The sequence below is a fragment of the Acidovorax bellezanensis genome, assembly GCF_025421555.1.
Lineage (GTDB): Bacteria > Pseudomonadota > Gammaproteobacteria > Burkholderiales > Burkholderiaceae_C > Comamonas > Comamonas bellezanensis.
The window spans coordinates 169573-280517 of the sequence record NZ_JAODYH010000005.1 but is presented as its reverse complement, the minus strand read 5'-3'; the positions used below and the strand labels follow the sequence as shown (position 1 = coordinate 280517).

Genomic DNA, 110945 nt, shown 5'->3' with positions numbered 1-110945 from the left:
AGGCGCCGGCAGCGCCAGCCAGTGCATGGTTGGCGAGCGTGGCCACCAGAATGCCCAGCACGATAGGCCAGGGCTTGCGAAAACGCGCGGCAAGAACGAGCGCCAGCAGTTGCGTCTTGTCGCCCATCTCGGCGATGGCGACGATGGCCGTTGAAACAAAAAAGGCTTCCATGTGGGGGTACTTTGGGTAAACAGGCCGGACGACACGAACGCATTGACTGCGCACCGACTCCGGCCATGTGGATCGGCGCGCAGTCAATGGTCTCGCCCAGCTCGGCCTCCGTAGAACGGATGCCTGGAACCGCATGCACCATAGGTTGTGAGAACCCAAGTCTGTTGATACATGCTTTCGGTGCCTTGCACACCGAACGGCTACTCCCCAAAGACAAGCCGCAATTGTAGTCAGATCGCCGACACAAGCCGAGGGTACCGGGTAATTACCGACACTGAAAGTGTTGTAGTCACAGCGAAAAATGAACCTTGAGGCAGCAATAAGGGTATATATGACTCATAATGTCCAAGCCTTTCCGCAAAGCAATGAGTAGTTGGGCAGGTGCGTTTGCGTCTCTAAAGTTGTCACTGGTAGTTGACTGCATAGGGCTCCATCGCGTTTTCAAGTGTTTTTTCAGGAGTCCTCCATGGGCAACAAACTTTACGTCGGCAACCTGCCGTACTCTTTCCGCGACCAAGACCTCGAGCAAGCGTTCAGCGAATTCGGCAACGTCAACAGCGCCAAGGTCATGATGGAACGTGACACCGGTCGTTCGAAGGGCTTCGGCTTTGTCGAAATGAGCAGCGATGCCGAAGCGCAAGCTGCTATCGAAGGCCTGCACGGCCAAAACCAAGGCGGCCGTGACCTCGTTGTCAACGAAGCCCGTCCTATGGAACCCCGCCCACCCCGTAGCGGTGGCGGCTTCGGCGGCGGCGGCTTCGGCGGCGGCAATGGCGGCGGCGGTTTCGGCGGTGGCCGTAGCGGCGGCGGCGGTGGCGGTTTCGGCGGTGGCCGTAGCAGCTACTAAGCACTGACTCCGAGTTTTTCGAAACTCATTGTCAAAAAAAGGGCCTTCGGGCCCTTTTTTTTCGTCTGTTTCGCGCTAAACCGACATATGCCGGCTTTTTTTTTGCATTTCTTTTACCTCATAATTTGATGTCGGCATTACCGATATCAGTGCAGGTGATTTGCAATGCGTGCGCAGGTTTTCTTTCAATGGATCGCTGGCAACATGTGAGCACCACAGCAATTGTGTACGTGAGAGTTTGAGGAGTTCTCTAATGGGCAACAAGCTGTATGTTGGCAATCTCCCTTATGGAGTGCGCGACAACGATCTTGAGCAGGCATTCGGCCAGTATGGTTCAGTGACAAGTGCCAAGGTCATGATGGAGCGCGACACCGGTCGCTCCAAGGGGTTTGGTTTCGTCGAGATGGGCAGCGATCAAGAAGCGCAGGCAGCGATCGAAGGCATGAACGGACAATCGCTCGGTGGCCGCAGTCTGGTCGTCAACGAAGCCCGTCCGATGGAGCCTCGCCCACCACGCAGCGGTGGCTATGGTGGCGGCGGCGGTGGCGGCTATGGTGGTGGTGGTGGCGGCCGTGAAGGCGGCGGCTACGGTGGTGGCGGCGGCTATGGCGGCGGCGGTCGTGAAGGCGGCGGCGGCTACGGCGGTGGTGGCCGCGAAGGCGGTGGCTACGGTGGTGGCGGCCGTGAAGGCGGCGGCGGCTACGGCGGCAGTCGCAACGACGGCGGCTTTCGCAGCCCCTATGGTTCCGGCCCCCGCGGTGGCGGCGGCGGTGGTGGCCGCGGCGGTTATGGCAACAACCACGGCGAGTAATTAATCACCGCAAAACAAAAGGCTTCAATTGAAGCCTTTTTTTACGCCCATACCCACGGGTAGAAATCAAGATACTGCAGCCATTCCACAGCCTGGCTGTGCGTTTCATACGGAAAAATAATCAGTCATCTGATTATTTCTCGATATGCCGGTGTTTTGTTTGTCGACCTTGAAGCAGGCGGTCAAATACGCCATTGGGCAGAATGCGCAGCAGCTTGGCCACCACGCCCATCTGCCAGGGAATCACGCAATAACTGGTTTGCCGCAGGATGGCCCGCAAGGCCCGGACGGCGAATGCATCGGCCGTCAGCAAGAAAGGCATGGCGTAGCGGTTATTGCGCGTAAGCGGCGTCGCGACATAGCCGGGCAGCAGGGTCACCACGCGCACGCCGCTCGCGCGCAATTCGCCGCGCAGGCTCTCGCAGTAGCTGACCACGCCGGCCTTGCTGGCGCAATAGGCGCCGTGGCCGGGCAGGCCGCGGATCGCGGCCACACTGGCAATCCCGACCAGCGTGCCCGATCCCCGCTCCCGCATGGGGCGGATAAAGGGATGAAAAGTCGCGGCCATGCCCAGGTTGTTGGTGGCCCACAGCTGGGCCATGACCTCCAGGTCGGCGCGCTCGGCCGAGTCCACGCCCCAGCTCACGCCGGCGCTTGCCACCACCACCTGCGGCAGACCCTGGCGTGCCAGGCACTGCTGGCCGGCCTCGACAATGCTGTCGGCCACCGATACATCGGCCCCATACACCGCGTAGCGCGCAGGATCCAGCCCCTGGCCCTGGGCCCAGTCGTGCATGGCCTGCGTGTTGCGGGCCACCAGGGCCAGATCATGGCCTTGGGCATAAAAGCGCCCGGCCAGAGCCTGGCCTATGCCGCTGGAAGCACCGGTGATGAAGGCCAGCGGCCGGGTGGTGGGCGTGGGCAGGCTCATTTGGCAGGGCCAGGCTGCAGCACACCACGGACCCGGCCCTTGAGTTGCAGCACCTGGTCCAGGTTCTCGTAGTCCAGGCTGTCGGCCGTGAAACGGTCGCTGCCGCGCCACAGCACCACGGGCTGGTTCGAGCTGACTTTTTCCTCATTCACCCAGGCATGCAGGAATTCGCCTTCGAAACGCAGCTCGGGAGAACGCTTGCCATCGGGCAGCACCATGGCTTCGCGCGTGACCCGGGCATCGCCAAACAACTGGATTTCTGAGCCGTCGCCGTTGCTCAGGCCGCGCTTGGCCACCACCAGGGTGCGGCGACCATCGGGAGCCGTCGACTGCATCTTCACGCCGTCGATTTCCAGCGTATCGGTATCGGGGTAATGGTGTGCCACCACGCCCTGGAGCTGACTGCTCATGTGGCCTGCGGCGTCGAAGCTCTGCACCGCAAAATCCTTCATGAAATAGTCCGCCTCATGCACCGGAGCCCGGGCCGACGCTGCCGGCTGGGCCGTGGGTGCATTGCGCACCAACCACCAGCTGGCCAGCGCCATCAGACCCATCAGCACCACCGGCAGATAGATCGTGAAGCTGTCCCAACTGCGGTGCCAGCGATTGCGCGTCATGCATAGCTTTCAAGCAGGGCTGCGTAGCGTCCGGACGCCACCAGCAACAGATCACTGAATTCGCGGGCCGCGCCATAGCCCCCCTGGCGCGCGGTGACGTAGTCCGCCACGGCCAGCGCTTCGGCATGGGCGTTGGCCGGCGCACAGGCGATGGCCGCGCGGCGCATCACCGGCAGGTCAGGCCAGTCATCCCCCATGGCGGCGGCCTGGCTCCAGTCCAGTCCCAGCAGGCGCAAGAACTCCTCGGCCGCCGGCAGCTTGTCCTCGGTGCCGAAGCGCGCATGTTCCACGCCCAGGTTCTTCAGGCGCAAACGCAGCGCCGCCGAATCCCGGCCGGTCACCACCACCGGCGTGATGCCGGCCTTTTGCAGCAGCTTCAGGCCGTGGCCGTCGAGCGTGCTGAAGCGCTTGAGCTCTTCCCCTTCCTGGCTGAAATACAGCCCGCCGTCGGTGAGCACGCCGTCGACGTCAAAAAAGACCACGCGCACCCCCTGGGCCTTGAGCAGCAGTTGGGGGTCGAAGTGCAGCGCGGGAGACACAGCAGAATGTTCCATCAGATCACCTTGGCGCGCAGCAGGTCGCGAATATGTACCACGCCGACCAGCTGGTCGGCCCCCTCCACCACCAGCACCGAAGTGATGCCGTGCTGCTCCATCAGTCGCGCGGCATCAACGGCCAGCGCGTCGACGCGAATGGTGCGCGGCTGAGGGTGCATGACGGCGCCGGCCGTGGTGCTGAGCAAATCGTCACCGGCCTCGATGCGCCGGCGCAAGTCCCCATCGGTGAAGATGCCGCGCAATTCGCCCTGCGGGCCGACGATGGCCGAGGCGCCCAGGCCCTTGGCGCTCATCTCGCGCATCAACTCCAAGAAGGAGGCCTCGGCCGGTACTCGGGGAATGTCCTCGCCCGAGCGCATGACGTCGCCCACATGGGTCAACAGCTTGCGGCCCAGCGCACCGCCGGGGTGGGAGCGTGCAAAGTCCTCGGCCCGAAAGCCGCGGGCGTCCAGCAGCGCCACCGCCAGCGCATCGCCCATGGCCAATTGGGCCGTGGTGCTGGCCGTAGGCGCCAGGTTCAACGGGCAGGCTTCGCGTTCCACACGAGTATCGAGCACCCAGTCCGCATGCCGGGCCAGCGTCGACTCGGCCCCGCCCGTCATGCCCACCAAGGGCACGCCCTGGCGGCGCAGTGCCGGCAGCAGGGCGGCGATTTCATCGCTCTCGCCGCTGTTGGACAGCGCCAGCACCAGATCGGCTTCGGTGACCATGCCCAGGTCGCCATGGCTGGCCTCGCCCGGATGCACAAAAAAGGCCGGCGTCCCGGTGGACGCCAGCGTCGCCGCGATCTTGCGGCCCACATGGCCGCTTTTGCCCATGCCCATCACCACCACCCTGCCGCGCAGGGCAAGAATGCGTTCAACGACCTGCGCAAACGCAGGGGACAGGCGGTCGGACAGGGCCTGGAGGGCCTGGGCCTCGATACCGAGGGTCTCACGGGCCAGTTCCAGGGCCCGTGGGCCATCAAAAGGGCGCACGGCGGCAGCAGCAGATTTCATGCACGGATTTTAGTCCCCGCCGGCCAGTACCCCGCTGGCACCCCCAGGTCGGCGGCATTGACCTTGGCGCCGGGCTGTTTACACTGCTCCACTGCCGCGCGCCAGCGCCCTGCCCGCCCCCACATCGCCTTCGCCATGCTCACACTCACCATCAACGACTACCTTCGGCAATACATCCGCACCGTGGCCGACTGGCCCGCGCCGGGCGTGCAGTTCCGCGACATCACGCCCCTGCTGCAAAACCCCAAGGTCTTTCGCGTGCTGATCGACGCTTTCGTCCACCGCTACATGGACCCGGCCCTGCGCCCCGACGTGGTCGCAGGCCTGGACGCGCGCGGCTTCATCCTGGGAGCGGTGGTGGCCTACGAGCTCAACGTGGGCTTCGTGCCCATCCGCAAGAAAGGCAAGCTGCCGTTCACCACGGTGGAAGAAACCTATGAGCTGGAGTACGGCAGCGCCACCGTGGAATTGCACGCCGATGCCGTCAAGGCCGGCGACCGGGTGCTGCTGATCGATGACCTGATCGCCACGGGCGGCACCATGATGGCGGGCAAGAAATTGCTGGAGAAGCTGGGCGCGCAGGTGATCGAAGGCGCGGCCATCGTGGACCTGCCCGAACTTGGCGGTTCGCAACACCTGCGCGACAGCGGTCTGCCACTGTTTACCCTGGTTGACTTCGCCGGGCACTGAACGCCGGGGGCCTGTGCGCCCCCCAAAAACCCCAGGTCTTTGTCCCTGTACCCCTCGCACGGCGGTGTGACACACTCACCGGCCGCGCAAACCCTGCGTTGACGACCTGCTTCCCGGTCGCCCCGTTTTTGATCGCCCCGTTCCATGCCCCTGCACCCCGCCCTCACCTCTGCCAAGCAGCCATCCCACCCCTGGGTCGGCTGGTCCGGCTGCGGGCGCGTCATCGGCACTCTGCTGGCCCTGGTGCTCGCGGGTTTTGGCGCTCTGGCGCTGTGGAGCCAGGCCCCTGGCGGGCCATTGGCAGCCGCGGCGCTGGCCGGGCTGTGGGTGACCTGGGTCGTCACCACCGGCCTGCTGGCCAGCTCCGATCCGCGCTCGCCGCTGGCCTGGGGATTGCTGGCCGTAGGCTGCCTGCTGCTGGGCCTGTGGTGGACTTCGATCACACCTTCCAACCAGCGCAACTGGACCTCCGATGTCTCGCGCTCGCTGCGCGTGGAACGCAAGGGCTCGCAGCTGGTGCTGCACAACGTGCGCAATTTCGACTGGCGCAGCGACGACGACTACACCGCCCGCTGGGAAAGCCGGCGCTACGACCTCGACAGCCTGCGCTCGGTCGACATGGCCTTGTCCTACTGGATGGGGCCGGCCATTGCCCACACCCTGGTGTCCTTCGGCTTCGCCGACGGCCGCCAACTGGTGTTTTCAGTGGAAGTCCGCAAGGAACGCGGCGAGCAGTATTCGACCGTGGCCGGCTTCTTCAAGCGCTATGAACTGGCGCTGGTCGCCGCCGACGAGCGCGACATCCTGGGCGTGCGCGCCCGCGTGCGCGGCGAAGACCTCTACCTCTACCGGGTGCACATGTCGCCTGAGTCCATACGCGCCCTGTTCGAGCAGTACCTGGACGAAGCCGAGGCACTGCGCGCCGCGCCGCGCTTTTACAACACGCTCACCGCCAACTGCACCACCATCGTCTACGCCATGATGGAGCGCATCGTCACGGGCCTGCCCCTGGACTGGCGCCTGCTGCTGTCGGGCTACCTGCCTTCGTACGTGGAGGACGCCGGCGCGCTCACGCCCGGCTATTCGCTGCAGGAATTGCAGGCCCGGGGCCGCATCACTGACCGCATATTGCAGCTGCCACCGGGCGCCGATTTTTCCGCGGCCATACGGCAAGGCCTGCCCGTGCTGGCCCGCTGAGCCAGCCCCTGCCCTTGATGGAACCATGTCCTTGCTGACCCTTTTTCGCCCAATTCTTGCTCGTGCCTGGCGCCAGGCGGCAACGCCCTGGCTGCCGCTGTGCGTCGCCGTCCTGCTCACCGGCTGCGCCGGCGTCAAGGTCAGCTCCATACAACCGTCGGACTACCTGTCGCAAAAGCGCTCCGACATCCTGACCGAAGGCGAACTGAGCGCCGCCACGCAGGAAAGCCTGCGGGTGATAGGCCTGGAGCTCAAGGCCTGCGAAGCCCGCCCGGCCGAATGCCGCCAGACCATTGCCAGCACGCCAGGCCTGACCGACGAGAGGCGCCTGTCCTCCCTGGCCGAGCTGTGGACCCAGGCCGCCATGCAGTCCCAGCGCAACGCGCCCAACAGCCACGGCAGCGATGAAATCGACGCCTGGATGGAAGCCGCGCGCCATGCCTACGCCTACCTGTTCTTTTCCTCGCGCAAGTCGAGCGAACGGGTGCTGGAAGACCGCCAGACCCAGGTGCGTGACTACTACAACTATGCGGTGCAGCAAGCCATCACCGGGCTGTTCCACCACAGCCAGGCCAGCCATGTCGAGGCCCTGGAATCCTCGGTGCTGCCCTGGAACGGCTGGACCCTGCACACCGACCTGTCGGGCATCTGGCTGCCACGCGACGTGCGCATGCCGCGCGAGCTGATTCCCGCTTCGTCGCTGACGTTCTCCGGTCTGCGCAACGTCTACCGGCGCGACGGCCTGGGCGCCGAACTGGTGGCGGTGTTCCCCACCGACGAGCCTGCGCTCGCCTCCCAGTCCCGCAAAGCGCCCGACGCGGCCTTCCAGGAAGCACCCTACCCGGCGATCACGGCGCTGCTGCGCTTCGAAGGCTCTACCCTGGCCGAAGTGCTGCGCACGCGCGACATCCATATACAGATGTACGACCCCTACCGCTTCAACAACGTGCAACTGGCGGGCGAAGAGGTGCCGCTGGCGGCCAATTTCACTTCGGGCTACGGCCTGTGGCTGGCGCGCTCGGGCTTTTCCACCCAGGCCCTGCGCTCGCTGCTGGGCGCCGACAACGGTCTGCTGCGCCCCAAGATCTACTTGATGCAGCCCTACGACCCGAGCCGGCGCGTCATCGTCATGCTGCACGGCCTGGCCAGCAGCCCCGAAGCCTGGATCAACGTCGCCAACGAAGTGCTGGGCGACGAGACCCTGCGCCAGAACTACCAGATCTGGCAGGTCTACTACCCGACCAATGCACCGCTGGCGCTGAACAACCGCGCCATCCGCGAAGCGCTGCAGACCACTTTTTCGCACTTCGACCCCAAAGGCCTGGCCGCGGCTTCGCAGCAGACCACCTTGATCGGTCACAGCATGGGCGGCGTGCTTTCGCGGCTCATGGTCTCATCGACCGGCGACAATCTCGGAGAGCGCCTGCTCGCGGACTACCAGGTGCCAGCCGACCAGCAGGACTGGTTGCGGCAGCGCATGGGCGAACTGCTGGACTTCGAGCCCCTGCCTTCGGTCACCGACGCCATCTTCATCGCTGCGCCCCACCGCGGCACCCCCGTGGCCAACCACCGCATCGCGCGCTGGATCTCCAACCTGATCACCCTGCCGTTTGCCATGCTGGAACAGGTCGGTGACGTGACCCGCACCCTGGCCCAGCTCAAGCCCCGGCCGGGCAAGCAGGGCTTGCTGCGCATTCCCAACAGCATCGACAACCTCAGCGACCAGGACCCGTTCGTGCGCCTGTCCTCGCGCCTGCCCCTGGCGCCCGGGCTGCGCTACCACTCCATCATCGGCAATGCCGAGCCCGGCGTGCCGCTGGCCGAGTCCAGCGATGGTGTCGTGCCTTACTCCAGCGCCCACCTGAGCGGCGCGGAGTCGGAGCTGGTGATTGTGTCGGGCCACAGCGTGCAGGAACACCCCAAGGCCATCGTCGAAATCCGCCGCATCCTGCACACGCAACTGCTGCGCAACGCCGCGCCTTGAAGCCCCCTCAGGCCAGCGTGTACGCCGTCTTCACCGTGGTGTAGAACTCCTGGGCATAGCGGCCCTGCTCGCGCGGGCCGTAGCTCGATCCCTTGCGCCCGCCAAACGGCACGTGGTAGTCGACTCCCGCCGTCGGCAGGTTGACCATCACCATGCCGGCCTGGCTGTGGCGCTTGAAGTGGCTGGCGTATTTCAGGCTGGTCGTGGCAATGCCCGCCGACAGGCCGAACGGCGTGTCGTTGGCCACGGCCAGTGCCTCTTCGTAGTCCTTGACGCGGATCACGCTGGCCACGGGGCCGAAGACTTCCTCGCGGTTGATGCGCATGCCGGCCTCGGTGTCGACGAACAGCGCGGGCTGCATGAAGAAGCCCTTGTTGTCGCTGCCCGTGTGGCAGTTCACCCGCGCGCCGCCCGCGGCCAGCCGGGCCCCTTCGGCCTGGGCGATTTCCACGTAGCTCAGGTCCTGCTCCAGCTGCGCCTGGCTGACCACGGGGCCGATGTCGGTGCCCGCGGCGCGCGCATCGCCGACCTTGATCTTTGCCATGCGGGCCTGCAGGGCCTCGATGAAGGCCGGGTAGATCTTGTCGGTGACGATCAGCCGGCTGGACGCCGTGCAGCGCTGGCCGGTGGAGTAAAAACAGCTTTGCGCCGACAGCTCCACGGCCTGGTTCAGATCGGCATCATCGAGCACCAGCTGCGGGTTCTTGCCGCCCATTTCCAGCTGCACTTTCTTGCCGCTTTGCACGCAGGCGGCGGCAATGCCCCGGCCCACGTCCACCGAACCCGTGAAGCTGATCGCCGCCACATCGGCATGCTGCACCAGGGCTTCGCCGATCACGCGGCCCCGACCCATGACCAGGTTGAACACGCCGGCCGGAATGCCGCTGCGGTGGATGATGTCGGCCAGCGCCCAGGCGCTGCCCGGCACCAGATCGGCGGGCTTCAGGACCACGCAATTGCCAAAGGCCAGGGCCGGCGCGATCTTCCAGGCGGGAATGGCGATGGGGAAGTTCCAGGGCGTGATCAGGCCGACCACGCCTATGGGCTCGCGCGTGATTTCCACGCCGACGCCAGGGCGCACCGAAGGCAGGGTCTCGCCCGACAGGCGCAGGCATTCGCCCGCGAAGAACTGGAAGATCTGGCCCGCGCGCACGACTTCGCCCATGGCTTCGGGCCGGGTCTTGCCTTCCTCGCGCGCCAGTAGATCGCCCAGCTCTTCCTTGCGCGCCAGGATTTCGGCGCCTATCCTGGCCAGCGCATCGTGGCGGGCCTGGATGCCGGAAACGCTCCAGGCAGGAAAGGCGGCCGTGGCGGCCGCGACCGCGGCATTGACGTCGCTGGCATCGCCCTGGGCGTACTCGCCAATCTGATCGGACAGGTCGCTGGGGTTGACGTTGGGGCTGTTGCTCTTGCCGACAGTCCACTGGCCGTTGATGAGGTTGTCGTAGCGGGACATGGCTCTTCTTTCAGCGCGCCCAGCGCAGCACCAGCGGGTCCAGACGGCGGGCAATATCGAGCAACTGGCGACGCACTTCGGGGTGCAGCGCAGGCCAGGGCGAGCGCGGTGCATCGCAGGCGATCACGCCACCGGCATGCATCAGCGCCTTGGCGGCCAGAAAGCCGGCCTGGCGGTTCTCGTGGTTGATCAGCGGCAGCCAGCGCTGGTACTGGGCGAAGGCCGCGTCCTTGTCGCCCTTGCGGTGGGCTTCGATGATGGGACGTATGCCGTCGGCAAAGCCGCCGCCGGTCATCGCGCCCGTGGCGCCGGCTTCGAGGTCGGCCAGCAGGGTGATGCCTTCTTCGCCATCCCAGGGGCCTTCGATGGCTTCGCCACCCAGGGCGATCAGTTCGCGCAGCTTGTTGGCCGCGCCCGCGGTTTCCATCTTGAAGTAGCTGACCTGTTCGATCTCCTTGGCCATGCGCGCCAGGAAGGCCGGCGACAAAGGCGTGCCGGCGGCCGGCGCGTCCTGGATCATGATGGGAATGGCTATGGCATCGGACACGCCCGCGAAGAAGCGATGGACCTGCTCTTCACCGAAGCGGAACGTCGCACCGTGGTAGGGCGGCATGACCATCACCATGGCCGCGCCCATGTCCTGGGCCCGGCGGCTGCGCGCGGCGCAGATGGCGGTGCTGGTATGCGTGGTGGTGACGATGACCGGCACGCGGCCGGCCACATGCTCGAGCACCAGACGGGTCAGCGTTTCGCGCTCGTCGTCGGCCAGCAGGAACTGCTCGGAGTAGTTGGCCAGAATGCACAGGCCGTCGACGCCGGAATCGATCATGAAGTCGACGCAGCGCTTCTGGCTGGCCAGGTCCAGCGTGCCGTCTGCGTGGAAGGTGGTGGGAACGACCGGGAAGATGCCGCGGTAACGGGGGTTGGAAAGTCCAGGCATGGTGCGGCTCCTTACTCAATGATGTCGAATTGGTCGAGGTACTCGGTCTTGAGCGTCAGGCCCAGACCGGGAACATCGTCCCGGAGTTGCAGGAAACCGTTGTCGGCAATGGGCTCGCCGTCGAAGATGTACCAGAACAGCTCGTTGCCCACTTCCACGTCGAAGATGGGGAAGTACTCGGCCATGGGCGAGGCCAGCGTGCTCATGGTCAGGTGGTAGTTGTGCATCTGGCCGGCATGCGGGATGACGGGCACCGAATAGGCCTCGCACAGCGCGTTGATCTTGTGCGCGGCCGTGATGCCGCCGACGCGGTTGGTGTCGTACTGCACCACGCTCACGGCCTTCTTGTCGAGCAGCTGCTTGAAGCCGTAGAGGCTGAACTCGTGCTCGCCGCCCGAGATCGGGATGATGTTCATGGCGTTGAGTTCGGCGTAGCCGTCGATGTCGTCGGCGATCACCGGCTCTTCCAGCCAGCGCGGCTCGTACTTGGCGAGCTTGGGCAGCATGCGCTTGGCGTATTCGAGGTTCCAGCCCATGTAGCACTCAAGCATCAAGTCGTTGTCGTAGCCGATCACTTCGCGGATGGCCTCGACCGATTTCAGGTTCTCCTTCACGCCATGCTGCAGATGGGCCGGGCCGTAGCCAAAGCGCATCTTGAAGGCGGTGAAGCCCTGGTCCATGAACTTCTGCGCTTCGTCCTGCATTTCCTTGAGGTCGCCGCGGTAGAGCTTGGAGTAGTAGCAGGGAATCTTTTCCTTGGTGCGCCCGCCCAGCAGCTTGAACACCGGCTTGTTGACGCTCTTGCCCAGGATGTCCCAGATGGCCAGGTCGATGGCCGAAATCGCGGCCATGGTCACGCCCTTGCGGCCCCAGGCGTGGGTGGCGCGGTACATGCGCTGCCACAGGTATTCGTAGTCCCAGGGGTCCTGGCCCACCACCAGCGGCGTCAGGTACTGGTCGATGATGGCCTTGGCGATGGCGGGGGCCAGCGCCACGTTGCCTATACCGACGATGCCGTCATCGGTCTCGATCTCGACCACCGTCCACGAATGGAAGCGAAAAGTGCTCATGCTCTCGGTGTTGGAGTACACCAGATCCATGGCGTTGGAGCAGAAGTTGCCCTGGGGCGGAACGGTCTTGCCCTTCCATTGGAAAACACGGGCGCGCACGGACTTGATCTTCATACAGACCTCTCAGGAAAATGGGGGGAATCAATGGGGCGGCATGGGCCGCCCGTGGCATCAGAGCGCGGCCGTGGCCTGCGCGGCGCGGTGGGCAATGCCCATGCGGCTGGCGATCTGCAAGGCCTGCCAGGTGGCTTCGACGCTCGCCCGGCCCTGGCCGGCGATGTCATAGGCCGTGCCGTGGGCCGGCGTGGTGATCGGGATCGGCAGGCCGCCCTGCACCGTCACGCCGCGCGAGAAGCCCAGCAGCTTGATCGCGATCTGGCCCTGGTCGTGGTACATGGTCACGATGGCCTGGTACTCGCCGGCCTGGGCCTTGAGGAAAATCGTGTCGGCCGGGAACGGCCCGTGGAACGGCGCATCGCTGGGCCAGTCGCGGGCCTGCAAGGCTTGCACGGCCGGCGCGATGATGTCTATCTCTTCGCGCCCGCAGGTGCCGCCGTCGCCGTTGTGCGGGTTGAAGCCCGCGATCGCCACCTTGGGCTGGGCGACACCGCTGGCGCGCAAGGCGTTGTAGATCAGTTCCGCCGCCTGGGCGATGCGCTCCTGGCTCAGATAGCTGGCCACATCCTTGAGCGGCACATGCGAGGAAATGCGCGAGGTCCAGAGATTGCCCAGGGTGTTGAACTCGCAGAAGTAGCCCTGCACGCCCAGGTACTCGGCGAAGTGGTGCAGCTCGTCCTCATGGCGCAGGCCGCCCAGCTTCATGGCCTGCTTGTTCAATGGCGCGAAGCAGATGGCATCGATGTCGCCCGCCAGGGCCGCATCCATGCACTGGTCCAGCACCTGCAGCACCGACCGCCCTCCCGCCGCCCCGACCTGGCCGGTCTGCACCTCGGCCTGCGCGATGCTGTCCACCGCCACAAAGGCCGGCAGCCGCGTGTCGGTCCGCGCGCGGACCTGCGCCAGATCGGCCAGCGGCGCCGTGGCCACCTGCACGCCGGCAATGCGCTGGCCCTGCGCCCACAGCCAGGGATCGCCGATCAGCACCAGATTGGCCTGCGCGCAGGCTTCGGGCTTGGCCAGCAGCCGGGCGATCAGTTCAGCGCCGATGCCGGCAGGGTCGCCCAGGGTCAGGGCAACGACGGGTAGGGATGCGGTCAACATGGCTCAGTCCAGTTTGATGTTGTTCTTGCGAATGATGTCGCCGAAGCGCTTGTACTCGGCCAGATGGAAGGCGGCAAAGTCGGCCTGGCTCATGGGGCGCAGGTCGGCGCCCACGGCTTCCAGGCGGGTGCGGGTCTCGGCCATGGCGATGACCTTGTTGACTTCGTCATGCACTTTCTGCTGCACCGCCTTGGGCGTGGAAGCCGGCATGTAAATGCCGTACCAGGCGCTGATTTCCACGCCGGGCAGGCCGGATTCGGCCATGGACGGCACCTGGGGCAACTGGGCGTTGCGCTGGGGTGAGGTCACCGCCAGGGCGCGCAGCTTGCCGCCCTTGATCTGACCGATCACCGAAGGCATGGTGTCGAAGCTCATCTGCACCTGGCCGCTGACCAGATCCACCAGCGCGGCCGAGCTGCCCTTGTAAGGCACATGGGTGAGCTCTATGCCGGCGGCATCCTTGAACACTTCGGCGGCGATGTGCTGGGTGCTGCCCGTGCCGCTGCTGGCGAAGTTGATCCGGCCGGGGTTCTTCTTGGCCATGGCGACGAGTTCGGCGACCGTATTGGCCTGGACCGAATTGCCCACGACCAGCACGTTGGGCACGGAGCCGACGAAGGCCACGGGCACCAGATCCTTGTTGTTGTCGTAGCCCAGCTTGAGCAAATGGGGCGCGATCGCATGGGCCGTGACCACGCCCATGACCATGGTGTGGCCGTCGGTGGACTTGGCCGTGACGTCCACGGCCATGGTGTTGGAGACGCCGGGACGGTTTTCCACCAGCACCGGCTGCTTGAGCAAAGGCGCCAGCCGGTCGGCCACGGCACGCGCCATGGCGTCGGTGCCGCCGCCAGGGGCCGAGCCCACGAGCATGCGCACAGGTTTGCTCGGCCAACTGGCCGCGTCCTGCGCCTGAACCTGCCAGGGCAGCAGACTGCTTCCCATGACCGCTGCGGCGGCCAGCAAATGACGTCTTTGCATCGTTGTCTCCTTATTGATCTAGTGACTGCATCCTAGGCAAGGCACTGATATGCGTAAACTGAATGTTTTTGATAAATTGATCACCTGAAGTAATCAGCGAGGCCTCCATGGGATCGATAGACAAGCGCGACAACACGCCGCAACTGCTCAACCGGCTGCGCATGCGCCAGGTGGCCTTGATACTGGCTATAGAGGAGCAGCAAACCCTGCGCGGAGCGGCGGCCCAGCTGGGGCTGACCCAGCCGGCGGCGACCAAGATGCTGCACGAGCTCGAAGATGCCCTGGGCCAGCCTTTGTTCGACCGCGTGGGACGAAAACTCAAGCGCAATGCCGCGGGCGACCGGGTGTTCGATTACTTTCGCGCCATGCGCGGCAGCATGGAAGCGCTCAACCGCGAACTGGGGGAGTTGCGCCAGGGCAGCGCCGGGCGCCTGGCCGTGGGCAGCATCATGGCGGCCTCGCCCGGCCGCCTGACCCAGGCCTTGCTGGATCTCAAGCAGCAACTGCCTTTGCTGGAAATGGAAGTGGCCGTGGACACCAGCGATCGCCTGCTGGCCCAGCTGCAGGAAGGCGTGCTGGAAGTGGTCGTGGGCCGCATGGCCACGGCGTCCACCGCGGAATGCAGTTTCCGCCCCATCGAGGACGAGAGCCTGGCCTTCATCGTGCGCAACGACCATCCTTTGCTGGCCTTGCGCCAGGTGGCGTTCGCCGACCTGCAGCGCTATGGCTGGGTGCTGCAGCCCGCGGGCAGCCCCATGCGCACCGTGATCGAGCAGGAGTTTCGCGAACACTGCACGCCCCTGCCCCGCGGCCTGATCGAGACCGGCTCCATCCTGACCACCATCAACCTGGTGCGCAACTCCGACATGGTGGGCGTCATTCCGCTGACGGTGGGCGCGCTCAATGACGCGCACGGCATGCTGCGCATCGTCCCCTACGTCCTGCGCCACCGGCTGGAGTCCTACGGCAGCCTGGTGCGCCGGGACCGGCCCATGAGCCTGCCGGCGCAGATGTTTCTGGAATTACTGCACCGGGCGGAGCCGGACTGAATCGCGCGGCGGAAAACTACTTGCCGATGCAAAAGCTGGAAAAGATCACGCCCAGCAAATCGTCCGACGTGAACTCGCCGGTGATGGCATTGAGCGCGTTCTGCGCCAGGCGCAGCTCTTCGGCCAGCAGGTCCAGATGGCCCGCGGCGTGCAGTTGCAGCGTCGCCTGCTCCAGGTGGGCACCCACGGCCTGCAAGGCCTCGACGTGGCGTGCGCGCGCCAGGTACAGGCCTTCGGGTGCCGACTGCCAGCCCGCGACTTCCAGCAGGCGCCGGCGCAGTGCGTCCAGGCCGTCGCCGGTGCGGGCCGACAGGCGCAAGCCTTCGGCCTGGGCCAGCATGTCAGCGCTGGCCGAATCGGTCTTGTTCCAGACGTCGATCACCGGCACCTGGGCCGGCAGGCGCTCGGCCAGCGTGGCGCGGATGGAGTCGTCGCCCGCGCGGTAATCGGACTGGTCCTGGCGCGTCAGGTCGTGCAGGAACAGCACGGCATCGGCGGCGGCGATTTCCTCCCAGGCGCGCGAGATGCCGATGCGCTCGACCGTGTCCTCGCTCTCGCGCAGACCGGCCGTGTCGATCACGTGCAGGGGCACGCCTTCGATCTGAATGGTCTGCTGCACCTTGTCGCGCGTCGTGCCCGCGATCTCGGTGACGATGGCCAGCTCGGCGCCCGCCAGGGCATTGAGCAGCGAGCTCTTGCCGGCATTGGGCTGGCCGGCGATCACCACCTTGATGCCTTCGCGCAGCAGCGCGCCCTGGTGGGCCCGGGCCAGCACCTCATCGAGCGACTGCTGCAGGCGCAGCAACTGGCCGCTGGCATCGGCCTGCTGCAGGAAGTCGATGTCCTCTTCGGGAAAGTCCAGTGTGGCTTCGACCAGCATGCGCAGGCGCACCAGCGCGTCGCGCAGCGTGTGGATCTCCTGCGAGAACGCGCCCGACAGCGAGCGGCTGGCGCTGCGCGCCGCCGCTTCGGTGCTGGCGTCGATCAGGTCGGCAATCGCTTCGGCCTGGGCCAGATCGATCTTGTCGTTGAGAAAGGCCCGCTCGGTGAACTCGCCGGGCTGGGCCAGGCGCAGGCCCGGCAGGCAGGTCTGGCCGTCCGCGGTTTCGGCCGCCGCTTCCAGGCAGCGCGCCAGCAGCAATTGCAGCACCACCGTGCCGCCATGGGCCTGCAGCTCCAGCACGTCTTCGCCCGTATAGCTGTGCGGCCCGGGGAAGAACAGCGCCAGGCCGTGGTCTATGGGCTGGCCCTTGGCATCGCGCAGCGGCAGGTAAGTCGCTTCGCGGGGCTTGAGCGCGCGTCCGCACAGGCGCTGCACCAGCGGCGCCAGGCCCTTGCCGGAAACGCGCACGATGCCCACCGCTCCGCGACCGGGGGCTGTGGCAATGGCGGCAATGGGATCAGCGTGGCGGGGCAGCATGGCAGGACTCTCTCAGGCAAAACATAGGCAGGTGGCGGGGATGATAGTCGGGCCAAGCATCCAGGGGCTGGCACAACATGTGGATAACTTTCGCACGCCATGCAGAAACAACCACGGCCGCAAGCGCGGCCGTGGTTGTCGGGAAGCCACGACCCACCTTGTGGGCCGTGTGGTCAATCAGCGGAACTTCGGCAGATTGAACTGGGGAGGAACACCCATGCGGGTATTGATCAGCCATTGCTGGGCGATCGACAAGATGTTGTTCGTCAGCCAGTACATCACCAGGCCGGCGGGGAAGAAGAAGAACATCACGCTGAACATCAGCGGCATGATCCACATCATCTTGGCCTGCATCGGGTCTGGTGGCGCGGGGTTGAGCGCGGTCTGCAGCAGCGAGCTCAGGGTCATCAGCACCGGCAGGATGAAGTAAGGGTCAGGCGACGACAGGTCGGTGATCCAGCCAATCCAGGGCGCATTGCGCATTTCCACGCTCGACAGCAGCACCCAGTACAGCGCAATGAACACCGGAATCTGGATGATGATGGGCAGGCAACCACCCATGGGGTTGACCTTCTCCTCGCGGTAGATGCGCATCATCTCCTGCTGCATCTGCTGCGGCTTGTCCTTGAGGCGCTCGCGCATCTCCATGATCTTGGGGTTGATGGCCTTCATCTTGGCCATGCTCGAGTAGGCCTTGGCGTTCAACCAGTAGAACATGATCTTCAGCACCAGCACCAGGCCGACGATGGACCAGCCCCAGTTGCCCAGCACGCTGTGGATCTTGTCCAGCAGCCAGTACAGGGGCTTGGCCATGATGGTCAGCCAGCCATAGTCCTTGACTAGTTCCAGGCCGGGAGCCAGGCTTTCCAGCGTCTTTTCCAGCTGAGGGCCGGCAAACAGCGTCGCGTCCAGGCTCTTGGTCTGGCCAGGCTCGACCGTGCCCAGGGAAGTGATCATGCCCACGGCATACAGGTTGTCGCTGACCTTGCGCGCGAAAATATCGCGCTGTATGCCGTCAGCCAGCAGCCAGGCGCTCGCAAAGTAGTGCTGGACCATGGCCACATAGCCGTTGGTCGAGACCTTCTCGTAGTCGGCCTTGTCTTTGTCAATGTTCTTGAATTCAACCTTCTGGTACTTCTTGGCGTCGGTGTAGACGGCCGGGCCAGTGAAGGTCGAGTACATGCTGGACTCGCCGGGAGGCGCATTGCCGTCACGCACCAACTGCACGTACAGCTGGGGCTTGAGCGCCGTGCTGCCGGTGTTGATCACTTCGTGCTTGACCACCATGTCATAGGAGCCACGCTTGAGGGTCCAGGTCTTGACCAGCTTCACGCCAGCCATTTCAGGCGACTCGAAGCGGATCTGCAACTCGTTCTGGCCGTCCTGCAGCGCCTTGGGGCCTGGCACGAACTGCATCACCGTCTTGTGGTTCGGGAACTCGCCACCGATCAGGCCGGACTGGGCCATGTAGACACGGTGCGCGCTTTCGTCGAACAGCACGAAGTGCTTGGACTTGTCGGCCGTATCCGCGTACTTGAGCATTTCGGCGTGCTTGAGCGTGCCGCCCTCGCCGTCGAACGTCAGTGCCAGCACATCGGTCGTGACCTGGATGCTTTCCCGTGCCACGGCAGAAGCCGTAGCCGGGGCGCTACCGGGCACCTGGCTGCTGTCCGCGGGTGCGGCCACAGACGAAGGCACGGAGGCAGCGCCTGGCGCGACCGGGGCGGGGCCCGCGGCGACCGGCGTGGTCACTGGCGAAGGGAAGAAAGTGGCCTGTTTGCCGTTGTGAACTTGCCACTTATCCCATAGCAAGACCATGGAAAAGCCAAATATCACCCACAGGATGGTGCGGCGAATGTCGTTCATGAAGACTTCTTTGAGGAAGGTTGGGTGGTCGAAGAAGAAGGCTGGCAGCAGGCAAACAGCCGGGGCGTTTGCGATGGAACCGGATCATGACCGCCATCACACCATGGATGGCAGCGCGCCAGCCGGCGCAAGGTCAAATAGCTGCCCGCCGCCGCCCCATGCTGCTCGAGGGCTTCGAGCGCATAGGCGGAGCAGGTGGGCTCAAAACGGCAAGCCGAGCCAATCCATGGGCTCAAGGTCAGGCGATAGCCCCGCACCAGGGCCATGAGCAGACCGCGTATCACGGGGCCGCCTTGCGGTCTGGCCCGCCCTCCGCCGGCCGCACCTGTCGGCGCACGGCATAGGCGAAAAGCTGATGCAGTTCCTCGCGAATCGCCTGCTTCAAGGGCTCGGACGTCGCGCTGATGAACTGTTTGCGGTCGAAAGTCGCGCGCAGGCGAACGACGTACGCGGCGCAGACCAGCTGCGAAGCGTATTCATCGCCCAGCGTGTAGACCTGTCGCTGGATGGTGTGGCGCGTGACCGACCGCTTGGCCCAGCGTTTGGGTGCCATGGCACCCAGCCAGGAAGCGGGCAGCGCGTGCGCCACGCCAAACAGGGCCTGCGGTGCTTGCACAAGAGGCAAGTTACCGGGCCCTGAAGAAGGCATTACAGGCACATCCACGTCGAGTACCAGCCTATGCAAGGCAAAGTGCGCGGTACGGGAGACTATGCCTCCCGCCATGGCAGCTTGAAACTGCGGACGCGTTTTCAGCCGTTGCATACGTGGCACCTCCGTAGAGGAGCCCACGGGGTGAACCGATGGGCAGGCGCCAAGAATGGCCTTAGACAGCCAGGCGCTTGCGGCCCTTGGCGCGACGAGCGTTGATCACAGCGCGGCCGCCCTTGGTCTTCATGCGGACCAGGAAACCGTGGGTACGGGCGCGACGTGTCTTGGAAGGTTGGTAAGTACGTTTCATGATGTTGTTCCTTGAGGAGGGTCAGATTCGCACCGGGCAGGCAAAAGGCCAAAAAGCCGCCCTCCCGGCAACACCCGCCAACCGCAAAAAACAGCAGGCCGGGCCATATCACCCTGAACACATTCAGGGAAACCCGCGATTATCTCCACATTCGTTCCATGTTGCAATGACCTTTCTCATCACGGGTCAGCCGCTTGTCTGCACACAAGTTGAGGACAACCACCTGATATTTTGTGGATAAGTCCTTGAAAAGCTACAATCGGTGCCCCGCAACTGTTCCTCTATCCACAACAAGACACTGACGATGACCGAGGAACCTAACAACGACGCTGGCCAAGGCCTGTGGCAAGTCTGCGTGGAGCAGCTGGGGCAGGATCTGCCCGAACAGCAGTTCAACACGTGGATCAAGCCACTGACCGCCCAGGTGGCGGCCGACTTTTCAAAGGTCACGGTATACGTGGCCAACCGCTTCAAGCTCGACTGGATTCGCGCCCAATACGCCGGGCGGATTTCGGCCATGCTCGAAGCCCTTTACGGCCAGCCTGTCACACTGGAGTTAGCACTCGCTCACCGAGAATCGGTGACGCGCACTTACGTGCGCCCATTTTCAGCCGATCGTCCTGGGCAGCAGGAAACCCACCAGATCACCACCAGCTCCGTCCAGGAAGAGCCTGCGGCGCCGGTGTTCCGCACCCGCCTGAATGCGGCCCTGACTTTCGACACCCTGGTTGAAGGTACGGCCAACCGCATGGCCCGATCGGCCGCGATGCATGTGGCGGGCTCACCCGGTCATCTGTACAACCCGCTGTTCATCTACGGCGGCGTGGGCCTGGGCAAGACCCATTTGATGCATGCGGTGGGCAACCAGCTGCTGGCCGACAAGCCGGACGCCAAAGTTCTCTACATCCATGCCGAGCAATTCGTCTCGGATGTGGTCAAAGCCTACCAACGGCGCACTTTCGACGAGTTCAAGGAGCGCTACCACTCGCTCGATCTGTTGTTGATTGACGACGTTCAGTTCTTCGCCAACAAGGACCGCACGCAGGAAGAGTTCTTCAACGCCTTCGAAGCGCTGCTGGCCAAGAAGAGCCACATCGTGATGACCAGCGACACCTATCCCAAGGGTCTGGCCAACATCCACGAGCGCCTGGTGTCACGCTTCGATTCGGGCCTCACGGTGGCCATAGAGCCGCCCGAGCTCGAGATGCGCGTCGCCATTCTGATCAACAAGGCCCGCGCCGAGAACGCCGACATGCCCGAGGAAGTCGCCTTCTTCGTGGCCAAGAACGTGCGCTCCAACGTGCGCGAGCTCGAAGGCGCGCTGCGCAAGATCCTGGCCTATTCGCGCTTCAACCAGAAGGAAGTGTCGATCCAGCTGGCCCGCGAAGCGCTGCGCGACCTGCTGTCTATCCAGAACCGCCAGATTTCGGTGGAAAATATCCAGAAGACGGTCGCGGATTACTACAAGATCAAAGTCGCCGACATGTACAGCAAGAAGCGCCCGGCCAGCATTGCGCGGCCGCGCCAGATTGCGATGTACCTGGCCAAGGAGCTGACGCAAAAAAGTCTGCCCGAAATCGGCGAATTGTTCGGTGGCCGCGACCACACCACGGTGCTGCATGCGGTGCGCAAGATTGCCGCCGAACGCCAGCAGCTCACGGAACTGAACCAACAGCTGCACGTGCTGGAGCAAACGCTCAAAGGCTAGGGCACAACGCCCGCGCTATCCACGCCCAGAAATGCCACGCGACAAGGCAAAATATGCGGTGGGGTGGCGCGAGGGCCCAACCCCTATAAATCGCACAGTAGCAGCGACCGTACCCCTATTTACTAAAGGTTGACATGATCGTCCTGAAGGCAACACAAGACAAGGTTCTCGCAGTTCTGCAGTCGGTGTCCGGCATTGTCGAACGCCGCCACACACTGCCCATCCTGGCCAATGTGCTGATCCGCAAGACAGGCAACGCCCTGCAACTCACCACCAGCGATCTCGAAATCCAGATCCGCACCACCGCCGAACTCGGCGGCGACACCGGCGACTTCACCACCACGGTGGGCGCCCGCAAGCTGATCGACATTCTCAAGACCATGCCCGGCGACCAGACCGTGGGCCTGGAAACCAGCCAGAGCAAGATCATCCTCAAGGGCGGCAAGAGCCGCTTCACGCTGCAGACCCTGCCCGCCGAGGACTTCCCGCTGGTGCAGGAAGCGGCCTCTTTCGGCCCGTCGTTCAGCGTGCCGCAAAAGGTCTTGAAGGACTTGCTGGGCCAGGTGTCGTTCGCCATGGCCGTGCAGGACATCCGTTACTACCTCAACGGCATCCTGTTCGTGGCCGAAGGCAATACCTTGAGCCTGGTCGCCACCGACGGCCACCGCCTGGCGTTTTCCAGCGCCACGCTGGACGTCGAAGTGCCCAAGCAGGAAGTCATCCTGCCGCGCAAGACCGTGCTGGAACTGCAGCGCCTGCTGTCGGACGTGGGCGGTGACAACCAGCCCCACATCGAAATGCAGTTCGCCAACAACCAGGCCAAGTTCACTTTTGGCGGCATGGAGTTCGTGACCAAGCTGGTCGAAGGCAAGTTCCCCGACTACAACCGCGTGATTCCCAAGGCCCACAGCAACAGCGTGACCCTGGGCCGCGCGCCCCTGCTGGCCAGCCTGCAGCGCACGGCCATCATGACCAGCGACAAGTTCAAGGGCGTGCGCCTGACGCTCGAGCCCGGCACCCTGCGTGTGGCGTCCAACAACGCCGAGCAGGAAGAGGCGGTGGACGAGCTCGACATCGACTACGGCGGCGACACGATTGAAATCGGCTTCAACGTGACCTACCTGATCGACGCACTGACCAACATGGGCCAGGACATGGTGAAGATCGACCTGGCCGACGGCAACAGCTCCGCGCTGCTGACCATTCCAGGCAACGAGAACTTCAAGTACGTCGTCATGCCCATGCGCATTTGAGCCTGCCACCTGCTGCTTGATTGATCGCGGCAAGCGCCTGCCCCCCAGTGCTTGCCGCCATTTCTACCCCTATTGAATATTTTGGAAACTTTGTTTCCACCGGATCGCAAGGCTTTTCCCAATGACCGCTGACACTACGCTGCCCGAACCCCAAGGCGACTCGATCGAGCCGACCCACAAGATCGACGCCCAGCAGGCCGGCGCCAGCGAAGGCTACGGCGAAGGCGCGATCCAGATCCTTGAAGGCCTGGAAGCCGTGCGCAAGCGCCCCGGCATGTACATCGGCGATACGTCCGACGGCACAGGCCTGCACCACCTGGTCTTCGAAGTCGTGGACAACTCCATCGACGAAGCCCTGGCCGGCCACTGCGACGACATTCTGGTCACCATCCACGCCGACGACTCGCTGTCGGTGATCGACAACGGCCGCGGCATCCCCACCGGCGTGAAGATGGACGACAAGCACGAGCCCAAGCGCTCGGCTGCCGAAATCGCGCTGACCGAACTGCACGCCGGCGGCAAGTTCAACCAGAACAGCTACAAGGTCTCGGGCGGTCTGCACGGCGTGGGCGTGTCCTGCGTGAACGCGCTGTCCGCCTGGCTCAAGCTCACCGTGCGCCGCGAAGGCAAGGCCTACGAAATCGACTTCGCGCGCGGCTTTGTGCAAAACCGCCCGCTGGAAATCGTCAACGGCATTGAAGTCTCACCCATGCGCGTCATCGGCGACACCGACAAGCGCGGCACCAAGGTGCACTTTCTGCCCGACACCGAGATCTTCACGCAGAACCACGACTTCCACTACGACATCCTGGCCAAGCGCCTGCGCGAGCTGTCCTTCCTGAACAACGGCGTGCGCATCCGCCTCAAGGACGAACGCTCGGGCCGCGAAGACGACTTCTCGGGCGCGGGCGGCGTGCGCGGCTTCGTGAGCTTCATCAACGCCACCAAGAAGGTGCTGCACCCCACGGCCTTCTACGCCACGGGCACGCGCCCTGCCGAGTCCTACGGCGGCATCCCCGGCACCGAAATCGGTGTCGAAGTGGCCATGCAGTGGAACGACGGCTACAGCGAGCAGGTGCTGTGCTTCACCAACAACATTCCCCAGCGTGACGGTGGCACCCACCTGACGGGTCTGCGCGCGGCCATGACCCGGGTGATCGGCAAGTACATCGAGCAGAACGAGCTGGCCAAGAAGGCCAAGGTCGAAGTCACCGGCGACGACATGCGCGAAGGCCTGTGCTGCGTGCTGAGCGTCAAGGTGCCTGAGCCCAAGTTCTCCAGCCAGACCAAGGACAAGCTGGTGTCCAGCGAAGTGCGCGCTCCCGTGGAAGACATCGTCGCCAAGACCCTGTCCGACTTCCTGCAGGAACGCCCCATCGACGCCAAGATCCTCTGCGGCAAGATCATCGAAGCCGCGCGTGCCCGCGAAGCCGCGCGCAAGGCGCGTGAAATGACGCGCCGCAAGGGCGTGCTCGACGGCATGGGCCTGCCCGGCAAGCTGGCCGACTGCCAGGAAAAAGACCCGGCGCTGTGCGAAATCTACATCGTCGAGGGCGACTCCGCCGGCGGCTCGGCCAAGCAAGGCCGAGACCGCAAATTCCAGGCCATCCTGCCGCTGCGCGGCAAGATCCTGAACGTGGAAAAAGCCCGCTACGAAAAGCTGCTGGCCAGCCAGGAAATCATCACGCTGATCACGGCCCTGGGCACGGGCATCGGCAAGGCCAGCGCGGAATCGGGCAAGAGCAGCAGCGACGACTTCGATCCGACCAAGCTGCGCTACCACCGCATCATCATCATGACCGACGCGGACGTGGACGGTGCGCACATCCGCACCCTGCTGCTGACCTTCTTCTACCGCCAGATGCCTGAGCTGGTCGAACGCGGCCACATCTACATCGCCCAGCCACCGCTGTACAAGGTCAAGAGCGGCAAGGAAGAGCTCTACCTCAAGGACGGCGCGGCGCTCAACACCTACCTGCTGCGCATCGCGTTGAACCACGCCAGCGTCACCACCGGCGGCGCCAACCCGCGCACGCTGGAAGGCGAAGAGCTGGCCAAGCTGGCCAACATGCACCTGGCCGCCGAAATGGTCATCGAGCGCCTGTCGAACTTCATGGACGCGGAAGCCCTGCGCGCCATCGCCGACGGCGTGCAGATCAAGCTCGACACCATCGAGGAAGCCCAGGCCTGCGCTCCCATCCTGGAAGCCAAGCTGCGCGAACTCACTGCCACGGGCGTGCCCGCCGAAGTGACCGGCGAAATCGACCCGCAGACCGACAACCCGGTGCTGCGCATCAGCCGCCACCACCACGGCAACATCAAGAGCTCCATCCTGACCCAGGACTTCGTGCGCAGCCACGACTACGCCGCCCTCGCGGACGAAGCCCAGCACTTCAACGGCCTGCTGTCCGAAGGCGCGAAGGCGATGCGCGGCGAAGGCGACAAGGCCAAGTCGGAAAAAGTCACCGACTTCCGCCAGGCCATGCAATGGCTGCTGTCCGAAGCCGAACGCACGACCAGCCGCCAGCGCTACAAGGGTCTGGGCGAAATGAACCCGGCCCAGCTGTGGGAAACCACCATGGACCCGAACGTGCGCAGCTTGCTGCAGGTGCAGGTCAACGACGCCATCGAAGCCGACCGCGTATTCACGATGCTGATGGGCGACGAAGTCGAGCCACGCCGCCACTTCATTGAGAACAATGCGTTGCGGGCGGGGAATATTGACGTCTGAGGCAGCTGGTCGGATGGCACAGATCGTGAAAACATCCGACAGAGACTGATAGCAAAAACGCCCGGCAAGCCGGGCGTTTTTCTTTGTCGGGCTGGCGAGCGGCGCACTGGTATCGCCACGACAGGCGGCGCGCTGCGGTGGCGGCTCAGTCGGGCGACTGCAGGCGCCCCGTGAACGGCTGCGCATTGCCCTGTGCATTCTGATGGGGCAGTTGCCAATCGGGCCAGCGCGAACGTTCGGTGGTGATGCGCCCTTCACGCAGCAGATCGCGCGTCAGGCGGTTTTCCTTGGCGGTATGGGTATCGGTCCAGACCACCGTGCCCTGGTCCTGCCATTGGCCATCGGCATTGCGCGCGCTGAGGCGGCATCTGCGGTCGCCGCGGTCCTCGAGCTTGCACAGCAGGTGATCGGTCTGCTGGTCCTGGTCCCAGTCGCCTGACAGCAGCACGCAGTCGGCGCTGGGCAACAGGCATTGCCGGGCCCAGTATTCGTCCTTTGCCTGCTGCTGCCACCAGTCCCACCAATCGGGCTGGGGGCGCGTCATTCCCGCGGGGGTACTGATGCGCTCCTGGGCAGCACCCAGGTCGAAGCTTGCACTTTGCTCGGTCTCCGAGGACGCAACATAGCGTGTGGTGGAAGCGCGGGCAACATCCAGCCGCTGGCGCGCATCGCCGGCCTGGAAGCCGGGGTCCTGGGCGAGTGCTTCCAGCGCATCGATGCCATAAGGGCCGTGGCGCCATTTCAGATCGACCAGGCGCTCCAGCGTCGCTTCCGTGGGGTCGGCGCGCAGGCGCTCGCGCTGGCTGGCGGCGCTGATGCGCTGGCCGTCGAGCACCGGCGTCTGCAGCGCCAGCAGCAGGGCCAGCACCAGCAGCGACAACGCCTGGTTGACGGGCGCGAGCCACTGCAGCCAAGGGCGTGCCGTGCCCTGGCGCATGCTGTGGGCCGCGGCGCAGGCATAGCCCAGGGCATAAAGCCACAGCACGCCGGCCGCGGCGGCGGCCCAGACCCGCTCCAGCGTCCAGCCGTATTGCTGCACGCGCAGGCCTATGGCCACGCAGGCCAGGGTGGCCAGCACGGGCATGGCGAGCAGGCTGGCATCGACCAGCCAGCGCAGCACGCGGGGACAAGGGGCCTGGGCGGCCGCGCCGTCCTGGTAGACGGCGTTCACGACCCAGATCTGCAGGATCAACACGCCCATCAGCAGCGCGGCGGCAAAGCGCGTGGCCCACAGGCCTTGGACGCCGGTGAAGACCAGCGCCAGCACAAAGAACACCAGCACCCAGGCGAGCAAGGGCAGCAGCAGGCGTCCCAGCGCCAGCAGGGTCTGGCGCATCACCTGGATGGGCCGCTGCTGGGTGCGCGCCAGCCACAGGCCCAGGCCGCCCAGCAGGCCGGTCACCGTGAAGACGAACCATTGCGCGGAAAACAGCGTGACAAAGAACTCGACCTTGACCAGCGCGAACAGCCCGGCCCACAACCACAGCACGCCCCACACCAGTTGCAGGCACAACGCGGCCAGCGCCAGCACCAGCGCGTTGTTCCAGGCCAGCACGAACAGCGCGGCATAGGGCACGCGCCAGCGGCCATGGGCCATGAAGGCCTGGAACCAGGGCAAGGCGACAAACCACCAGAGCGACAAGGCCACGCCCAGATAGACGAAGAGCTGGTTGTCTTCCCAAGGCGAATGGCGCAGGCCCCAGAGCATGCCGCCCGCCATCAAGCCGACCACGGCCGCCATCACGGCGCCGCCGGCCCACAGCCGGGCATCGCGCCAGCGCGTGACGGTCATTGCCATGAACAGCGGCGGCTGCAGGATCAGCAGCAGGCCCAGCGTCTGCCAGTCGCGCTCCAGTCCGGAATGCACCAGGGCCAGCGCCAGCAGACCTTGCAGCAGGCCCATGCACAGCAGGCCGTTGCGGACCTCGGTCAGCGGTCTATCCTGGGGAAGCGTGAGTGTGGACATGGCGCGCAGTGTAGCGCCAGCCCCTTCGCGCCATCAGCCCTTGGCTTCCCGCACCAACAGATCCCCGGTGATGTCACTGACCTTGCTCACGCTGGTCAGCGTCATGGCCACGCGCATTTCCTTTTCCAGCAGTTCCAGCAGGTGCTTGACGCCCGCCTCGCCGGCCGCGGCCAGCGCGTAGATGTAGGCCCGGCCGATCATCGCTGCGTCGGCGCCCAGCGCGATGGTGCGCACCACGTCCAGGCCGTTGCGTATGCCGGAGTCGGCCAGGATCTTGATCTGGCCCTTGACCGCATCGGCGATGGCCGGCAGGGCGCGCGCCGAGGACAGCACGCCGTCGAGCTGGCGGCCGCCATGGTTGGAGACGATGATGCCGTCGGCACCGAAGCGCACGGCGTCCTTGGCGTCCTCGGGGTCGAGAATGCCCTTGATGACCATCGGGCCCTTCCAGAACGCGCGTATCCACTCCAGGTCCTTCCAGGAAATGGAGGCGTCGAAGTTGGAGCCCAGCCAGCCCATGTAGTCCTGCAATCCGGTGGGGCTGCCGCGATAGGCCGAGATATTGCCCAGATCGTGCGGCCGGCCCAGCAGACCCACGTCCAGGGCCCAGCGGGGGTGCAGCACCGACTGCCAGTAGCGGCGCAGCGCGGCGTTCGGGCCGCTCATGCCGGAATGGGCGTCGCGGTAGCGCGCGCCGGGTACGGGCATGTCGACGGTGAAGACCAGGGTCGTGCAACCCGCGGCCTGGGCGCGCTCGAGCGCGTTGCGCATGAAGCCGCGGTCCTTGAGCACGTAGAGCTGGAACCACATGGGCCGCTTGATCTCGGGAGCCACCTCCTCGATGGGGCAGACCGAGACCGTGGACATGGTGAAGGGAATGCCATGCGTATCCGCCGCGCGCGCGGCCTGCACTTCGCCGCGGCGGCGGTACATGCCCGTCAGCCCCACGGGCGACAGTGCCACGGGAATCGACAGCTTCTCGCCGAACAGCTCGATGCTGGTGTCGAGCCGGCTCATGTCCTTGAGCACGCGCTGGCGCAGCGCCACGGCGGCCAGGTCGTCGACATTGCGGCGCAGGGTCTGCTCGGCATAGGCGCCGCCGTCGATGTAGTGGAAGAGAAAAGGCGGCAGACGCTTTTGCGCGGCCGCGCGATAGTCGGCAGTCGAAGAGATGATCATGGTCAAAGAACTTTCATGTCAGTGGTTCATGGCACTGCGCTGTCCATGCAGCCTCATGCCAGATCCGAGGGCGGCAGCCGCATGGAGCGCTCCCGCCGGGCCTGGTCTTCGTCGAGCTGCTGGATGGTCGCGCGCACATGTTCCAGGTGCTCGCCTATGCATTCGCGCGCGCGTTGCGGGTCGCCGTCGAGAATGGCCTGCATCAGGCTTTGGTGCTGCAGGGTCAGCTCCTGCACGGTTCGCGGCGCGCTGAGCCGGAACATGACGTGGCGGTTGTGCGCCACCGTGGACAGCACGACGTTGAACAGGCTCTGCATCACCTGCACCAGCACAAGATTGTGCGAGGCCTCGGCGATGGCCAGATGGAATTGCGCGTCGGCACGCGCGGCCAGTTCGGAGTGGCCGTCCTGCTGGTGCTGGACCATCACGTCGAAGCAGCGCTTGATATGCAGCTTGTCCTCGGGTGTGGCGCGCTGGGCCGCCAGCCAGGCAGTGCTGGACTCCAGCGCGTGGCGCGTCTCCAGCACGTCATAACGGTAGTGCTGGTCGGAATCGATCAGGCGCGCCAGCGGGCCCATGGCCTCCTGCAGCCACTCGGCGGGCATGTTGGATTGCACATAGGTGCCGTCGCCGCGCCGCGTAGCGAGCACGCCCTGGCTGGTCAGCTTCTGTATGGCCTCGCGCACCGAGGTGCGCGACACGCCCAGTTCAGCGGCCAGCAGCCTTTCGGCCGGCAGCCGTTGGCCGGGCTGCACTCCGCGGGCCTGCACCAGGGCAAGCAGTTTTTCGACGACATGATCTGCAAGGCGCATGTGGGACGTTTCGGTTTTTCAATGACCTGGAATCATCCACGTAAACACATAGGCTTGCAGCGTGGTGATCACTCCGATGAGGGTGGCGAAAACCAGGCTGTGCTTGACCGTGAAGCGGAACAGGTCGGACTCGCGCCCGGCCAGGCCCACCGCGGCGCAGGCAATGGCAATCGACTGGGGCGAGATCATCTTGCCGGTCACTCCGCCCGTGGTATTGGCCGTCACGGTGAGCACCGGGGGCAGGCCCAGCTGCTGCGCGGTCGTGGCCTGCAACGCGCCGAACAGCGCGTTGGCCGAGGTGTCCGAGCCCGTCAGGAACACGCCTATCCAGCCCAGGAAAGGCGAGAAGAAGGTGAACGCCTGGCCCGTGTGCGCCAGCGCCAGCGCAAGAGTGGCCGACAGACCCGAGTAGTTGGCGATGAACGCGAAGGCCAGCACCATGCCGATGGAATAGATCGGTACCGCCAGCTCCTTGAGGGTCTCACCCAGCGTGGCCACGGCCTTGGCCGGCGACAGACCCGTGAACACGACGTTGATCAGCGCCGCGATCAGGATGGCCGTGCCCGTGGCCAGCAGCCAATTGAACGTGTAGGTTGCGCCATAGGGGGCGGCCGCCGCGACGACGGGCGGCATCTTCTCGACCAGGTTGTGCAGGAAAGGCACGGGAATGTTGATCACCGAGGACGCCAGCGCGCCGCCTGTGGCGAACAATGCCTTGAAGGGCTTGATGCTCCAGATCGTCACCATGAGCGTGAGAATGAGGAACGGCGACCAGGCCTTGACGATGGCGCCCAAGGTCAACGAGGTGCCCGATACCGCCAGCGCGGGCGCGTCGGCACTGCCCGCCTCGGGCGCAAAACGGAAAATGCGCTTGGGCTGCCAGACCTTGAGAAAGGCCGTCAACACCACCAGCGAAACGATGGCCGAGGTGATGTCGGGCAGCTCGGGGCCGATGTAGTTCGCCGTGAGGAACTGCACCACCGCGAACGTGCCGCCACCGACCAGCACCGCAGGCCAGGTTTCCTTGACGCCGCGCCAGCCATCCATGATGGCCATCAGCCAGAACAGCACGATCACGGTCATGAACGGCAGCTGGCGGCCGGCCATCTGGCTGATGGCGAACGTGTCCACGCCCGAGACCTGTCCGGCGACGATGATGGGAATGCCCATGGCGCCAAAGGCCACGGGCGCGGTGTTGGCGATCAGGCACAGGCCGGCCGCGTACAGCGGCTTGAAGCCCATGCCCACCAACAGCGCGGCCGTGATCGCCACGGGCGCGCCAAAGCCGGCAGCGCCCTCGAGGAAGGCGCCAAAGCAAAAGCCCACCAGGATCAGCTGCAGCCGCTGGTCGGGCGTGACCGCCAGGATGGAGGAGCGAATGACGTCGAACTGCCCGGTCTTGACCGAGATCTTGTAGAGAAACACCGCCGCCACGATGATCCAGGCGATGGGCCACAGACCATAGAAGAAGCCGTACACGGCCGACGCCAGCGCGGCGCTCACCGGCATCTTGTAGAACAGCAAGGCCACGCCCATGGCCAGCACCACGGTCCCGGTGCCGGCCTGGTAGCCCTTGAGTCTGAACTTTGTCAGTGCGAGAAAGAAAAAGATGATGGGAATCAGCGCCACCAGCGCCGAGATCCAGATGTTCCCGGCAGGGTCGTAATTCTGTTGCCAGATGGTTTGCATGGCGGTGTCTCTAGGTTTATTGAAAGGGCGCAGCCAGCCCTTGCGTTTGCTTCTTGCGCCATTTCAGGGTCTCAAGCCGTGCTGTCTGGCTGAGCAGAAGGCGCTGTTTACTTTTTCAGCGGGTCAGGGTGGGCCCCTCATGAATTGGTAATACCAATTTCACTAAAAACCAAATCTCCGCCGCAAGATGTGCGATCTTTTAGTTTTTTGCAGCATTTACACACAGGGTAAATACTAGTTCGTATCCAAAACACACAATTTCCGTCAATTGGTACTACCAATTTCCCCAACCAATAAACCGCCACCGGTGAACGCTCGGTCCTCACCGGCGCATGCGCCAGCCGTCCAGCAGCAGCCGGCCGGTCTACACTTTCGACCCGGCCCCGACCACGGGCTCTGCATGTGGTGCTGGCCATGGCCGTGCGCACCTGGGGCGCACCATCGGCGCCATCTCCACAAGGACTCCTCATGAAAATGGAAAACATCCCCTTCGGCACCACCGACTGGTCCGCCATCCCCCGCACCGAGCACTCGGCCGAAGCGGGCCAGGCCTTCTGGCAAACGCAGAACTTTGGTGGCATCCGGGTGCGCATGGTCGAGTACACGCCGGGCTATGTGTCAGACCACTGGTGCAGCAAGGGACATGTGCTGCTGTGCCTGGAAGGCGAGATGGAAACGGAGCTGGAAGACGGCCGCAAGTTCACCTTGAAAGCGGGCATGAGCTACCAGGTGGCGGACCATGCCGAGCCGCACCGTTCGCGCTCGGTCGGCGGGGCCAAGCTGTTCATCGTCGATTGACCCCCTCCCCCATGCCACAGGGCGATTGCGGTGCTCGCTGAGCGCTGCTTTCGGGTCGCTGCTTGGGAGGTGGACGCGCTGCAGCGCGGCCAGCACATGGGCGCAGCGGCTGCGCTGGTGGCCGCGGCGGGCTGGGCAGGCCGGTGATGTGGTTGCGCACCACGTCGGCCGCTCAGCCTACTGATTCTGGATACCGCTCTCCTTGATCACACGACCCCACTTGGAGATCTCGACCGAAAGATGATCGGCAAGGGCCAGGCGTGTGCCCCCAAGGGGCATGGCCCCCATGGTGGTCAGACTTTTCTTCACATCGGGCTCTAGCAGGATGTCGTTGATTTCCAGATTGAGGCGATCAAGGATGGCGGCTGGTGTTCCCTTGGGGGCAAGCAAGGCGAACCATGTCGACGACTGCAATTTGGGATACCCCAATTCCGTGGTGGTAGGCACATCCGCCAGCGCTTGAGAGCGCGATGACGACATGACCGCCAAGGCCCGCAGCTTCCCGGCCTTCACCTGTCCCACCACGCCTGGCACGAGCTGGAACATGGCCTGTATGTCATTGGCCATCAGATTCGTGACGGCTTGCCCAGGCGCTGCATAGGGAACATGAACCAATTGCGTACCCGTTTCCCGCTTGAAAAGCTCCCCTGCCAAATGCATGGAACTGCCGTTGCCCGAGGATCCGAAATTCAAGCTGCCAGGATGGCTCTTGGCGAAATCGACAAACTCTTTCAGGCCCTGCACGGGCAGCGCATTGTTGACGACCAGGATGTTCGGCACATCGGCCACCAAGGCAATGGGTGCAAAGCTTTTCTGCGGGTCGAAAGACAGGTGGCGAAAAAGGTTGGGGCTGACAGCGAGGGTTCCGGCCCAGGAGAACAGCAACTTGTATCCGTCGGCGGGAGCCGCCGCCGCGGCCGCCGCGCCAATGTTGCCGTTGGCTCCACCTTTGTTGTCCACAATCACCGCTGTCTTGAGCTTTTTGCCCAGGCGATCGGCAATCAAGCGCGCAATCGAATCACCCGTGCCACCACCGCCAGGTGCGGGAACAATGATTTGTATGGGTTTGTCGGCCGCAGGCCATTCCGCCGCCAAGGCGGGTGCCGCCAAGGCGGGTGCCGCCAAGGCCGACGAAAGCATGCCGACCAATGCCAACGAAGAAAGAGAATCTCGCATGGTTTGCCTCTTTGAATAATTTTCAGTATCACTCGCGCAAGCTCAGATGCACACCGGGCTTTCCTTGAATTGGTGAGCGGCACGCACCACGGCTCGGATGCTCGACTCCTTGGCCGCCACCGGCAGCACGCAGCCGGGACCGATCATCAGGCGACGACCGCCAGTCTGCGAGAGTGCTTCATGCACCTGGTCTTCGATTTCCTGCTCGCTGCCATGCATCAAGGTGCCATGCTCATTGATGCCGCCCACGAGCAGCTGTGGAAAACACTCCGCGGCCTGGGCAATCGTCGGATCGGTCAAGCGGTCATGCCAGTTGAACATCTCTGTCGGATAGTCCGAGAGCAGATCGAACATGATGTCGTCACCATGCGCATGCAGCATATTGAGTCGTGATTTGCCACGCAGCGCCTGGAAAACCATCAAGTCGTAGCGTTTGCCAAAGCGCTCATATTCTGACGTCGTCAACAAACGATGCGATGCCAATTGCGTTGCGAAAAACACGCCATGGGCGCCCTGGGCCAGCGCATCCAGCGCAAAGCGGATCGTGACATCGGTGATGACCATCAGCGCGCGTTCCAGCTCCTCTGGAAAGCGCCGCAGGTCGGCAAACATTTTTTCGGTGGACATCTTCCGGGCAGTCGTCAGCGGGCTGAAAACTGTCTGCAGCAACGGTACCTGCCCCTTCAATTCCTTGGCCGCGGCAGCCAGCGCTTCGTTTTGCCGGCCATAGGCTCCGCGGCGTACATCGAGCGGCACGATGCGCCGCCAATCTTCGGTGCGCACCACGGCCGGCTGTATCACTTCACGCGCACCATTGGCCGCCCCCCTGTACCCACTGATCGCGCCCCAGTCCTCGACACCATAGGTTCCCGAAGGCATGAATTTCACGAGATCGAACTGCCATTTCTTCTGCCACGCCAGAGTGTGGGCCACCAGCTTGTCGGAATACTGGTCATCATCCGGGAAATGGCGCCACAGGGCGACCGGCGGACGATCCGTCAGTTCGCCATTCATCGCTGCTTCGATGCGTTGCCAGTGGTTCATTGACTGCATAGCTGTCTCTTTGGTTTTTGTCGCCAAACTGAAGGATCCGCGCAGGGCGGCTGGCTCCAACAGTTCTTGAACGGGGTTGAGATGCAGTCAGTTTTTCATGGGGCACCAGCCAGGACAAACGGGTTAATTCAACAGCTCGCTTTGTCAAAGACAAAAGCTTGCCAACGATGACCGCGCCGTGGGTGTTCTTCAAACGGCGTCGAAACCGACCGACGAGTCCCGCAACTGGTGCAGCAAGGCCTGTGCGTGAATCGACAGCCGTTTCTCATCGCTTCTGGCACACACCGTCAGATGCCGCACGGCCCAGGGCTCCTGCAGGGACAGTGTTTTTACCCGCTCGTTCTGCAAACTGCGCATCACCGAGCGCGGCACGATAGCGATCCCCGCGCCCGAGCAGACGAGCGCAATGACAGCGGAGAAACCCGCTACCTGAATGCGAACATCGATCGGATAGCCAAGGGCCGCGGCCTTGCCGACGAGAAAAGTGTGGATCGCCGTGCCGCGGGTCAGGGAAATGATGGGGTGGGCGAGGCACTCGACAAACCGCACCTTGCCACCCTGTCCAAGCTCCGTGGCCACAGGCGCCACGATGATGAGTTCATCTTCGTGATAAGGCCAGAATGTCACATCGGGATGCTCTTCTCCCCAGGTGACGACGCCGATGTCCGCTCTGCCTTCAGCGACGGCCGCGACAATCTCGTGGCTGAGCCGCTCCTCCAAAGACACGCGCACCGCGGGGTATGCGAGCAAGAAAGTCGAAAGGTCTTCCGGCAAATAGGACGCGATCGCCGTACTGTTGGCGAACAGCGTGAGATGGCTCTTCACGCCCTGCGCATAGGGCGCCAGATTGGCATGCATCTGCTCGAGTTCGGCCAGGCAGCGACGGCAATGCTCCAGCATCACCTGTCCCGCGCGGGTCAAGGATACGCCGCGGGCCTCGCGTGAAAACAACCGGGTTCCCAGGCTTTCTTCCAGCTGCTTGATGCGCAAGCTGGCCGATGAGGGGGCGAGAAAGCAATGTGCAGCCCCGCGTGACACATTGCCCGCATCCGCGATGGCAACGAAGAGCTTGATGTCGACCAGGCTGTAGTGCATAGCTTTTGCATTTAACAAATGCTGGATGTGAAAAAGCCCGTTTGTACTTCACCCCCGCCACCGGAACAATTCCTGCATTCCCTAGACAGGGATGTGCCCATGAACCACTCCAAAGGAATAACGGGAAATGCCATCCATCCACGCCATTTCTACCGCCGACGCCCCCAGCGCCAGCGGCATTTATTCACAAGCCATTCGAGCCGGAGAGACGGTTTACCTCGCCGGCCAGCTTCCACTTGATCCCGCCAGCATGCAGCTGGAAACAGGGATAGATGCGCAAATTCACCGCGTTTTTCGCAACCTCGACGCCGTGAGCCGTGCAGCGGGTGCATCGCTCGCCCAGGCCGTCAAAGTCACGGTCTACCTGACCGATCCAGAGCATTTTTCCCGGGTCAATGCGCTGATGGGCGAGTACTTTTTCCAGCCCTACCCCGCACGGACCTCCGTGGCTGTCGCCGCCCTGCCGCGTGGCGCGCTCATCGAAGCCGATGCCGTTCTTTCACTCGCAGCCTCACCGGCAAACAAGGAGATCTGAATGATGAATCGCACCTGGGTTCTTGAAGCAGTGCGTCGCATAGAGCGTGACGCCCAGCGTTCATCCGACACCCACCTGCTGCAGGTGGAACTTCCCTTCACTGCGCAGGTGAGGCTTTACCTCAAGGATGAATCGACCCATCCCACCGGCAGCCTCAAGCACAGGCTCGCACGATCGCTGTTTCTCTATGGACTGTGCAATGGCTGGATCCGGGAAGGCACGACCGTGGTGGAGGCCTCCTCAGGCAGCACGGCGGTGTCCGAAGCCTATTTCGCGCGCCTTCTGGGCCTGCCTTTCATTGCCGTGATGCCCCGCAGCACATCGCCCGCAAAAATAGCGCAAATCGAGTTCTACGGCGGCCGCTGCCACTTCGTCAGCAGTTCAGCGCTTCTCTATGCAGAAGCCGAACGGGTCGCACGCGAATGCAATGGCCACTACATGGACCAGTTCACCTATGCGGAGCGCGCCACCGACTGGCGCGGCAACAACAACATCGCAGAATCCATCTTCCAGCAAATGCGCGGTGAACCTCACCCGGTGCCGTCTTGGGTGATTGTCGGAGCGGGGACCGGCGGGACCTCCGCCACCATCGGACGCTACATACGCTACCAAGGCTATGCCACGCAACTGTGCGTCGTGGATCCCGAGCACTCCGTTTTCTACGACTACTTCCACCACCGCGATGCGGCCATCACCAGTGACCGCGGCTCGGACATCGAGGGGATAGGCCGCCCGCGGGTAGAGCCGTCGTTTGTTCCCGATGTGATCGATCGCATGGTGCAAGTGCCCAATGCGGCGTCGTACGCAGCCATGCGCTTTCTGGAACGCCTGGTCGGGCGTCGCTATGGTGGCTCGACCGGCACCGACTTCTACGTTGCCATGCAACTGGCGTGTGAGATGTCCAAGCGCAACGAGGCGGGCTCCATCGTCACCCTGGCCTGCGATGCTGGCGACCGCTACACCAACACCTACTACAGCGACGCATGGCTGGAGTCCTCAGGCTACGACATAGCGCCCTACGTCGCGCAGCTCGAAAACGCCTACGCCTGCGGAATCTGGTCCGGAGTGCATCAGCCCCAGCCCGCAGCGGCGCACGATGCGATGGCGGTCCTGGCGTAATCCGCGGGCTGGAACGCGGCAGCGATCGCTGGCCGCGGCGCCCAGCCGAGAACCCATAAAAACCGCATATCCATCCAATCAAAACAACTGCTTGCCTCCACCCAGGCAATGCAGCATCGCCAAAAATCAGATATCGAAGATTTCTTTCCTTCGTTCCTTCAAGCGCCATGTCTTCTTAACCTTCGTCAACCACTGCATGAAGGATAGAAGCCATGACGAAGAGACTTTCGAGCAAGGAATCATCGCGCTCCGCCGCCGTCAAATCGCGGCTGGATTTCCCGGTGATAGACACCGATGTGCATGTCAACGACTACACGCCCGCGCTGGAGGATTACGTCCAGCACTACGGCGGCAGCGCGCTGGTCGATGCGCTGCGCAAGTCGCTGGGCGGGCGCTTCGCCACGCGCTCCGCGGGCGGCAAGGACTGGTACCAGCAGACGCCCGAGGAGCGCCAGCAGCACCGCACCCTGCGCGCCCCCTGGTGGGCGCGCGTGACGCGCAACACGCTCGATCTGGCCACCTACACGCTGCCCGATCTGCTGGCCGAACGTCTCGAGGAACAGGGCGCTGACTACTCGGTGCTGTTTCCCAACGATGTGCTGGCGCCAGCGGCGGCTTCGGACGAGTTCCGCCAGCCGCTGCACCGTGCGATCAACCACTTCCACGCCGACCTGTACCGCAAGCACGCGCGCCGGCTCACGCCCGTCGCGGGCATTCCGCTGAACACGCCGCAGGAAGGCATTGAGGAGCTGGAATTCGCGGTGAAAACGCTGGGGCTCAAGGTCATCAACATCGCCGGCGGCGTGCGCCGGCCCATTCCAGCGATCGCCGCCAAATACCCCAAGGCCGAGCACCCCGACGTGGCGCGGCATGCGAGCTATACCGACTTCTACGGCATCGACAGCCCGCACGACTACGACCCGTTCTGGGCCAAGGTGGTCGAGCTGGGCGTGCCCGTCACCACGCACTACGGCAGCCAGGGCTGGACCGGCCGCCAGTCGATCAGCAACTACATGTTCAACCACATCGGCCACTTCGCCGACGGCTCGCAGGCCTTCGCCAAGGCGCTGTTCTTCGGCGGCGTGACGCGGCGCTTTCCAGGCCTGCGCGTGGCCCTGCTCGAAGGCGGCGCCGACTGGGGCTCGCATGTCTACACCCACCTGGTCGACCGCTTCGAGAAGCGCAACCGCCAGGCGGTGCAGAACTACAACCCGGCCCATGCCGACATCGAACTGCTGGCCGGGCTGTTCGAGCAATACGGCGCCGAGCTCACCAAGGGCAAGCCCGTGAACAAGGAAACGCTGCTGCGCGACAGCCTGGGCATTTCGGCGCTGCCGCACAGCCGCGAGCCCCAAGGCGATGAGCTCGATGACTTCCTCGCCGCGGGCATAGAAAGCGCCGAAGACATTCGCGAGCGCTGGGTCAAGCCGTTCTACTTCGGCGCCGAGGCCGACGACCGCACGGTGGCCGCGGCGTTCAACACCAAGGTGAACCCGCTGGGCAGCAAGATCAATGCGATCTGGTCTTCGGACATAGGCCACTGGGACGTTCCCGACCTGACCGAGCCGCTGGCCGAAAGCTGGGATCTGGTGGAACAAGGCGTGATCAGCGCCGACGACTTCCGCGCGCTGGTGTTCGAGAACCCGTACCGCTTCTACACCGAGGCCGATCCCGAATTCTTCGCCGGCACCGACATCGAACACAAGCTCGGCAAGCGCTGACCTTCCCCCCTTTCTTCGCCCCTTTTTTCTCTGGTGCCGCGCCGTCAACGCGCGGCGCCCGGCCCTTCTTTTTTCCAAAGGAATCGAGATGACCTACGCCTTCACTTTCCGCCGACGCGCCACCTTGCTGGCCCTGGGCCTGTTTTTCGGCGCCACGGCCCAGGCCGCGCCACCACAGACCATTCGCATCGGCGTGGCCACGGCAGGCGGCGGCGAGCCCGTGACCTGGGGCGGCTCGCCGGGCGGCGTGCTGCGCGCCAACCAGGCGCTGGAAGACGCCTTCAAGGCCGACGGCATCAGCGTCGAATGGCTGTTCTTCAAGGGCGCTGGCCCGGCCGTGAACGAGGCGCTGTCGAACAAGCAGATCGACTTCGCCTACCAGGGCGACCTGCCCTCCATCGTCGGCCGCGCCAACGGCCTCAAGACCAAATTGCTGCTGGCCAGCGGCGCGCGCAACAACCTCTACGTGGTGACGCCGCCGCAGTCCGACATCAAGGGCCTGCAGGACCTCAAGGGCCGCAAGGTCTCGCTGTTTCGCGGCACCAACGGCCATCTGGTGGCCATCAATGCTCTGGAGAGCGTGGGGCTGGCCGAACGCGACCTGAAGGCCGTGAACCTCGATACCGGCAGCGCGCAGGCGGCCTTGGTGTCCAGCGGCGTCGATGCGGCCTTTGGCGGCTATGAATGGTTCAAGGTGCGCGACAAGGGGCTGGCCAAAGTGATCTATTCGACGCAGGGCAAGGACCCGGCGCTGACGCGCCAGGCCTCGCTGCTGGTGCGCGAGGATTTCGAGAAGGAGCACCCGGCGCAGGTGCAGAAAGTCGTCGACCAATTCGTGCGCGCGGCCCACTGGTCTTCCGACGAGAAAAACCGCGCCGAACTGTTCCAGATCTGGGCGCGCAGCGGCACGCCCCAGGCCTCGTGGGAGGCGGAATTCGACAAGCAGGAGCTCGCGCTGCGCAACTCGCCGCTGCTCGACGAATTCATCGTCGGCCGCTACAAGGCCGTGGCCAGCGATGCGCTCAAGCTCAAGCTGATCCGCCGCGCGATCAGCGTCGACGGCTGGTTCGAGCCGCGCTATCTGCAGACCGCACTCAAGCAGCAGGGACTGGAAAAGCGCTGGCAGTCGTTTGACGCCAAAGGCGTGGCCAAAGCGGCCGCAGGCACTCCGGTCGCGCAGCGCTGATCAGCATGGCAAATACCCTCTCCTATCCCGCGCCAGCGATCACCGTGACCGGCCGCCAGCGCCTGCAGGGCGTGGTGCACAGCGCCGAACCTTTCCTGCTGCCCATCGCGCTGTTCGCGCTGTGGGCCGTGGGCGCGGCCCAGGGCTGGATCTCGGCCCAGGTACTGCCTTCGCCGCAATTCGTCTGGGACACCTTGAGCGAACTCGCCACCAGCGGCGACCTGTGGCTGCATGCCCAGGCCAGCCTGCAGCGCGTGCTCGTGGGCTTTGTCGTCGGCAGCGCGCTGGGCCTGCTGCTGGGCGCGGCCATGGGGCTGTCGAAGACCGTGGAGGCCTATCTGCTGCCCACGTTCAACGCGCTGGTGCAGATCCCCGTGCTGGGCTGGCTGCCGTTCGTGCTGCTGCTGGTGGGCATTGGCGAGCCGCTCAAGTACATCCTGATCGCCAAGGCCGCGCTGGTGCCGGTGACGCTGGCCACGCTGCAGGGCTTTCGCCAGACCCCGGCGACGCTGCTCGAAGTCGGCAATGTCTACGGCTACTCGCGGCGCCAGCAGGTGCTGGAGATCGTCCTGCCCACGGCCGTGCCCACGCTGTTCACCGGGCTGCGCCTGGGCTTCACCAAGGCCTGGCTGTCGCTGGTGGTGGTGGAGTTGGTCGCATCCAGCGAAGGCCTGGGCTATCTGATCGTCTATGGGCGCCAGCTGTTCCAGCTGGATCTGGTGATGGCGGCGGTGATCGTCGTCGGCGCATTGGGCTATGCAATCGACCGCCTGCTGGACTTCGCCGAAGCACGCGTCGCCGCGCGCCATGGCGCCCGTCCCACTCCGAAAGGCCTGCTGTGAGTACCACCCCCCTCTCCCCCTCGCCCGCGCGCTGGCGCGGCCTGGTCGTGCCCTTTGCGGCCGTCGTGCTGTGGGCCCTGGTGTCCAGGCTCGATCTGGTGAATTCGGCGCTGCTGGTCTCGCCGGCCAAGGTGCTGGAAACCGGCTGGGAGCTGATCCGCAGCGGCCTGCTGTGGCTCAACCTGCGCGCCAGCCTGGCACGCGAGCTGACCGGCTTCGTCATCGGCACCAGCAGCGGCCTGGTGCTGGGCGGACTGCTGGGCCTGTGGCCGCGTTTCAACCGCATCGTCGGCCCGAGTTTCAACACCTTCAAGCAGATCTCGCTGTTCGCCTGGATTCCGCTGATCTCGGTCTGGTTCGGCCTGGGCGATGTGGCCAAGGTGGTGTTCCTGTCGCTGGCCGCGCTGGTGCCTGTCGTGGTCAACACCGCCGACGGCATTCGCAGCACCCCCGCCACGCTGCTCGAAGTCGCGCGCGTCTATGGCTACACGCGTGCCCAGACCATCTGGCATGTGGTGCTGCCTTCGGCCGCGCCGGCGATCTTCACGGGCGTCTATCTGGCGCTGGTGTATTCGTGGCTGGCCACCATTGGCGCCGAATACCTGCTGGTGTCGGGGCGCGGCGTGGGCAATCTGCTGATCGAAGGCAGCGAGCATTTCCGCATGGATCTGGTGCTGTTCGGCATGGTCAGCATAGGCCTCGTCGGCTGGCTCATGAATGCCGGCGCCCGCACGCTGGAGCGCGCACTGGCCCGGCGGCTGGGCCGCTGAAATCCCCCTCTTCTTTGCGAAGGCACACCCCCCATGACAACCACCGTCACCACGGATGATCTGCACATCCACGTCGCCTCCAAGCAGTTCGACAGCACCCAATCCACCGACGGCAGCCTGCAGGTGCTGCAGGACATCGATCTGCAACTGCCCGCTGGCGAATTCGTCAGCATCGTCGGCGCCAGCGGCTGCGGCAAATCCACGCTGCTGCGCCTGGTGCTGGGCCTGGACACCGCATACGACGGCGCCATCACGCTCGGCGGCGAAGCCATCACCGGCCCGGGCCTGGAGCGCGGCATCGTGTTCCAGGACCACCGGCTGTTCCCCTGGCTCACGGTCGAGCAGAACATCGCCGTGGGCCTGCGCAACGCGACGTTCAACGCCCAGCAAAAGCGCAATCTGATCGCCGAGCATGTGGCGCTGGTCGGCCTCGAGGGCTTCGAGAAGTCCTTCCCGCACCAGATTTCCGGCGGCATGGCGCAGCGCGTGGCGATCGCGCGCGGCCTGGTCAACCGCCCGCGCGTGCTGCTGCTCGACGAGCCTTTCGGTGCGCTCGATGCACTCACGCGCGCACGCCTGCAAGGCGAGCTGCAGCGCATCTGGCAGAAGGAGCGCATCACCATGTTGCTGGTCACGCACGACGTCGAGGAAGCGGTGTTTCTGGGCGATCGCGTGGTGGTGATGCAGCCACACCCGGGGCGCATTCGCCGCATCGTGCCGGTCCATCTGCCCCACCCGCGCAACCGCAGCGACCCGGAGTTCATCCGCATCCGCGACGACGTGCTCGCCGACTTCCTGGCTCCGGACCGGCGTGGCCCCAGCGACGTGCCGCCGCCCGCGCAGCCCGTCGCCTCCATTGGTTTCTCCAGCGAGCGCCTGCGCTTCGCCTGGTAAGCGTCCGTTCCACTTCCACCGAAAGCACTCCGTGACCACAAAAAAGCAGATCAAGCTCGGCGCATTTCTGATGCAGACAGGCCACCACATCGCGGGCTGGCGCCACCCCGACGCGCAGGAAGATGCGGGCGTCAATTTCCGCCACTACGTCGAGCTGGCCAAGAAAGCCGAAGCCGCGAAGTTCGACGCAGTGTTCCTGGCCGACGGCGTGGCCGTGCGCTCCGAGAACATCGAGGCACTGGCGCGCACCGCGCGCAGCGACCAGTTCGAGCCGCTGACGCTGCTGTCGGCACTGGCCGCCGTGACCGACCGCATAGGCCTGATCGCGACCGCCTCCACCAGCTACCACGAGCCCTACAACCTGGCGCGCAAGTTCGCCTCGCTCGACCAGATCTCGGGCGGGCGCGCAGGCTGGAACCTCGTGACTTCGGCGACCAAGGCCGAGGCACTGAACTTCAACCGCAGCGACCAGTTCGCGCACGCCGACCGCTATCAGCGCGCGGCCGAATTCCACGATGTCGTGACCGGCCTGTGGGACAGCTGGGAAGACGACGCTTTCCCGCGCGACAAGCACAGCGGCAACTACCTCAATGCCGACAAGCTGCACGCGCTGAACCACAAGGGCACGCACTTCCAGGTGCGCGGTCCGCTCAATGTCGCGCGCTCGCCGCAAGGCCGGCCCGTAGTGGTGCAGGCCGGGGCTTCCGAAGACGGACGCGAACTCGCGGCGCGCACGGCCGAAGTCATCTTTGTTGCGCACCAGACTTTTGCCGAAGCGCAAAGCTTCTACGCCGACATCAAGGGCCGCGTGCAGCACTACGGCCGCCATCCCGATGACGTGAAGATCATGCCCGGCATCTTTCCCATCGTGGGCCGCACGCAGGAGGAAGCAGAGGCCAAGTTCGAGCAGCTGCAGTCGTTGATCGACCCCGTCGTAGGCCTGTCGCTGCTCGCGGGCATTTCGGGCGGCGTGGACCTGTCGGGCTACCCGGTCAACGGCCCACTGCCCGAATTGCCGCCCACCGAAGGCCCGCAAAGCCGCCAGCGCCTGCTGATCGATCTGGCGCGCCGCGACGGCCTGACGATTCGCCAGCTGTACCTGAAGATCGCCGGCGCGCGCGGCCACCAGCAGATCGTCGGCACGCCAAGGACCATCGCCGATCAGCTGCAGCAATGGTTCGAGGAAGGCGGCGCCGACGGCTTCAACATCATGGGCCCATGGTTCCCCGGCGGCCTCGACGATTTCATAGCACTGGTGCTACCCGAGCTGCGCCGCCGCGGCCTGTTTCGCACCGAATACGAGGGTCGCACCTTGCGTGAGCACCTGGGCCTGGCACGGCCCCAGCATCCGGCGGCGCTGGCGCGTGCTAAAGCCAGGCCGGAGCCGGAAATCTTTGCCTGATAGCGCGTCAAGGAATGGATACAGACATGAGTTTTCTACTGATTGCCGGCAGCCCCACACAGCCATCACGTTCGGCCACGCTGCTCAAGCAAGCATCACTCCAACTCGCACGGGCGCAGCACCACGTGACGCAGCTGGATATTCGCGCCCTGGACAGCCAGGCGCTGGTCCTGGCCGATTTTTCCCACCCGTCGATCACCCGCGCAACGCAACAGCTGGAGCAGGCCAAGGGCGTGATCATCGCAACGCCCATCTACAAGGCGGCGTACAGCGGTCTGCTGAAGATCTTTCTCGATCTGCTGCCGCAGACGGCGCTGCGTGGCAAGTCGGTGCTGCCTCTGGCCACCGGAGGCAGTCCGCACCACATGCTGGCGCTCGACTATGCGCTACGCCCCGTGCTGCATGCGCTGGGGGCCAACGACATCCTTCCCGGAGTCTACGCAACCGACGCGCAGATCACGCGCCTGCCTGAAGGCGGATACATGCTTGCGCCCGACTTGGCCACGCGGCTTTCCTCTGCCATCGACTCCTTGCAATCCTCCGCACTGCCGGCCACGGGCAGTTTTGCATCCGTGGCATTCCACGAAGTTCAACTTTCCACCTGAACCCTTTCTTCAACCGCTCCAACGCCATCAACATCATGACCATTCAAGCCATCAACGTTCGCAATCAGTTCAAGGGCAAAGTGCGGGAAATCATCCGCGGCGATGTCGTCTCGGAAGTAGATGTGGAGACTCCCTGGGGAGTCGTGACTTCGGTGATCACCACCCGTTCGGTCGACGACCTGAAACTGGTCATCGGCTCGGAGGTCGTGGCACTCATCAAATCCACCGAGGTTTCCATCGCCAAGCTCTGAGAAGATGGACCCAGGAACCGCCACCGGCACGCCCTGTGGCGGTTTTCTTCATCCAGATCTGTCCAGGCTTGGCATCACGCCATAACCTGCAATTCAGGCCCTTCGGCACACATGTCCATGTCCGGTCCGCAGACCTGATTACGGCCTGCGTTCTTGGCGCGGTACAGCTGGGCATCGGCCTGCTGGAACAGGCTGTCGGTGGTGCATGTGGCCTCGGCCTGGGCGATGCCAATGCTGGCCGTAAGACAGGTCGCCGTTGGCGAAAACTCATGGCTGATCTGCAGCCCCTGCAACTGCTGCAGCAGATGCTGCATGCGCAGCTTCAAGGCCTTTGCATCGTCGGCATAACTCAGCAGGCCGAATTCCTCGCCACCCAGACGGATTGCCAGGTCCATGGGGCGGGCGGCGTAATGCTCCAGCACCAGGGCCACCTGCTGCAAGGCCCGGTCGCCTGCCTTGTGGCCGTAATGGTCGTTGTAGAGCTTGAAATGGTCCAGATCCAGGATCACCAACAGCAGGGTTTTGTCATCGCGCCTCGCCTGGGCCAGGCAAATCTCGAAATGCTTTTGAAAGCTGCGGCGGTTGGCCAGACCGGTGAGCGGATCGTGGCCGGCCTCCCAATCGAGCAGCCGGCGCAGCACAAACTGCTCCCGCGTGCCGCGCTCGCGCAGGTAGCTGCTGAACGCCATCATCATCATGCACAGCACCAACAGGCTGGCGATGGCCCAGAACTCCGACCATTCCGCCGGCGACAGGATCCACCACCCCGCCAGCAGGTAAGCGACCAGCAATGCAGCCGTTGTCGGCATCGTTTCGCGAAACGTCAGACCGCATGGCAAAAACACCGCCATCAGGATCAGAATCGATCCCGCCATGGCATTGCCCATGCCCATTTCCATGTAGAGATAGCCGGTCAGAAAGCCGGTGATGCAGTACACCGATACCGTCACCAGACAGGCGACATGCTGCCAGCGCCCCCATAAACGGCGGTGCATACCGATCAGCAGCCCGGTCAGCGCCAGCAGGCCCGCCAGTCGCGCGGGCAGCAGCAGCTTCAGAAACTGCGCTTCATTGGCCGTCCCCTGAATGTTCTGTACATAGCGCGCCACATCCCAACAGGCCACGCCCATCCACAGGATGAGACCGATCCAGATGCAGAACCGCACATTGCGGGTCTGGGTTTCGCGCAAGAAACTCACGAACTCGTCCTCGACGGCGGCGCCAAAGCGCAACCCCAGGAAACGACCTTGCAGCTCACGCCGATAGAGCCGTGAGGGGTTGTCCAACGCAGACGTGTTCAGTGGCGAGGAGCGCATAGGAAAGCCGGTACCTGCGGACGGAGGAATGCTCCGATTATTTTCAAAATGTCACACAAAAACTGTGTTTTGTCACCCTGGTGTCAGTTTGTAAGCCCTGCGCGCACTTCATGCGCTGCATGGCCACACGTACGAGCGGCGGTGGAAGATATGAAAAATTACAAAACGATCAAAGCAAGATCAGCCGGCTACCAGGTGTTCCTGGCTTCAATTTTCCCTTGAATCACCCATTTCATCTGTTATTGACTCATTTTTAAGCTATCAATAGCAGAGCAATAGACGGTGAAAAATCATGAGACCGCCTGCACTCCCTGGCGTTTTCCCTCTGTTTTCCACTTTTTTTGCCTCATTTTTAGGCAATTCTGCGTCCAACAAGGGAACGGTCCAGGCGATGCCCTGTTCCGCGAAAATTCGCGCCCTGCTCCAGCGCCTCTGTGCACAAGAGACCGCTGCCTCCATCCATCGCCTCTGTGGATAAATCTCCGCCAGTCTCACTGTTGCCTCTCCCTGAAAACATCGAAAATTCAGAACAACCTGTGCACAACAAACATAAACCATTGATTTAAAACAAATTTGTTAAATTTTAAAACAGGAAGCCAGCAGACTTACCCCCATGGATATGCACAGCATGCGCAGAAGTATTCCAGGGGATGAGTCTGTGGATAAGTATTCCCTCCAGGAGGCAGCAAAAAACTTATCCTCGCTTATCCACAGAATCCCCAGTCCTGCGAAAATAGACCATCGCCCACCCAGTGGCTGGCAAAAATACGCAGGCAGCACATGCCACATGTACTGCAAAGCACCTTATGTAGTGCAAAAAACATAAGATTTAACATCTTATTCATTACATATCTATGTTTTATTCTTTATCTATTACGGCTGATGCCTGTTTGGCCGACGCAGCAAGCTCTTAATGTCCCAGCAAAAGTGGGCCCAGTTGGGCCTTGAATCGTTCGATGATGTCGTCGCGTCCATCCCGGGCTTCCGCAGCCGCGAAGGGCAGCGGCTCATGGCGAGCCAGGTCGCCCAGACTTTCAGTACCGCCCAGCTCGGCAAGGTCGATGACGATGCCCCCGCTCCAGAACGCGCCATCGCCGTGGTGCAAGCGGGTACGGGTGTGGGCAAATCGCTGGCTTACAGCGCTCCCGCCATCGCGCTGGCGTTGGCGCGCGGCACCCGGGTGCTGATCTCCACGGCCACCGTGGCATTGCAGGAACAGTTGGTAAACAAGGATTTGCCCGCCCTGGCCGCGCAACTGGAGCAACCTTTCAAATTTGCCCTGGCCAAGGGGCGCGGACGTTTTGTCTGCAAGCTCAAGCTCGAACGCCTGGCAGGCACCGGCGAATCGCACGACGAGGCCGACGACTTGTTTGCCGAAGAAGAAGCCGCGACCCGCAATGCGCGCCCCGCACAGGAACGCGAAGCACGCATGCAGTTCTATGCCAGCATGGCCGATGCCCTGGCCACCAACGTCTGGGATGGCGACCGCGACTCGTTGGCCACGCCGCCCGAGCCCGAAGTCTGGAGCCCGGTCGCGGCCGAATCGAGCTCTTGCACCGGCAAGCATTGCCCGGCTTTTGACGGCTGTACTTATTACGAGCGCCGCAAGTCCATGGTGGCCGCCCAGGTCATCGTGGCCAACCATGATTTGCTGCTGTCTTCACTGGGCGCTCGCCTGTTGCCCGACCTGGACAACTGTCTGCTGGTGCTCGACGAAGCCCACCATCTGCCGGCCACGGCCCTGTCCCAGTTCGCCTGTGCGCTCGATTTGAGCCGGCTGGGCTGGATCGACAAGCTGGCCAGCCGCGCGCTGCGCGTGGGCACACTGATCGAAGTCGAGGAAGTGGCCGATGTGCCCACCCACTCCAGCCAGCTGCGCCAGACCTTGCAAGACCTGGCCAAACTGGTGATGGATTTTTACGGCGACGACCTCAAATCGCAAAAGGACAGTTGGGGACCGGCGCGCGTGCGCGCGCCCCGCGGAGTGCTGCCCGAGGCCTTGCTCGAACCCCTGGCGCAGGCCGCCCACCACGCCAATGGCTTCCTCGATGTCTTGCGCGCCGTGTCCAAGGCCCTGCGTGTGGAGATCCGCGACAATCCAGAGGAAGCTCGCAGGTTGTCCACAATGTATGCACAGGTTGGCGCACTGGCTCCACGCCTGGAGTCGGTCTATGACACGGCCCAGTTGCTGCTGCAGCAGCCCGCGCAGGATGACGACAGTCAGTACGTTCCCAACGCAAAATGGTTTACGTTGGAGACAGATGGTGAATTCATCGTGGTCAAGGCCCACGCCAGCCCCCTGCTGCCAGGCGCCACTTTGCGCCAGCATCTGTGGTCGCAAGTGCGCGGTGCGGTGCTGACATCGGCAACGCTCACCAGCTGTGGACAATTTGATTTCTTCCTGCGTGAATCCGGCCTGCACGGCGATCCTTCGGTGACCACGCTGGAAGTCGCCAGCCCCTTCGATTACGCGGCCCAAGGCATTCTGGTGGCCGCCGAAACCCATGCCGACCCGCGCCAGGCCAGCGCGTTCACCAGCGAGATGGTGGACGCGCTGCTGCACGACCTGGCCCGCGTGGAATCCGGCGCCTTGGTGCTGTTCACTTCGCGCGAACAGATGCGCCAGGCCGTCGACGCCCTTTCCACGGCCATGCGCAGCAGCGTGCTGGTGCAAACCGCCATGCCACGCGCCCAGCTCCTGAGCTTGCACCGCGAACGCGTCGCAGCCGGTCAGTCATCCATCATTTTCGGCATGCAGTCGTTCGGTGAAGGCCTGGATCTGCCTGGTGCGCTGTGCGAGTCACTGTTCATCACCAAGCTGCCGTTTGCGCCACCCGATGACCCCGTGGGCGAAGCGCGCGCTGAATGGCTGCGCAGCGCCGGGCGCGACCCTTTCAGCGAACTGGTGGTGCCGGCCACGGCCATACGCCTGGCGCAATGGGTGGGACGCGCCATTCGCACCGAGGAAGATAGAGCCTTTGTCTATTGCTACGACAAGCGCCTGGTGCGCACCAACTACGGCCAGCGCCTGCTCAACGGCCTGCCGCCGTTCGCGCTGGAAAAACGCCCCCCCCGCTGAGAACCGGCCTTGCGCGGGCGCACGAGCCTCCGTGGCCCCTCAAGGGCTGGTTATGCTGGACGCTGAGCGCCCGCCGCCCCTGGTGCCGGCAGGCAGCCTTCTGATTGCATTTTTCGAGAAAGCCATCCATGTCCCCAAACCTCCCAGCTTGCCCCCAATGCGGCCTTGAGAACACCTATCCCGACGGCAGCAACTACCTGTGCCCCGACTGCGCTTTTGAATGGCCCCAGCAGGCCGCAGAAGCCTCCGAGGACAGCGAAGCCGGTGACGGCAGCATCCGCGATGCCAACGGCACGCTCCTGGCCGATGGCGATGCCGTGCTGCTGATCAAGGACCTGAAAGTCAAAGGCTCGTCCACCGTGATCAAAAAGGGCACCAAGATCAAGAGCATTCGCCTGGTCCACGGCAATGGCGATCACGATGTGGATTGCAAGACGGAACAGGGCAGCTTCATGCTCAAGTCGGTATTCCTGAAGAAGGCCTGAAGCGCCTGAGGCCATACGCTGGCGTCGAGAGACGGTCCGGCGTATGGCTGGGTCCAGCCCGCGCCGGGTCTGCGCGGCGGCTGGCCGATTTTCCGCAGATGCCCCATCACCCGCGCAGTCCGGCGTCCACCTATGGACGACATCGCGACAGGCACCAGGCGGCCTGAGATGGCAGATGGGCCTCGCGCCCTGCCAATTTTCGCCTGGGCATTTTCCTGGCAGCACCCTGCCCCCTGACTCGGCTTCAGCCGCCTTCCCCTGGCGTGCCGCCGGTCCTGCATCCAACACCCCGGGTTCCTCGCTTTGCGGCGCTTGTACGCCCTGTGCAGGCTCTTGCGCCAGCTTTCAAGTCCCAGACCAGCCCAGGCCTCGATGCGCGGCTGCATGGGCCGCCAAGCCTGCAGCAACCGGTGCAGCCAGCACCAGCTCCCTGCACAAAGCCGTCCAAACCCGGCTCAGCCTTGTTCCTGGCGCCATGTAACCAGAGTTACCAGCGCCAGGGCGGCGCCACCTTTGCGTTGAAATTTTTTGAATATCCAATAAAAACAACGACTTAGCAGAGCCGCGTAAGCATTCAGAACTTTTCTCCACAGCTGTTGATAACAACGTGTTGATAACTTTTCGTTTTCAGGTTTCCAGTCACCGGTTATCCACATTTCGACGGTTTTTCTGCAGGTTTTGGCATCCATGGCACTGCTTTCACCTGGAATTCGCCGTGGACCGTGCATTGCAGGACTGAACTTTGCGCTTTTTCCCGTGATTTCGCAAGACGGATTTGTCTGGATGCGGCTGTTGAGCGGCTTGTCCCAGGAACTCTCCTAGTTGTTCATTTATTTCACTATAAGAAATTAGTCGTAGTAGTAGAACGGCGATGCTTCTGTGGATAACTAGTGTTTTCTCAATGAAATCAACACATTCCGTTTTTCTAAAGCCTGTGTGTGAAGCCCTGCTCTGGATGTATCGCAAAAGTGGATAACTTTTCAAAATATGAAGTTCCTGTGGATAACAGTGGCGTTCTAATTTTGATATCCACAGGGTATGAAGCTGTTGTTTTTTTGACGGTTTTTGATTAATTAACTAGGCTACACAACACTATTTAGCTATCTATTTAGGAGTGGATAACTTTTTTTGCATGGCAATTCAAATAGTTTTTTTGTGCTGTGTTTATTTTTTTGGAGCTACATGGCTTTTGAAGCGATCGCGACGTGGATTGGATGATTTGAAGCACTGCTCAAAATTTGTGCTCTGTTGTTATTCCTAATATCTCTATTTATAAATAGTGTTAGTAGTAGAGCATGCTGTTTTTTGTGGATAACTATATATTTATCAATAAAAACAACAACTTGCATTGATTGAAAGCATGTGTCCCAAGGGCTGCTGCTGCTGCATCAGGATTGGGTATAACTTTTGATTCGTCAGTATGCTTGTGGATAAGTGTGAAGTTATTCTGGAATTTTCCTCAAACTTATCCACAAGCGTTTTGGGCAAAAAAAACCGCCCTTGCGGGCGGTTGGAGCGCTGATTTTTCAGCGCGCAGCGTCAATCTTGTGGATAACCTGGCATCGATCAGAACCGGTGGGCGTATCGCAGCTGCAGGAAGTTTTCGCCAGGATTGGGCTTTTTGATGCCGGCGTTCGACACATGCTCCAGGCGCAGCATCCATTCATGCTGGCGGTTTTCGCCAAAGTTCATGCCGACAGCGAGATGGGTGGCGAAGTTGTAGCGCGTGCTGAACGCTTTGTGGCGCGTGCCGTAGTACTTGTCGGCAAACACCACGCCTGAGCCCGCCTGGGCGAACCAGGCCGCGCGTCCCTGGTCGCCACGCCAGCGCAGCGAAGGCACGACGCCGATAACCGTGGTCTGTTGGCGTCCGAGGTGTTGCTGGCTGGACCAGCGGCTGGCAAACAGATCCCAATGGCCAGTGACCTGGCCGGGTCCCAGGCTGTAAGTCCACTTTTGCCAGGGCAGGGTCATGCCCAGACTGGCGGCATGGCCGTTGCTTTCGGTGATGGCTGCCTGGGCATACCAGGTAGGGGCGTGGTCGGTGAACAGAGTCTGGGCTTGAGCGCCTAAGGCGACCAGGCCCAGACCTGCGGCGCCACACCAGGAACTTGCGCGAAGCAGGGCGGCTTTGACGGACATTGTTTACAACTCCTGAGGTCTGGAAGGGATGGTTGTAAACAAGTGTAGAGAGTTCTGGCGTCCCCGTGGTGAGGATGATGCCCACGCCGCCGCCGTTCAATCGGTGTCCAGAATGCAGAAAGCCAACCCGCTCCAGAGAGGGGTTGGCTTTTTGATACAGGCATGAACCCCGACGGCAAGCCGCCGGTTTCAGGAACGCTTGTTACTTGGCTGGGGCGGCTGGCGCATGGTGTTTGCCATGGTGAGCACCAGAATGCATGCCGTGGTGCAGGGTCTGGGCGTCAAAGGTTTTTTGCTGCGCCGGCGTCAACGTGGCGTAGAACGCCTTGGTCGCTTCGGCACGGCGTTCGGCCTGGGCGTTGCGTTCACTGCGCATCTGGCGCATCTGGTCTATGCGCTCGGGTGTGGTCAGCTTGGCAAAGCTTTCGCGGTCGAAGGGCTTGCGCGGCATGGGCTTGAGGGCTTCACGGAAGGTGGTCCAGCCGGCTTGCTGGGCGTCGGTCAGCTGCAGCGCAGCCTGGAGCTTGGCGGCTTTTTCTGCCATGCGTTTGCCGTGAGATTCGTGCCCACGGTGCTGATGCTGATGCTGAGCTTGTGCCTTGGCAGGGGCCGGTTCGGCGGCTGTGCTGGTGGTGGCTGCGGCGACTGGCGTGGCCGGGGCCTGGGCCCACACGGGCAGGGCCAGGGCGGCGAAGACGGTGGCGGCAGCTGCGGTGGCGGTCAGGGTGCGTTGGAAAATAGCCATGGTGCATGTCCTTTGGATCGGTGGATGAACACGCTGCAGCCCGGAAGACTGTGCGCTGGATGTCAGTGTGCGGCGCCTGTGTATCGCTGGCGTGAGGCCTCGGTGATGCTGTGTAAAGTAGTGACAAGCTGCAGCGCGTCAGTGCAAGCATTTTTTACAACCAGCCAGGGGGCAAAGCCCTGTATGGTTTGCGCTGAAAGCTATTCCATTCAAATTAACCAGCGCGATGGATTTCCGTCGCCGGGGTGGTTGGCGCGCAGGCTCCGACCGGCATATGCCGGGCGCTGCGCGCCATCCGCTGCATGACTAAAGGTTGTCGATGTTCAAGAACATGATCGTGTACCGCATTGCCGAGCAATGGCAGGGCACACTGGAGCAGGTGGAAGAGGCGCTGGCGCGCACACCTTTCATCGAGTGCGGGGCGACGCAAGAGCGTTCCGTGGGCTGGGTGCCGCCGCGCGGCGAAGCCGAAGGTCCGTTCGCCGAGTCGGTGGCCGGGCAATGGATACTGCGCTACATGAGCGAAAGCAAGATGCTGCCGGCCAGCGTGCTCAACCGCAAGGTGCAGGAAAAGGCCGAGGCCATAGAGCGCGCTTCGGGCCGCAAGCCTGGCAAGAAGGAAAAGCAGGAGCTCAAGGACGAGGCCAAGCTGGACTTGCTGCCCATGGCTTTCACCAAGCAGGGCGGGATGTGGATCTGGATCGACACGGCCGCCCGCTTTCTGGTGCTCGACACGGGCAGCCAGTCGCGCGCGGACGAAGTGGTGACCCTGCTGGTCGACGGCCTGCCAGGCTTTGCCGTGGCCTTGCTGGACACGCAGACTTCGGCCCAGGCCGCCATGGCGCACTGGCTGGCCAGCCAGGAGCCGCCGGTGGGCTTCACCATCGACCAGGAGTGCGAGCTCAAGAGCGCCGATGAAGCCAAGTCGGTGGTGCGCTATGCGCGCCATCCGCTGGACATCGACGAGGTCAAGGCCCACATCGAAGCCGGCAAGCTGCCGACCAAGCTGGCGCTGACCTGGGACGACCGCGTCTCGCTGCTGCTGACCGAAGGCCTGCAGGTCAAGAAGATCACGTTCCTGGAAACCGTGTTTGACGGCCAGTCCAAGGACGATGGCGGCTTTGATGCCGACGTGGCGATTGCCACGGGTGAGCTGAGCCGGCTGCTGCCGGACCTGATCGAGGCGCTGGGCGGTGAAGGCCGCACGGCCCTGGGCGAGGCCTTGCCCGCGGCGCTGCAAAAGCCCGCCGCCGAAGTGCTGGCCGTGCGCCTGGCGGCCAAGGGGCAGGGCGGGGCCGTGACGGGGCCCAAGGAAGCGCCCGAGGATTCCGAGCCGGATGCGGCGCCGTTCTGATACGCCGCAGCATGTAAAAAGAGCCGCTTGATGCGGCTCTTTTTTATTTGGAAGTGGGGGTCACACTCTCTCGAAAATCGCCGCAATGCCCTGGCCGCCGCCTATGCACATGGTCACCAGCGCGTAGCGTCCGCCCGTGCGGTGCAGCTCGGCGATGGCCTTGGTGGTGATGATGGCGCCGGTGGCGCCCACGGGGTGGCCCAGCGAGATGCCGGAGCCGTTGGGGTTGACCTTGGCCGGGTCCAGGCCCAGTTCCTGGATCACGGCGCAGGCCTGGGCGGCGAAAGCTTCGTTGGCTTCGATCACGTCCATGTCCTGGATCTTCAGGCCCGTGCGGGCCAGCACTTTCTGTGTGGCTGGTACGGGGCCTATGCCCATGTAGGCGGGCTCCACGCCGGCGTGGGCATAGCCCACCAGGCGCGCCAGGGGCTTGGCGCCCAAGGCCGCCAGGCGTTCGCCGGCGACCAGCACCACGGCCGCGGCGCCGTCGTTCAGGCCCGAGGCATTGCCGGCCGTGACGGTGCCGGCGTCCTTCTGGAACGCGGGCTTCATGCCGGCCAGGGTTTCCAGCGTGGTGGCCGCGCGCACATGCTCGTCGGTGTCGAACAGCACCGTGCCTTTGCGCGTGGCGATTTCCACGGCAACGATCTGTTCCTTGAAGTAGCCGGCGGCAATCGCCGCGGCCGCGCGCTGCTGGCTCAGCAGTGCCAGCTGGTCCTGTTGTTCGCGGGAAATCTTGTAGCGCGCGGCGACGTTTTCAGCAGTGACGCCCATGTGCATTTTTTGCCAGGGGTCGTGCAGTATGCCCAGCATGTAGTCGACGCTCTTGGCATCGCCCATGCGTGCGCCCCAGCGCGCGGAGGTATCGAAATACGGGCCGCGGCTCATGGATTCGGAGCCGCCGCCGACGGCCACGTCGCAGTCACCCAGGGCGATGGCCTGGGCGGCAGAAACAATCGCCTGCAGGCCGGAGCCGCACAGGCGGTTGACGTTGAAGGCTGGCGTTTCTATGGGGCAGCCGGCATCGACGGCGGCCACGCGGCTCAGGTAGGCGTCCTTGGTGTCGGTGGGAATCACATTGCCCATGACCACATGGCCTATGGCCTGCGGGTCCAGACCCGAGCGCGCAATGGCGGCTTTCACGGCCGTGGTGGCCAGCTGGGTGTTGGGAACGTCCTTCAAGCTGCCGCCGAAAGTGCCGATGGCGGTGCGTGCGCTGCTGACAACGAAAATGTCGCGAGTGGTCATGGCCTGCTGTCTCCTGAGCCTGTAAAAACGGAGCAGTCAACGGCCCGTGAAGCGGGCCGGCTGCTTTTGGAAGAATGCATCGATGCCGGCACGCAGGTCATCCGTTTGCGCACAGGCCCGAAACGCCTGCCATTCTGCTTGAAGCTGCTGTGAAAGGTCTGTCTCCAGCGAGGCGCGCATCAGCCGGCGCATATGGCCCAGGGCCTGGGTCGGGCCGTTGGCCAGGCGCAGGGCCAGATGCCGGACTTCCGGTGCCAGCGCATCGGCCGGCAGCACGCGGTTGATCAGGCCCATGTGCTGGGCCTGGGCCGCGTCCAGTGTCTCGCCCAGCATGGAGATCTCGAGCGCGCGGCGCAGGCCTACCCAGCGCGGCAGGGCCCAGGAGGCACCGACGTCGCAGCAGGCGCCGAGATTGATATAGGCGAGGTTGAATTTCGAGCCTTCGGAGGCGAGCACGAAGTCGGCCTGCAGCATCAGGCTCAGGCCCGCGCCCGCGGCCACACCCTGGACCTGGGCGATCACTGGGGCGTTCAGGCCGGCCAGCAGCAGCATGGCCTGGTTCAAGGGCTCCAGCAGCGCATCCACGCCGCCCAGCGGGTCGCGCTGCAGCGTCACCAGATCGCCGCCGGCCATGAAAGCCCGGCCTTCGCCGCGCAGCACCAGGGCACGCACGCTGTCGTCCTGGGCGATGTCCTGCAAGGCGGCCAGCAAGGCCTGGGCCATGGCCACATTGATGGCGTTGAGGGCCTGGGGGCGGTTGAAGACCAGCGTGACGATGGCGCCGTCGCGCTCCACACGCAGGGGATCGGAGGAGGTGGTGTCTGTGGTCATGGTGTACTAGCGGTAGAGCGCCTCGATTTCCGCGCCGTAGGCCTGGTAGATGCTGGCGCGGCGCACTTTCATGGTGGCCGTGACTTCGCCGTCGTCATGGTCCAGCTCCTTGGTCAGCAAATGGAATTTGCGGATCTGCGAGACCTGGGCCAGGCGCTGGTTGCCGTGCGCGATTTCGCGGTCGATCAAGGCCAGTACCTCGGCATGCTCGGCCAGCGAGCGGAAATGGGTGAAGGGAATGCGCCGCGACTGCGCCCACTGGCCCACGGTCTCGGCATTGAGCATCACCAGGGCGGCGACGAACTTGCGGCCTTCGGCGACGATCACGCACTCCTTGATGTAAGGACTGGCCTTCATCGTGTTCTCGATTTCCGTGGGCGTGAGGTTCTTGCCGCCGGCGGTGATCATGATGTCCTTGAGGCGGTCGACGATCTTCAGCTGACCCTGCTCCTGGCGCACCACGTCGCCGGTGTGCAGCCAGCCGTCCTGCAAGGTGGCCGCCGTGGCTTCGGGGTTCTTGTAGTAGCCGGCAAAGACCATGTCGCCGCGGATCTGCAGCTCGCCGTTGTCGGCCAGCCGCCACTCGACGCCGGTGATGGGTTCGCCCACGGTGCCGGGGATGACCCGGTCCAGCCGGTGGCCCAGCACCATGCCGGTCGATTCGGTCAGTCCGTAGACTTCGATCAGCGGAATGCCCAGCACGCGAAAGTAGCGCACCACATCGGCCGGGATGGGCGCGGCGCCGGTGAGCGCTACCTGCACGCAGCGCAGGCCCAGGAAGTTCTGCAGCGCGCGCAGCACCAGCCAGTACCAGAGGCTGTAGGTGAGCCGCTCGGAGACGCTCCATTGCGCGCGCGGCTTGTCGGCCAGCGGCGCGCAGGCGGCCATGGCGCGGTCCATCAGCGCGCGCTGCCAGCGGCCCGTTTCCAGGCGCTTGATGCTGAGGCTGGCGTGCATCTTTTCCCAGATCCGCGGCACGCCCAGGAACATATTCGGCGCGACTTCGCGCAGGTCTTCCTGCACGGTGCGGATGGACTCGCCGAAATGGACTTGCGTGCCCAGATAAATCGGCACGAAGGTGGTCAGCATCTGCTCGGCCACGTGGCACAGCGGCAGATAGGACAGGTGGCTGGTGGCCGATGTGAGCTGCAGGCGCTCAACGATGCCGGGCACCACGCCGCGGATGTTGCGCCAGGAAATCATCGCGCCCTTGGGTTTGCCCGTGGAGCCCGAGGTGTAGATCATCAGGCCGATGTCATCCACGGCCTGGCTGGCCAGGGCCTGGTCCACCAGCGCGTGCTGGCCCTGGTCCCAGGCCGCGCGGCCCAGCGCCTCGACTTCGGCAAAGGTGGAGATGATCTGCCGCTCCTGGGCGGTGAAGCTGCGCAGGCCCTTGGTTTCCATGACCACGATATGCGCCAGGCGCGGCAAACTGTCGCGCGCGGCCAGCAGCTTGTCGACCTGCTCCTGGTCTTCGCAGACCATGATGCTGATGTCGGCGTGCGCGACCACATAGGCGACTTCGGGCGTGGGGCTGGTGGGGTAGACGCCGACGGTGACGGCGGCGACCAGGCCGCAGCCCATTTGCGCCAGCACCCACTCCAGGCGGTTTTCCGCGATCACGCCCACATGGCCGCCGTTGGGCAGGCCCAGGGACCGCAGGCCCAGGCCGAAATGGGCTGCGCGCTGGTAGTAGCTGGCCCAGGTCACGGGCTTCCAGATGCCAAAGTCTTTTTGCCGTATGGCCACGCGCGTGGGCTGGCTGCGCGCGAGTTCGCGCAGCTGCTGGGGCAGGGTACGGTCGGGGAGTGTGAAAGCGTCTTGCATGGTTAGGACAGCCAGCGTTTGCGGCGCTTGTAGTGCTTGATATCTTTGAAGCCTTTGGCATCGCCCGAGCCGCCCATGCCGAGATAGAACTCGCGCACGTCGGGGTCGCTGGCCAGGTGCTCGGCCGAACCGTCGATCACGATCTTGCCGTTTTCCATGATGTAGCCGCGGTGCGCGACCGCCAGGGCCAGGGTGGCGTTCTGCTCGACCAGCAGCATGGAAGTGCCGCGTTCGGCATTGATGCGCGCGATGATGCCGAAGATGTCTTCGACCAGCTTGGGCGACAGTCCCAGCGAAGGCTCGTCGAGCAGGATCAGCTCGGGCTGGGCGATCAGCGCCCGGCCTATGGCCAGCATCTGCTGCTCGCCGCCCGACAGGTAGCCGGCCAGCCCCTTGCGGCGCTCGTGCAGCCGCGGAAAGTAGGTGTAGACCAGGTCGAAGTCGGGTTTGGCGCCCGGCCTGCCGGTGAGTGCGTAGGTGGCCGCGACCAGGTTTTCTTCCACCGTCAGGTCTTCGAAGACGCGCCGGCCTTCCATCACGTGCGACAGGCCGCGCCGCACCAGCTGCTGGGGCGCGAGCTGGGTCAGCGGGCTGCCGTTGAAGAGGATGCTGCCGCTGGCCAGCGCCCCATCCTCGAGCGCCAGCAGGCCGGAAATGGCTTTGAGCGTGGTGGATTTGCCCGCGCCGTTGCTGCCCAGCAAGGCCACGATCTGGCCGCGTGGAACGGCCAGCGACAGGCCGCGCAGGGCCTGCACCACCTTGTTGTAGATGACCTCGATGTTGTTGACTTCGAGGACCAGGTCCGGGGCCTGCTGGGGCATGCGCAGCTCCATGGTCTTAGAGGGCGATCCAGTCCGAGGCCGGCACCATTTTCTGGGCCTTCATGTCGGCTTTGTAGACGCGGCCTACGGGGATGGAGTTGCCGCGGATGGTGATGGGCACGCCGATCAGGCCGCCGGTATCGAAGTCCTTGAGGCTGTTGAGCGCGGCCTTGAGATTGGGGCCGTTGAGCGGCTTGCCAGCATCGAGGCAGCGCTTGGCCGACTCCACGAACAGCATGGCCGCGAGGTAGCCCTGCATGTAGGCCGTGCTCTGGTATTCGGGGCGCAGCTTGCGGATCCTGTCCAGCGTGGGCGAGGGGACCGACGTGTCGTAGTAGTAGCGGTAGGGCATCACGCCCATGAAGCCGTCGCCGGCCGGGCCCATCTTCATGACGGTAGAGCTGTCCATGGTCCAGAAGGTGCCCATCCATTTGGACGTCATGCCCATCTGCTGGCCCTGGGTGATGAACTCGGGAATGGGCGCGAGGATGTAGCCGTGGAAGATGGTGTAGTCGGGCGCGGCGCGGCGCAGCTTGATGACTTCGGTCGAGACGTCGACGCTGCCGGCGGGCGTCATCAGCTTGACGGGCACCGTCAGGCCCAGCTTCTTGGCCAGGGCTTCGCTGGCCTCGATAGGGTCGCGGCCGAACTCGGAATCGGAGTAGACGAAGGCCACCTTGGCGCCGGGCTTTTCCTTGGCAATGTGCTTGAGAAGAATGCCGAACATCTCGGTGTAATCGGGGCCGACCAGGAACTGATTCGGGTACTTTTTCGGGTCGTTGAGCTCGGTGGCGAACGAGGCGCCGGCCATCAGCGTGGCGCCGCTGCGGTCGAGCTCTGGATTGATGGTTTTGGCGAAGCCGGTGGAGTCGCCGTAGTAGAGGTGGATCTTGTTCTGGCTGGTGAGCTTCTTGTAGGCGGCGACCGAGACGTCGACCTTGTAGCCCGTGTCCTCGGGCACGTAGCGCAGCTTGCGGCCCTTGATGCCGCCCGCGTCGTTGACCATCTTCACGTAGTCGCCAATGGCCAGGTTGATGCCCACGCCGGCGAAGGCAAACACGCCCGTCATGGGGATGGAGCCGCCGATGACGATGTCGTCGCCACCGGTCTGGGCGTGTGCGGCCAGCGGGGCTGCGAGGCTGGCGCTGGCTGCGAGCAGCAAGGAGCGGCGGCGCTGGGAAGTCAGGGTCTGTTGCATGCTTTATTCCTCGTTGTTGTCACGTCTTCAAGGCCGGCAGCGCCGCCGCTCAATTGCGGAAAGGCCACAGGTGGAAAAAGCGGCGAATGCGCCGCCACACTTCTGCGAGCCCATGCGGCTCGAACACCAGAAAACCGATGATCAGCAGACCAAAGACGACGGTGCGCACGGGCGAGAGAAACACCGTCAGTTCGCTGCCGCCGGGCATCAGGTCGACCACCAGCTTGAGCAGCTCGGGGACCATGGTCATGAATACGGCGCCGAGGATGCCGCCGAGGATGCTGCCCATGCCGCCGACGATGATCGCGGCCAGGAAAAAGATGGACATCAGCAGCGGAAAGCTCTCGGGCGTCACCACGCGGAAGAAGTAGGCCCAGAGGCCGCCGGCCACGCCCGCATAGAACGAAGACAGGCCGAAGGACAGCAGCTTGTAGCGCAGCAGCGGAATGCCCAGTACTTCGGCGGAAATGTCGCGGTCGCGGATGGCAATGAAGGCCCGGCCGACGCGCGTGCGAAACAGGTTGGCCGCGCCCAGCAGCATCAGCAGCGTGATCGGCAGGATCACCCAGTAGAGCCGGAACGAGGTCTCCAGCGGCAGGCCGAAGAACTTGGCCGGCGGCATGGAAATGCCCGAGGTGCCGCCGGTCAGCGACAGGTTGGCGAACAGGAAGTGGGCGATGAACGAGGCCGCGATGGTGGCGATCGCCAGGTACAGGCCCTTGACGCGCAGCGAGGGGATGCCGACCACCAGCCCGCCGAGCATGGCGACGGTGCCGCCGGCCAGCAGGTTGAGCAGGAAAGGCGTGCCCAGGCGCGTCTCCAGGATGGCCACGGTGTAGGCCCCCAGGCCCATGAAGGCGGCCTGGCCCAGGCTCAGCAGGCCGGTATAGCCGGTCAGGATGTTGAGGCCCGTGGCGCTGGCCACGTTGATGCTCACCAGGCAGGCCAGATAAAGCCAGTAGTCGCTGGCCATGAAGGGAAAGATGAGCAGCAGCGCGGCGCCCACGGCCAGCCAGATTTTCTGCGTGCGCGAGTCGAATAGCGCCGCGTCCGCGACATAGCTTTGCTTGAGTGTGCCGATTCGCATGGGACTACAACCTCTCGATTTCGCGGGTGCCAAACAGGCCGTAGGGGCGGATCATGAGTACCACGACCAGCATGATGAACGTCGCCAGCAGCTTGTATTCGCCGCCGATGAAAGCCCCGGCCAGGGCTTCGACCAGGCCGATGAACAGCCCGCCGATGAGCGCGCCAAGCACGCTGTCCAGGCCGCCGACGATCACCACCACCAGCACCGACAGGCCGAACACGCCCATGGAGGAAGAGATGCCGCCGATGGAGCCGACGATGATTCCCGAGACCGCGGCAATCATTCCCGAGACCACCCAGGCCAGCGAGAACACGCGCGGCACGTTGATGCCCATGGAATAGGCCGCGGCCTGGTCCGAGGCCGTGGCGCGCAAGGCCACGCCGCCGCGCCAGAAGCGAAACACCAGCAGCACCACGGCGATGAACACCATGGCGATCACCGCGCCCCAGAAGATCTTGGGCGCGAGAAAAGCCTCGCCGATCATGATGGGCTGGGTGGGCATGAAGTCGGGCAGGCGGCGCTGGTCGGCCGACCAGATCATTTCCACCAGTCCCACCAGCACCGAGGCCAGGCCGACGCAGACCATGAACACCGAGATCGGCGGCTCGCCTAGCAGCGGGCGGATGATGGTGCGCTCGATCACCGCGCCCAGCAGGCCGCTGCACAGCACGGCGGCCGGAATGGCCAGCCACAAGGGCAGGGCGAAGCTCGCCGAGAAAGTGAAGAACAGGTAGGCGCCGACCATGAGGATTTCGCCGATGGCGATGTTCACCACGCGGGTGGCCTTGTAGACCATCACAAAGGCCAGCGCGGCGAGCGCGTAGAGGCCGCCACTGGCCAGGCCGGTGAGGCTGATTTCGAACAGGTAGGCCCAATCCATCATGTGACTCCTGGGGTGTGAAGGCCCGCGTGCAGGCGCTGGCGCAGGTCGCCGACGTCACCCGAGCCCAGGTAGGCACGAATCACTTCGGGGTTGGCCTGGACCTGGGCCGGCGTGCCCTGGGCGATCACCTGGCCGAAGTTGAGCACCACCACATGGTCGGACAAGTCCATCACCATGCCCATGTCGTGCTCGACCATCAGCACCGTCACGCCCCATTCGGCGCGCACGTCGAGGATGAAGCGCGCCATGTCTTCGGTCTCCTCGCGGTTCATGCCGGCGACGGGTTCGTCGAGCATCAGAATCTGCGGCTGCATGGCCAGGGCGCGCGCCATTTCCACGCGTTTTTGCAGCCCGTAGGGCAGGGCCGAAACCGGGGCATGGCGGATATGGTCGATCTCCAGGAAATCGATGATGCGTTCCTCGATATCGGCGCGCAAAGCCGCTTCTTCGCGCCGTGCGCGGCCCAGGTAGAACAGCGCGTCGAGCACGTTGGTCTTGAGGTGGGCATGGCGGCCGAGCTTGATGTTGTCGAGCACCGTCATGCCGCGGAACAGGGCGATGTTCTGGAAGCTGCGGCCCAGCCCGAGCTTGGCGCGCTGCGGGGCCGGCACCTGGCTGATATCGCGGCCCTGGAACAGGATGCGGCCCTGGTTGGGGCGGTAAAAGCCCGAGATGGTGTTGAACAGCGACGTCTTGCCCGCGCCGTTGGGGCCGATCACGGCGGTGATGGTGCCAGGCTGTACGGCAAAGCCGACGCCATTGAGCGCTTTCACGCCGCCAAAGGCCAGCGTGATGCCATCGACCTCCAGCAAGGGGGTGGTTTGTGTCTCCATCGGCCTTCTTCTGCGGGTTTGTGCGAACCGTACAAGGGTCTACTGCTCCGTAGACTGCTTACTCCCGAGTAGGATTCTGTTGGGCAGCCTCAGACTTCGGCATTGGTACTTTCCCGCCGCCCCTGGAAACCCGCATGAACCACACTGACACACCTTCTTTGCACGCCGCGTCCGCTCCCCTCGACGAGGACTCGCCCTGGCCGCCGCCCCAGCAGCGCGCGCAGCAGCGCGAAGCCAAGCGCCAGGCCGTGCTGTCGGCGGCCGCGCAGCTGTTCAACGAGCGCGGCTTTCATGCCACGTCGCTCGACGACATTGCGGCGCGGCTGGGCGTGAGCAAGCCCACGCTGTACTACTACGTGAAGAACAAGGAAGAGATCCTGCTGGGCTGCGTGCGCCAGGGGCTGCAGCTGATGCTCGACGGCATCGAGGACTCGCGGTGCGGCGGCGGCTCGGCACTGGACCAACTCACGACCTGCATGCAGGTCTATGCGCGCATCGTCACGCAGGACTTCGGCATGTGCCTGATCCGTGTGGGCGACGAGCAGGTTTCGGCGGACAACCGCGGCGAGTTGCGGCGCATCAAGGCGGCCATAGACCATGAGTTTCGCCGCCTCGTGACGCAGGGCGTGGAAGAGGGCAGCCTCGCGCCTTGCGACCCGAAAATGACGGCCTTCGTGATCGGCGGCGCGCTCAGCTGGATTGGCCGCTGGTACCAGCCCGGCGGCGAATACACGCCCGAGCAGATCGCCAGCCAGTGCCTGCAGACGCTGCTGGGCGGCGTGCTCAGGCGCGACCCACCGGCTTCGTCACACTAGTTATCCACAGCTTATACAAAACATTGCACAGAACAGAGGGCTTATTCCGGTGCGGCCAGGTCGTCGAGGATGGGGCAGTCGGGCCGGTCGTCGCCATGGCAGCACTGCACCAGCGTCTGCAGGCTGCGCTGCATGGCCTGCATGGCGGCAATGCGCTGCTCCAGGGTCTCGATGTGGGCCTGGGCGATCTGCTTGACGCTGGCGCTGGTGCGCTCCTGGTCTTGCCACAGGCCCAGCAGGGTGGTGATTTCCTCCATGGAAAATCCCAGATCACGGCTGCGGCGGATGAAGCGCAGCACATGCACGTCGGCGGCGCTGTACTGGCGGTAGCCGTTGTCGGTGCGGGCCACATGCGGCAGCAGGCCCAGGCTTTCGTAATGGCGCAGCATGCGCGCCGACACCCCGGCGCGGCGCGCGGCTTCGCCAATGGACACCGGCCAATGCTCTGTGGAGGAGTTTGGTGATTTCATGGGGATAACTTTGCTACGGGACTGTGGAAAAGCACTGGGAAAGCTGTGTGCTGCGGCGGGCGCCGCTCAGCGAACGGCGTAGCCTTCTTCCTGGATGGCGGCGGCCAGCGCGGCCTTGTCGGCGCTGCTGTCGACCACCACCCGATTTTGCGCGCGCTCGATTTGCACGCCAGCCTGGGGGTCGAGGCGCTGCACGGCCTGGGTCACGGACTTTTCGCAGTGACCGCAAGTCATTCCCTGGACTTCAAAAACATGTTGCATGGTGATTCGCTCCTGTGGATAAGTTTCGGCACAACGCCGAGCCAGGCTTGCATCATGAACCTTATCACCGTGTGAAGGTCAAGCGCCATTAGTTATCCACAGGTTTTGCAGGTTTGGCATGGCCTGGGCGCGCGCATCCCTGTGGAGCGTTGATTCCTTGCTTGTTTCACGTGAAACAGGCACGGCGCTCGGAGGGTGCAGCCCTCATACCGGCTTCCCGGAAGCGTGGCTGGAAAAGAATGTGATGACATGCCCGGAAGGCGCACGGAGCGTGAAACTCTCGTGCCCTATGGCCGGTTGCGCCTTTATGGGGGACGGATCAAGCCCCGTGGAAATGAAGCGCCTGTGGGTGGCATGAAGATCGTCGACCATCAGGTCGAACGGGGCCTTGCCCGCCACCACGCTGTCCTTGTGCATCAACAGCAGGTGGGTGCCGCCACGCATTTCATACACCGAAGTTGATGGGCCGTCGAAGATGGCGCGCATGCCTATGGTGCGCATGAACTGGCAGGACGGCGCCATGCAGTCCGTCTCCAGCACGACATGCGCCACGCCCACGGCCGGGCGCGACGTCTCGTCTGGCGTTGATTCATTGGCTGTTCGATGGTCCATCGGAGCGTCTCAGCGCCGCAGAATTTTCTCCATGGGCTGGCCTTTCGCGAGCTCGTCGATCAGCTTGTCCAGCTGCCGTATCTTCTGCATCAGCGGGTCTTGTACTTCTTCCACGCGTATGCCGCAGACCACGCCCTTGATCAGCGCTGCGTCCGGATGGATGGCAGGAGCCTGGGCAAAAAAAGTCTTCAAGTCCGTCTGCTGCCGGATCTGTGTTTCCAGTTCCGCCTGGCTGTAGCCGGTCAACCAGCGGATGAGTTGGTCGACTTCGTCGGGCGTGCGGTGCTTGTGCTCGGCTTTTTGCACATACAGCGGATACACCTTGGAGAACGCCGTGGTGAAAATTCGATGCTTGGACATCTTGATTGCTCCAACAGGTTGAAGGCATGCGGGCAGCAGGCCTGGCCGTGGGCGTGGGCGTGGTCTGCAGGTCCTATTCTTGCCCTGGGGCTGCCCGGCGGCAAGGCAATGACCCCCTTGCTTGCACGCTTCGCGTAGCCGTTGCCTCAGGGGGCGTTTTTGCCATGGAGCGGTCCGGCGGCAGAAGATAAGACCATTTCCCCGCCTTGATCATTGCGGTCAAACCCTCGACCTCTGGCAAACTGCAACATTTTGTATATTGCGCCGGCAGCTCAGACTGCCTCTTTGCATTTTGCTTGTGAGAGAAGAGGAAGACGAATCATGAATGTATTGGAGCTCATGCGGGCGTTCACCATCCGGACGCGGATGGTTGGCGCGATTGTGATGGTGCTGACGTTGCTGGCCATCTTGGGCGGAGCAGGGATGTTGGGGATGCTGCGCATCCATGACATGAGCCAGCAGTTTATTGACCAGTCGCATACCAAGATGCGGCACCTGGTGGAGCTGCGCCAGGCCATGGGCAGCGTGCGCCAGTCCGAGAAGGACATGATCATCCAGTACGAGCGCCCGGAAGCCGTGCGCAAGGCGTTTGGCGAATGGAACCAGGGCCTGGAGGCCGCCAAGAGCATTGGTGCTCGGTTTCTGGCGGGTCAGGACGATGCGGACAACGTGCTGATCAGCGGCATCGTCAAACGCCTGGACAGCTACAGCCAGCAGTTCCAGCACGTGGCGCGCCAGCTTGAAGCCGGCGGCTACGACACCGCGACCATCGCCAATCGCATGGGCGCCAAGGCCATGGCCGAGTTTGCCGAAGCCGACAAGCTGATGGTCGAGCTGGAAAAGCTGCTCAACGCCCAGGTGGACGAGCTGGTGACGGAAGAGAAAAACGTGGCCACCCAGACCCAGTGGATGTTTGCCGTGGCCGTGCTGCTGGCCATCGTGGCGGTGGTGCCGTTGACGCTGCTGAACATGGTGTCTATCTGCCGCCCATTGGAGCGGGCGCGCCAGAGCGCGTTGGCGATTGCGCAAGGTGACTTGTCGCAGCGTGCCGAGATTGACGGCCGCGATGAAGTGGCCGACCTGCAGCGCGCGCTGGAGGAAATGCAGAACGGCTTGAGCGCGATGGTGCGCCAGGTGCGCGACGCCAGCGGCAACATCGCCACGGCCAGCCATGAAATTGCTTCGGGCAACCAGGACCTGTCGGCCCGTACCGAGCAAACCGCCAGCAACCTGCAGGAAACCGTGGCTTCGCTGTCGCAGCTGACTTCGACCGTGCAGCAGACCGCTTCGTCGTCGCAGCTGGCCAACCAGCTCTCGGCTTCGGCTTCGGGCACGGCCACGCAAGGCGGCCAGGTGGTGCAGCAGGCGGTGCAGAGCATGCACGAGATCACGACCTCCAGCCGCAAGATCGGCGACATCATCGGCCTGATCGATTCCATCGCTTTCCAGACCAACATCCTGGCCTTGAATGCGGCCGTGGAAGCCGCACGCGCGGGCGAGCAGGGCCGTGGCTTTGCCGTGGTGGCGGGCGAAGTGCGCAACCTGGCCCAGCGTTCGGCCCAGGCAGCGAGTGAAATCAAGAGCCTGATCCAGAGCAGCGAGCAGGCCGTGGGCGGCGGCGTGCGCCACGTGGAGGAGGCCGGCAAGGCCATGCAGGAAATCGTCAACAGCGTGCAGCGCGTGGGCGACATCATCGGCGAGATCACGGCCGCTTCGAGCGAGCAATCCTCGGGCATCAGCCAGGTGAACCAGGCCGTGGGCGACATCGATCGCATGACGCAGCAGAACGCGGCCCTGGTGGAAGAGTCCGCCGCGGCTGCCCAATCGCTGCGCGAGCAGGCAGCGCGCCTGGCCGAAGTGGTCAGCCAGTTCCGTCTGGACGACAACGCCGGCCTGATGCAGGCTGCCGTGGGCTACAGCGGCCGCCGCAGCGTGGAAGCGCAGGCCGAGCCGAGCCTGGAGGCCCCTGCGACCAAGCGCCGGCCAGCGCTCAGCGCCTGATCCCGCAGCGCCCCTGGCGCCAGCAAGAAAGCCCATGGCCGCAAGGCCATGGGCTTTTTTTTGTGCTGGGCCGCTCGCTTTGCAGAGGGCGTCGGCGGATCTGGCAGGGCACTAGAGAAGGGGGCTGCCCCGCCGCCGCCGGGCCGCCCCAAGGCGGCGGACAGCCCCCTTGGGGGGCAGCGCAGCTACGCGCAGCGAGCAAGCGTGGGGGTCATTTATAGCGGGGATAGTCGGTATAGCCATGCGCATCGCCGCCATAGAACTGGCTTTGATCCCAAGGCGCGAGCGGCAGGTTGTCGTGCAGTCGGCGCACCAGATCCGGGTTGGAGATGAAGGGTTTGCCGAAGGCGACGATGTCGGCGTAGCCACTGGCCACGGCCTGCATGGCGCTCGCGCGGTCGTAGCCGTTGTTGACCATCCAGGCCCCCTCGCCGCCCGCCATGCGGTAGGCCGTTTGCAGCGCTGGATAGTCGAAAGGGCGGTCGGGCAGAACGCGCGGGCCGCCGGTCGAGCCTTCGATGATGTGGACGTAGGCCAGATGCATGGGCGCGAGCTTGCGCACCACATGCTCGAACAGCGGCTGGGGCGCGGCATCGTCGACGTCATTGGCCGGCGTCACGGGCGACAGGCGTACGCCGACCCGGTCGCCGCCAATCGCATCGGCAATGGCCCGGGTCACTTCGAGCAGCAGGCGGGAGCGGTTGACGATGCTGCCGCCATAGTCGTCGGTACGCCGGTTGGTGCTGGTCTTGAGAAACTGGTCGAGCAGGTAGCCGTTGGAGGCATGGATTTCAATGCCGTCGAAGCCGGCGCCTTGAACGGCATTGCGGGCCGCGGCGACGAAGCTGTGGACAATTTGCGGAATCTCCGAGGACAGCAGGGCGCGTGGCGCCGACGTGGGTACGAAGCGGCCCTTGCCGGTGGCGGGGTCGATCAGGAAAGTCTTGGCCTTGGCCGTGATCGCCGAAGGCGCGACGGGCGCATGGTGGCCTGGCTGCAGCAATTCGTGCGAGATGCGGCCCACGTGCCACAGCTGGGTCACGATGCGCCCGCCGGCGTCGTGGACGGCGTCGGTGACCCGCTTCCAGCCTTCGAGCTGCTCCGAGCCGTACAGGCCAGGCACATCGGCGTAGCCCTGGCCCTGGTGGCTGATCGCGGTGGCTTCGCCGATCAGCAGCCCGGCGCTGGCGCGCTGGGCGTAGTAGGTGGCCATCAGGGCCGTGGGGATGGCGTCGGGCGCGCGATTGCGCGTCAGCGGAGCCATGGCCACGCGATTGGGCAGATGCAGCTTGCCGGCGCGCACGGGATCGAACAATGTAGGCATGGGATGCTTTCAGGCGTTCACGACAGGAAAACCTTATCAGACCTGATCGGCCTTGTCTGCCTTTTGCCGTATTTCCAGGGCGGGAAGAATGGCCCCCATGCTGCCCACGGTGGTCGCTGCCCCGAGGGGCGCTCGGCCCGACAATGAAAAAAGCCGGGGCCCTGTTTCACGTGAAACAAGGCCCCGGCCGCGCAGCGCATCCGTTGCGCGAAGACTCAGGACTGGCCTTCGATCTTCAGCGCAGCCTGCACGGCAGGACGCTGCGCCATGCGCTGCTGGAAGGCCTGGATGTTCTTCAGTGCCGACAGGTCCAGGCCGACAAAGCCGCACCAGCGCGAGACGGTGAAGAAGTAGGCATCGGCCACGCTGAACTGCGTGCCCATCAGATAGTCCTTGCTGGCCAGCTGCGAGTCCATCCACTGCAGGCGCTGGGTCAGCGCGGCCTGGGCGATGGGCTTGTAGTTTTCCGGCGTGGTGGGCCGGAACAGCGGGCCAAAGCCCTTGTGCACTTCGGTGGCGATGAAGTTCAGCCATTCCTGCAGCTGGTAGCGTTCGAAGCTGCCATTTGCGGGCGCGAGCTTCTTGTCCGGCACCTGGTCGGCAATGTATTGCACGATGGCCACGCCTTCGCGCAGGCGTGTGCCGTTGTCGAGTTCCAGCACGGGCACATAGCCCAGGGGGTTGATGGTGTAGAAATCAGTGCCGTCTTGCAGCTGGTGGGTCTTGGTGCTGGCGAGCACGGGTTCGTAGGCCAGACCGGATTCCTGCAGGACGATTTGTGGCGACAGGGAGCAGGCGCCGGGGCTGTAGTAGAGCTTCATGGTCGGGAAAAAGTGAAGTGGTAACGCCTCCATGCTACCGCTGCCGAGGCTTTGCAGGTGCATGAAATGAGGGCTTGTGGCATGCCCAGTTTCCTGCCTTGCGGCGTGGTGGCCGGCGAGAGCGCGGCGAAAAACACGCAATAGTGGGAAAATCCACGGTTCTCCCGCAGGGATGGCTACAGGGGCCATCCGTGGCGCGGGCCGGCGCAGGCGCGCTGCGAACAGATTAGGGCCGATGAACAAACATTGGCCCGCGGAGCTTTTGCATGTTGTATCCCCAAGAATTTGATGTCATCGTCGTCGGCGGAGGCCACGCCGGCACCGAGGCGGCGCTGGCGGCTGCCCGCATGGGCAGCAAGACGCTGCTGCTGACCCACAACATCGAGACGCTGGGCCAGATGAGCTGCAATCCGTCGATCGGCGGCATTGGCAAGGGCCATCTGGTCAAGGAAGTCGATGCGCTGGGCGGCGCCATGGCGCTGGCCACGGACGAGGGCGGCATACAGTTCCGCATCCTCAACAGCTCCAAGGGTCCGGCCGTGCGCGCCACGCGCGCCCAGGCCGACCGCATTCTCTACAAGGCGGCGATCCGCCGCATGCTGGAGAACCAGCCCAATCTGTGGCTGTTCCAGCAGGCGGTCGACGACTTGATGGTCGAAGGCGACCGCGTGGTCGGCGCGGTCACCCAGGTCGGCATCCGCTTCCGTGCGCGTACCGTGGTGCTCACGGCCGGCACCTTCCTCGACGGCAAGATCCACGTGGGACTGAACAACTACGCGGCCGGCCGCGCGGGCGATCCGCCAGCGGTGAGCCTGTCGGCGCGGCTCAAGGAACTGAAGCTGCCCCAGGGCCGGCTCAAGACCGGCACGCCGCCGCGCATCGACGGCCGCAGCATCGATTTCTCGCAATGCGAAGAGCAGCCCGGCGACGGCATGCCCGGCGGCGTGAACGAGGGCGACGTGCCCGTGTTCAGCTACATGGGCAAGGCCAGCATGCACCCGCAGCAAATGCCTTGCTGGGTCACGCACACCAACGAGCGCACGCACGACATCATCCGCTCGGGTTTTGACCGCAGCCCGATGTTCACCGGCAAGATCGAAGGCGTGGGCCCGCGCTATTGCCCCAGCGTCGAAGACAAGATCAACCGCTTTGCCGACAAGGACAGCCATCAGATCTTTCTCGAGCCCGAAGGCCTGACCACCCACGAGTACTACCCCAACGGTATTTCGACCAGCCTGCCGTTCGACATCCAGTACGAACTGGTGCGCTCGATGAAGGGGCTGGAGAACGCCCACATCCTGCGGCCCGGCTACGCCATCGAGTACGACTACTTCGATCCACGCTCGCTCAAGGCCAGCTTCGAGACCAAGCAGATCCAGGGCCTGTTCTTTGCGGGCCAGATCAACGGCACGACGGGCTACGAAGAAGCCGCGGCCCAGGGCCTGTTCGCTGGCCTGAACGCGGCGCTGCAGGCACGCGGCGAAGCACCCTGGACGCCAGGGCGCGACGAAGCCTATCTGGGCGTGCTGGTCGACGACCTGATCACCAAGGGCGTGACCGAGCCCTACCGCATGTTCACCAGCCGCGCGGAATTCCGCCTGCAGCTGCGCGAAGACAACGCCGACATGCGCCTGACCGAAACCGGCCGCCGCCTGGGCCTGGTCGACGATGCGCGCTGGGAAGCATTCAGCCGCAAGCGCGAGGCCGTGGAGCGCGAGACCCAGCGGCTCAAGTCCACCTGGGTCAGCCCGCGCAACCTGCCGGCCGAAGAATCGGCGCGCGTGCTGGGCAAGGCCATCGAGCACGAGTACAGCCTGTTCGAGCTGCTGCGCCGCCCCGATGTAAGTTATCCACAGCTCACGGGCATGAATGGCGGCAAGTACGTGTCGAACGATGTTTCACGTGAAACCTTGGGCGATCTGAGTGCGTCGGTGATCGAGCAGGTCGAGATCGCAGCCAAGTACGCGGGCTACATCGACCGCCAGAAGGATGAAGTCGAACGCGCGGCCCACCTGGAGCACCAGCGCCTGCCGGCCGACCTCGACTACCTGCAGGTCAAGGCCTTGTCGTTCGAGGCCCGCCAGACGCTGCAGAAACACCGTCCCGAAACCCTGGGCCAGGCCTCGCGCATTTCGGGCATTACGCCGGCGGCGATTTCGCTGCTGATGGTGCACCTGAAGAAGGGCGGTTTCCGCGGCTTCGCGCCCGGCACGGCGCCTGTCGATGCCGCCAAGGGAGAAGCAGCATGAGCGCGGCTTTGCGACCCGCCCTGGAGCAGGGCATTGCCACGCTGGGCCTGGAGCTGTCCGCAGCCCAGGTGGATTTGCTGCTGGAGTTCCTCGCGCTGCTGCAGAAGTGGAACAAGGTCTACAACCTGACGGCGGTGCGTGATCCGCAGGAAATGCTGACCCACCACCTGCTCGACAGCCTGGCCGCCGTGGCGCCGCTGCAAAAGCATGTGCGCAGCCTGCCGCGGGAAGAGGGCGCGTTGACGCCGCTGCTCGACGTCGGCTCGGGCGGCGGACTGCCGGGCGTGGTGTTCGCCATCTGCTGCCCCGAAGTCGATGTCAGCTGCGTGGACACCGTGGCCAAGAAGGCGGCGTTCATTCAGCAGGCGGCGGCCAGCCTGCGGCTGCGCAATCTGCGCGGCATCCATGCACGCGTCGAAAGTCTCACCAAGCCCTATGCAGTGGTCAGCTGCCGCGCGTTTGCTTCGCTGCTGGACTTCACCACCTGGTCGCGTTCGGCCCTGGCGGAAAACGGTGTCTGGCTGGCCATGAAGGGCAAGCACCCCGCGGAAGAAATCGCGGCCCTGCCGGCGGATGTGCAAGTGTTTCACGTGGAACAGTTGCAGGTGCCGGCGCTCGATGCCGAGCGTTGCATCGTCTGGATGCGGGCGCTCTAATCCTTGGGGTTGGGGGCTGATGACAGCGTTTTGCCCGCGCCTCGCATAAACTCGGGCTTTTGTTGCCGGGAAAATCATGTTTGGCGTTGCTGATTACGGCGCGTTTGTCGCGGCCATCATCTTGTTCTTGCTGATTCCCGGCCCCGGCAATCTCGCCTTGATCACGTCGACCGGCCAGGGCGGCATCCGCTCCGGCATGGCTGCCTGCTGCGGCGTCATTGCCGCCGATCAGGTGCTGATGTGGCTGGCCGTGGCCGGCATGGCAGCCCTGCTGGCGGCCCATCCCACGGCTTTCCAGGCGCTGCAGTGGCTGGGCGCGGCCTATCTGGCCTGGCTGGGCGGCAAGATGCTGCTGGCCAAGCCTGGCGCCGCGCCGGTGCTGCAAATGCAGCCGCATCACTACTTCCGCCAGGGCGCGCTGATCACCTTGCTCAACCCCAAGGCCATCGTGTTCTACATGGCTTTTTTCCCGCTGTTTGTCGATCCCGCGACGCACCAGGGCCTGCCGACTTTTGCGGTGATGGCGGCCACCGTGGCCGCACTCACGCTCTTGTACAGCCTGAGCGTGGTGCTGCTGACGCGCTATCTGGCCGACCGCCTGCGCGCCAATCCGCGCATCGTGCAGATGCTCGAAAAGACGGCGGGAACCTTCCTCATCGGCTTTGGCATCAAGCTGGCCATTTCCAAATAAGTTATCCGAAAGTCCTATGGCCAAGATTTTTTGTATTGCCAATCAAAAAGGTGGTGTCGGCAAAACCACCACTTGCGTGAACCTGGCGGCGGGCCTGGCCAAGATCGGCCAGCGCGTGCTGCTCATCGACATGGACCCCCAGGGCAATGCCACCATGGGTTCGGGCGTGGACAAGCGCAGCCTGGAGCTCACGGTGTATGACGTGCTGCTGGAAAATGCGTCGGTCAAGGAGGCCGCGGTGTTTTCCGAGAAGGTCGGCTACCACGTGCTGGGCGCGAACCGTGAGCTCACGGGCGCCGAAATCGAGCTGGTGGGCCTGGAGCGCCGCGACAAGCGCATCAAGGGCGCGCTCGCGGCCGTGGACGCCGATTACGACTTCGTGCTGATCGACTGCCCGCCCAGCCTGTCCATGCTCACGCTCAACGGCCTGTGCGCGGCCAACGGCGTGGTCGTGCCCATGCAGTGCGAATACTTCGCGCTCGAAGGCCTGACGGACCTGGTCAACACCATCAAGCAGGTGCATGCCAACCTCAACAAGGACTTGCAGATCATCGGCCTGCTGCGCGTGATGTTCGATACGCGCACCACGCTGCAACAGCAGGTCAGCGACCAGCTCAAGGACCATTTCGGCGACAAGGTGTTCAACACCGTGATCCCGCGCAATGTGCGTCTGGCCGAAGCCCCCAGCTATGGCGTTCCCGGCGTGGTGTTCGACCCGTCGGCCAAGGGCAGCAAGGCCTTTGTCGAGTTCGCGCGGGAAATGGTCGAGCGCATCAAGCAGATGTGATGAGCGTAGCTACTGCCATGCCTTTTGTATCGACTGCGCAGCCACAGGTCTGGCTGTTGCCCGACGGCGGGCCGCAGGCCCGGGCCGTCCCCTGGATGGCGCGCTGGGAAGCCGCCCACGGTTATGCGCGGCTGGAACAGCACGACTGGCAGCGGCCGCTGCGCGGCGACTGGAGCGCGCGCCTGCAGGAGACGCTGGTCGATGCGCCTGGCCCGGTGGTGCTGGTGGCCAGCGGCCTGGGCTGCCTGCTCACGGCCTGGTGGGCCGCGCATTCTCCGGCCGCCGCCAAGGTGCGCGGTGCCTTGCTGGTGGCCCCTGCCGACGTGGAGCAGCCCGGGCTGCGCGAGCAGTTGCCGGGGTGGTCGCCGATGGCCCGGCAGCGCCTGCCTTTTCCCAGCATTCTGGTCGGCCACGCACCCGCCCTGGCCCAGGCCTGGGGTTCGGAATGCGTTGCGCTGGACGACGTTGTCGATGGCTTCTCGGGTGACTGGGGCGCGGGCCATGCGCTGCTGCAAACTTTTTTGAAAGACTGATTCCATGGTGACAAAGAAACCCAAGGGCTTGGGCCGCGGCCTGGAAGCATTGCTCGGCCCCAAGGTCGAGGAGCAGGTGGCCGATGCTGCGGGCTTGCCCCACAGCCTGCAGCTCGAAGAGATGGTGGCCGGCCAGTACCAGCCACGCACGCGCATGGACGAAGGCGCGCTCTACGAGCTGGCTGAAAGCATCAAGGCCCAGGGCATCATGCAGCCGATTCTGGTGCGCCGCCTGGCCGCCGGCCACCACGCCGGCAAGTACGAAATCATCGCCGGTGAGCGGCGTTTTCGCGCGGCGCGCATCGCCGGTCTGGACAGCGTGCCGGTGCTGGTGCGCGATGTGGCCGACGAGGCTGCCGCGGCCATGGCGCTGATCGAAAACATCCAGCGCGAAGACCTCAATCCGCTGGAAGAGGCGCAAGGCCTGTCGCGCCTGGTCAAGGAGTTCGGCCTGACGCACGAGCAGGCCGCGCAGTCCGTGGGCCGTTCGCGTTCGGCCGCCTCTAACCTGTTGCGCCTGCTGAACCTGGCCGAGCCGGTGCAGGTGATGCTGATGGCCGGCGACATCGACATGGGCCATGCGCGCGCGCTGCTCACGCTCGAGCGCGCCACGCAGATCACGGCCGGCAACCAGATCGCCGCGCGCAATCTGTCGGTGCGCGAAGCCGAGTCGCTGGTCAAGAAGATGGGCGAGGACTTCAGCCTCAAGCCGCAAACCGTCAAGCACGACAAGTCGCGCGACATCAAGCGCATCGAGGAAGAGCTGTCGGATCTGCTGATGGCCCAGGTCGAAGTGCGCGTCAAGAAGCGCGTGCGCCGCCACGGCAAGGTGCAGGACATGGGCGAAGTGTCCATACAGTTTGGTTCGCTGGAAGAGCTCAACGGCTTGATCGAGCGCCTGCGCGGCTGACGCGCGGCCACCTGTTTCACGTGAAACAAGGGCTTCTTCGGAAGCCCTTTTTTGTTTGCGGCACGACCGGATTTCAGGCCGTGTCGGGGGCCAGCCGGTGCTGGCCGAGGAAGGCGGCGGCCGTCATGCCCACGCTGCGCCGCACCATGGCGCTGAAGGCGCTGGGCGTGTAGTTCAGCTCGGCGGCGATGTGGGCAATCGGCATCTGGCGCGCGGCCAGGGCCACGGCATGGGCCAGCACCACCTGCTGGCGCCACTGGGTGAAAGTGCAGCCCAGCTCGCTGCGAAACAGCCGGGCCACGGTACGCAGGCTGGCGCCCGTGTCCAGCGCCCATTCCTCCAGGCTCGCATGGCGCGTGGGCGCATCGAGCACGGCTTCGCACAGGTGCTGCAGCCGCTTGTCCCGGGGCAGGCCTATGCCCAGACGCATCACCTGGGCGCGGCGCAGCTCATCGCAGACCAGCGCGCTCAGGTGGTGCTCGCGCTGCAAGGCCTGGGGCGACAGCGGCGGGCCGGCATCGCTGTCGGTGGACAACTCCTGCACCAGCGCGCGCAGCAGCTCCGAGGCCTGGAGTACCCGGCACTGCTGCCAGGCCGGCTGGTCCATCCATTCGGCCTGCGCGCCGCCGCCGTCGCGCGCCGGCAGAAAGTACAGCGTGTAGAGCCGCGCGGTCTCCACCATGGTCACGGCATGGGGCAGACCCGGAGGCACCCATACGGCCCGGCTGGGCGGCACGATGTAGGTGGCGTGGTCTGTCGTCAGGCGGATGACGCCGCCGGTGGAAATCGCCATCTGGGCCCAGGGGTGGCTGTGTGGCATGACCTGGGTATCGCGTTGCAGCTCGCGCATCTTGGCGCGCACCGGCCGCTGCGCACGGGGCTCGTAGAGGTGCGGATTCAGCGTGGGCACATAGGACAGCAGCCGCGGCAGCTTGCGCACAGCGGGCGGTGGAAGCACGGTGGCAGAGGGTTTTGGCATGTTGGCGATAGTTTTTGGCAGTCTATCGCATACATGCCGCGCCCCTCTTGCCTAAGATGGCCGCATGAATGCTTCATCGTCATCCTCTGCCAACGGGCAGGACTCCATACCGCTGCGCCAGGATGCGCGCACCATAGGCCTCATCGGCCTGGCCCATGGTTCCTCGCACTTTTTTCACCTGCTGCTGCCGCCGCTGTTCCCCTGGCTGATTGCCGACTTCGGCTACAGCTACTCCGAGCTCAGCGTGCTGCTGTCGGTGTTTTTCATCGTCTCGGGCGTGGGCCAGGCGCTGGCCGGCTTTGTGGTGGACCGGCTGGGTGCGCGGCCCATTCTGTTCGCCTCGCTGACCAGCTTCATCGTCGCCGGCGTGATCGCCAGCTCGGCCCAGGGCTACGCCACGCTGCTGCTGGCCTCGGTGTTTGCCGGCCTGGGCAATGCGCCTTTCCACCCGGTGGACTTCACCATCCTCAACAAGCGGGTGTCGGCCAAGCGCATAGGCCATGCGTTCTCGGTGCACGGTATTTCGGGCAATCTGGGCTGGGCGTTGGCGCCGGTGTTCATGGCCGGTATCACCGCGGCCACGGGTTCCTGGCGCATCGCCTGCCTGTGCGGCTCGGCCCTGGCCGCCGTGGTGCTGCTGATCATGGTGCTCAACCGCGACGCGCTGGACGACCGCAAGCCCGTGGCCCAGCCGGCTGTGGCGGCCAAGCCCGCGGCCGCAGTCCATGCCCAGCCCGAGCATGCGATGGCTTTCCTGCGCCTGCCTTCGGTCTGGCTGTGCTTCTCCTTCTTCTTCTGGAGCACCTGCGCGCTCAGCGCCATCCAGAGCTTTGCCAGTCCGGCCCTGCAGGCCATGTACGGCCTGCCGCTGAGCCTCACGGCCCTGGTGGCCACGGGCTATATGCTGTGCGGCGCCACGGGCATGCTGCTGGGTGGCTTCCTGGTGGGCCGGGTGCAGCGGCTGGAAAAGCTGATCGCCATCAGTCTGCTGGCTTCGGCCCTGCTGCTGGCCCTGGTGGGCACGGGCCTGCTGTCGGGCTATGTGGCCATGGCCGTGGCTGCCGTGGCCGGCCTGGGCACAGGCATTGCCGGTCCTTCCCGCGACATGCTGATCAAGCAGGCGGCCCCCGCGGGCGCGACCGGCCGGGTCTATGGCACGGTGTATTCGGGCCTGGATCTGGGCTTTTGCCTGGCCGCGCCGGTGTTTGGCGCCATGCTTGACGCCCAGATGCACGGCAGCGTGTTTCTTGGCTCGGCGACGGCACTGGCGCTGAGCGTGGTGTCGGCCGCCTTTGTGGGCCAGAAGGTGGCCGCGGCCAAGTTCGCCAGGGCGTGAAATTGGGCCCCCACGCTTGCTCGCTGCGCGTAGCCGCGCTGGGGGGCGGAGCCCCCCAGATGCATTTTTGCATTGGGGCCATCCGATGCCTCCCAGGGGCTGCGGCCCGGCGGCGGCGAGTGTGATTCCTTCCGGACACTCTGTGGCACTGGCAGCGTCATGAAAAAAGGCCGTTCCCGGGGCGGAAACGGCCTTTTTAGCGCCTCGGCGGGTGCCGGGCAGGGGTAGGGCTCAGAGCGTGAAAATTTTGCCTGGATTGAGGATGTTCTTCGGATCCAGCGCGCGCTTGATGGCGCGCATCATGTCCACCGCGCCGGCGCCGGTCTCGTCGACCAGAAAGCCCATCTTGTGGATGCCCACGCCGTGTTCGCCGGTGCAGGTGCCGCCCAGGCGCAGCGCGCGGGCGACCAGTTGATGGTTCAATTCCTCGGCCTTTTCGAACTGCTCGGGCTGGTTGGGGTCGAGCAGGTAGCCGAAGTGGAAGTTGCCGTCGCCCACATGGCCCACGAGGAAGTAGGGCAGGCCGCTGGCATCGGCTTCGGTGATGGAGTCGAGCAGGCAGTCGGCCAGGCGGCTGATGGGCACGCAGGTGTCGGTGCTGATCGCGCGGCAGCCGGGAACGGAGCTCACGGCCGCGAAGTAGGCGTTGTGGCGCGCGGTCCAAAGGCGCGTGCGGTCCTCGGGCGTGCTGGCCCATTCGAAGGCCTGGCCGCCGAACTCGTTGGCGATGTCCTGCACCGTTTCAGCCTGCTCCTTGACGCTCGCGGGCGTGCCGTGGAATTCCATCAGCAGCATCGGTTCTTCGCGCAGCGTGGTCTTGCTGTAGTTGTTGACCATGCGCACGGAGTTCGCATCGAGCAGCTCGACGCGCGCGATCGGCACGCCCAGCTGAATGGTCTGGATCACGGTGCGCACCGCGGCTTCGATGCTGGGGAAGGAGCAGACCGCGGCCGAGACGGCTTCAGGCAGCGGGAACAGGCGCACCGTGACTTCGGTGACGATGCCCAGCGTGCCTTCGCTGCCGACCATCAGGCGCGTGAGGTCGTAGCCGGCGCTGCTCTTCTTGGCGCGCGTGCCCGTGTGAATCACTTCACCGCTGGCGGTGACGACTTCGAGGGCGAGCACGTTCTCGCGCATGGTGCCGTAGCGCACGGCGTTGGTGCCGCTGGCGCGCGTCGCGGTCATGCCGCCCAGGCTGGCATCGGCGCCGGGGTCTATGGGGAAGAACAGGCCGGTGTCGCGAATGGCTTCGTTGAGCTGCTTGCGCGACAGGCCGGGCTGCACGGTGACCGTGAGGTCGTCGGCGTTGACGCTGAGCACGCGGTTCATGCGGCTCACGTCGAGGCTGATGCCGCCCTGGACGGCCAGCAGGTGGCCTTCGATCGACGAGCCCGCGCCATAGGCAATGATGGGCACCTCGTAGTCGCTGGCCAGCTTCACCGCGTCGGCCACGTCCTGGGTGCTTTCGGCGAACACTACGGCGCTCGGCGGCGGCGCGATCAGCGCGCCTTCATCGCGGCCATGCTGCTCGCGCACGGCCAGGGCTTGCGAGCACTGGGCGCCAAAGCGTGCGACCAGGGCGTCCAGGAACGCGGTGGGTACAGGGCGTGGCTGGATGATGGGCAGCAGGTGCTGGGCAGCGGCGGGTGCATTCATTGGGGGTCCTCTCGAATCAGACCAAAAGAATACCACCCGCGCCAACGAAAAAAGCCATGGTGCGGCATGCCGCACCATGGCCCTCCGAATTCTTGTCTGGCGACAGCTTACTGCTGCGCGCCCCGGTGGAACTCGGCGCGCGACAGGCTGCCGTTGCCGTCGGTGTCGAGCTCGCGCAGGCGGCTGGCGATCACGGGCAGGGACTCGGCTTCGGCGGCGCTGAGCTGGCCGTCCTGGTTGCGGTCGGCGCGGTCAAAAGCGGCCTTTTCGGCGGTGGAGACCGACACGCTGCGGGCCGTGGGTTCTCTCACTGGCTGGGCCATGCTGCTGGCAGCGCCACCCAGTGCCAGGCTGGCAAACAGGATCAGGCTGCGCGCTTCGAATGCGCCGATGGTGCGGGGGGGATTGGCCTTCATGGGCGACAACTCCGATTCAGTGAAACACCCGTGCATTGCACCGTACATCGGCCTGGTTTGCTAGCATTTTTGCTTGCTGTTGCCTGGACCAACATTTGCCTGCGCGCTGTAACGCACAATGGTATTTTGTGCACTGCACGCCGCCGCCGGGCCGCCCCAAGGCGGTGACGGCCCCCTCGGGGGGCAGCGCAGCCCTTCGGCCGGCTCAGGACGAAGAGAGCAAGCGTGGGGGCTTTTATTACGCAAGGAGCTTGCCATGGGCAACCGTTTGACACAGATCGCCACCCGCACCGGCGACGATGGAACCACCGGCCTGGGAGACAACAGCCGGGTGTCCAAGAACAGCGGGCGGCCCCACGCCATGGGCGACGTGGACGAACTCAATTCGCACCTCGGCTTGCTGCTGTGCGAGGACCTGCCGCAGGACGTGCGCGCGCTGCTGGTCGATGTCCAGCACCAGCTGTTCAATCTGGGCGGCGAGCTGTCGATTCCCGGCTATGAACTGCTCAAGGATGAAGGCCTGCTGCAGCTCGACAACGCCCTGGCGCATTACAACGCCCAGCTGCCGCGCCTGCAGGAGTTCATCCTGCCCGCGGGCACGCGCGCCGCGGCCCAGGCCCATGTCTGCCGCACGGTGGCCCGCCGCGCCGAGCGCATGGTGGTGGCGCTGGAGCAGAGCGAAGCCATGCGGCCCGCGCCGCGCCAGTACCTGAACCGCCTGTCGGACCTGCTGTTCGTGCTGGCCCGCGTGCTCAACCGCGTGGATGGCGGCGACGATGTCTACTGGAAAAGCGAACGTCTGGCCGCGCAGGCTGGCGACGCGCCCTGATCCGACTCAGCGCGGCGCCAGGATGGCCATGGTGATGCGCGAAGTGCAGGTCGGCAGGCCTTCGTCATTGACCATGTCGATCTGCCAGACCTGGGTGGTGCGACCGATGTGCACGGGCTTGGCGGTGGCGGTGACCCAGCCGCTGCGCGCCGAGCGCAGGTGGTTGGCGTTGATGTCCAGGCCCACCGCGGTGTGGCCTTCGGGGCTGGAGTAGTACGCGCCGACCGAGCCCAGGGTTTCGGCCAGCACCACGCTGACGCCGCCGTGCAGCAACCCGAAAGGCTGGACGGTGCGCTCGTCCACCGGCACCCGGCCCACCAGGAAGTCATCGCCGATTTCGGTGATTTCAATGCCCAGGTGGCCGACCGCCGTGCGCGCGTTGCGCGGGTTGACGAGTTCCAGGGTGATGGGTTTTTTCCAGATCGACATGGGGTATTGGGATAGTGAATGCAAGCTTTGCATCATGCCCGCAGCCGAAGCGGCATGCACAAAACACGCGACAGCCGCTCAAAGGCTGTTTCTTTTCACCGCTCGCACTGCCCACATCCGCGGAAACTGGCGCGGCCCAGCAAGGGGGCAGCGAGGAAGGGCCGCCCCGCACCGAGGCTGCCGTCCCCCTCCACCGCAGGATGAGAGGGGGAAGACGGGGCGCGCCTAGCGCGAAGCGGCTCAGGGGGTGCTGTGCATATTTCCGGTTTCCAGGAAGCGCTCGTGCCAGCTCAGCGCTTCGCGCAGGATGTGCGGCGTGTGCTGTGCGCCCTTCTGGCGCGCGCGGTCGAAGTAGTCCTGCAGCATGGGACGGAAGTCGGGGTGGGCGCACTTGTCGATGATGACCTGGGCGCGCTCGCGCGGCGACAGGCCGCGCAGATCGGCCAGGCCTTGCTCGGTGACGATGATCTGGGTGTCGTGCTCGGTGTGGTCGACATGCGAGCACATGGGCACGATGCAGCTGATCTTGCCGTCCTTGGCCACCGACGGCGTGACGAAGAACGACAGGTAGCCGTTGCGCGCGAAGTCGCCCGAGCCGCCGATGCCGTTCATCATTCCCGAGCCCATGATGTGGGTGGAGTTGATGTTGCCGTAGATGTCGGCCTCGATCATGGAGTTCATGGCGATGATGCCCAGGCGGCGCACCAGCTCGGGGTGGTTGCTGATCTCCTGGGGACGCAGGATGATGCGTTCGCGGTAGAAGTCGATGTTGTCGACGAAGTCCTCATAGGCGCTGTTGCTCAGCGAAATCGAGGTCGCCGAAGCCTGGCTCATCTTGCCCGCGCGCAGCAGGTCCAGCATGCCGTCCTGCAGCACTTCGGTGAAGCCCAGCAGGTTCTCGAACGGGCCCGTGAGCAGGCCGGCGAGCACGGCGTTGGCCACATTGCCCACGCCCGACTGGATGGGCAGCATTTCCTGGGGCAGGCGCCCCTGCTTCATCTCGTGGGCCAGGAAGTCGATGATGTGGCTGGCGATCTGGCTGGACACGGCGTCGGGCTTGGCAAAACCCGAGTTGCGGTCGCTCTGGTGGGTTTCGACCACGGCGATCACCTTGGCGGGATCGACATGCAGATAGGGCTCGCCGATGCGCTCGGCGGCGTGCGTCATGTTGATCGGCGTGCGGCGCGGCGGGATGGCCGTGCCGTAGTAGATGTCGTGCATGCCCTCGATGGCCAGCGGGGGCTTGGTGTTGACTTCAAGAATCACCTTGTCGGCGATCTCCAGCCAGGTCTTGTTGTTGCCCACGGCCGTCGACGGGATCAGGCGGCCGTCGGGCAGCACGCCCAGCACTTCGATCACCGCGACCTTCATCTCGCCCAGAAAGCCGAACCAGGCGTGCTGGGCGACGTGGGACAGGTGCATGTCGACGAAGTGCATTTCGCCGGCATTGATCTTGGCGCGGCAGATCGGGTCGGTCTGGAAAGGCAGGCGCTTCTCGAACGCGTCGGCCGCGGCCAGCGTGCCGTCCATCTCGGGGGCGGTGGACGCGCCCGTCCAGACGCTGATCTTGAACGGCCGGCCGGCGTCATGCTCGGCCTTGGCGCGTGCGGCCAGGGCCTGGGGCAAAAGCTTGGGGTAGCCCGCGCCGGTGAACCCGCTCATGCCGACGTTGGCGCCCGCAGGGACCAGCTGTGCCGCAGCCTCCGCGCTCATGATCAAAGGATGGAAATCGCTATACCGTACGCGGTCAATCAATGACATCAAAAACTCCGCAAAAAAACACCACCGCTTGTCTCCAGAAGTAGGGGTGCGGTGGTTTGCGGGGGGAATGGTAGCAGTGTTTTTTCGTCAACCTATGGATTTCCCTTAGTCCCATTTCCGGGGTGTGGGCGTGCGTCTGGGCGATGTATGCGGCCACTTTTCTGCAAAAAAAGGGGGCCTTGCGGCCCCCGGAACAGCCAGGGCAGGCGCCCTGAGCCACTGGATCAGCGCTTGTCGCGGTTGAGCAGGGCGTAGAGGATGATGGCGCCGAAGGTCGCGGTCCCGATGCCGCCCAGCGCGAAGTCGCCGAACTTGAGCGTGAAGTCGCCCGTGCCCAGGATCAGGGTGATGGCCGCCACGATCAGGTTCTTGTTCTGCGAGAAGTCGACGTGGTTGCGCACCCAGATGTTGGCGCCGGCGACGGCGATCAGGCCGAACACCACGATGGACACGCCGCCCATCACCGGCAACGGGATGGCCTGGATCAGCGCGCCGAACTTGGGGCTGAAGCCCAGCAGCACGGCCAGCAGGGCCGCGCACAGGAACACGGCCGTGGAGTAGATGCGGGTCGCGGCCATGACGCCGATGTTCTCGGCATAGGTGGTCACGCCCGTGCCGCCGCCCGCGCCGCTGACCATGGTCGCCACGCCGTCGCCGATGAAGGCCCGGCCCATGTACTGGTCGAGGTTCTTGCCGGTCATGGCCGTCACGGCCTTGATGTGGCCCAGGTTCTCCGCCACCAGGATGATGACCACGGGAGCGATCAGCAGCATGGCCGGGGCGCTGAACACCGGCGCATGCAGTTGCGGCAGGCCGAACCAGGCGGCGTTGATCACGCCCGACAGGTCCAGCGGCTTGCCCAGGCCGGCGACATTGGTCAGCAGTGCGTAGAAGATGCTCGACACGATCAGGCCGACCAGGATCAGCAGGCGCTGCACCATGCCGCGCGTGAACACGGCGACCAGACCGACGCTGACGAAAGTCAGGGCCTGCATCCAGCTGTCGAAGTTGCTCGCCGCCATGTTCTTGATCGGGATGCCCGCCAGGTTCAGGCCGATCACGGCCACCACCGCACCGGTCACCACGGGCGGCATGAAGCGCTCGATCCAGCCCGTTCCCAGCCATTGCACGATCACGCCGATCAGCGTGTAGATCGCACCGCAGGCGATGATGCCGCCCAGCGCGACGCCGATGTTGGCGTTCGCGCCCTGGCCCGCATAGCCCGTGGCGGCGATCACCACGCCGATGAAGGCAAACGACGAGCCCAGGTAGCTGGGCACCTTGCCGCCGGTGATCAGAAAGAAGATCAGCGTGCCTATGCCGCTCATCAGCACCGCCAGATTCGGGTCGAACCCCATGAGGATGGGGGCCAGTACGGTCGAGCCGAACATGGCAATCACGTGCTGTATGCCCATCAGGCCGGTTTGCGGCCAGGGCAGGCGCTCGTCGGGGCCTATCACGCCGCCCGAATGCAGCACATCGGAGGACTTCTCAGTCCAGTGGAATATTCCCATCGCTTCTCTCCTGTGAAAACTGGCGCGATGTTAGAGACATTCGGCGCGTGATGGGAGACAGAATCGAAGAACGTTGTAGGCACAGAACGCCAGCAACTTGAACCTTGGCGCCCGCACTACGCACAGCCCCCAGGCCAGGGCACCGAGCAAGGGCCGTCCCGCAGCGATGGTGCCGTCCCTAGCCGGGCGCCCCCCTCCACCGCAGGATGCGAGGGGGAAGCCGGGGCGGCCCAAGCCGCGATAGCGGCTCAGGGGGTGCTTAATTTCCACTGTCGCCCACGCAGCAGTTCGCGGGGTAACCCTGAAACGTCTGGGCGCGCCTCGGCTTAACGTCTGGGGACTATGTCCACACTCCCTGCCTACATTCCCCAGATTCGCCGCTACCAGGATTGGCTGGCGCAGCGCCATGGCCTCACGTTTGCCGACTACGACGCGCTGTGGCGCTGGTCGGTCACCGACCTGGAAGCTTTCTGGCAAAGCGTGTGGGAGTTTTGCGACCTGCAGTCGCCGACGCCGCACACGGCGGTGCTGGCGCGCAACGTGATGCCGGGCGCCCAGTGGTTCCCGGGCGCGCAGGTGAACTTCGCCCAGCAGGTGCTGCGCCACACTGCCGCCGCCGCCGCGGCGGGCATGCCGGCCATCATCAGTCGCAACGAGCAGGGCCGGCACCGCGAGATGGACTGGCCTACGCTGCGCCGCCAGGTCGCGGCCCTGGCCTTGCACCTGCAGGCCCAGGGCGTGCAGCCCGGCGACTGCGTCGCCGCCTACCTGCCCAATATTCCCGAAGCCATGGTGGCGCTGCTGGCCTGCGTGAGCATTGGCGCGGTCTGGAGCATTTGCGCGCCCGACATGGGTACGCATGCCGTGCTGGACCGCTTGCGCCAGATCGCGCCCAAGGTGCTGATCGCCGTGGACGGCGTGCACTACGCGGGCCGCGACATCGACCGCCTGGGGGTGCTGGCCGAATTGCGCGCCGGCCTGCCCAGCCTGCAGCAGGTGGTGCTGGTGAACAACCTGGACCTGTCCATCGACCTGGCCGATACCGCCAACTGGGCGCGCATCGTAGCGCGCGACGATGCCGCCACGCAGGCCTTCGAGCCGCTGTGGCTGCCGTTCGACCACCCGCTGTGGATTGTCTATTCGAGCGGCACCACGGGCCTGCCCAAGCCCATCGTCCACGGCCATGGCGGCATGGTGCTGGTGGCCTTGCAGCTCAAGTCCTTGCACAACGACGTGGGTTGCAGCTGGGACCCGAACAGCTGGGGCGAGCGCTTCCATTGGTACAGCTCCACCGGCTGGGTGATGTGGAATGCCCAGGTCTCGGGCCTGCTGGGCGGCACGACCTGCGTGATCTTCGATGGCAGCCCGGGCGGCAGCAAGGAGCAGCCCGACTGGGGCGTGCTGTGGCGTTTCGCGGCCGAAACCGGCGTCACCTGCTTTGGCTCGGGCGCGGCCTTCTATGCCAACTGCATGAAGGCCGGCGTGGACTTGTCGACCTGCGGCGATCTGTCGCGCGTGCGCAGCCTGGGCTCGACGGGCTCGCCGCTGTCGGCCGAAGTACAGGCCTGGGGCACGGCGCAATTTCGCGCGCTGCGGGCGCAGGCCGAGGCCCGCGGCCGACCCGGCTTGCCGTCCGCGCAAGACATCTGGTGGAACAACATTTCCGGCGGCACCGATTTCTGCGGCGCTTTCCTGGGCGGTAACCGCGAGCTGCCGCTGGTGCCGGGCGTGATGCAGTGTCGCCAGCTGGGCGCGGCCGTCGAGGCCTGGAACGAGCAGGGCCAGCCCGTCACCGGCGCCGTCGGCGAGCTGGTCTGCACCCAGCCGATTCCGTCCATGCCGCTTTACCTCTGGGGCGACGACAGCGGCGCGCGCTATCACTCCAGCTATTTCGACAGCTTCGCGCCCGGACACGGCCGGCGGCCCGGCGGTGGCGATGCCGGCGTGGAGGCGGGCGCGGTCTGGCGCCACGGCGACTGGATCAGCATCGCCAGCGACGGCGGCTGCGTGATCTACGGTCGCAGCGACGCGACCATCAACCGCCACGGCCTGCGCATGGGCACCAGCGAAATCTACAGCGCCGTCGAAGCCCTGCCCGAAGTGCTCGACAGCCTGGTGGTCGATCTCGAGTACCTGGGGCGCGAGAGCTATATGCCGCTGTTCGTGGTGCTGCGCCCTGGGCTGGAACTCGACGCGGCGCTGCGCGCGCGCATCAACGGCGCCATCCGCAGCGCCTTGTCGCCGCGCTTCGTGCCCGACGACATCTACCAGGTGGCCGAAGTGCCGCGCACGCTCAGCGGCAAGAAACAGGAGCTGCCGATCAAGAAGCTGCTGCTGGGCCAGCCGCTGGACAAGGTGGTCAACCAGGATGCAATGGCCAACCCGGGCTGCCTGGCCTGGTATGTGGCCCTGGCGCAGCAGCGCCAGGCCGGCCTGGCCGTCGCTTGATGGGGACGCAGCGAGCGGTGGTGGCCGCTCGCTGCGTCCCAGGCGGCGGGTCGCGCAAGTGTGATGACCTGTATCTGTGCGGACACAGGCGGGCTGCGGCGCATGCCCCAGGGTACACTTTGCCTTCTTTGAGATGCGTCTCTGATCTTCCCTCTCGCACTCCACTCCATGGCTGCTGATTCGACGGGCGTTGCCCGCTCCAGTTTTGACCTCAAGAGCGCCCAGCTGCACGTCGTGGCTGTTGCGCTCAAGGACACCGACGTCAGTCTGGTGGCCGCCGATCTGGCCCAGCGTCTGGCCGACGACCCGGATTTTTTCGACAACGACCCGGTGCTGATCGACCTGGGCCAGGTGAAAGAGGCTGAACAAGCCATCGATTTCCCGGCGCTGATCAAGGTACTCAAGGCCCACCACACGCTGCCAGTGGCCGTGCGTGGCGGCAGCCCCGAACAGACCCGGGATGCGCTGGCGGCGGGCCTGTCCGCGGTGCCCGACGCGCAGACGGCACGCCCGGCGCCACCGGAAATCCACGAAGTCATTCGCGAAGTCGAAGTGGTGCGCGAAGTGCCGGCGCCTCTGGCCGATGCCATGGTGATCGACAAGCCGCTGCGTTCGGGCCAGCAGGTCTATGCCCGGGGAACCGATCTGGTGGTTCTGGCCGTGGTCAGCTATGGTGCGGAAGTGATCGCGGATGGCAACGTGCATGTCTATGCGCCGCTGCGCGGGCGGGCGATTGCGGGTGCGCGGGGCAATACCTCGGCCCGCATCTTCAGCACCTGCATGGAGCCGCAGCTGTTGTCCATCGCCGGTATCTACCGCACCACCGAGACGGCGTTGCCGCCCGACGTGGTCGGCAAGCCGGCCCAGGTACGGCTGGAAGGCGAGAAAATCATCGTCGAGCCCTTGTGATGCGTGATCGCTCTCAGAGCCGCGTCTCTATGCAATTCAGCTTTGTTTTTTAAGGAACAGTGCAAACATGGCCAAAATCGTCGTCGTGACCTCCGGCAAAGGTGGAGTGGGCAAGACCACCACCAGCGCCAGCTTCGCATCCGGCCTCGCCCTGCGCGGCTACAAGACCGCAGTCATCGACTTCGACGTCGGTCTGCGCAATCTCGATCTGATCATGGGGTGCGAGCGCCGGGTGGTGTATGACCTGATCAATGTGATCCAGGGCGAAGCCAACCTCAACCAGGCCTTGATCAAGGACAAGCAGTGCGACAACCTGTTCGTGCTGGCTGCCTCGCAGACCCGCGACAAGGAAGCCCTGACCCAGGACGGCGTCGAGAAGATCCTCAAGGACCTGGGCGAGATGGGCTTTGACTTCATCATCTGCGACTCGCCCGCGGGCATCGAAAGCGGTGCGCTGATGGCCATGCACTTTGCCGACGAAGCGCTGGTAGTGACCAATCCCGAAGTCTCGTCGGTGCGCGATTCCGACCGCATCCTGGGCATGCTCAGCTCCAAGACCCAGCGCGCGATCGCCGGTGGCGAAGGCATCAAGGAACACCTGCTGATCACCCGCTACAACCCGAGCCGGGTCGAGGACGGACAGATGCTGTCGCTGGAAGACATCCAGGACATCCTGCGCATTCCGCTGATCGGCGTGATCCCCGAATCGGAAACGGTGCTGCAGGCGTCCAACCAGGGCATTCCGGCCGTGCACATGGCGAACACCGATGTGTCCGAAGCCTACAAGGATGTGATCGATCGTTTTCTGGGAGAAGAAAAGCCTATGCGCTTCATCGAGGCGCAAAAACCGGGCTTTTTCAAACGCATCTTTGGAGGGAGGTAAGACATGTCGATGCTGTCTTTTCTGTTGGGCGAAAAAAAGAAATCCGCGTCTGTCGCCAAGGAACGCCTGCAAATCATCCTGGCGCATGAGCGCGTCGGCGGCGGCCGCAGCCAGCACGACTACCTGCCCGAGCTGCAGCGCGAACTGATGGCCGTGATCTCCAAGTACGTGACCATCCACCCGAACGACATCAAGGTCCACCTCGAGCGCCAGGACAATCTGGAAGTGCTGGAAGTGAAGATCGAGCTACCGGAAGCCACGCGCTGACCCATGCAAAAGCGGCCCCTTGAGGGCCGCTTTTTTTCACTCTGGAGCTCGACCCTCGGCGTTCAGAACGAACGCCCGCAACGGGCCCGCGTGGGCGTCATTTCATCCGGCCCGCGTGGTAGATCAACGGTGCAGCGTCGTTCTGATGGCTGCAATGCTCCACTTCGCCGACAAAGATCACGTGGTCGCCTTCCTGGTAGCGGCTGCGGTTGAAGCATTCAAATGCCGCCACGGCGCCATCGAGCAAGGGCACGCCGGTCTGGCCGGGCTGGTGCAGCACGCCGGCCCAGCGGTCTATGCCTTTGGACGCGAACTGTTCGGCCAGGGACTTCTGCTCGGCGCCGAGCACGTGCACGGCGTAGTGCGTGCAGGCCATGAAGACCGACAGCGAGGCCGCGCTGTTGGCCATGCTCCACAGCACCAGCGGCGGATGCAGCGACACCGAATTGAAGGAACTCACCGTGACGCCCACGGGCTGGTTCTGTGCGTTCAGCGCCGTGACGATGGTCACGCCGGTGGCGAACTGACCAAGCGCCTGACGGAAATCATGCGAAGAAAATTGGGGCGGCTGGGCCACGGCAGAGCGGGGTAGGGGCGAATTCACAGGCACGGGGCGCAGGGCCATCACGGAAGGGATCTGCCTATTATGGTCCGAGCCCATTGTGCCGGCTGCGCTTGCCGGTATTCCTGTCGCCCCCGCATGGGGGCCGTCCGCCTAGGCCTGGGCCTGGCGCGCGAGCATGGTCGCGATGTTGCCCTTGGGGCAGCGCTGGAGCTCGGACAGCAGGCCATGGCCGGGCTGGGCAATGCCCCAGCGGCGCTGCAGGTCCTGCTGCATGCGCGCGAGCAGGGAGGCTGCCATTTCGGCGTCGGCCAGGGCCCGGTGGGCGCGTCCGGCGCGGGGCAGGCCCAGATGGTCGACGATGCTGCCCAGCTTGTGGCTGGAGGCTTCAGGGTATAGCCGCCGCGACAGCAGTACGGTGCAGGCAAACGGCTGGGGCGCGGGCAGGCCGGCGTGGCCCAGTTCGGCCTCCCAGAACTTGCGGTCGAAGGCCGCGTTGTGCGCCACCATCGGCGCCGCGCCGACAAAGCGGGCCGCTTCGCCCATCACTTCCTCGGCCGCCGGGGCCTCGGCCACCATGGCATTGCTGATGCCGGTGAGCTGGGTGATGAAGGAGGGAATCCACACGCCGGTGCGCATCAGGCTCTGGAAACGGTCCACGATCTGGCCGGATTCCAGCAGCACGATGGCCACTTCGGTGGCGCGCGCACCCTGGCCGGGCGAGATGCCCGTGGTTTCAAAGTCGATGACGGCGATGGGAGAAGACATGCGCCATTCTCCCATGGCCCCCGGGCTCAGCGCACCAGCAGCACGGGGGTGGAGCAGTGGGCCAGCACCTGGGTGCTGACCGAGCCCATGACCAGATTGCCCAAGGCGCTGTGGCCGTGGGTGCCCATGATCAGCAGATCGAAATTGCCATCCGTGGCCAGCTTGGCGATGGTCTCGCCCGCGGGGCCGACCTTGCTCACGCGTGCGGCCTGGACATTGTGCTTGGCGAGGAAGTCGCAGACCGGGGTCAATACCTTGTCGCCTTCTTCGGCGTAGTACTGGTCGACTATTTCCTTGCCCAGTGCGCTGCGCGCGCGCGGTGGCAGGGCGCTTTGCACATTCGCGGCGGTGTACTCATGGGTGCCGGCCAGCAATTCGACATGCGAGGCCAGGTAATCCAGCATTTTTTGGGTATAGACGCTACCGTCGACAGCAAGCAATATTTTCATGAAGTCCTCCGAATGTTTCAGTGACCAGACTAATGCCAGCAGCGCTTGCCGGCCTTGATGTAAATCATGCTTCCAGCGGCGTTCACTGGCAACCCACTGGGGCCAGGGCGACCAGCGGTTGGTTCATCATAAGTCGATGCATGCGCTGGGCTGGAAGTATTCCTGCTCGCCCTTGCGTGCATAGCCCAGCGGGTTGGCGACGACACGGCATTGCCAGGGCTTGCCGTCCGCGGACTCGCCGCGCACGGTGTAGTCGCTGGGCGAATGCAGATGGCCGTGCAGCCACAGCTGGGCCTGTCCCAGCCAGTCGTCGAGCGCATTGCAAAAACCTGCCGTGCCCGGCACCATTCCGTAGCGTGGATCGGCGCTGCGCAGACTGGGCGCGAAGTGGGTCACGGCGACCGTGGGGCCGTCGAAGGGCTCAGCCAGCGCCGCCTGCAGCCATTGCTGGCACAGCAGCGCCTGTTCGCGCATGGGCTCGGCCAGAAACGCTTCGCCGTGGCGCGTGCCGCCGGTCTTGCGCAGGTAGAAGTTCGCGGCGCGAAACGCCTTGTCGCGCAGGCGCAGCAGCGCGCCCAGATTGCCGACCTGCACTTTGCTGTCCTGCAGGGCGATGGCATCGAAGTCGGTCCACAGCGTGGTGCCGACAAAGCGCACGCCGTCCAGCACGGCCGTCTCGCGCTCCAGCCAGATCATCCCCAGGCGGTCGCAGGTGGCGCGCAGGCGTGCATGGGCGGCATCGAAGTCCTGCATGTCGTATTCATGGTTGCCGGGCACGAAGATCACCGGGCAGGGCCAGCCGGCGTACTGCGGCAGCGGCGAAAACCGGGCCAGGCCGAAGTCCTCGTCGGCCAGCATCCCTCCCTCCTGGTAGGAGCCGATATCGCCGGCCAGCACCAGTACATCGGCACCGGCCGCGGGTTCAGGCTGGAAATGGGGGTGGACTTCGAGGTGGAGGTCGGAAAGCAGCTGGATCTTCATGGCGCGGAGGGGAAAGTGTTTTGGGCGGCGCGGAACAGCGCCTGCAGCAGCCAGTCGCCGGCACTCGCTTGCGGGCCGCGGTGGCGCCACAGGGCGTCGACATGCACGGGCGGCACGTGGAAGGGCAGCTCGCGCAGGGCCAGCGAAGAGGCCATGCCGGTCACGGGCACGAAGTGGCGCGGCAGGATGGTCAGCAGGTTGGACCCGACCACCACCCGGCCCGCGGTGAAGAACTGGTTCACCGTGAGCACCACCTGGCGCTTGCGGCCCAGCGAGGCCAGGGCCTCGTCGATGAAGCCGAACGAGCGCCCGGAAAAGCTCACCAGCATATGGTGTGCCTGGCAGTAGTTGTCCAGCGTGAGCGGTACATGGGCCAGGGGATGGCCTTCACGCATCACGCAGATGTAAGCGCTTGCATACAGCCTGCGGCTTTCGAAACCTACGACGTCGCCTGATTGCTCGCGCGCCGTCAGGTCGGCCAGCACGGCGGGGAAGTAGCCTACCGCGATGTCGGCTTCACCGTCCTCGAGCAGCTGGCGGGGGTCGCGCGTGGTCAGCGGCAGCACGCGCACGGAAATCCCGGGCGCTTCGCGCTCGATGATTTCGTACAGCGGAGGGATCAGGGTCGAGGCCGTGGCATCGGCCATGGCCAGCACGAAGGTCGTGGTGGCACTGGCCGGGTCGAACGCGTTGGGCGCCAGGGTTTGCTGCAGCTGCGCGAGCGCGTCGCGCACCGCAGGCCATAGCGCCAGGGCGCGCGGCGTGGGCTGCACGCCCTGACCATGGCGCACCAGCAGTTCATCGCCCAGGGCCTCGCGCAGGCGCCGCATGGCATTGCTCACGGCCGGCTGGGTAATGGCCAGCTTGTGCGCGGCCCGCGTCAGGCTGCGCTCGGCCATGACTTCGTCGAAGACCCGCAGCAGATTCAGGTCGAGCTGGTGGAAACCGTGGGGGGTCATGGTCCTTCACTCATGGGGATACATCACTCATATGAATGATAGTAATTCAAAAGATAAATTTGAAGTTACATGGGGTAAACCCTATGATTGCTGCATTGCCCGGCAATTTCGCCACAAGCGTCTGTAACAGGGGTTCCATATCATGACCAGCTTCGTTAATTCCACCCATTCCTTTGAACATTCCGGCATCGTGCGCATGCACCGTGGAGCGCTGCTGTTGCAGTCCATGGCAGATACCGTGCGCGCCGGCTACCGCGCCTGGGTCAGCAGCCGCAAGCAGGCGGTGGAAGACGAGCGTACCTGGAACGCCGCACTCAAGGATGCGCGCATCATGGCGGAACTGAGCCGCGCCATGCAGGGGCAGGGTCGGTAAACACCCCCTGAGACGCTTCGCGTCTTCCCCCTCTCATCGAGGGGGACGACACCATCGCTGCGGGGCGGCCCTTGCTCGGTGTCCCCTTGCTGGGACACGCCAGTTGCGCAGGCTCCAAATATCGCGATCAAGCCGCTGCCCACAAGGCCGCGGCTTTTTTGTGCGTAAAAAAAGCCCTGCGGTGCAGGGCTTTGGGGGCGGGAACGGGGCGCGCCCGTTCCTGCGCGCGCGAACTTAGTCGTTCAGGCGCTTCTCGAGGGCGGCGCGGGTGGCCAGCAGTTCCTGGGGCAGCTTGTCGGCCAACTGGGTGAACAAGGCGTCATGCAATTGCAGCTCGTCTTGCCAGGCGGCCTTGTCGATGCTGGTCACGGTCTCGAACTGGTCGGCGCTGAAGTCCAGGCCTTGCCAGTTGATTTCCGCGTAGTTGGGCGCCACGCCCAGCAGGGTGTCCACGCCTTGGGCCTGGCCTTCGATGCGGTCGATCATCCACTTGAGCACGCGCATGTTTTCGCCGTAGCCGGGCCAGACGAACTTGCCAGCGGCGTCCTTGCGGAACCAGTTGGTGGTGTACAGGCGGGGCAGTTGCGCGCCCGTGGCCTGCAGCTTGGCACCCATGTTCAGCCAATGCTGGAAGTACTCGCTCATGTTGTAGCCCATGAAGGGCAGCATGGCGAAGGGATCGCGGCGCACCACGCCTTGGGCGCCGAAGGCGGCGGCCGTGGTTTCCGAGCCCATGGTGGCAGCCATGTAGACGCCTTCGGTCCAGTTGCGCGCTTCGGTCACCAGGGGCACGGTAGTCGAGCGGCGGCCGCCGAACATGAAGGCATCGATCTTCACGCCGGCCGGGTCGTCCCAGGCGGGATCGAGTGCCGGGTTGTTGGTGGCGGCCACGGTGAAGCGGGCATTGGGGTGGGCGGCCTTGGCGCCGGTTTCGCGCGCGATCTGCGGCGTCCAGTCCTTGCCTTGCCAGTCGATCAGGTGATCGGGCAGCTTGCCGCTGTCCTTTTCCATGCCTTCCCACCAGACGTCGCCGTCATCGGTCAGCGCGACGTTCGTGAAGATCACGTTCTTGTCGAGGCTGGCCATGCAGTTCGGGTTGGTGTGATAGTTGGTGCCCGGAGCCACGCCGAAGTAGCCGGCTTCGGGGTTGATGGCGCGCAGCGAGCCGTCGGCCTGGGGCTTGATCCAGGCGATGTCGTCGCCGATGGTGGTGACTTTCCAGCCTTCGAAGGCCGGAGGTGGCACCAGCATGGAGAAATTGGTCTTGCCGCAGGCCGAGGGGAAGGCGGCTGCCACGTGGTACTTGGTGCCGTCGGGCTTGGCCACGCCCAGGATCAGCATGTGTTCGGCCAGCCAGCCCTGGTCGCGGCCCATGGTCGAAGCGATGCGCAGCGCAAAGCACTTCTTGCCCAGCAGGGCGTTGCCGCCGTAGCCCGAGCCGTAGGACCAGATTTCGCGCGTTTCGGGGTAATGCACGATGTACTTGGTTTTGCTGCAAGGCCAGCTGGTGGTGTCCTTCTCGCCGGCGGCCAGGGGCGCGCCCACGGTGTGCATGCAGGGCACGAAGTCGCCATCGGCGCCGATGACGTCGTACACGGCCTTGCCCATGCGCGTCATGATCTTCATGTTGACGGCCACATAGGCGCTGTCGGAGAGTTCCACGCCGACATGGGCGATGGGCGAGCCCAGCGGGCCCATGGAGAACGGCACGACGTACATGGTGCGACCGGCCATGCAGCCGTCGAACAGCGGCTGCAGCGTGTTGCGCATTTCGGCCGGGGCCATCCAGTTATTGGTCGCGCCGGCGTCGGCCTTTTGTTCGCTGCAGATGTAGGTGCGGTCTTCCACGCGCGCCACGTCCGACGGATCGGACCAGGCCAGGTAGCTGCCCGGGCGCTTGGCGGGGTTCAGCGGCTTGAAGGTGCCGGCTTCCACCAGCTTCTGGCACAGCGCGTCGTACTCTTCTTGCGAGCCGTCGCACCAGTGGATGCTGGCGGGCTTGCACAGGGCAGCCATTTCGCCGACCCAGGCAATGAGGCGGGCGTTCTTGACGTAAGCGGGGGCCTGGAGAGTCAGGCCGTGCAGGGCAGGGGCGTTCATCGCGGAGCTTTCTTGAATTGAAAAAACGGTTTTTTCAAAGACAGTGCAGCGCCGCGCAAGCGGCATGGCAGCCTTTGAGAAAACGGGTTTTTTCACAGTCTGAAGGCAGCGCAGCAAGCAGGCTGACCTGGCGGTCGGCGTCATGCCAAACCGACTGGGAGCCGCCATTCTAGGGAGATGACGTGGCTTTGTGTCAAGCAACAGCCAAAAAACTATGCAATATATGTATCGCCACATGCATCTTGTGTAATTGATTTGCATAAAAAACAGGCAAAAAAAAGCCCCGCATGCGGGGCTTTGGGCGGCTGCCAGAGAGCGGCCAGGCGCGGCCGGCTGGGCGTGGCTGGCTAGGCGCGGCCGGCTAGGCCAGGGTCACGGCAATGAAGGCCAGCAGGAACATCAGCACGGCGCCGACAAGCGGCAGCACGACTGGAATGTAGGGGAGGACCGCCTCGGTCGAGTCCAGGGGGTGCTCATCGACAGCGGGTGGCGTAGGGGAAGAGGACATGGCGCAAAAGCTCCCGTGAATGGATCAAGAGGTCGGCAATGCCATTATTTTAGGCAATTGGGGTCTGAATCGGCCCTGGGGTAAGCGATAGGAGTCTCAAGGTTCCGTGGCGCTCGCAACGCCTGCTGTCTATGAAACTGGCGTGCCCCAGCAAAGGGGCGGCGCGCCAGCGGCTCAGGGGGTGCTCCATTTCACACGCGTTGGGCTTCCATGCCCTGCGCGCGCAGGCTGGCCAGCACCTGCTCCACATGCGGCTGGTTGCGGGTTTGCAGCACGCATTCGATTTCCACATTCTGCGCGGCCAGCATGGTGAATGCACGCTGGTGGTGCACTTCCTCGATGTTGGCACCGGCGTCGGCCACGGTGGCGGTGATGCGCGCCAGCACGCCGGGCACGTCGCGTGCGCTGACGCGGATGCGCGCCAGCCGGCCCGAGCGCACCATGCCGCGCTCGATGATGGCGGCCAGCAGCAGGGGGTCGATGTTGCCGCCCGACAGCACCAGGCCGACTTTCTTGCCGGCAAAGCGCGGGGCGTAGCGCAGCATGGCCGCCAGGCCCGCGGCGCCCGCGCCTTCGACCAGGGTTTTCTCGATTTCCAGCAGCATCAGCACGGCTTGCTCGATATCGCCTTCGTCCACCAGCAGCAGGTCGTCGACCAGGGCGCGCACCACGGGCTCGGTCAACACACCGGGCGTGGCCACGGCAATGCCTTCGGCAATGGTCGACTGGCCCATGGGCAGATCGCTGCCCTGGATGGCGTTGACCATCGACGGAAAGCGCTGGGTCTGCACGCCGATGATTTCTATGTCGGGTTTGATGGCCTTGGCGGCCGTGGCCACGCCGGCGATCAGCCCGCCGCCGCCGATGGCCACCACCAGCATGTCCAGATCGGGCTGGGCCTGCAGCATTTCCAGGGCCAGCGTGCCCTGGCCCGCGGCCACGGCTTCGTCGTCGTAGGGGTGGACAAACACCAGGCTCTGGAGCTGGGCGAGTTCACGCGCATGGGCGCGGGCTTCGTCCAGCGTGTCGCCGTGCAGCACGACCTCGGCCCCAAAGCCGCGGGTGCGCTCGACTTTCACGTCCGGCGTGAAGCGCGGCATGACGATCACCGCGCGCAGACCCAGCCGCTGCGCATGGTAGGCCACGCCCTGGGCATGGTTGCCGGCGCTCATGGCGATCACGCCGCGCGCGCGTTCCTCGGGCGTGAGCTGGGCCAGCTTGTTGCAGGCGCCGCGCTCCTTGAACGAGGCCGTGAACTGCAGGTTCTCGAACTTGAGAAAGACCTGCGCGCCGACGATTTGCGAAAGCGTGCGCGATTCCACGCAAGGGGTCTCCAGGATGTGGCCCTGGATGCGCTGGGCGGCGCGCTGGATGTCGTGAAGGCTGAGCATGTGCGATTGTGGCCAGAGATGGCCGTATGCGCGAGGCCGCGGGGAAAACCTGGACAGGCGCGCAGGCTTTGCCGTTGCAGAGGGCGCAAGGGCAACGCCGCGATCGCCGACGAGGGGAGGCATTTTCCAGCGCTCGCATCGCCCACTGCCCACGCAACTGGCGCGCCCCAACAAGGGGACACCAAGCAAGGGCCGCCCCGCAGCGATGGTGTCGTCCCCCTCCACCGAAGGTTGAGAGGGGGAAGCGGCGTCAGCCGCTCAGGGGGTGCTCCATTTCAAGCCACCGGAAACCGCAACGTAAAACAGGTTCCGCCACGCGCCGAGCTCGTCACGGCGACTGCGCCGCCTTGGGCGATGGTGAGCGCCTTGACGATGGACAGGCCCAGGCCCGAGCCTTCGCTGCGCCGCTTGCCCGGGAGCTGGGAAAAGCGCTGAAAGGGAAACTGCTGCAACTCCGCCGGCAGGCCGGGCCCGGCATCGCTGATGCGCAGCACCACGCTGTCCGGGCCGTTTTCGGGATTCTCGCGGCGCAGCTGCATGCCCAGCCAGCCGCCCTGACTGGCATGGCGCACCGCGTTGCTGATCAGGTTGGAGATGATCTGGCGCATCCGGTCCGGGTCGGCCTTGATGTCCGCCCAATCCTGTTCGGACGCATCTTCATCCAGCGTGGGGAGGTCCAGTTCCAGCACCATCTGGTTGGCGTCCAGCTGTGGCTGGTAGTGGGGAATGATGTCGCTGACCAGCGCGATCATGTCCACCCGCCGCTTGACCAGCGACAGCTGGTCGGCATCGGCCATGGACAGGGTGTGAAGATCGCCGACCAGGCGGCCCAGGTGCTGCACCTGGTGCAGCAGGGTGGAGAACTCCGCCTTGTCGGCGGTGATCACGCCGTCGCAGATGGCGTGCAGGCGGGCCTGCAGCACCGTGATGGGCGTGCGCAGTTCGTGCGAGACGGACGCTGCCGTGGCCCGTCGCTCGTACTCCAGGCCTTCCAGCGCGTCGACCATGCGGTTGAAGGTGGTCACCATGTCGGCCATTTCGCCATGTGCGGCGCCGATGGTGGCCCGGGCGCTGAAATCCCCTTGCTCCACGCGCACGGCCACTTCGGCCATGGAGGCCAGCGGGCGGGTGATCAGCCGCGAAATCCAGAACCCTATGCCCAGGCCGAAAGGCAGGCAGATCAGCAGGCCTATGGTCAGGGACCAGCGCTCGCCGAACAGCAGGTCGTTGCGCCAGTACTGGTTGTAGATTTCCATGGCCCGCGAGCTGTTGCCAAGGTCCTTGGCTTCAAGGACGTCGAGCTCGGAGCGCAGGGGTTGCGGCAGGTTGTCGTAGAAACTCTTGTACTGCCATTCGGCAAAAAGAATCACGCCCGCGGCCATGATGGCAATGGTTGCCAGCAGGGCCGCTGACATCCAAACGCCGAAGCGGACCCAGATGCGGTCTAGTTGCCTGGCCATAGACGATAGCCGATGCCGCGCACGGTTTCTATCATCCCCTCCTGTCCGGCCAACTGCAGCTTGCGCCGCAGCTTGGATAGGTGGGAGTCGATCACCCGCTCCAGCGCATCGCTTTCGGGCAGGCAGTTGTCGATCAGGTGGGTGCGGGAAAAACAGCGCCGGGGTTGGGACGCGAGGCAGGCCAGCAACCGGAACTCGGTGAGGGTCAGCGACAGCAGCACGGGATGGCCCGCGGTGTCATAGACGATGGCGCTGTGTGCCTGGGGGTCGATCTCGATCTGGCCGACCCGGATCGGGGCATCCTGGGCTTTGCCGTTCTGTACCTGCGTGCGTCGCAGCACGGCGCGAATTCTGGCCACCACTTCGGGTGGGTTGAAAGGTTTGGAGACGTAGTCATCCGCACCCAGGCGCAAGGCCAGCAGCTTGTCCACATCATCGACCATGGCCGAGACCATGATCACGGGGGTCTGCCCCTCGTCGCGGATGGACCGCAGCACATCCAGTCCATCCATGCCGGGCAGGCTGATGTCGAGCAGGACGATATCCGGGCGCAACTGGCGAAACAACTGCAGGGCCTGCGTCCCATCCTGTGCGATCTGCGCGCGCAGACCATCGCGTTCCAGATAGGCCGTGAGGATGCTGGCGATATGGGGCTCATCTTCCACGATGAGGGCCATGGGCTTCTTCATTGCTACCGCCGGGCCCGCTGGCCGCACAACGCTCTCCATATTGTCTCCATAAATCCTGCAATGTTGCGCAAGCTTGTTGTGGCGCAATGGACTACGCCTTGTGCCCATTTTTGCACCATCCCTGTCGATCCGGTGTCGACTGTCTTAACTCATTCTTGCGTGAATACTACTCCGACTGCGATGTTCCGCCTCTGTGCCTGCCTGCTGCCTGCAGCCGGGCTGCTGGCCGGGTGCGCGGCGCCTGAGCCCGTGGCGCTGGACTCGCGCACCCCCTCCGCCTGGACCCAGGCCGCACCCCAGGGGGCGGCCCCGCAGCTGCGGGCCTGGTGGCAGGTCTGGAACGATGCGGCGTTGAATGCCCTGGTCGATGAGGCCATGGCCACGAACCTGGACCTGGGCCAGGCCGAGCACCGTCTGCGCCAGCAGCGCCTGCTGTCTGGCGCGGCCGACAAGGCCTACCTGCCGGAGTTCAAAGGCAACATCCGCACCTTGCAGGATGTGGCGGCGACGGACTCCTACTTTCACGCCAGCATAGACATGGGCTGGGATCTGGGGCTGTTTGGCGCCACCGAGTCCCAGAGCCAGATCAGCGCTGCCGAGCAGCTGGATGCGCAGGCCCGGTTGCAGGCCGTGCGCGTGGCCATCGTGGCCGATGTGGTCCACCGCTATCTCGATATCCAGATGGCCCGGCGCCAGCGTCAGCTGCTGGCCCAGCTCGCTACGCTGGACCAGCGTGCCGTGCAACTGGCCCAGGTGCGCGAGCAGCAGCGCCTGGGCGGCTCCGAAGCGACGGTGCAGCTGCGCATCCAGGCGGCGCAAGCCCAGGTCCAGCAGGCCGAGCTGCAGCAGGCCCAGGCCCAGGCGGCGCATGGACTGGCCGTGCTGCTGGGGCGCGACCGCCCGGCGCCGCAGTGGCTGGCCGTGGACGGTCCGGCGCCGCTGCCGGCGGTGGCCGCCCTGCCGTTTAGCCAGATGCCGGCCGATCTGCTGCGCACACGTCCCGACATCCAGCAGGCCGAAGCCCAGGTGGCTCGGGCCGGGGGCGAAGCCGGCTTGGCGCGTTCGGCGCTGTATCCGCGCTTTGTGCTGCAAGGCTCCTTGCTGTATTCCTACAACATCACGGGCAACCGCCGCGTGGCGTCGGGCAGCCTGCCGGTGTTCGGGCCGCTGATCGATATTCCGCTGTTTGACTGGGGCCGCCGCAAGGCCCAGGCGGATGCCAGCCAGGAGGCGCTGCAGGCGGCGACGCTGGCGTACCGCAAGACCGTGGTGGAGGCGGTGGCCGAAGTCGAGTCGGCGCTGGCGGCCTTGACGGCCCAGCAGACACGCCATGCCTTGCTGTCCCAGGTGCAAGGCCTGTTGCAGGCGCGCGCGGTGGCCGATGGCAAGCGCCAGCAACTGGGTCTGTCCAGCGAATACACCGGCTTGACGACGCAGCGCGACGCGCTGATCAACCAGTCCGCGGAGATCACGGCCCAGGCCGCGCACGCCCTGGCCTATGTGGCCTTGTACAAGGCCCTGGGCGGAGCCCCCGTGCCGGCGCTGCAAGACCAGGAAGGCCGGTCATGATCGCCTTGGCGCGCAAGACCCTGGTGCATGAGTGGCGGCGCTTTGTGCCGTCCATCTTTGCCGTGGGTTTTTCCGGCGTGCTGCTGGCCATGCAGGCGGCGCTGGTGCTGGGAATTTTCAGTTCGGCCGCGATTTACGTCACGGCATCTTCCGCCGATCTGTGGGTGACCTATCCCGGCACGCAAAGCGTGAACTTTGGCCGCATGCTGGGCGAGGATGTGGAGATGCATCTGCGCATGGACCCGGATGTGGCGGCCGTCGAGCCCTATGTCTGGGTGGATGGCGACTGGCGTGGGCGGCAGACGGCGAACAAGTCGGGCCTGTCGGTGTATCTGTCCGGCATTTCCACGGATGCCCAGGCCATGATGTTTTCGCAGCTGCTGCAGCCCCGGCACCGCCTGCGCCTGCGCGAGCCGGGCGCGGTGATTGTGGACCGCGCCGACCTGGCGACGCTGGGCGTCGGTCCGGGCGACCGGGCCTGGATCAACCACCATCCGGTGCGGGTGGTGGCGGCCATCGACGGCTTGCGCGGCCTGGGCGGGGTGAATGTGCTGGCCTCGCTGGCGACGGCGCGGGAGATCGCCGGCCCGGACGCAGCCCATGGCAGCACGTATTTTCTGGCCAAGCTGGCGCCGAACGCCTCGGCCGCCGAAGTCCAGCAACGCCTGCGCGACAACGGCAGCAGCTTCGGGCCCTTTGAAGTCTGGACGGCGCAGGCCTTTTCACGCCAGTCGCAGCGGTACTGGATGCTGGACACCGGCGCGGGCGCCGGCGTGCTGTTCATGGCCATCATCGTGTGTCTGGTGGGGGCCGTGGTGACCAGCCAGTCGCTCAAGACCGTGGTGCTGGGTTCGGCGCGCGAATACGCCACGCTCAATGCCCTGGGCGTGAGCCGGGGCGCGCTCAGCCGGGTGGTGATCGAGCAGGCCTGCTGGATTGGCGGACTGGGCTTTGTGGTGGCCGTCGGCGCCAGTGCGCTGCTGCTGGCCGTGGCCACGGCCTACCGCGTACCGGTGGCCATGAATGGCACGGCCGTGCTGGCTTGCGCCTTGCTGCTGGTGGTGCTGGCCTTGCTGTCCGGTCTGGGTGCGGTGCGCAGCCTGCTGCGGGCAGATCCCGCGGCCTTGTTGCGTTGAGAAAGAGACCGCCATGACCATGCATTCTTCCTTGACGCCCACGCTGGCTGTCCCGCGCTCGGAGCCCAGTCTGGAGGCCGTGCGCCTGTCCCGCTCTTTCTGTTCGGGCGTGGTCAGCGTGCAGGTGTTGCAAGGGCTGTCCATCAGCCTCTACCCCGGTGAGCTGAGCCTGATTTCGGGCCCCTCGGGCTGCGGCAAAAGCACGCTGCTGTCCCTGCTGTCGGGCCTGCAGCAGCCCGACAGCGGTCAGGCCCTGGCCCTGGGCGAAGACCTGAGCCGGCTGAGCGTGCGGGCGCTGGAGAAATTCCGTCTGCGCTATACCGGCTTTGTGTTCCAGGGCTTCAATTTGTTTCCGGCCCTGACGGCGCTGGAGCAGGTCCAGCTGGTCCTGGGCTATATGGGCATGGATGCCAAGAGCAGCCTGCGCCGCGCGCAGGATGCCCTGGACGAGGTGGGCATGTCCCACCGCGCCCACATGCGCCCGGCACAGCTGTCGGGTGGCGAAAAACAGCGCGTGGCCATCGCCCGCGCCATGGCCAAGGCGCCACAACTGCTGTTTGCCGACGAGCCCACCAGTGCCCTGGATGCGGAAAGCGGCCAGCGGGTGATCGACATCCTGCATGCGACCGCCAGAGTCCATGGGACGACGGTGCTGTGCGTGAGCCATGACCCGCGCCTGGTGCGGCACGCCGATCGCGTGCTGTCCATGGAAGACGGAGTGATCCGCAATGAATGGCGTCAGCCCGCGAGCCCCCAAGGAATGATTGCATGACTTTTTCAGTGAAGAACTTCGCCCTGCGCCTGGCGCAGCCTGCCGCACCGCGCTGGGGCCTGGGTGCCGCCATGCTGGCCTGTGTCTGGCTGTCGGCTTGCAGCCCTTCGGGCCGCGAGGCCTCAGCCGAGCCGGTGCAGGCCAGCCCCAAGGCACCGCGTGCGCTGGCGCTGGCCCGCGGCAAGGTGGATGTGGAAGGCGGCCTGCTGGTGCTGCCGGCCGGCGCCGAAGGCGTGGTCCAGCAGCTGAAGGTGAAAGATGGCCAGCGCGTGCAGGCCGGTCAGGTCCTGCTGCGTCTGGGCGATGCCGCGGCCCAGGCCGATGTCGCGGTGGCCGAATCGGAGGAGCAGCTGGCACAGGCGCGGCTCGCCGCCCGGACGGCGCGCCTGCCGGTGCTGCAGCAAACCTTGACGCGCTGGCAGACCGCGGCCAAGCAGGGCGCTGCCGATGGGCAGCAGGTGGAAGAGGCCGCACAGGCGCTGCGCGATGCGCAGTCGGAACAGGCGATTGCCAAGGCCGAAGTGCAGGTGGCCCAGCGCAAGCAGGCCCAGCTGCGCGCGCTGCTCACTCGCCAGGAGCTGCGTGCTCCCGAGGCCGGCACCGTGGTGCGCGTGCAAAGCCATGTGGGCGCCCATGTCGCGCCCGGCACGCCGACGGTGGTGCTACTGCCCGAGCGGGCCTTGATCGTGCGCGCCGAACTCAATGAATCCTTTGCCTCCGCGGTGCGCGAAGGCATGCCGGCGACGGTGGTGATCGACGGCGATGCGGGTGCGGCCCAGCGTCTGCCGGCGGCCAAGGTGCTGCGCATCAGCCCGGTGTTCGGGGTGGGGCAGCTGCAGGAGGACACGCAGCGCGGTCCGGTGCGGGTGATCGAATGCGTGCTGGTGTTTGACCAGCCGCCTGTGGCCCGCGTGGGCCAGAACGTAAGGGTGACTTTCCATGAATAAGCGCATACCGTTGACCGCCGCAGCCGCGGGCTGGATGGTGCAAAGTGATTTCGACGGCACGATCAGCGTGCTGGACGTGACCGATACCCTGCTCAACCGCTTTGGCATGCCGGGGTGGCAGGCGCTGGAAGAGGCCTGGGAGCGCGGCGACATCGGTTCACGCGAATGCATGAAGGGCCAGGTGGCCTTGCTGGACATGAGCGAGGCCGAGCTGCGTGCCCATCTCGACGGCATCGCCATCGACCCGGATTTCGTGGCCTTCGTGGCGGCGGCCCAGGCCCAGGGAGTGAAAGTGCAGGTGGTCAGCGACGGCATCGATTACGCCATCCGCCATGTGCTGACGCGCCACGGTCTGGGACATCTGGAAGTGATTGCCAATCGGCTGGTGCCGGCCGGCGAACGCCGCTGGCGGCTGGAGTCGCCCTGGGCCAGCGCGCATTGCGCGCGGGCCAGCGGCAACTGCAAGTGCGAGCGCCTGGCCGAGCAGCAGGCGCTGCACGGACGCGTGCTGTACGTGGGCGACAGCACTTCGGATTTCTGTGTCTCGGGCAAGGCCGATTTTGTGCTCGCCAAGTACAAGCTGATTGCCCATTGCGAGGCGCAGGCAATACCCCATGCACCGTTTGAGAATTTTGCGCAGGCCACCCGCCTGCTGAACGAGGTGGTGCGCGGCGTGCCCGCACCCCAGCTTGTGGAGACGATGGAATGAGTTTGGAAAGTCCTGGTGAAGACCTCGCCAGCGAAGTGCAGGCGCTGGAGCTTGCGGCGCGGAGCATCTGCGTGACGGAGCATGAATTTCTGCTGCCGGGCCAGGGGCCGCAGGCGCGCACGGGCGTGCTGCTGGTGCACGGCATGACGGGTACGCCCAATGAAATGCGGCTGCTGGCCAAGGGCTTGAACAAGCAAGGCTTCACGGTGTATGCGGTGCAGCTGGCGGGCCATTGCGGCACGATGCAGGACCTGGTCGCCACGCGCTGGGGCGACTGGCTGGCCAGCGTCGAGGCGGGGCTGGACAGGCTGGCGGCGCATGTCGACCGCGTGGTGGTCGGCGGACTGTCGATGGGTGCCGTGCTGGCGCTGGCCGTGGCGCAGCGCCGCCCGCAACAGGTGGCGGGCGTGTGTGCGCTGTCCACCACCTTCCGTTATGACGGCTGGAGCATTCCGGTCTATACCCGCCTGGCCTTCCTGCTGCCGCTGTTTCGCCTGCTGGGCATAGGCCGCAGCAGCGTGTTCATGGAGGCACCACCCTATGGCATCAAGGACGATGCGCTGCGCGCGCGCATCGTGGCGCAGATGCAGGGCGGCAACAGTGCCGAGGCCGGCCTGCCGGGCAACCCCTGGTGGTCCATCATCGAAATGCGGCGCCTGTCGGCCCATGTGCTGCCCCGCCTGGGCCAGGTCCAGGCGCCATGCCTGGTGGTCCATGCGCGTGAAGACGATATCTCCGCCATCTCGAACGCCCAGGACATCGTGCGCGGCGTGCAGCGCGCGCCGGTGGAGCTGGTGCTGCTGGACAACTGTTATCACATGATCACCATCGACCGCGAGCGGCGCACGGTGATCTCCCGCATGGCCGACTTCGTCGCCGGCATTGCGCAAAAGGCCGTGCCCCATGGGCAGTGAACTCACCCCCCTGGTCATCACGCTGTGGGTGCTGAACGTGATGGTCGACTGCGGCGGCCAGCTGGCCTTCAAGGCCGCGGCCATGGACCCGCGCGCCGGCGATGGCCTGGAGCGCTGGAAATTCATGGCGCGCCGGCCCTGGATGTGGGTCGGCATTGCCTGCTACCTGGTCGAATTCCTGTTGTGGCTGGCCTTTTTGTCGCTGGTGCCGCTGTCCGACGGCGTGCTGCTGGGCTCGATCAATATCGTGGCCGTGATGCTGGCCGGACGCGTGCTGTTCGCGGAAAGACTTTCGCCCATGCGCGTGACCGGCATCCTGCTGGTGTCCATCGGCGTGGCCATTGCGGGGTTCAAGGCATGAAGCGTTTCTATCTGGTTGGTTTCCTGCTGCTGATGGCTTTCGACACCCTGGCCCAGCTGAGTTTCAAGATGGCCGGCGACTCGGCCCTGCCGCTGGAGCTGTCGGGTGCCTGGCTGGCGCGGGTGTTCGGTCAGCCCTGGATCTACGGCGCCATCATCGGCTACATAGGCTCGTTCTTCAGCTGGATGACGCTGCTCAGGCATGCGCCCATAGGGCCGGCATTCGCGGCGTCGTATCTGGAAATCGTTTCGGTGCTGATCCTGTCGGTCTGGCTGTTCAACGAAACCGTGGGCTGGCCGCAGATCCTGGGCGCGGCCTTCATCATTGCCGGCATTGTGTGCCTGGCGTTCAGCGAAACCGCCGAAGCGCAGTTGCACGACGCCGTGGCGGACAACGCCGGCGGCAATCCCGGGGCCGGCTCGGCCACGGCCAGCGCCGCGCACCTGCTGGCGGCCGAGCCGCGGCACTGAGGGCTTTACTGCGCGGCGGCTTCCCGCTGGCGCAGGGCGGCTTCGCGCTCGGCGATGTAGTCGCGCGTCAGCGGCACGGCCTCCTGGCGGCGCGCCAGCTGCACCTGGAAGATGGCGATGTCCTGGTAGCGGAACGCGGCTTCCGACATGGACAGGTAGAACTCCCACATGCGGCAAAAGCGCGCGTCATACAGCGCCAGGGCCTCGCTGCGCCGCGCCATGAAGCGCTCGCGCCACAGCCGCAGCGTGCGCGCGTAGTGCAGGCGCAGTACTTCGATGTCGGTGATCACCAGGCCCGAGCGTTCTATGGCCGGCGTGAACTCGGACATGGACGGGATATGGCCGCCGGGGAAGATGTACTTCTCTATCCACGGGTTGTTGAAGTCCGGCACATCGCTGTTGCCGATGAAGTGCAGCAGCATCACGCCGTCGTCGGCCAGCAGGTCGCGGCACTGGCGGAAAAAGGCGTCGTGAAAGCCCGTGCCCACATGTTCGAACATGCCCACCGAGACGATGCGATCGAAGGGCCCGACGGTGTCTCGGTAGTCTTCCAGCCGGTAGCTCAGCTGCTCCCGGCAGGGCGAGGCCGCCGCGCGCTGGGAGGCGCCTGCGAGCTGCTCGGTCGACAGCGTGATGCCGGTGACATGGCCGGCTCCGGCCACTTCGGCCAGGTAGCGCGACAGGCCGCCCCAGCCACAGCCTATGTCCAGCACCTTGTGGCCGGGCTCCAGCAGCAGCTTGGCGGCGATATGGCGTTTCTTGGCCAGTTGGGCGGCTTCCAGGTCTTCGTCGCCGTGCTCGAAGTAAGCGCAGGAGTATTGGCGTTCGGTATCGAGAAACAGCTGGTAGAGCCTGTCGTCCAGGTCATAGTGGTGGGCGACATTGGCGCGCGATTGCTGGCGCCGGTTGTTCTGCAGCAGGGGCCGCAAACGCATGCGCCAGGCATCGATCAGGCGCACCACCCAGCTGGGCTGCGTGTCGCGGGCGTCACGCAGCACCAGTTCGAGCAGGTCGTACACCGTGCCCTGCTCGACGCGCAGACGCTCCTGCATGAACATCTCGCCCAGGTTCAGATCCGGGTCGCGCAGCAGGGCCCAGACGGCGCGCCGGTCGGTGAAGCGCAGGTGCACCCGCGGCACCGTGTCGTCGCCAAACACCAGCGAGCGCCCCGAAGGCAGGAGAATTTCCAGATGACCGCGCCGCACCAGGGGCGTGAAAGCGCGTTGCAGCAGTTGTTCTGTCAGTCGGTCGATCATCGATGTGCTTTCCTCGGGTGATGGGCCTCTCGGCGGCGGTGAACTGCGAATTCAGGGCGTGGAATGGCGGCCGATCTGGGCCACCAGGCGGGTGTTGAGGGCATGCTGGCCGGCCTGCCATGCGCTCAGCGGCGCGGCGGCGTCCAGGTCGGTGTCCTGCCCGTCCTGGGCGCTGAGCCAGCGCTTCCACCAGCTGCGGTAGCGGTAGGACGAGACATCGCCGGTGATGTCGCTGCCCACGATCTGGCCGGACAGCGCGGCAATGATGCGCTGGGCCTGCTCCTCCAGCATCTGGCCCTGGTCCCAGTTGGTGCGCACGACGGAGGTGGCAAACACATCCTTGTCTATGCTCAGATAAGTGGGCTGGGGCTGCTGTCGCAGCTGATGCGACAGGGCGGCCGTCAGTGCTTCCAGGCTGGCGAAATGGTGAAACGCCGACTGCAGGCCCAGACGCCGGCTCCAGCCGGTGTCCACGCCGCAGCTCCAGTAGCTCAGGCGGCCGCGCTGCAGCGGGGTCAGGTAGTTTTCCCAGGCATGGCCGCCGCCGATGTCGCTGGAGGTGATGCCCACCACATGCACATGGGACACGGCCGGATGCAGGGCCACGCGCCGCACCCAGGAGCCGCAATGCACGCCCCAGGGAAAGCGCATATTGTCCGGATGGTTGTCGAGCACCACCACGCGCAGCGGCGCCGCGGCGTCAAAGCCATGCGCGGCGATGCTGCGCTCGATCAGCGGCCAGCTCAGGTGGTGAAAATCGCCGCTGCCCATGAGCACCGTGCCGTGTTCAGCGGCCGGCGGCAGGCGCTGCGCGAGCACCTCGCGAAAGGCCTGGAACTGGCGCAGCGTGCAGCCGAAGCGCACGCGCTCCTGCCAGTCGGTCAGCGGCAGGCGCAGCTCACCGGCCAGCGGGCCGACGGAGCCGTCCACATCCAGCACCACGGGCTGCGTCATGGTTGTTCGCTCCATTGGCGATCGCTTTCAAAATGTCCGGCAAAGCGCCGGCCGATGGCGCGCAGCAGCGGGTTGCGCACGAACACCGCATGGCGCGTGAAGGTGAATTGCGCGCCCAGCTGGGCCTTGACTTCGGGGTCGGTCCAGCCGGCCACGTAGTGCGTCAGGCCGCGCGCCAGCGCGTATTCCAGATTGACCATCCAGCTGACGAAATACAGGTTCGCCGCGCGGGCGGCCGGGTAGGACAGGCCTATGTATTTGTCCAGCAGTTTGCCAGCGTGCTCGAAGCACAGATTCCAGCCCAGCAGCGCGCCGGGCGTGCCGTCGTCATTGCGCTGGCGGTATTCGAACACCAGGCCGTGGTTGGGCGTGCTGGCGCTGTCGCGCAGCAGGGCAGCGACAAAGTCGCGCGTGAGTTTGTCGAAGTGGATTTCGCTTTGCGCATACACGGCGTCGAACAGCGCGTAGTAGGCATCGACCAGCGCATCGTCGGCAAAGGCCGCACCCGTGGGAATGCGCGCAATGCACAGCGCATCGCGGCTCTTGAGCTTGCGCTTGAGGTTCTTGCGCCGGCTGGTGGACAGGCGCGCCAGGTAGTCGTCCAGGCTGGCGAAATCGATGGGCACATAGGCCAGGGCCTGGCCTTCGACCAGCACAAAGCCTTGGCCTTCGAGCGCGCGCAGCGTGGCTGCGGCATGGGCATTGTCGGCGTCCGACAGCAGGGGCGAGGCCTGGGGCAGGTCCTTGAGAATCGTCAGCTGCCTGCGGCCGGCCAGCGCCCGCATCGCCCGCGCCAGCGCCTCGGGCGCCAGCTGGCGCGGCAGCGGCGTGTATTCGGTGACCGTGGTGCCGACGAAGTCCGTCGACAGGCGCAGGCGCCGCGACAGCCAGCCGCCGCCGGGCAAGGCCTGCAAGCGGGCCTTGAGCTGGGGTTCGGCCGTGGTCAGCAGATCGAACGGGGCCCTGAAGGCCGACAGCTGCGCGTGCGGCAGCAGCGCAAAACCCTCGGGAGGGTGTTGCGCGAACTGCTGCAGCAGGGCGTCGGGTTCGAGCTGGTTGTACTGAGCCACCCGCCGATCAGGCCTTCTTGGCGCGGGTCAGCAACTGGTCCAGCAGGGACATGGCTTCGTCGATTTCCGCACGCGAAATCATCAGCGACGGAGCGAAGGTGATCACGTTCTTGTAGTAGCCGCCCACGTCCAGCACCAGACCGCGTTGCTGGCCCTGGTACTCGAGTCCGCCTTCCAGGCCGATGTCGACCATCTTGTCGAGCAAGGCCTTGTTGGGCGTGAAGCCGTCGTCGGTGCAGATCTCGGCGCGCAGCGCCAGGCCCATGCCGTCGACATCGCCGATTTCCTTGTGGCGCTTTTGCAGTTCCTTGAGGCCTTCGAGGAAGTAGGCGCCGGATTCGCGCACCTGGCGACCGAAGTCCATTTCGTGCGTCATCTTCATCACTTCCAGGCCCAGGGCCGTGCCCAGCGGGTTGGCGGCGAAGGTGGAGTGGGTCGAGCCCGGTGGGAAGACCGTGGGGTTGATCAGCTCTTCGCGGGCCCACAGACCCGACAGCGCGTTCAGGCCGTTGGTCAGCGCCTTGGCAAAGACCAGCACATCGGGCTTGATGCCGAAGTTTTCCACCGACCACAGGGTGCCGGTGCGCCAGAAGCCCATCTGGATTTCATCGACCACCAGCAGCACGCCGTGGTCGTCCAGCACCTTCTTCAGGCCGGTGAAGAAATTCGCCGGTGGAATGACGTAGCCGCCCGTGCCCTGGATGGGCTCGATGTAGAAGGCCGCGTATTCGCACTGGTTGGTCTTGGGGTCCCAGACCGCGTGGTATTCGTTCTCGAACTTGCGCGCGAATTCACGCACGATGGAGTCCGCATACTCTTCCGACGTCATGCCCTTGGGGCGGCGGAAAGGGTAGGGGAAGGGGATGAACTGCGCACGGTCGCTGAAGTGGCCGAAGCGGCGACGGTAGCGGTAGCTGGAGGTGATGCTCGAAGCGCCCAGCGTACGGCCGTGGTAGCCGCCTTCAAAGGCGAACATCAGGCTTTTGCCGCCGCTGGCATTGCGCACGACCTTGAGCGAGTCTTCAATCGCCTGGGCGCCGCCCACGTTGAAGTGCACGCGGCCGTCGCTGCCCCATTTCTTCTTGGCATCCTCGGCGATGAACTTGGCCAGTTCGATCTTGGTCGGGTGCAGGTACTGGCTGGCGACCTGGGGCAGCGTCTGCAGCTGCTCGATCATGGTCTGTTCCAGACGCTTGTTCTTGTAGCCGAAGTTCACGGCCGAGTACCACATCTGCAGATCGAGGTAGGCCGTGCCTTTGTCGTCGTACATGTAGCTGCCATCGCAGCCTGTGAAAATCTTCGGGGGGTTGACGTAATGGACAGTGTCCCCGAACGAGCAGTACTTGGCCTCGTCGGCCAGCAATTGGGTGGTATTGATCACAGCGAAAGGCTCCGTTATTCAGCTGTGGCAGTCTGCTGGGTCAACCTTGATGGCCTGTCGAGCCTTTGTGTGCGAATTGTGGAGAAAGTGGATATGGCCCCCACGCTTGCTCGCTGCGCGTAGCCGCGCTGGGGGGCGAAGCCCCCCATGACATCCATGGGCGCGTTTTGCCTCAGCTGCCCGACTGGCTCACGCGCAGCACTTCGGCGCCGTAGGCTTCGAGCTTCTTGGCGCCCATGCCGGGGATGCCGTGCAGGTCGTCCAGGCTGGCCGGGTGGCGCTCGGCGATGGCGGCCAGCGTGGCGTCGTGGAAGATCACATAGGCCGGCAGGTTGTGCTCGCGGGCCACTTCGGCGCGCCAGGCCTTGAGGTTGATGAAGCGCACCTGGGCATCGGGCCCGAGGTTGAGCGCCGCGACGTTGGCCTGCGGCGCCTTGCGCGTGCGCTTGGCGGCGCTGGCCGTGGCTTCGCGCAGCATCACCTGGGCGTCGCCGCGCAGCACGGCGCGCGAGCCCGGCGTCAGCGCCAGGGTGTCGAAGCTGTGGCCGCTGTCGCTGGTGACCTTGTGCAGGCCTAAAGCGCCCGTGGCCAGCAGCTGGCGCAGCACGCCGCGCAATTGCGCTTCGGAGTACTGGGCGCCGAGGCCGAAGGTCGACAGGCTCTGGTGGCCGTATTGGCGCACTTTCTCGGTGTCCTTGCCGCGCAGCACGTCCATGATGTGGCCCGTGCCGAACGTCAGCTGGCAGGCTTCGTGCACGCGGTAAATGGTCGACAGCAGCTTGCGCGCGGCGTCCGTGCCGTCCCAGACCGCGGGCGGGTTCAGGCAGTTGTCGCAGTTGCCGCAGG

108 protein-coding genes (2 of these 108 only partly in view) are annotated in these 110945 nt (G+C 64.8%); 47 read left to right on the top strand and 61 right to left on the bottom strand.

Features of this window, described 5'->3' with window-relative positions; all coding sequences use genetic code 11:
• On the bottom strand, positions 1 to 172 hold the beginning of the coding sequence (locus N0K08_RS12800) for a TMEM165/GDT1 family protein (protein ID WP_261500764.1). Its footprint begins 407 nt before the window's first position; the window shows 172 of its 579 coding nt (coding positions 1-172); it begins with the start codon at positions 170 to 172; its stop codon lies off the left edge, out of view.
• 466 nt (positions 173 to 638) lie between these two features.
• Between N0K08_RS12800 and N0K08_RS12795 the strand changes: the two genes are divergently transcribed.
• Together N0K08_RS12795 and N0K08_RS12790 are read left to right on the top strand one after the other, a co-directional pair.
• Positions 639 to 1019: an RNA recognition motif domain-containing protein gene (locus N0K08_RS12795; protein ID WP_261500763.1), complete on the top strand. Its 381-nt coding sequence runs from the start codon at positions 639 to 641 to the stop codon at positions 1017 to 1019.
• A gap of 253 nt (positions 1020 to 1272) precedes the next feature.
• Positions 1273 to 1830: an RNA recognition motif domain-containing protein gene (locus N0K08_RS12790; protein ID WP_261500894.1), complete on the top strand. Its 558-nt coding sequence runs from the start codon at positions 1273 to 1275 to the stop codon at positions 1828 to 1830.
• A 133-nt stretch (positions 1831 to 1963) separates the two neighbouring features.
• Here the strand turns inward: N0K08_RS12790 and N0K08_RS12785 are convergent, their stop codons facing one another.
• The 4 genes from N0K08_RS12785 to N0K08_RS12770 are packed head-to-tail and all read right to left on the bottom strand — an operon-like array spanning position 1964 to position 4933.
• Positions 1964 to 2761 (bottom strand): SDR family oxidoreductase, encoded by a 798-nt coding sequence (locus tag N0K08_RS12785; protein ID WP_261500762.1) that lies wholly within the window; start codon positions 2759 to 2761, stop codon positions 1964 to 1966.
• Positions 2758 to 3378, bottom strand: a complete 621-nt coding sequence (gene lptC, locus N0K08_RS12780) for an LPS export ABC transporter periplasmic protein LptC (protein ID WP_261500761.1) — start codon at positions 3376 to 3378, stop codon at positions 2758 to 2760. The genes N0K08_RS12785 and lptC overlap by 4 nt, the downstream gene beginning before the upstream one ends.
• On the bottom strand, positions 3375 to 3932 hold the full coding sequence (locus N0K08_RS12775) for a KdsC family phosphatase (RefSeq protein WP_261500760.1): 558 nt from the start codon (positions 3930 to 3932) through the stop codon (positions 3375 to 3377). Before N0K08_RS12775 ends, lptC begins: the two co-directional genes overlap by 4 nt.
• Entirely contained in the window at positions 3932 to 4933 is a 1002-nt protein-coding gene (locus tag N0K08_RS12770; RefSeq protein WP_261500759.1) for a KpsF/GutQ family sugar-phosphate isomerase, read from the bottom strand. The genes N0K08_RS12775 and N0K08_RS12770 overlap by 1 nt, the downstream gene beginning before the upstream one ends.
• 135 nt (positions 4934 to 5068) lie before the next feature.
• Here N0K08_RS12770 and N0K08_RS12765 point away from each other — a divergent pair, with 135 nt between their 5' ends.
• The 3 genes from N0K08_RS12765 (at position 5069) to N0K08_RS12755 (ending at position 8804) form a co-directional block, all read left to right on the top strand.
• Complete coding sequence (locus N0K08_RS12765; RefSeq protein WP_261500758.1) at positions 5069 to 5623, top strand: adenine phosphoribosyltransferase; 555 nt, start codon at positions 5069 to 5071, stop codon at positions 5621 to 5623.
• A 144-nt stretch (positions 5624 to 5767) separates the two neighbouring features.
• A complete protein-coding gene (locus tag N0K08_RS12760; RefSeq protein WP_261500757.1) occupies positions 5768 to 6820 on the top strand; it encodes an Lnb N-terminal periplasmic domain-containing protein in 1053 nt (350 codons plus the stop codon).
• A gap of 25 nt (positions 6821 to 6845) precedes the next feature.
• Complete coding sequence (locus N0K08_RS12755; protein ID WP_261500756.1) at positions 6846 to 8804, top strand: esterase/lipase family protein; 1959 nt, start codon at positions 6846 to 6848, stop codon at positions 8802 to 8804.
• Positions 8805 to 8811: 7 nt separating this feature from the next.
• On the opposite strand, the gene N0K08_RS12750 is transcribed toward N0K08_RS12755, so the two are convergent.
• From N0K08_RS12750 to N0K08_RS12730, 5 genes are read right to left on the bottom strand one after another with little or no spacing between them, the layout of a single operon-like run.
• Entirely contained in the window at positions 8812 to 10260 is a 1449-nt protein-coding gene (locus tag N0K08_RS12750) for an aldehyde dehydrogenase family protein (protein WP_261500755.1), read from the bottom strand.
• 10 nt (positions 10261 to 10270) lie between these two features.
• The gene (locus tag N0K08_RS12745; RefSeq protein ID WP_261500754.1) at positions 10271 to 11200 is read right to left on the bottom strand and encodes a dihydrodipicolinate synthase family protein; all 930 of its coding nucleotides are present in this window, start codon (positions 11198 to 11200) and stop codon (positions 10271 to 10273) included.
• 11 nt (positions 11201 to 11211) lie between these two features.
• Complete coding sequence (locus N0K08_RS12740) at positions 11212 to 12384, bottom strand: L-rhamnonate dehydratase (protein WP_261500753.1); 1173 nt, start codon at positions 12382 to 12384, stop codon at positions 11212 to 11214.
• A 57-nt stretch (positions 12385 to 12441) separates the two neighbouring features.
• Positions 12442 to 13491, bottom strand: coding sequence for a 4-hydroxythreonine-4-phosphate dehydrogenase PdxA (locus N0K08_RS12735; RefSeq protein WP_261500752.1), 1050 nt, complete (start codon positions 13489 to 13491; stop codon positions 12442 to 12444).
• Between the two features lie 3 nt (positions 13492 to 13494).
• Positions 13495 to 14472, bottom strand: coding sequence for a Bug family tripartite tricarboxylate transporter substrate binding protein (locus tag N0K08_RS12730; RefSeq protein ID WP_261500751.1), 978 nt, complete (start codon positions 14470 to 14472; stop codon positions 13495 to 13497).
• A gap of 107 nt (positions 14473 to 14579) precedes the next feature.
• On the opposite strand from N0K08_RS12730, the gene N0K08_RS12725 reads away from it, so the two are divergent.
• A complete protein-coding gene (locus tag N0K08_RS12725) occupies positions 14580 to 15521 on the top strand; it encodes a LysR family transcriptional regulator (RefSeq protein WP_261500750.1) in 942 nt (313 codons plus the stop codon).
• Positions 15522 to 15537: 16 nt separating this feature from the next.
• Here the strand turns inward: N0K08_RS12725 and mnmE are convergent, their stop codons facing one another.
• The 5 genes from mnmE to rpmH form a co-directional block, all read right to left on the bottom strand.
• On the bottom strand, positions 15538 to 16941 hold the full coding sequence (gene mnmE / locus N0K08_RS12720; RefSeq protein ID WP_261500749.1) for a tRNA uridine-5-carboxymethylaminomethyl(34) synthesis GTPase MnmE: 1404 nt from the start codon (positions 16939 to 16941) through the stop codon (positions 15538 to 15540).
• Between the two features lie 177 nt (positions 16942 to 17118).
• Positions 17119 to 18807 carry a membrane protein insertase YidC gene (yidC, locus tag N0K08_RS12715; RefSeq protein WP_261500748.1) on the bottom strand — a complete coding sequence of 563 codons (1689 nt, stop codon included), beginning with the start codon at positions 18805 to 18807 and terminating at the stop codon, positions 17119 to 17121.
• Entirely contained in the window at positions 18804 to 19091 is a 288-nt protein-coding gene (gene yidD / locus N0K08_RS12710; RefSeq protein WP_261500747.1) for a membrane protein insertion efficiency factor YidD, read from the bottom strand. The genes yidC and yidD overlap by 4 nt, the downstream gene beginning before the upstream one ends.
• Positions 19088 to 19570 (bottom strand): ribonuclease P protein component, encoded by a 483-nt coding sequence (locus tag N0K08_RS12705; RefSeq protein WP_261500746.1) that lies wholly within the window; start codon positions 19568 to 19570, stop codon positions 19088 to 19090. Before N0K08_RS12705 ends, yidD begins: the two co-directional genes overlap by 4 nt.
• Before the next feature lie 61 nt (positions 19571 to 19631).
• Positions 19632 to 19766, bottom strand: coding sequence for a 50S ribosomal protein L34 (gene rpmH, locus N0K08_RS12700; protein ID WP_012207856.1), 135 nt, complete (start codon positions 19764 to 19766; stop codon positions 19632 to 19634).
• Here rpmH and N0K08_RS12695 point away from each other — a divergent pair.
• The 4 genes from N0K08_RS12695 to gyrB all read left to right on the top strand — a co-directional run bounded on the left by N0K08_RS12695 (position 19765) and on the right by gyrB (position 25458).
• Positions 19765 to 20007 carry a hypothetical protein gene (locus tag N0K08_RS12695; protein ID WP_261500745.1) on the top strand — a complete coding sequence of 81 codons (243 nt, stop codon included), beginning with the start codon at positions 19765 to 19767 and terminating at the stop codon, positions 20005 to 20007. The genes rpmH and N0K08_RS12695 overlap by 2 nt on opposite strands.
• 63 nt (positions 20008 to 20070) lie before the next feature.
• Complete coding sequence (gene dnaA, locus N0K08_RS12690; RefSeq protein ID WP_261500744.1) at positions 20071 to 21474, top strand: chromosomal replication initiator protein DnaA; 1404 nt, start codon at positions 20071 to 20073, stop codon at positions 21472 to 21474.
• Positions 21475 to 21608: 134 nt separating this feature from the next.
• Entirely contained in the window at positions 21609 to 22727 is a 1119-nt protein-coding gene (dnaN, locus tag N0K08_RS12685) for a DNA polymerase III subunit beta (protein WP_261500743.1), read from the top strand.
• Between the two features lie 121 nt (positions 22728 to 22848).
• Complete coding sequence (gyrB, locus tag N0K08_RS12680; RefSeq protein ID WP_261500742.1) at positions 22849 to 25458, top strand: DNA topoisomerase (ATP-hydrolyzing) subunit B; 2610 nt, start codon at positions 22849 to 22851, stop codon at positions 25456 to 25458.
• Between the two features lie 145 nt (positions 25459 to 25603).
• Here the strand turns inward: gyrB and N0K08_RS12675 are convergent, their stop codons facing one another.
• The 4 genes from N0K08_RS12675 to lldP are packed head-to-tail and all read right to left on the bottom strand — an operon-like array spanning position 25604 to position 31104.
• Positions 25604 to 27424, bottom strand: coding sequence for a DUF4153 domain-containing protein (locus tag N0K08_RS12675; protein ID WP_261500741.1), 1821 nt, complete (start codon positions 27422 to 27424; stop codon positions 25604 to 25606).
• 33 nt (positions 27425 to 27457) lie between these two features.
• Positions 27458 to 28603: an FMN-dependent L-lactate dehydrogenase LldD gene (gene lldD, locus N0K08_RS12670; protein WP_261500740.1), complete on the bottom strand. Its 1146-nt coding sequence runs from the start codon at positions 28601 to 28603 to the stop codon at positions 27458 to 27460.
• A gap of 53 nt (positions 28604 to 28656) precedes the next feature.
• A complete protein-coding gene (gene lldR, locus N0K08_RS12665) occupies positions 28657 to 29415 on the bottom strand; it encodes a transcriptional regulator LldR (RefSeq protein ID WP_261500739.1) in 759 nt (252 codons plus the stop codon).
• Between the two features lie 18 nt (positions 29416 to 29433).
• Positions 29434 to 31104 carry an L-lactate permease gene (gene lldP / locus N0K08_RS12660; protein ID WP_261500738.1) on the bottom strand — a complete coding sequence of 557 codons (1671 nt, stop codon included), beginning with the start codon at positions 31102 to 31104 and terminating at the stop codon, positions 29434 to 29436.
• A gap of 468 nt (positions 31105 to 31572) precedes the next feature.
• On the opposite strand from lldP, the gene N0K08_RS12655 reads away from it, so the two are divergent.
• A complete protein-coding gene (locus N0K08_RS12655) occupies positions 31573 to 31902 on the top strand; it encodes a DHCW motif cupin fold protein (protein ID WP_261500737.1) in 330 nt (109 codons plus the stop codon).
• 177 nt (positions 31903 to 32079) lie between these two features.
• On the opposite strand, the gene N0K08_RS12650 is transcribed toward N0K08_RS12655, so the two are convergent.
• The 3 genes from N0K08_RS12650 to N0K08_RS12640 all read right to left on the bottom strand — a co-directional run bounded on the left by N0K08_RS12650 (position 32080) and on the right by N0K08_RS12640 (position 35226).
• Entirely contained in the window at positions 32080 to 33078 is a 999-nt protein-coding gene (locus N0K08_RS12650; RefSeq protein WP_261500736.1) for a Bug family tripartite tricarboxylate transporter substrate binding protein, read from the bottom strand.
• A gap of 42 nt (positions 33079 to 33120) precedes the next feature.
• The gene (locus tag N0K08_RS12645; RefSeq protein ID WP_261500735.1) at positions 33121 to 34131 is read right to left on the bottom strand and encodes a uroporphyrinogen decarboxylase family protein; all 1011 of its coding nucleotides are present in this window, start codon (positions 34129 to 34131) and stop codon (positions 33121 to 33123) included.
• Positions 34132 to 34320: 189 nt separating this feature from the next.
• Positions 34321 to 35226, bottom strand: a complete 906-nt coding sequence (locus N0K08_RS12640) for a LysR family transcriptional regulator (RefSeq protein WP_261500734.1) — start codon at positions 35224 to 35226, stop codon at positions 34321 to 34323.
• 127 nt (positions 35227 to 35353) lie between these two features.
• Between N0K08_RS12640 and N0K08_RS12635 the strand changes: the two genes are divergently transcribed.
• The 10 genes from N0K08_RS12635 to N0K08_RS12590 all read left to right on the top strand — a co-directional run bounded on the left by N0K08_RS12635 (position 35354) and on the right by N0K08_RS12590 (position 44551).
• Positions 35354 to 35761 (top strand): Rid family detoxifying hydrolase, encoded by a 408-nt coding sequence (locus tag N0K08_RS12635; protein WP_261500733.1) that lies wholly within the window; start codon positions 35354 to 35356, stop codon positions 35759 to 35761.
• Positions 35762 to 36880 (top strand): PLP-dependent cysteine synthase family protein, encoded by a 1119-nt coding sequence (locus N0K08_RS12630; RefSeq protein WP_261500732.1) that lies wholly within the window; start codon positions 35762 to 35764, stop codon positions 36878 to 36880.
• A 212-nt stretch (positions 36881 to 37092) separates the two neighbouring features.
• Positions 37093 to 38601 (top strand): amidohydrolase family protein, encoded by a 1509-nt coding sequence (locus N0K08_RS12625; protein ID WP_261500731.1) that lies wholly within the window; start codon positions 37093 to 37095, stop codon positions 38599 to 38601.
• A gap of 88 nt (positions 38602 to 38689) precedes the next feature.
• Positions 38690 to 39787, top strand: a complete 1098-nt coding sequence (locus N0K08_RS12620; protein WP_261500730.1) for an ABC transporter substrate-binding protein — start codon at positions 38690 to 38692, stop codon at positions 39785 to 39787.
• A gap of 5 nt (positions 39788 to 39792) precedes the next feature.
• Positions 39793 to 40629: an ABC transporter permease gene (locus N0K08_RS12615; RefSeq protein WP_261500729.1), complete on the top strand. Its 837-nt coding sequence runs from the start codon at positions 39793 to 39795 to the stop codon at positions 40627 to 40629.
• Positions 40626 to 41399, top strand: coding sequence for an ABC transporter permease (locus tag N0K08_RS12610; RefSeq protein WP_261500728.1), 774 nt, complete (start codon positions 40626 to 40628; stop codon positions 41397 to 41399). Before N0K08_RS12615 ends, N0K08_RS12610 begins: the two co-directional genes overlap by 4 nt.
• Positions 41400 to 41432: 33 nt before the next feature.
• The gene (locus N0K08_RS12605; protein ID WP_261500727.1) at positions 41433 to 42293 is read left to right on the top strand and encodes an ABC transporter ATP-binding protein; all 861 of its coding nucleotides are present in this window, start codon (positions 41433 to 41435) and stop codon (positions 42291 to 42293) included.
• Positions 42294 to 42324: 31 nt separating this feature from the next.
• Entirely contained in the window at positions 42325 to 43695 is a 1371-nt protein-coding gene (locus N0K08_RS12600) for an LLM class flavin-dependent oxidoreductase (RefSeq protein ID WP_261500726.1), read from the top strand.
• A 26-nt stretch (positions 43696 to 43721) separates the two neighbouring features.
• Positions 43722 to 44300, top strand: a complete 579-nt coding sequence (ssuE, locus tag N0K08_RS12595; RefSeq protein ID WP_261500725.1) for an NADPH-dependent FMN reductase — start codon at positions 43722 to 43724, stop codon at positions 44298 to 44300.
• Between the two features lie 35 nt (positions 44301 to 44335).
• Complete coding sequence (locus N0K08_RS12590; protein WP_261500724.1) at positions 44336 to 44551, top strand: TOBE domain-containing protein; 216 nt, start codon at positions 44336 to 44338, stop codon at positions 44549 to 44551.
• 74 nt (positions 44552 to 44625) lie between these two features.
• Here N0K08_RS12590 and N0K08_RS12585 read toward each other — a convergent pair whose 3' ends face one another.
• Complete coding sequence (locus tag N0K08_RS12585; RefSeq protein WP_261500723.1) at positions 44626 to 45867, bottom strand: GGDEF domain-containing protein; 1242 nt, start codon at positions 45865 to 45867, stop codon at positions 44626 to 44628.
• A gap of 913 nt (positions 45868 to 46780) precedes the next feature.
• On the opposite strand from N0K08_RS12585, the gene dinG reads away from it, so the two are divergent.
• Both dinG and N0K08_RS12575 read left to right on the top strand, forming a co-directional pair.
• Positions 46781 to 48946: an ATP-dependent DNA helicase DinG gene (gene dinG / locus N0K08_RS12580; RefSeq protein WP_261500722.1), complete on the top strand. Its 2166-nt coding sequence runs from the start codon at positions 46781 to 46783 to the stop codon at positions 48944 to 48946.
• Between the two features lie 128 nt (positions 48947 to 49074).
• Complete coding sequence (locus tag N0K08_RS12575; protein ID WP_261500721.1) at positions 49075 to 49431, top strand: zinc ribbon domain-containing protein YjdM; 357 nt, start codon at positions 49075 to 49077, stop codon at positions 49429 to 49431.
• 455 nt (positions 49432 to 49886) lie between these two features.
• On the opposite strand, the gene N0K08_RS12570 is transcribed toward N0K08_RS12575, so the two are convergent.
• The 3 genes from N0K08_RS12570 to N0K08_RS12560 form a co-directional block, all read right to left on the bottom strand.
• Positions 49887 to 50120: a hypothetical protein gene (locus N0K08_RS12570; protein WP_261500720.1), complete on the bottom strand. Its 234-nt coding sequence runs from the start codon at positions 50118 to 50120 to the stop codon at positions 49887 to 49889.
• An 877-nt stretch (positions 50121 to 50997) separates the two neighbouring features.
• Complete coding sequence (locus tag N0K08_RS12565; protein ID WP_315968001.1) at positions 50998 to 51573, bottom strand: acyloxyacyl hydrolase; 576 nt, start codon at positions 51571 to 51573, stop codon at positions 50998 to 51000.
• Between the two features lie 202 nt (positions 51574 to 51775).
• Positions 51776 to 52318 (bottom strand): Spy/CpxP family protein refolding chaperone, encoded by a 543-nt coding sequence (locus N0K08_RS12560; RefSeq protein WP_261500719.1) that lies wholly within the window; start codon positions 52316 to 52318, stop codon positions 51776 to 51778.
• A 319-nt stretch (positions 52319 to 52637) separates the two neighbouring features.
• Here N0K08_RS12560 and N0K08_RS12555 point away from each other — a divergent pair, with 319 nt between their 5' ends.
• The gene (locus N0K08_RS12555; protein ID WP_261500718.1) at positions 52638 to 53672 is read left to right on the top strand and encodes a recombination-associated protein RdgC; all 1035 of its coding nucleotides are present in this window, start codon (positions 52638 to 52640) and stop codon (positions 53670 to 53672) included.
• A gap of 60 nt (positions 53673 to 53732) precedes the next feature.
• Here the strand turns inward: N0K08_RS12555 and N0K08_RS12550 are convergent, their stop codons facing one another.
• The 8 genes from N0K08_RS12550 to N0K08_RS12515 are packed head-to-tail and all read right to left on the bottom strand — an operon-like array spanning position 53733 to position 62403.
• A complete protein-coding gene (locus tag N0K08_RS12550; RefSeq protein WP_261500717.1) occupies positions 53733 to 54920 on the bottom strand; it encodes an acetyl-CoA C-acyltransferase family protein in 1188 nt (395 codons plus the stop codon).
• A 36-nt stretch (positions 54921 to 54956) separates the two neighbouring features.
• Entirely contained in the window at positions 54957 to 55751 is a 795-nt protein-coding gene (locus N0K08_RS12545) for an enoyl-CoA hydratase/isomerase family protein (protein ID WP_261500715.1), read from the bottom strand.
• A gap of 6 nt (positions 55752 to 55757) precedes the next feature.
• Entirely contained in the window at positions 55758 to 57578 is a 1821-nt protein-coding gene (locus N0K08_RS12540; protein WP_261500713.1) for an AMP-dependent synthetase/ligase, read from the bottom strand.
• Between the two features lie 2 nt (positions 57579 to 57580).
• Entirely contained in the window at positions 57581 to 58399 is an 819-nt protein-coding gene (locus N0K08_RS12535) for an ABC transporter ATP-binding protein (RefSeq protein WP_261500711.1), read from the bottom strand.
• Between the two features lie 16 nt (positions 58400 to 58415).
• Positions 58416 to 59597, bottom strand: coding sequence for an ABC transporter substrate-binding protein (locus N0K08_RS12530; RefSeq protein WP_261500709.1), 1182 nt, complete (start codon positions 59595 to 59597; stop codon positions 58416 to 58418).
• A 49-nt stretch (positions 59598 to 59646) separates the two neighbouring features.
• On the bottom strand, positions 59647 to 60684 hold the full coding sequence (locus N0K08_RS12525) for a branched-chain amino acid ABC transporter permease (protein ID WP_261500708.1): 1038 nt from the start codon (positions 60682 to 60684) through the stop codon (positions 59647 to 59649).
• 4 nt (positions 60685 to 60688) lie between these two features.
• Complete coding sequence (locus N0K08_RS12520; protein WP_261500706.1) at positions 60689 to 61570, bottom strand: branched-chain amino acid ABC transporter permease; 882 nt, start codon at positions 61568 to 61570, stop codon at positions 60689 to 60691.
• On the bottom strand, positions 61567 to 62403 hold the full coding sequence (locus N0K08_RS12515) for an ABC transporter ATP-binding protein (RefSeq protein ID WP_261500704.1): 837 nt from the start codon (positions 62401 to 62403) through the stop codon (positions 61567 to 61569). Before N0K08_RS12515 ends, N0K08_RS12520 begins: the two co-directional genes overlap by 4 nt.
• A 134-nt stretch (positions 62404 to 62537) precedes the next feature.
• On the opposite strand from N0K08_RS12515, the gene N0K08_RS12510 reads away from it, so the two are divergent.
• Complete coding sequence (locus N0K08_RS12510; RefSeq protein ID WP_261500702.1) at positions 62538 to 63218, top strand: TetR/AcrR family transcriptional regulator; 681 nt, start codon at positions 62538 to 62540, stop codon at positions 63216 to 63218.
• Positions 63219 to 63259: 41 nt separating this feature from the next.
• Here the strand turns inward: N0K08_RS12510 and cueR are convergent, their stop codons facing one another.
• From cueR to N0K08_RS12490, 4 genes are all read right to left on the bottom strand, one after another.
• Positions 63260 to 63688 carry a Cu(I)-responsive transcriptional regulator gene (cueR, locus tag N0K08_RS12505; RefSeq protein WP_261500700.1) on the bottom strand — a complete coding sequence of 143 codons (429 nt, stop codon included), beginning with the start codon at positions 63686 to 63688 and terminating at the stop codon, positions 63260 to 63262.
• 66 nt (positions 63689 to 63754) lie between these two features.
• Positions 63755 to 63949, bottom strand: coding sequence for a heavy-metal-associated domain-containing protein (locus tag N0K08_RS12500; RefSeq protein ID WP_261500699.1), 195 nt, complete (start codon positions 63947 to 63949; stop codon positions 63755 to 63757).
• A gap of 204 nt (positions 63950 to 64153) precedes the next feature.
• Positions 64154 to 64561 carry a VOC family protein gene (locus N0K08_RS12495; protein WP_261500698.1) on the bottom strand — a complete coding sequence of 136 codons (408 nt, stop codon included), beginning with the start codon at positions 64559 to 64561 and terminating at the stop codon, positions 64154 to 64156.
• A 9-nt stretch (positions 64562 to 64570) separates the two neighbouring features.
• Positions 64571 to 64921: a DUF2200 domain-containing protein gene (locus tag N0K08_RS12490; RefSeq protein ID WP_261500697.1), complete on the bottom strand. Its 351-nt coding sequence runs from the start codon at positions 64919 to 64921 to the stop codon at positions 64571 to 64573.
• A gap of 321 nt (positions 64922 to 65242) precedes the next feature.
• On the opposite strand from N0K08_RS12490, the gene N0K08_RS12485 reads away from it, so the two are divergent.
• Positions 65243 to 66922: a methyl-accepting chemotaxis protein gene (locus tag N0K08_RS12485; RefSeq protein ID WP_261500696.1), complete on the top strand. Its 1680-nt coding sequence runs from the start codon at positions 65243 to 65245 to the stop codon at positions 66920 to 66922.
• A gap of 211 nt (positions 66923 to 67133) precedes the next feature.
• Here N0K08_RS12485 and N0K08_RS12480 read toward each other — a convergent pair whose 3' ends face one another.
• Both N0K08_RS12480 and gstA read right to left on the bottom strand, forming a co-directional pair.
• Positions 67134 to 68246 (bottom strand): alkene reductase, encoded by a 1113-nt coding sequence (locus N0K08_RS12480; protein WP_261500694.1) that lies wholly within the window; start codon positions 68244 to 68246, stop codon positions 67134 to 67136.
• A 215-nt stretch (positions 68247 to 68461) separates the two neighbouring features.
• A complete protein-coding gene (gene gstA, locus N0K08_RS12475; protein ID WP_261500692.1) occupies positions 68462 to 69067 on the bottom strand; it encodes a glutathione transferase GstA in 606 nt (201 codons plus the stop codon).
• A 266-nt stretch (positions 69068 to 69333) separates the two neighbouring features.
• On the opposite strand from gstA, the gene mnmG reads away from it, so the two are divergent.
• The 6 genes from mnmG (at position 69334) to N0K08_RS12445 (ending at position 74893) form a co-directional block, all read left to right on the top strand.
• Positions 69334 to 71316, top strand: a complete 1983-nt coding sequence (gene mnmG, locus N0K08_RS12470; protein WP_261500691.1) for a tRNA uridine-5-carboxymethylaminomethyl(34) synthesis enzyme MnmG — start codon at positions 69334 to 69336, stop codon at positions 71314 to 71316.
• Complete coding sequence (gene rsmG / locus N0K08_RS12465) at positions 71313 to 71972, top strand: 16S rRNA (guanine(527)-N(7))-methyltransferase RsmG (RefSeq protein WP_261500690.1); 660 nt, start codon at positions 71313 to 71315, stop codon at positions 71970 to 71972. Before mnmG ends, rsmG begins: the two co-directional genes overlap by 4 nt.
• A gap of 76 nt (positions 71973 to 72048) precedes the next feature.
• Positions 72049 to 72663, top strand: coding sequence for a LysE family translocator (locus N0K08_RS12460; protein ID WP_261500689.1), 615 nt, complete (start codon positions 72049 to 72051; stop codon positions 72661 to 72663).
• Between the two features lie 16 nt (positions 72664 to 72679).
• Complete coding sequence (locus tag N0K08_RS12455) at positions 72680 to 73450, top strand: ParA family protein (protein ID WP_261500688.1); 771 nt, start codon at positions 72680 to 72682, stop codon at positions 73448 to 73450.
• Positions 73450 to 73983 (top strand): RBBP9/YdeN family alpha/beta hydrolase, encoded by a 534-nt coding sequence (locus N0K08_RS12450; RefSeq protein ID WP_408642945.1) that lies wholly within the window; start codon positions 73450 to 73452, stop codon positions 73981 to 73983. Before N0K08_RS12455 ends, N0K08_RS12450 begins: the two co-directional genes overlap by 1 nt.
• 4 nt (positions 73984 to 73987) lie before the next feature.
• A complete protein-coding gene (locus N0K08_RS12445) occupies positions 73988 to 74893 on the top strand; it encodes a ParB/RepB/Spo0J family partition protein (RefSeq protein ID WP_261500687.1) in 906 nt (301 codons plus the stop codon).
• 73 nt (positions 74894 to 74966) lie between these two features.
• On the opposite strand, the gene N0K08_RS12440 is transcribed toward N0K08_RS12445, so the two are convergent.
• Positions 74967 to 75872: an AraC family transcriptional regulator gene (locus N0K08_RS12440; RefSeq protein WP_261500686.1), complete on the bottom strand. Its 906-nt coding sequence runs from the start codon at positions 75870 to 75872 to the stop codon at positions 74967 to 74969.
• A 64-nt stretch (positions 75873 to 75936) separates the two neighbouring features.
• On the opposite strand from N0K08_RS12440, the gene N0K08_RS12435 reads away from it, so the two are divergent.
• Positions 75937 to 77208, top strand: a complete 1272-nt coding sequence (locus N0K08_RS12435; RefSeq protein WP_261500685.1) for an MFS transporter — start codon at positions 75937 to 75939, stop codon at positions 77206 to 77208.
• 231 nt (positions 77209 to 77439) lie between these two features.
• On the opposite strand, the gene N0K08_RS12430 is transcribed toward N0K08_RS12435, so the two are convergent.
• Both N0K08_RS12430 and N0K08_RS12425 read right to left on the bottom strand, forming a co-directional pair.
• The gene (locus tag N0K08_RS12430) at positions 77440 to 78864 is read right to left on the bottom strand and encodes an FAD-binding oxidoreductase (RefSeq protein WP_261500684.1); all 1425 of its coding nucleotides are present in this window, start codon (positions 78862 to 78864) and stop codon (positions 77440 to 77442) included.
• A 107-nt stretch (positions 78865 to 78971) separates the two neighbouring features.
• Positions 78972 to 79280: an EF-hand domain-containing protein gene (locus N0K08_RS12425; protein ID WP_261500679.1), complete on the bottom strand. Its 309-nt coding sequence runs from the start codon at positions 79278 to 79280 to the stop codon at positions 78972 to 78974.
• 256 nt (positions 79281 to 79536) lie between these two features.
• On the opposite strand from N0K08_RS12425, the gene N0K08_RS12420 reads away from it, so the two are divergent.
• Complete coding sequence (locus N0K08_RS12420; protein WP_261500677.1) at positions 79537 to 80109, top strand: cob(I)yrinic acid a,c-diamide adenosyltransferase; 573 nt, start codon at positions 79537 to 79539, stop codon at positions 80107 to 80109.
• 6 nt (positions 80110 to 80115) lie between these two features.
• Here the strand turns inward: N0K08_RS12420 and N0K08_RS12415 are convergent, their stop codons facing one another.
• The 3 genes from N0K08_RS12415 to N0K08_RS12405 form a co-directional block, all read right to left on the bottom strand.
• Positions 80116 to 80538 carry a hotdog fold thioesterase gene (locus N0K08_RS12415; protein ID WP_261500674.1) on the bottom strand — a complete coding sequence of 141 codons (423 nt, stop codon included), beginning with the start codon at positions 80536 to 80538 and terminating at the stop codon, positions 80116 to 80118.
• Between the two features lie 240 nt (positions 80539 to 80778).
• Positions 80779 to 82299 carry an acetyl-CoA hydrolase/transferase family protein gene (locus N0K08_RS12410; RefSeq protein WP_261500673.1) on the bottom strand — a complete coding sequence of 507 codons (1521 nt, stop codon included), beginning with the start codon at positions 82297 to 82299 and terminating at the stop codon, positions 80779 to 80781.
• 224 nt (positions 82300 to 82523) lie between these two features.
• The gene (locus N0K08_RS12405; RefSeq protein ID WP_261500672.1) at positions 82524 to 83813 is read right to left on the bottom strand and encodes a solute carrier family 23 protein; all 1290 of its coding nucleotides are present in this window, start codon (positions 83811 to 83813) and stop codon (positions 82524 to 82526) included.
• Positions 83814 to 84155: 342 nt separating this feature from the next.
• On the opposite strand from N0K08_RS12405, the gene N0K08_RS12400 reads away from it, so the two are divergent.
• From N0K08_RS12400 to minE, 4 genes are all read left to right on the top strand, one after another.
• Entirely contained in the window at positions 84156 to 86261 is a 2106-nt protein-coding gene (locus N0K08_RS12400) for an acetoacetate--CoA ligase (RefSeq protein ID WP_261500670.1), read from the top strand.
• Between the two features lie 168 nt (positions 86262 to 86429).
• The gene (gene minC / locus N0K08_RS12395; RefSeq protein ID WP_261500669.1) at positions 86430 to 87170 is read left to right on the top strand and encodes a septum site-determining protein MinC; all 741 of its coding nucleotides are present in this window, start codon (positions 86430 to 86432) and stop codon (positions 87168 to 87170) included.
• 67 nt (positions 87171 to 87237) lie between these two features.
• Positions 87238 to 88053 carry a septum site-determining protein MinD gene (minD, locus tag N0K08_RS12390; RefSeq protein ID WP_261500668.1) on the top strand — a complete coding sequence of 272 codons (816 nt, stop codon included), beginning with the start codon at positions 87238 to 87240 and terminating at the stop codon, positions 88051 to 88053.
• A gap of 3 nt (positions 88054 to 88056) precedes the next feature.
• Positions 88057 to 88320 carry a cell division topological specificity factor MinE gene (minE, locus tag N0K08_RS12385; protein ID WP_261500666.1) on the top strand — a complete coding sequence of 88 codons (264 nt, stop codon included), beginning with the start codon at positions 88057 to 88059 and terminating at the stop codon, positions 88318 to 88320.
• Between the two features lie 97 nt (positions 88321 to 88417).
• Here the strand turns inward: minE and N0K08_RS12380 are convergent, their stop codons facing one another.
• The 5 genes from N0K08_RS12380 to N0K08_RS12360 form a co-directional block, all read right to left on the bottom strand.
• The gene (locus N0K08_RS12380; RefSeq protein WP_261500891.1) at positions 88418 to 88924 is read right to left on the bottom strand and encodes a flavin reductase family protein; all 507 of its coding nucleotides are present in this window, start codon (positions 88922 to 88924) and stop codon (positions 88418 to 88420) included.
• Positions 88925 to 89035: 111 nt separating this feature from the next.
• Complete coding sequence (locus N0K08_RS12375; RefSeq protein ID WP_261500664.1) at positions 89036 to 89650, bottom strand: 3'-5' exonuclease; 615 nt, start codon at positions 89648 to 89650, stop codon at positions 89036 to 89038.
• A gap of 26 nt (positions 89651 to 89676) precedes the next feature.
• Positions 89677 to 90099: a universal stress protein gene (locus N0K08_RS12370; RefSeq protein WP_261500662.1), complete on the bottom strand. Its 423-nt coding sequence runs from the start codon at positions 90097 to 90099 to the stop codon at positions 89677 to 89679.
• A gap of 126 nt (positions 90100 to 90225) precedes the next feature.
• Complete coding sequence (locus tag N0K08_RS12365) at positions 90226 to 91080, bottom strand: metallophosphoesterase (protein WP_261500660.1); 855 nt, start codon at positions 91078 to 91080, stop codon at positions 90226 to 90228.
• Positions 91077 to 92039: a LysR family transcriptional regulator gene (locus N0K08_RS12360; RefSeq protein ID WP_261500659.1), complete on the bottom strand. Its 963-nt coding sequence runs from the start codon at positions 92037 to 92039 to the stop codon at positions 91077 to 91079. Before N0K08_RS12360 ends, N0K08_RS12365 begins: the two co-directional genes overlap by 4 nt.
• 142 nt (positions 92040 to 92181) lie before the next feature.
• On the opposite strand from N0K08_RS12360, the gene N0K08_RS12355 reads away from it, so the two are divergent.
• Positions 92182 to 92412, top strand: coding sequence for a hypothetical protein (locus N0K08_RS12355; protein ID WP_261500903.1), 231 nt, complete (start codon positions 92182 to 92184; stop codon positions 92410 to 92412).
• A gap of 234 nt (positions 92413 to 92646) precedes the next feature.
• Here N0K08_RS12355 and N0K08_RS12350 read toward each other — a convergent pair whose 3' ends face one another.
• The 5 genes from N0K08_RS12350 to N0K08_RS12330 all read right to left on the bottom strand — a co-directional run bounded on the left by N0K08_RS12350 (position 92647) and on the right by N0K08_RS12330 (position 98548).
• Entirely contained in the window at positions 92647 to 94512 is a 1866-nt protein-coding gene (locus tag N0K08_RS12350) for a phosphoenolpyruvate carboxykinase (GTP) (protein ID WP_261500658.1), read from the bottom strand.
• Positions 94513 to 94873: 361 nt separating this feature from the next.
• Positions 94874 to 95020 carry a hypothetical protein gene (locus tag N0K08_RS12345; protein WP_261500656.1) on the bottom strand — a complete coding sequence of 49 codons (147 nt, stop codon included), beginning with the start codon at positions 95018 to 95020 and terminating at the stop codon, positions 94874 to 94876.
• 191 nt (positions 95021 to 95211) lie between these two features.
• A complete protein-coding gene (locus N0K08_RS12340; RefSeq protein WP_261500655.1) occupies positions 95212 to 96411 on the bottom strand; it encodes a threonine ammonia-lyase in 1200 nt (399 codons plus the stop codon).
• 275 nt (positions 96412 to 96686) lie between these two features.
• Positions 96687 to 97871, bottom strand: coding sequence for a sensor histidine kinase (locus tag N0K08_RS12335; protein WP_315968000.1), 1185 nt, complete (start codon positions 97869 to 97871; stop codon positions 96687 to 96689).
• Positions 97856 to 98548, bottom strand: coding sequence for a response regulator (locus N0K08_RS12330; RefSeq protein WP_261500653.1), 693 nt, complete (start codon positions 98546 to 98548; stop codon positions 97856 to 97858). The genes N0K08_RS12335 and N0K08_RS12330 overlap by 16 nt, the downstream gene beginning before the upstream one ends.
• Before the next feature lie 192 nt (positions 98549 to 98740).
• Between N0K08_RS12330 and N0K08_RS12325 the strand changes: the two genes are divergently transcribed.
• From N0K08_RS12325 to N0K08_RS12290, 8 genes are all read left to right on the top strand, one after another.
• Positions 98741 to 100129: a TolC family protein gene (locus N0K08_RS12325; protein ID WP_261500652.1), complete on the top strand. Its 1389-nt coding sequence runs from the start codon at positions 98741 to 98743 to the stop codon at positions 100127 to 100129.
• Entirely contained in the window at positions 100126 to 101265 is a 1140-nt protein-coding gene (locus N0K08_RS12320; protein WP_261500651.1) for an ABC transporter permease, read from the top strand. Before N0K08_RS12325 ends, N0K08_RS12320 begins: the two co-directional genes overlap by 4 nt.
• 13 nt (positions 101266 to 101278) lie before the next feature.
• Entirely contained in the window at positions 101279 to 102037 is a 759-nt protein-coding gene (locus tag N0K08_RS12315; RefSeq protein WP_261500650.1) for an ABC transporter ATP-binding protein, read from the top strand.
• Positions 102038 to 102108: 71 nt separating this feature from the next.
• Positions 102109 to 102984 carry an HlyD family secretion protein gene (locus tag N0K08_RS12310; protein ID WP_315968004.1) on the top strand — a complete coding sequence of 292 codons (876 nt, stop codon included), beginning with the start codon at positions 102109 to 102111 and terminating at the stop codon, positions 102982 to 102984.
• The gene (locus N0K08_RS12305) at positions 102977 to 103693 is read left to right on the top strand and encodes an MtnX-like HAD-IB family phosphatase (protein ID WP_261500647.1); all 717 of its coding nucleotides are present in this window, start codon (positions 102977 to 102979) and stop codon (positions 103691 to 103693) included. The genes N0K08_RS12310 and N0K08_RS12305 overlap by 8 nt, the downstream gene beginning before the upstream one ends.
• Positions 103690 to 104607, top strand: a complete 918-nt coding sequence (locus N0K08_RS12300; RefSeq protein WP_261500646.1) for an alpha/beta hydrolase — start codon at positions 103690 to 103692, stop codon at positions 104605 to 104607. The genes N0K08_RS12305 and N0K08_RS12300 overlap by 4 nt, the downstream gene beginning before the upstream one ends.
• Positions 104597 to 104968: an EamA family transporter gene (locus N0K08_RS12295; RefSeq protein WP_261500645.1), complete on the top strand. Its 372-nt coding sequence runs from the start codon at positions 104597 to 104599 to the stop codon at positions 104966 to 104968. The genes N0K08_RS12300 and N0K08_RS12295 overlap by 11 nt, the downstream gene beginning before the upstream one ends.
• Positions 104965 to 105438: a DMT family transporter gene (locus N0K08_RS12290; RefSeq protein WP_261500644.1), complete on the top strand. Its 474-nt coding sequence runs from the start codon at positions 104965 to 104967 to the stop codon at positions 105436 to 105438. Before N0K08_RS12295 ends, N0K08_RS12290 begins: the two co-directional genes overlap by 4 nt.
• A 5-nt stretch (positions 105439 to 105443) precedes the next feature.
• On the opposite strand, the gene N0K08_RS12285 is transcribed toward N0K08_RS12290, so the two are convergent.
• The 5 genes from N0K08_RS12285 to recQ form a co-directional block, all read right to left on the bottom strand.
• Positions 105444 to 106694, bottom strand: a complete 1251-nt coding sequence (locus tag N0K08_RS12285) for an SAM-dependent methyltransferase (RefSeq protein WP_261500643.1) — start codon at positions 106692 to 106694, stop codon at positions 105444 to 105446.
• Positions 106695 to 106745: 51 nt separating this feature from the next.
• A complete protein-coding gene (locus N0K08_RS12280; RefSeq protein ID WP_261500642.1) occupies positions 106746 to 107663 on the bottom strand; it encodes an arginase family protein in 918 nt (305 codons plus the stop codon).
• Positions 107645 to 108718 (bottom strand): peptidogalycan biosysnthesis protein, encoded by a 1074-nt coding sequence (locus N0K08_RS12275; protein WP_261500641.1) that lies wholly within the window; start codon positions 108716 to 108718, stop codon positions 107645 to 107647. The genes N0K08_RS12280 and N0K08_RS12275 overlap by 19 nt, the downstream gene beginning before the upstream one ends.
• Before the next feature lie 7 nt (positions 108719 to 108725).
• Positions 108726 to 110099: an aspartate aminotransferase family protein gene (locus tag N0K08_RS12270; RefSeq protein ID WP_261500640.1), complete on the bottom strand. Its 1374-nt coding sequence runs from the start codon at positions 110097 to 110099 to the stop codon at positions 108726 to 108728.
• 172 nt (positions 110100 to 110271) lie between these two features.
• Positions 110272 to 110945, bottom strand: partial view of a DNA helicase RecQ gene (recQ, locus tag N0K08_RS12265; protein WP_261500639.1) — the end only. The gene runs 1186 nt beyond the window's last position; 674 of the gene's 1860 nt are visible here — the last part of the coding sequence; its start codon lies beyond the right edge, outside the window; it ends in the stop codon at positions 110272 to 110274.

Excerpts from the sequence above, each read along its gene's own strand:
- N0K08_RS12795 (WP_261500763.1), top strand. The coding sequence starts at position 639 with ATGGGCAACAAACTTTACGTCGGCAACCTGCCGTACTCTTTCCGCGAC.
- N0K08_RS12790 (WP_261500894.1), top strand. The coding sequence starts at position 1,273 with ATGGGCAACAAGCTGTATGTTGGCAATCTCCCTTATGGAGTGCGCGAC.
- N0K08_RS12785 (WP_261500762.1), bottom strand. The coding sequence starts at position 2,761 with ATGAGCCTGCCCACGCCCACCACCCGGCCGCTGGCCTTCATCACCGGT.
- lptC (WP_261500761.1), bottom strand. The coding sequence starts at position 3,378 with ATGACGCGCAATCGCTGGCACCGCAGTTGGGACAGCTTCACGATCTAT.
- N0K08_RS12775 (WP_261500760.1), bottom strand. The coding sequence starts at position 3,932 with ATGGAACATTCTGCTGTGTCTCCCGCGCTGCACTTCGACCCCCAACTG.
- N0K08_RS12770 (WP_261500759.1), bottom strand. The coding sequence starts at position 4,933 with ATGAAATCTGCTGCTGCCGCCGTGCGCCCTTTTGATGGCCCACGGGCC.
- N0K08_RS12765 (WP_261500758.1), top strand. The coding sequence starts at position 5,069 with ATGCTCACACTCACCATCAACGACTACCTTCGGCAATACATCCGCACC.
- N0K08_RS12760 (WP_261500757.1), top strand. The coding sequence starts at position 5,768 with ATGCCCCTGCACCCCGCCCTCACCTCTGCCAAGCAGCCATCCCACCCC.
- N0K08_RS12755 (WP_261500756.1), top strand. The coding sequence starts at position 6,846 with ATGTCCTTGCTGACCCTTTTTCGCCCAATTCTTGCTCGTGCCTGGCGC.
- N0K08_RS12750 (WP_261500755.1), bottom strand. The coding sequence starts at position 10,260 with ATGTCCCGCTACGACAACCTCATCAACGGCCAGTGGACTGTCGGCAAG.
- N0K08_RS12745 (WP_261500754.1), bottom strand. The coding sequence starts at position 11,200 with ATGCCTGGACTTTCCAACCCCCGTTACCGCGGCATCTTCCCGGTCGTT.
- N0K08_RS12740 (WP_261500753.1), bottom strand. The coding sequence starts at position 12,384 with ATGAAGATCAAGTCCGTGCGCGCCCGTGTTTTCCAATGGAAGGGCAAG.
- N0K08_RS12735 (WP_261500752.1), bottom strand. The coding sequence starts at position 13,491 with ATGTTGACCGCATCCCTACCCGTCGTTGCCCTGACCCTGGGCGACCCT.
- N0K08_RS12730 (WP_261500751.1), bottom strand. The coding sequence starts at position 14,472 with ATGCAAAGACGTCATTTGCTGGCCGCCGCAGCGGTCATGGGAAGCAGT.
- N0K08_RS12725 (WP_261500750.1), top strand. The coding sequence starts at position 14,580 with ATGGGATCGATAGACAAGCGCGACAACACGCCGCAACTGCTCAACCGG.
- mnmE (WP_261500749.1), bottom strand. The coding sequence starts at position 16,941 with ATGCTGCCCCGCCACGCTGATCCCATTGCCGCCATTGCCACAGCCCCC.
- yidC (WP_261500748.1), bottom strand. The coding sequence starts at position 18,807 with ATGAACGACATTCGCCGCACCATCCTGTGGGTGATATTTGGCTTTTCC.
- N0K08_RS12705 (WP_261500746.1), bottom strand. The coding sequence starts at position 19,570 with ATGCAACGGCTGAAAACGCGTCCGCAGTTTCAAGCTGCCATGGCGGGA.
- N0K08_RS12695 (WP_261500745.1), top strand. The coding sequence starts at position 19,765 with ATGATGTTGTTCCTTGAGGAGGGTCAGATTCGCACCGGGCAGGCAAAA.
- rpmH (WP_012207856.1), bottom strand. The coding sequence starts at position 19,766 with ATGAAACGTACTTACCAACCTTCCAAGACACGTCGCGCCCGTACCCAC.
- dnaA (WP_261500744.1), top strand. The coding sequence starts at position 20,071 with ATGACCGAGGAACCTAACAACGACGCTGGCCAAGGCCTGTGGCAAGTC.
- dnaN (WP_261500743.1), top strand. The coding sequence starts at position 21,609 with ATGATCGTCCTGAAGGCAACACAAGACAAGGTTCTCGCAGTTCTGCAG.
- gyrB (WP_261500742.1), top strand. The coding sequence starts at position 22,849 with ATGACCGCTGACACTACGCTGCCCGAACCCCAAGGCGACTCGATCGAG.
- N0K08_RS12675 (WP_261500741.1), bottom strand. The coding sequence starts at position 27,424 with ATGTCCACACTCACGCTTCCCCAGGATAGACCGCTGACCGAGGTCCGC.
- lldD (WP_261500740.1), bottom strand. The coding sequence starts at position 28,603 with ATGATCATCTCTTCGACTGCCGACTATCGCGCGGCCGCGCAAAAGCGT.
- lldR (WP_261500739.1), bottom strand. The coding sequence starts at position 29,415 with ATGCGCCTTGCAGATCATGTCGTCGAAAAACTGCTTGCCCTGGTGCAG.
- lldP (WP_261500738.1), bottom strand. The coding sequence starts at position 31,104 with ATGCAAACCATCTGGCAACAGAATTACGACCCTGCCGGGAACATCTGG.
- N0K08_RS12655 (WP_261500737.1), top strand. The coding sequence starts at position 31,573 with ATGAAAATGGAAAACATCCCCTTCGGCACCACCGACTGGTCCGCCATC.
- N0K08_RS12650 (WP_261500736.1), bottom strand. The coding sequence starts at position 33,078 with ATGCGAGATTCTCTTTCTTCGTTGGCATTGGTCGGCATGCTTTCGTCG.
- N0K08_RS12645 (WP_261500735.1), bottom strand. The coding sequence starts at position 34,131 with ATGCAGTCAATGAACCACTGGCAACGCATCGAAGCAGCGATGAATGGC.
- N0K08_RS12640 (WP_261500734.1), bottom strand. The coding sequence starts at position 35,226 with ATGCACTACAGCCTGGTCGACATCAAGCTCTTCGTTGCCATCGCGGAT.
- N0K08_RS12635 (WP_261500733.1), top strand. The coding sequence starts at position 35,354 with ATGCCATCCATCCACGCCATTTCTACCGCCGACGCCCCCAGCGCCAGC.
- N0K08_RS12630 (WP_261500732.1), top strand. The coding sequence starts at position 35,762 with ATGATGAATCGCACCTGGGTTCTTGAAGCAGTGCGTCGCATAGAGCGT.
- N0K08_RS12625 (WP_261500731.1), top strand. The coding sequence starts at position 37,093 with ATGACGAAGAGACTTTCGAGCAAGGAATCATCGCGCTCCGCCGCCGTC.
- N0K08_RS12620 (WP_261500730.1), top strand. The coding sequence starts at position 38,690 with ATGACCTACGCCTTCACTTTCCGCCGACGCGCCACCTTGCTGGCCCTG.
- N0K08_RS12615 (WP_261500729.1), top strand. The coding sequence starts at position 39,793 with ATGGCAAATACCCTCTCCTATCCCGCGCCAGCGATCACCGTGACCGGC.
- N0K08_RS12605 (WP_261500727.1), top strand. The coding sequence starts at position 41,433 with ATGACAACCACCGTCACCACGGATGATCTGCACATCCACGTCGCCTCC.
- ssuE (WP_261500725.1), top strand. The coding sequence starts at position 43,722 with ATGAGTTTTCTACTGATTGCCGGCAGCCCCACACAGCCATCACGTTCG.
- N0K08_RS12590 (WP_261500724.1), top strand. The coding sequence starts at position 44,336 with ATGACCATTCAAGCCATCAACGTTCGCAATCAGTTCAAGGGCAAAGTG.
- N0K08_RS12585 (WP_261500723.1), bottom strand. The coding sequence starts at position 45,867 with ATGCGCTCCTCGCCACTGAACACGTCTGCGTTGGACAACCCCTCACGG.
- dinG (WP_261500722.1), top strand. The coding sequence starts at position 46,781 with ATGTCCCAGCAAAAGTGGGCCCAGTTGGGCCTTGAATCGTTCGATGAT.
- N0K08_RS12575 (WP_261500721.1), top strand. The coding sequence starts at position 49,075 with ATGTCCCCAAACCTCCCAGCTTGCCCCCAATGCGGCCTTGAGAACACC.
- N0K08_RS12570 (WP_261500720.1), bottom strand. The coding sequence starts at position 50,120 with ATGGATGCCAAAACCTGCAGAAAAACCGTCGAAATGTGGATAACCGGT.
- N0K08_RS12565 (WP_315968001.1), bottom strand. The coding sequence starts at position 51,573 with ATGTCCGTCAAAGCCGCCCTGCTTCGCGCAAGTTCCTGGTGTGGCGCC.
- N0K08_RS12560 (WP_261500719.1), bottom strand. The coding sequence starts at position 52,318 with ATGGCTATTTTCCAACGCACCCTGACCGCCACCGCAGCTGCCGCCACC.
- N0K08_RS12555 (WP_261500718.1), top strand. The coding sequence starts at position 52,638 with ATGTTCAAGAACATGATCGTGTACCGCATTGCCGAGCAATGGCAGGGC.
- N0K08_RS12550 (WP_261500717.1), bottom strand. The coding sequence starts at position 54,920 with ATGACCACTCGCGACATTTTCGTTGTCAGCAGCGCACGCACCGCCATC.
- N0K08_RS12545 (WP_261500715.1), bottom strand. The coding sequence starts at position 55,751 with ATGACCACAGACACCACCTCCTCCGATCCCCTGCGTGTGGAGCGCGAC.
- N0K08_RS12540 (WP_261500713.1), bottom strand. The coding sequence starts at position 57,578 with ATGCAAGACGCTTTCACACTCCCCGACCGTACCCTGCCCCAGCAGCTG.
- N0K08_RS12535 (WP_261500711.1), bottom strand. The coding sequence starts at position 58,399 with ATGCCCCAGCAGGCCCCGGACCTGGTCCTCGAAGTCAACAACATCGAG.
- N0K08_RS12530 (WP_261500709.1), bottom strand. The coding sequence starts at position 59,597 with ATGCAACAGACCCTGACTTCCCAGCGCCGCCGCTCCTTGCTGCTCGCA.
- N0K08_RS12525 (WP_261500708.1), bottom strand. The coding sequence starts at position 60,684 with ATGCGAATCGGCACACTCAAGCAAAGCTATGTCGCGGACGCGGCGCTA.
- N0K08_RS12520 (WP_261500706.1), bottom strand. The coding sequence starts at position 61,570 with ATGATGGATTGGGCCTACCTGTTCGAAATCAGCCTCACCGGCCTGGCC.
- N0K08_RS12515 (WP_261500704.1), bottom strand. The coding sequence starts at position 62,403 with ATGGAGACACAAACCACCCCCTTGCTGGAGGTCGATGGCATCACGCTG.
- N0K08_RS12510 (WP_261500702.1), top strand. The coding sequence starts at position 62,538 with ATGAACCACACTGACACACCTTCTTTGCACGCCGCGTCCGCTCCCCTC.
- cueR (WP_261500700.1), bottom strand. The coding sequence starts at position 63,688 with ATGAAATCACCAAACTCCTCCACAGAGCATTGGCCGGTGTCCATTGGC.
- N0K08_RS12500 (WP_261500699.1), bottom strand. The coding sequence starts at position 63,949 with ATGCAACATGTTTTTGAAGTCCAGGGAATGACTTGCGGTCACTGCGAA.
- N0K08_RS12495 (WP_261500698.1), bottom strand. The coding sequence starts at position 64,561 with ATGGACCATCGAACAGCCAATGAATCAACGCCAGACGAGACGTCGCGC.
- N0K08_RS12490 (WP_261500697.1), bottom strand. The coding sequence starts at position 64,921 with ATGTCCAAGCATCGAATTTTCACCACGGCGTTCTCCAAGGTGTATCCG.
- N0K08_RS12485 (WP_261500696.1), top strand. The coding sequence starts at position 65,243 with ATGAATGTATTGGAGCTCATGCGGGCGTTCACCATCCGGACGCGGATG.
- N0K08_RS12480 (WP_261500694.1), bottom strand. The coding sequence starts at position 68,246 with ATGCCTACATTGTTCGATCCCGTGCGCGCCGGCAAGCTGCATCTGCCC.
- gstA (WP_261500692.1), bottom strand. The coding sequence starts at position 69,067 with ATGAAGCTCTACTACAGCCCCGGCGCCTGCTCCCTGTCGCCACAAATC.
- mnmG (WP_261500691.1), top strand. The coding sequence starts at position 69,334 with ATGTTGTATCCCCAAGAATTTGATGTCATCGTCGTCGGCGGAGGCCAC.
- rsmG (WP_261500690.1), top strand. The coding sequence starts at position 71,313 with ATGAGCGCGGCTTTGCGACCCGCCCTGGAGCAGGGCATTGCCACGCTG.
- N0K08_RS12460 (WP_261500689.1), top strand. The coding sequence starts at position 72,049 with ATGTTTGGCGTTGCTGATTACGGCGCGTTTGTCGCGGCCATCATCTTG.
- N0K08_RS12455 (WP_261500688.1), top strand. The coding sequence starts at position 72,680 with ATGGCCAAGATTTTTTGTATTGCCAATCAAAAAGGTGGTGTCGGCAAA.
- N0K08_RS12450 (WP_408642945.1), top strand. The coding sequence starts at position 73,450 with ATGAGCGTAGCTACTGCCATGCCTTTTGTATCGACTGCGCAGCCACAG.
- N0K08_RS12445 (WP_261500687.1), top strand. The coding sequence starts at position 73,988 with ATGGTGACAAAGAAACCCAAGGGCTTGGGCCGCGGCCTGGAAGCATTG.
- N0K08_RS12440 (WP_261500686.1), bottom strand. The coding sequence starts at position 75,872 with ATGCCAAAACCCTCTGCCACCGTGCTTCCACCGCCCGCTGTGCGCAAG.
- N0K08_RS12435 (WP_261500685.1), top strand. The coding sequence starts at position 75,937 with ATGAATGCTTCATCGTCATCCTCTGCCAACGGGCAGGACTCCATACCG.
- N0K08_RS12430 (WP_261500684.1), bottom strand. The coding sequence starts at position 78,864 with ATGAATGCACCCGCCGCTGCCCAGCACCTGCTGCCCATCATCCAGCCA.
- N0K08_RS12425 (WP_261500679.1), bottom strand. The coding sequence starts at position 79,280 with ATGAAGGCCAATCCCCCCCGCACCATCGGCGCATTCGAAGCGCGCAGC.
- N0K08_RS12420 (WP_261500677.1), top strand. The coding sequence starts at position 79,537 with ATGGGCAACCGTTTGACACAGATCGCCACCCGCACCGGCGACGATGGA.
- N0K08_RS12415 (WP_261500674.1), bottom strand. The coding sequence starts at position 80,538 with ATGTCGATCTGGAAAAAACCCATCACCCTGGAACTCGTCAACCCGCGC.
- N0K08_RS12410 (WP_261500673.1), bottom strand. The coding sequence starts at position 82,299 with ATGTCATTGATTGACCGCGTACGGTATAGCGATTTCCATCCTTTGATC.
- N0K08_RS12405 (WP_261500672.1), bottom strand. The coding sequence starts at position 83,813 with ATGGGAATATTCCACTGGACTGAGAAGTCCTCCGATGTGCTGCATTCG.
- N0K08_RS12400 (WP_261500670.1), top strand. The coding sequence starts at position 84,156 with ATGTCCACACTCCCTGCCTACATTCCCCAGATTCGCCGCTACCAGGAT.
- minC (WP_261500669.1), top strand. The coding sequence starts at position 86,430 with ATGGCTGCTGATTCGACGGGCGTTGCCCGCTCCAGTTTTGACCTCAAG.
- minD (WP_261500668.1), top strand. The coding sequence starts at position 87,238 with ATGGCCAAAATCGTCGTCGTGACCTCCGGCAAAGGTGGAGTGGGCAAG.
- minE (WP_261500666.1), top strand. The coding sequence starts at position 88,057 with ATGTCGATGCTGTCTTTTCTGTTGGGCGAAAAAAAGAAATCCGCGTCT.
- N0K08_RS12375 (WP_261500664.1), bottom strand. The coding sequence starts at position 89,650 with ATGTCTTCTCCCATCGCCGTCATCGACTTTGAAACCACGGGCATCTCG.
- N0K08_RS12370 (WP_261500662.1), bottom strand. The coding sequence starts at position 90,099 with ATGAAAATATTGCTTGCTGTCGACGGTAGCGTCTATACCCAAAAAATG.
- N0K08_RS12365 (WP_261500660.1), bottom strand. The coding sequence starts at position 91,080 with ATGAAGATCCAGCTGCTTTCCGACCTCCACCTCGAAGTCCACCCCCAT.
- N0K08_RS12360 (WP_261500659.1), bottom strand. The coding sequence starts at position 92,039 with ATGACCCCCCACGGTTTCCACCAGCTCGACCTGAATCTGCTGCGGGTC.
- N0K08_RS12355 (WP_261500903.1), top strand. The coding sequence starts at position 92,182 with ATGACCAGCTTCGTTAATTCCACCCATTCCTTTGAACATTCCGGCATC.
- N0K08_RS12350 (WP_261500658.1), bottom strand. The coding sequence starts at position 94,512 with ATGAACGCCCCTGCCCTGCACGGCCTGACTCTCCAGGCCCCCGCTTAC.
- N0K08_RS12345 (WP_261500656.1), bottom strand. The coding sequence starts at position 95,020 with ATGTCCTCTTCCCCTACGCCACCCGCTGTCGATGAGCACCCCCTGGAC.
- N0K08_RS12340 (WP_261500655.1), bottom strand. The coding sequence starts at position 96,411 with ATGCTCAGCCTTCACGACATCCAGCGCGCCGCCCAGCGCATCCAGGGC.
- N0K08_RS12335 (WP_315968000.1), bottom strand. The coding sequence starts at position 97,871 with ATGGCCAGGCAACTAGACCGCATCTGGGTCCGCTTCGGCGTTTGGATG.
- N0K08_RS12330 (WP_261500653.1), bottom strand. The coding sequence starts at position 98,548 with ATGGCCCTCATCGTGGAAGATGAGCCCCATATCGCCAGCATCCTCACG.
- N0K08_RS12325 (WP_261500652.1), top strand. The coding sequence starts at position 98,741 with ATGTTCCGCCTCTGTGCCTGCCTGCTGCCTGCAGCCGGGCTGCTGGCC.
- N0K08_RS12320 (WP_261500651.1), top strand. The coding sequence starts at position 100,126 with ATGATCGCCTTGGCGCGCAAGACCCTGGTGCATGAGTGGCGGCGCTTT.
- N0K08_RS12315 (WP_261500650.1), top strand. The coding sequence starts at position 101,279 with ATGACCATGCATTCTTCCTTGACGCCCACGCTGGCTGTCCCGCGCTCG.
- N0K08_RS12310 (WP_315968004.1), top strand. The coding sequence starts at position 102,109 with ATGCTGGCCTGTGTCTGGCTGTCGGCTTGCAGCCCTTCGGGCCGCGAG.
- N0K08_RS12305 (WP_261500647.1), top strand. The coding sequence starts at position 102,977 with ATGAATAAGCGCATACCGTTGACCGCCGCAGCCGCGGGCTGGATGGTG.
- N0K08_RS12300 (WP_261500646.1), top strand. The coding sequence starts at position 103,690 with ATGAGTTTGGAAAGTCCTGGTGAAGACCTCGCCAGCGAAGTGCAGGCG.
- N0K08_RS12295 (WP_261500645.1), top strand. The coding sequence starts at position 104,597 with ATGGGCAGTGAACTCACCCCCCTGGTCATCACGCTGTGGGTGCTGAAC.
- N0K08_RS12290 (WP_261500644.1), top strand. The coding sequence starts at position 104,965 with ATGAAGCGTTTCTATCTGGTTGGTTTCCTGCTGCTGATGGCTTTCGAC.
- N0K08_RS12285 (WP_261500643.1), bottom strand. The coding sequence starts at position 106,694 with ATGATCGACCGACTGACAGAACAACTGCTGCAACGCGCTTTCACGCCC.
- N0K08_RS12280 (WP_261500642.1), bottom strand. The coding sequence starts at position 107,663 with ATGGAGCGAACAACCATGACGCAGCCCGTGGTGCTGGATGTGGACGGC.